The organism is Pectinatus frisingensis (genome assembly GCF_015732285.1).
GTDB classification, from domain to species: Bacteria; Bacillota; Negativicutes; order Selenomonadales; family Selenomonadaceae; genus Pectinatus; species Pectinatus frisingensis.
Genome location: NZ_WIQU01000032.1, coordinates 1 through 115,343, shown reverse-complemented (window position 1 = coordinate 115,343; position 115,343 = coordinate 1). Strand labels below are relative to the sequence as shown.

The window sequence follows — 115,343 nt, the reverse complement described above, 5'->3', positions numbered from 1 at the left end:
AGAAATCTCGAAGATATAAATGTCTGTGACCAAAAAGGTCTTGTTGAACAGTTTGATTCTACTATTGGAGCCGGTACTTTACTGATGCCTTACGGCGGCTATACACAACGTACTCCTTCCGAAGGTATGGCTGCAAAGCTGCCGGTAATCGGCGGTAAAACTGATACGGCAACGCTTATGGCTTTCGGTTTCGATCCTTACCTCATGGACTGGAGTCCCTATCATGGTGCTGTTTACTCAGTCATAGCTGCTTTAGCCAAAATCACCGCTATGGGTGGCGATTATACGCTTGCCAGATTGACGTTTCAGGAATATTTCGAAAGCTTGGGAAAAGATGCAGCAAAATGGGGTAAACCATTTGCCGCCTTGCTGGGAGCGCTGCGTGCCCAGCATGAATTTGGCACCGCCGCCATCGGTGGAAAAGATTCCATGTCCGGTACCTTTATGAATATGAATGTACCGCCGTCACTACTAACTTTTGCAGTTTGTCCTACACTGTCCAATAAAGTTGTTTCATCTGAATTTAAACTAGCCGGCAACCGTGTTTATGTATTACCTGCCTTACGCGACAAACACGACCTGCCAATATTTAATAAACTGAAGAAAAATTTTGCTGCGGTTAATAAATTGGCTGAAAACCACAAACTGTTTTCAGCAATGAGTGTAGGTAAGGGCGGTATCGCCGCTACTATAAGCAAAATGTGTCTTGGTGAAAACCTCGGTTTTAAATTTAATGAAAATATATCATATGATATTCCCAAAATGTTTGGCAGTTCTTATGGTACTTTAATAATCGAATTAGCCAATAATGCTGATCTGACCGAATTAGAAAGCACCGGTTTTTATTTGCTCGGCCAGATAATCAATACTCCCACCGTCATCTATGGCAATGTAACAATAAACATCAATGATATTGCTAAATCTTACGAAAAGCCATTAGAAAAAATTTTCCCCACTCAGATAAAAACGACTGTAAAACGCGATAATGATTTACCCGTACTTGACAATTCCATCGGTTTTGAAGCGGAAAAGCTTTTTACTGATACCAGCCTTAATATTTCACTGTCCGGCAGCCGACGTTACAATAAAGCTGTAAGTATGATATACAAGGCAAAAAAAATTATCAATCGATCTGTTTCTATTGCCAAACCGCAAGTATTTATACCCGTATTCCCCGGTACCAACTGCGAATACGATACTGAGGCTGCTTTCCTTAGAGCAGGAGCCAAAGTACAAACCCTGGTGGTAAAAAATCTGACACCGACAGCCGTTGAAGAATCTGTTCTGGCAATAGAAAAGGCTATCAATACAGCCCAAATAGTGATGCTGCCCGGAGGATTTTCCGGTGGAGATGAACCTGACGGCAGCGGTAAATTCATTGCCGCTACTTTCAGAAATCCCCGCATTGCCGATGCAATAAATAAACTGCTGTATCAGCGTGATGGTTTAATGCTCGGTATTTGCAATGGTTTTCAGGCACTGATAAAGCTGGGACTTTTACCATACGGTGAAATACGCGACTTGAATCTTGATTCACCAACTCTTACTTACAACCAGATTGGCCGTCATGTCTCCAGAATAGTACAAACAAAAGTTGTTTCTGATCTTTCTCCATGGCTCGCCAAAACATCATTGGATGATATTCATACCATGGCTGTTTCTCATGGCGAAGGCCGATTCTTTGCCACTCAGCAGGTAATCAGCGGTTTACGCAAAAAAGGTCAGATTGCAACTCAATATGTCGACCATGAAGGCAATGCTTCTATGGATATCAATTACAATCCTAATGGTTCTATCGATGCAATTGAAGGCATCACCAGCCCTGACGGACGCATTTTTGGTAAAATGGGCCACTCTGAACGTATAACTAACGATTTGGCAATAAATGTTCCCGGTGAAAAAAACCAATTATTATTTGAATCCGGTGTTGCTTACTACAGATAATGAAGTCTGTATTGCAAACTATTTCATAGCATAACTAAAATCCCCCCATCAGTACAGGATGGGGGGATTTCAGTTTTTCACAAAATTTTATTTTATGATTACGACAGGACATTTGGCATTTTCCACTACATATTGACTTACACTGCCTAGAAGAACACCCTTTACGACACCGAGGCCACGGCTGCCCATTACAATCATATTATTTTTATTTTCTTCAGCAAATTCCAGAATAGTTACTGAGGGAGAGCCTGTTTCTGAAAAAGCCTCTGCCGGAACATCATGTGGGACTTCTGCCAAAGCCTTATCCAAGATAGCATCTCCTGCTTTGGTGACAGCATCCAAAATAGCATCTGACAAGCATGCATTTATTGCCATCTGATTAATATTTGCAATATAAAGAAACTCTAATTTGGCTTTATATGCCTGCGCCAGGGTAATTGCAAAATCAACTGCCTTATTTGAACCCTCGGAACCATCCACCGGGACAAGAATTGTTTTTATGTCATCCATATGAATTCCTCCATTTTCTTCTTGTGCTTCTATAAATAATTATAATATAATTATTACGGATTGTCTATAATTGATCACGGGAGCCTGCCGCTGCAGGAAAATTTTATTACTGATATTTATTTGCCTGTCCAGCTGCGTTTGTTCACAAAAAACTGCTGAAGGATGCTGCGGCATTCATCTTCTCTCACACCTGCCCTTATCTCAATATCATGATTTAAAGCAGGATGTGTCAACAATGCAAATAATGAATCGACCGCCCCTAGCCGTGAATCGGCAGCCCCATAGACCAATCGCCCAATATTGCTCAGCAATATTGCACCAGCGCACATAGGACATGGTTCCAATGTAACATAGAGCGTCATATCATCGAGTCTGCGACGGCCCAGCACTTTACAAGCTTTTCTTATCACTAAAATTTCGGCATGCGCCGTGGCGTCCCGTGAATGTTCCTGCATATTGTAGCCTGTCGCAACCACATTCCCTTTTTTGTCCGCAATGACAGCACCTACCGGTACTTCATCCGCTGAAAAAGCCAAACGTGCACATTCCAATGCCCGCAGCATCATTTCCGCATCAGGTTTCCCTATCATTCAACTCCACCTTATATGGCATATCTTCTTGTTGGTTACTGGCGTCATGTAAAATTTTTTTGAAAGAGAGCGGCTTCTTTTTTTTATTTTTTCTCAAATCTCTATCATTTACAAATGATTTACCATTCCAATAATTCATTGTTATCTTACTGGTTCCAGTAATTTTTTCAATACGCGGTACCATAAAAAGCCCTCCTTTTTCCAATAAATCATGACGTTCAGTTTTTCCCACTGCTGACTAATGTCTAAGTGTCTATATCGCTCCTATATATTATATCGGCATTATATACGCACAACTAAAGTTCTCTGACGATTTAATAAAAAATTTTTATCCGTTGTTTTTTTTAATATCCATGAATAAAATACCACCGGTAATATTACCAGTGGTATTTTTCTCCGCGATTTATTTTAAATGCCCTGTATATTTGTTCAATCAGCAGCAGTTTCACCATCTGATGTGTAAAAGTCATCCTGGAAAAACTAATGCAAATGTCGGCCTTTCCCCGTAATTCATCAGATAAACCAAAAGCTCCGCCAATTACGAAAGCCAGATTGCTTTGTCCCTCAAGTGTCACAGTCCGTATCTTCTCTGCCAGCTCCTCAGACGAGAACTGTCTGCCATAAACATCAAGCACAAACAAAAAGTTATTTGCCGGAACTTGTTTCAATAATCTCTGCCCCTCAATGGTAAGAATCTTCTTCTTTTCGGCTAATGAAGGAGTCTCTGGCATTTTCTCTTCACTGATTTCCACTATATCCAACTGTGTAAACGGATGAAGACGTTTTGTAAACTCAGCAATCCCTGCGCGCAGATAACTTTCTTTTATCTTTCCCGCGCTAATTATCGTTATCTTCATTGATTATTTGCCGGCATTTCTTTCAGCTGTGCTGTTACTGTCATTTCACCGCCATTTCTCAATAATACAATTGAGACATTATCAGAGATTTTATGTGCTGCTATGGCATCGCGTAAATCACTGACTGTATTAATTGCCTTATTATCAATTTGTTCAATGATATCGCCACGCTGAATGCCTGCCGCAGCCGCCGGTCCATCTGCCGCCACTTGGGCTACATATACCCCTTTATCGATATTCAGCAAATAGCCATTCTTAGCTGCCGTTTCCTTATCAAAAACTCCTACACCAAGATAAGGACGAGATACATGCCCATTTGCTATTATTTGATCTACAATTGAGCTGACGGTATTTATAGGAATGGCAAACCCCATTCCTTCCACTCCATTAGCCGCAAGTTTAGCACTGTTTATCCCAATTACCAACCCGTCAGCATTTACCAGCGCACCACCTGAGTTGCCCGGATTAATGGCCGCATCAGTTTGTAGAAGCTTTACTCGTCCTTCACCAATATCCAATGTTCTATTCAAAGCACTTATCACACCAGCGGTAACACTGCCCTGAAATTCCAGCCCCATCGGATTCCCTATGGCAATAGCCGGTTCGCCTACCATTATATCGTCTGAATTACCAAATTTAGCTGTAGGCAGATCTTTGGCATCCACTTTTACCACAGCAATATCTGTTACAGGATCCGCTCCCACTAATTTTCCCGGCAAAGTGCGACCGTCAGAAAGTGATACGGTGATTTCCTTAGCTCCATCAATAACATGATTGTTGGTAACTATATATCCATCACTTTTAAAAATTACACCGGACCCAACGCCTTGGCTGACTTCTACCTGATTATTAAACCAATCACGTGCCACAGCCTTATTGGTTATACCTACTACCGCTGGTCCCACAGCCTTAGCGGCACGGACAATAGGTGTGTTTCTGGCATCAGAAACAGGTCCTGATGCTGTCTGAGCCATCTGTGAAGCTGTACCGGATGATGATGGACTGCCATTTTTTGCCGTTCCCAGTGAACAACCAGCCAATAAAACAATAGCAACAACCAGTATGCCTGCCAAAAAAGAAACCCCATGTGACAAATAAGATTTGTATTTCGGATTTTTTATCATATAACATCATCCTTTCATTACTGACCGTAAACAATATTTATTTTCAAACTCAAGATGATTTTTTGTCTGCTGACATCGTAACTATTTCGTCCTGCTTAGCCATTTTGATATCTATATCTTCTCCTAGCTTAATCCCCTGCTGCCACATGATATCAGTTATCGTTTTTTTAGCAATATCCGGCCGATTGTTTTCTTCGCTCATATGAGCCAAAAAAACATATGAATGCTGTTTTTTCATTCTTACCAAAGCCCACGCGGCATCACTATTAGAAAGATGCCCTTGTTTCCCCATTATGCGCCGCTTTAATGCCAGCGGATAATCACCGTTTTTCAGCATATCGATATCGTGGTTGGCTTCTAATACAAGTACATCCGAGTTGTCGATAGCTTCCTGAACATTACTAGTGACAAATCCCAAATCAGTTGCCACTGTGCATTTTTGCTGTCGCCCTTTTATACTGTAACCTACCGGATCTGCAGCATCATGCGAGATATTAAAAGCCTCCACAACAAGATTACCAATAGCAAATTTTTCCTTTATCGGATGCAGACATTCCAATGGTAGCTTATCAATACAATACATCGATTTAAAAGTAGCTAATCTGGAATAAACAGGCAAACCATACTTTTTACACAATGTCACCAACCCACTTACATGGTCACGATGTTCGTGAGTGACTACAATCCCCTCAATATCGCGGATATCTACGCCGATATCGCTAAGTGAATTGGTTATACGACGGGCACTGATTCCCGCATCCACCAATATAAGTGTATTATTTATTTCTACAAAAATTGAATTACCCTTACTGCCGCTGGCTAAAACAGAAACGTGCACAATTTAAGCCCCACATTCTTTATTATAATTGATTATATTTCAAAGAGATCAGCAAAGCTTAAAAGCAATTCCTGAACTCCAATGATTTTAATTATAACATTAAAAAAGCAGCCGCGGCAATTAAAGATGACAGGAATTCTTCTCCGATATATCAAGACATCTATCTTGATGCAACAAATCATATCAATAAATTATGACAAAAATATGACAATACACTATAAATTTGCACACGAAAATACCGCTTGACAAAATTGCCAAGCGGTATCGCTAAATTTGTATTCCTATATGATTAATTAGGCAACGCAAACATTAACAGCACGCATTTTGCTGCTGTCGCGGCTATCTGGTTCAGCATCGAAAGTTACTTTCTGGCCTTCTTCAAGGGTTTTGTAGCCATCAGCTTTGATAGCAGAGAAATGTACGAATAAATCGCCACTTCCATCATCATTAGTAATGAAACCATAGCCTTTACCAGCGTTAAACCATTTAACTGTTCCTGTCATTATATGAGTCCTCCTGAGAATAAAAATATTATATATTCAATAGAACCAAACAAAAAGCACATGCTCTTGTAAAACATCGAATTAACCAATCAATGACTTACAAGAGCATGTGAGTCCGTTGCCAATCTCTGAATACAGTCTTACTATATCATGCAGTAATCAAATTGTCAAATAAATATTTGCTTATTAATATGAGTTTTAATCAATATTTTACATAATTATTGAAATATATTGTATATTGTATTTTTTATTCTTATTAAATTCCATTGACTGCTGCACCTTAATTATGCAAACGTTCAATATTACAGTTATTACAAATCATCCTGTGTTGCCAAAAACCTTCCTATATGTTATCATCGAAATAAGAGCTGCAGCCGCAGCTCTTATTTTGTCTAAAGATTTACGGAGGTAATATGAAACAAACATATTCGTATCAGCAAAAGGCCCTGCAGTTTTTTGCTGTATTGCTGCCCATTTTTATAACACAGCTCTCCATAGTTTCTATCGGTTTTTTTGATACTATAATGTCCGGGCATGCAGGCGAACGTGAATTAGCCGGTGTAGCCATCGCCACTAATTTGTTCTTTCCTTTTTTCAACAGTAGTTTAGGAATTATTTCCGGCCTGACACCGACTATTGCTTACTTATACGGCGCAGGTCAGCATGAAAAAATACGTTTTGTTGTACAGCAGGGAATCTATTGGTCTTTCGGGTTAGCGATATTGTTCATTATCTTAGGTCTGTTGCTGGTAAAGCCACTTGCCCCGCTGCTTGGATTGGAACCGCGCGTCAACTATGTTTTTACTCATTTTTTAGCAATCATTGCCTTTGGTGTCTGTCCTATATTCATAGGCGCTGTACTGCGAAATTTTATAGACGCTCTGGGATTCACCAGATTAACCATGTGCATCACCATATGCACTGTCCCTATAAATATATTTCTCAATTATCTTTTCATTTTCGGTATCGGCGGTTTACCAGCGCTGGGCGGCATTGGTGCTGGTGTCGGCACTGCCATCACTTATTATTTAAATTTACTATTTAATATAATCGTAGTTACCTGTATATCTCCCTTTAAAGGTTATCACATATTTCGCAAGCTCCCCTATCCGTCATTGAAGGAGTGGCATCACCAATTATCAATCGGTATTCCTATCGGCAGCACTATTTTTTGTGAACAAAGTATCTTTGGTGCCGTCGGTCTTTTAATGACTACTTATGGCACCGTTGTTATCGCTGCCCATCAGTCGGCAATCAACTTCACTACGATGGTATATATGATACCTTTGAGTATCAGTATGGCTCTGACCATACTGGTTGGCTATGAATTAGGCGCAGGTCGTTTCCCTGACGCTAAAAGGTACAGCAGACTGGGACGAATACTTTCCTTGACTTTTGCCGCGGCTTTAGCTTCTGTCTTAGTGAACTTCCGCATGGAAATAGCTTCATTATACACCAATGATCCCGCTGTAAAGAGTCTATTGATATCTTTTCTCGTTTATGCCGTCTGTATGCAGCTTACCGATGGTATAAATGCCCCTTTGCAAGGGACTTTGCGGGGCTATAAGGATGTTAAAATCACATTTTATCTTGCTGTCCTTTCATATTGGCTGATTGGCCTGCCGTTCGGTTGGATACTGTCCACTTTCTTTAATATGGGACCTTATGGTTACTGGGTCGGACTCATTGCCGGTTTGCTCAGCGGAGCTATTTTGCTAATGCTTCGTCTAAGAATAGTAGAAAAAAACTTTCTGCAGAAAAATTTTGAATAACGAACTTCTAAAGAACTATTTATTCATTTTACCGGTTTTAATATACCATTTTTGTATAGCAGCATCAGATGATACAGATCATTTATTTGTTCTTGTATCTTTTCGCCCTCGTCAGTATCAGCGATTGTCGTTTGATAACTTTGCACTTCAATTGATTTGGAAACTGATTCAATATCTTCATTATCCATTATTGCCGCTTTTACATTAGTGAAGTTACGATGTTCTATCAGTCTTAGTCCACGTGAATTGGATACCAGTGTAAATCCCGCGATTCCTGTCTTCTTATGATAAGCCTGACAAAATCCCCCGTCGATTACTATGGCCTTGCCATTTGCCTTAATCGGGCTTTCACCGTCTTTCACCTTAATAGGTACATGTCCGTTTATTATATGTCCATGTTTCGCATCAAGACCAAATTCTTCTAATATCTGTCGACAGAACCATTCTTTGTCATAATAATAAAAATAGGCATTTGATTCTTCTTCCCAAAGCGCCTTATCCAAAGTAAATGTCCGTTCAAAGATCTTCATTCTTCGTCCTGATACAGGTGAATTTATACCACACCACAAATACCACATAAAGTCTGTTGCTGTCTGGTTTCTTTCCCCAAAGTACGCTTGACGTATTTTTTGGTCTACACAGTCAAGATATGCACGCCCACTGTAATTTTTTCCATCCAGGCGAATTGTTTTCAATCTGCCTTCCTTATCGACCGGAACGCAGCCGTGAAATAGTAAATTACCATTATAACATTTATAAAGACTCCCTTTTTGATAAAGGAATTGTATATGACGCCGTAACTGCGAACTTTCTATAAAAGATGAACGCAGATTTTTAATTATAGCGCATTCATCTTCAGTCAGGGCAAACGGGTCCTGCGGATCGATAGTCGGAAAATCTTTAATACTGAGTTCATACTTTTTGCCATTCAAAACAAAGTATTTATTCTTATAGTCTATTTTATCAAGTAATATTCTCGATTCCATACCAAACTCCGGATTACGTTTAATTAACCGGTATTCTTCCTTGAATAAAATAATGGCTATTGCCTTTTGCGCCGCATCATTAGGATTATCATCAGGATAAAGTCTTGCCGCGAATAGAAATAACGGTCGCACACTTATTGCATAACCTCTTTCTAAGACATCAACATTATTATATCTCAGGGTTATTCGCACAACTTCGGCTATGCAAGTCTCACTGCCGCATGCTGCTCCCATCCACAGCACATCATGATTGCCCCATTGGATGTCCACACTATAGTGTTTCATCAACATATCCAAAATGGCATCCGGGCGCTTACCACGATCAAAGAAATCTCCAACTATGTGAAGCCTGGCAACAGCTAGTCTTTTAATCAATACTGTAAACGCGAAAATAAAATCGTTGCCGCTGCCGATGCTTATAAGGGTATCAAGCATTTTCTGCCGATATACCCTCGGTACATAATCAGCATCAGGCCGGCCGCGCAGTAATTCATCAATTATGTATCCATAGCCTTGTGGGATGGCTGTATTAATTTCCCTTGGCTGGTATTTGTATGACATAAATTTGGCTAAATCGAGAAGATTCAAAATAGTCTTTTTATAGTATTTAGGAGAAAGATGTTTATTTTTTTTCATCGCTGCCAATTTTTCTTTAGGATAATAAATAAGTGTGCAAAAATCAGCCATTTCTTCCTCATTCATTTTTTCAGCGAACACTTTTTCAACTTTTTCCTTAATTACTCCTGAGCAATTATTAAGAATGTGAAAAAAAGATTCATATTCACCGTGCAAATCACTCATAAAATGTTCTGTAGGTTTTGGCAGGCTTAGTACCCCGTTTAAATGAATAAGTTCCGCATAGACCGATTGACGTGTAGGATATTTTTCTGCCAATAGTTTGAGATATTTGTACTTTTGATCTTGATCATTCATGCTTATTCTCCTATTCAGTTTTCTATTACAATAAAAGCAGTCTAAAGTCCTTCTTATTAAACATATCATTTTCCAGCACTGATGTAAATATCAAAGATATATATTGATATTATATATCATATTTTTTACAATATAATATGGTTTCATTTAAAATATAGCCAAGTTTATTTTTCTTATATAATAACTAAATCATTGCAAGATACAATCGTTTAAAGGTATTAGTAAATGAAATATATAATATTATTTTTTATCTGGCATATAAGTAACGATTAAAATAATACTATATTCATAACGCTTTCATTTATTTCTTTGTTATTGCCTTAAATTGCACAGTGTGTATGCTATAATGATAAATATAAAGTTTTAAAAGGATGGTATCAGATGCTCACACCACGATTAAAAGCTGTGGCCGATTTTGTCCCACTGAATGTTCGCCTTGCCGATATTGGTACTGATCATGCCAATCTGCCGATTTTTCTGATGAATTTACATAAGATCACTGCCGCTATTGCTGTCGACGTTCGTGAAGGTCCTTTTTCCACTGCCCAGTCAGCTGTAACACAGCACAATCTTACCCGGCAGATCGAAGTCCGACTTGGCAGCGGCTTATCTGTCATACATCCTAATGAAGTCGATATAGCAGTCTTTGCCGGCATGGGTGGCACACTTATCACCAATTTATTAAAAGCCTCTTCGGCAACGGTTGCTTCTCTTCACGGCCTTATTTTGCAGCCGCAGCTCGCTGCTGAAAAACTGCGGCGTTATATTTATGAAATTGGCTGGCATATAGAAGCTGAAACATTAGCAAAAGAACAGCACCATATCTATCAAATCATCTATGCCATACCCGGCAGGCGAGAAATGCCTGATAGCGTTTCTCTTGAAATAGGTCCGATGTTATTAAGGGAAAGACCACCTTTATTTTCCCTTCACCTTGATGTATTATTGCACCGCAATAAAAAAATAGCAGCTGAACTGGCAAATTCGCAGCTGCCAAAAAATAAACTTGCCCGCAGAAACTTATTAACCCTGATTAATGATTTGGAGTTGAATAAATATGATAAAATGCCAGGTTATAATGGATGCAATGGAAAAAATAGCTCCTCGCATATTAGCTGAAGAATGGGATAATCCCGGCTTGCTGCTCGGCAGCCCTTCCCAGACAGTAAATAAAATCATTATCTGCCTTGACGTCAATTCCCAGGTGGTAGAAAAAGCAATCACCGAAAAATGTGATTTAATAATATCCCATCACCCTTTTATCTTTCATGCCATCAAAAAAATACGGACTGATTTGCCTCAGGGACATTTAATACAAAAACTTCTGCAAAACAATATCGCCGTATTTGCAGCGCATACTAACCTTGATAGTGCACACGGTGGCATCAATGATTTATTATGTGAACTGTGGAACCTGCATGATGTTGCTCCACTTGACATAAGTTTTCAAGAGGAGCTTGTCAAATTAGTTGTATTCGTTCCGGAAGCCCATGCCGAAAAAGTTCGTCTTGCACTTGGCAAGGCTGGTGCCGGTTTCATTGGCAACTATTCCCATTGCAGTTTCGTGAGTGAAGGTACCGGACATTTTTTACCACTTGAAGGTACCCATCCGTTTATCGGTAAAATAGGTAAAATTGCTGCCGTAAAAGAAATAAAAGTAGAAACTATTTTACCATTAAAAATAAAAGACAGGGTAATTAAAGCCATGTTAAAAACACATCCTTACGAAGAACCAGCTTATGAAATATATCCCCTAAAAACAAACGGCGATATAACCGGACTAGGAAGAATCGGTGAATTACCCGAAGAAACATCTTTTGTCGATTTTGCCGCTGCCGTAAAGGCTAGTCTGCCGGCTAATAACATTCGTATCGTTAAAGTCAATGATAAAAAAATCAAAAAAGTCGCTTTATGCAGCGGTGCCGGTGCAGAGTTCATCGACAAAGCAAAAATGATGGGCGCTGATGTCTATATTACCGGTGACGTTAAATATCATGAAGCACAGCGGGCTCAAGATTTAGGCATTAATTTAATCGACGGTGGGCACTTTGGAACCGAATACCCAATAGTCAGCGCATTATCTGCCGAGCTTCAAACCCTTGCCCAGGAAAACGCCTGGCAAATAAAAATTATTTATGACCAAAATACCCGTGATCCGTTTGAAACTTTATAATAATTTATGCCACTGGACAATTTTTATGATATAGTATATTATGTTGTTTTGATCATGAAAGAACTTATAAAGGATGATTCGAATTATGCGTATACTGGCAAAAACTTATCAAGTGAGGAGTCTCAACTTTTTCTTATCTGCTTTAATTTTTTATATCTGCTTAATTGTATTTTATATAAATATTGGGGAAGATATGGCTCCAATTAATTATCTGGTATATTTTTTACCGACTATAGCAGCTTTATGTCTTATGCAGTACGCAACAGCTGCCAGCATGTTTTCTCTTGATTATCTGCCGCATCTTATCGTCGGACTGGCATGGTGCATTACCTTCCCGCTGCTGTATTCCTGGACATACCATACAGCATGGTATATTTCGGAAATCCGCATTGACTTTCTCTTTGGTACAGGATTATTCGTTTTGCTCACCACACTTCAGACACTATGCTATTTCCCCCGTCACTACCCCAGAGTCATAGCTGCTGTTTTTGCTATTTTAGATATTCTTTGTTTATTGATTCCTTTTTTAGAAATTTCATACTATTGTATTTATCAGCATTGCCTCTCACCTGCCTCTTTGATGGCATTATATTTAACCAATCCTCAAGAAGCGATTGATTTTCTGCAGTCAAACGTCACTGTTCCTGCTTTCATCGGGACTGTTGCCGGTGTCTGTTTTTTCTTTTATTTGGCTTATCGGGCAAACAGAGATTATTTAATAAAAGCTCAATCCGTCACATATAGTTTAAAAAAACGTATTATCTTGTCCGTCACGGCAATATTTATGTTTGGTTATTTATTTTTCTTTCTTTTTTCACAGACATCAATAATAACCAATTGGACAGAAGTATCTGATTATGTGCACCAAAATGAACGTTACAGTACTAATTATGTGGAACGATTTAACGATTTAAAGCTAAATAACAGTACTGCCACTTTAGCCCAAACCAATCCGGGTACGGTCATAATGGTCATTGGTGAATCTGCTTCCCGTAACTACATGAAAGCTTATACCCCTGATTTTCCTTATGATGACACCCCCTGGCTGCAGCAGCGTATGCAAGATCCCAATTTTGTCGTATTTCGCAATGTTTATTCGTCATGGGTTCAGACAGTACAAGTGCTGCAGCGTGCCTTAACAGAACAAAGCCAATATAATAATAAACAGTTCTTTAACTCAACTTCGGTAATAGACGTCGCTAAAAAGGCTGGTTATGATACTTATTGGTTCAGCAATCAGGGCCGTTACGGCCAATACGACAGTGCTATTACGTTGGTCGCCAAAACTGCCGATTATGCTAAATGGACTGATGATTCCTACGTGTTTACCGATAAGTTTGACGATTCCCTGCTTAATTTTTTACCAGAAGTTGACCCCAATAAAAATAACTTTGTTGTTTTACATCTTATGGGAAGCCATATTTATTATAACAATCGTTATCCGGCTGAATTTGAAAAATGGCAGGATGAAGAAGGTAATCCTAATCAAGCCTCTTATGCTAACAGCATACTCTATACCGACTATATCTTATCCCAAATCTATAACTATGCTAAAGAACATCTCCATCTACAAGCAATGATCTATTATTCCGATCACGGTGAAGATATCAATATCTCGCATAATCCTGATGTTTTTCGCTTTGATATGGTTCGGATTCCTATGTTTGTCTATCTGTCGAATGAATATCAAAAATCTTATCCGGTGCAGACTAAAGCACTTAAACACAATGAAAAACAATTTTTTACTAATGATATGGTCTATGATACTGTCTGCGGTATTTTGAATGCACCTTCCAATCGTTATGATGTCGGGCAGGATTTTTCCTCTCCACAATATCGTTTCAATCTGCAGAATCTGACTACTATGTTAGGTGAAAGGAAATTGACTGATGATCCGTATTTAAAATAAAGCTTTTTATATACAGCAAAACAAGACTGTTATACATAAACGACACTGAATTTATAAAAATGCCGTTTATATATGACAGTCTTTTTTATCATATAATATTTTCTTAATACAACGTTTGTCATATTATTATGACAAACGTTGTTCTTGTTGGCATAATAATCAGATTATATAATTAACTCAAGAAACAAAGAACATTATTCCTACAATATTTCTAAACATGCGACCTGATAATATGTAGATTTTATAAGGGAAGTGATTTATATCATCACGAATGAACGTCGTCAAAAATTACTCAAAATACTAAAAACCACTTTTGATGATGCCCCGATAACAATATTCAAGCTATCTACACTTCTTCAAGTCTCTGCCCGCACTATCCGCTACGATTTGAATTTTCTAAAGGATGATATAACTGCTGAAGGTTTTGTACTCCATAAAAAATCACGCAAGGGCATCTGGCTGGAGCAGCCACTTACAGCCATAAAAACCACAATCGCGTCCTCTAATAATGATGACTATATACTAAGTCATAAAGAGCGCTATGACATGATAATTGTAGCCTTATTGGACGAAACTAACGTTGCCATAGATGATTTAGCCAATCATATCAAGGTCAGCAGAAATACTCTGCTATCTGATCTAAAAAATGTACAACAAATTCTCATAAAACGAAACCTGCAATATAATTCTAAACGTGGTCTAGGTATTTGGGCACAAGGCAAAGAACAAGATATCAGGGATATGCTGATTCATATCTTTTCCAAATATTTATACGATTTTCGCAAATTCAATGCAAAAAAAGAATATTTTTGGGGGATACAAAAAGTTTTTTGTCAATATACCGCAAAACTCCCTGTACAAAAAACTGCCATACATTTTCTCAATATTATAAAAGAAAAAAACATTGTGGAAAACGATACTTCTACTAACCGCATGATTTGCGCTTTAATAGTACAAATCAAACGACTGCAGCAAAATTACCTGATCCCGAGGGGCAAGCCTATCGACTTTCTTTCAGATGAAGGTGAACAGTTAAAAGAACTATCCCGCACTATTGCCGATGAAATGAAAATTTATGATTCCCGTATAAATACTCCGACAGAAATTGAGTTCATTATGAAGGAACTCCTTCATAGTCGAATATACTTTCCCAACACATTGCCTAAACAAATTCTGCCGAACGACTCCAGCTTAAAAGCTATCAGTATGGCTAAAGATTTTATCAAATATGTGCAGGTATGGCTGGGTGATATCTATATGGATGATGATGAGCTCATTTATAATCTGGCAGTTCATTTGCAACCGGCTATCGAGCGGGCCCATTGTGGTATTGTCCTTACAAATCCCCTATTACTGCAGATCAGGACACAATACAGCGATCTTTTTATGATAGCGCGCAGGGCTGCCATGCAATTAGGGAAAAAAATGCACATCAAGCTTTCTGAAGACGAAATAGGATATCTGACCATTCATCTGGGAGCAGCAGTAGAACGGCACAAAATACGACGCACAAAAAAATTATCAGTTTTGTTGGTGTGCGGTAACGGTGTAGGTACGGCCAATCTTTTGTCAAATACTTTGAAAAGCCGTATTCCTTATATTTATATAAAAGAAATACTTTCGTTATACAAGCTGGATGAGCAAAACCTCTCTGACATCGATATCATTATTAGTACCGTGTCGCTGGACATCACCGGCAAAGCTGTTTTACGAGTATCACCGATTCTTACCGAAGCTGAAATAAGTGTCATTGAAGGACAGCTTAATTATTTTTACAACAAAAAAATTACACCAAAACCTGTAAATGCAATATCTTCACCTCAAAAAAATGGTTTGGCATCATTACTTACAAAAAACATGATAGCCCTCGATGTAGCCGTTCCAGATTGGCAGGCAGCAATTCGGGCGGCCGGTGCTCTGTTAGTAAGAGCCGATGCAGTTACTGAAGAATATGTAAACAAAATGGTTCAATGTATCAATGATATAGGCCCGTATATTATAGTATGCCCTGGTGTAGCTATGCCGCACGCCCGCTATGACGACGGTGCGAAAAAAGTCGCTGTAAGTTTTATAAGACTAAAAAAGGCCGTATATTTTGACGCAGATTGCCAAAAACCTGTAGATTTAATATTTGCCTTTTCAACAATAAATGAAAAAGATCACCTGCACCTGATTACGGATTTATGGAAAGTATTTACAAATAAAAAAATCCTGAAGCAGTTACGAATTGCCAATACTTATCTTGATATTCATCATTTTATTCAAAATTTTCTTAACTAAGGATGTGAAAACATTTGCTAAACGACTTAATCAATGAAAATACCGTAAGAACAAATGTTAATGCAAAAGACTGGGAAGATGCTATAAGAATAGGAGGAAATTTATTAAAAAAATCGGGTATCATAGGACAGGAATACATTGATGCAATGATTCAATCTGTTAAAGACATTGGTCCATATATAGTTTTAGCACCAGGAATAGCCATGCCTCATGCTAATCCCCGATTTGGGGTGAAAGGCCTCGGTATGAGCTTGATAACACTCAATACTCCGGTATACTTTGGCAATAAAGATAATGATCCCGTATCTATAGTCATATGTTTATCGGCAACTAAAAATAACGACCATCTAAAAGAGTTATCTGAATTAGTCAAAGTATTGGGAAATGATTCTAATGTACAGCAAATAAAAAGTGCAACCACCATCAAAGCTATATTAGACATTTTCTCTAATGTCAATTAAATAATTTTATGCAGGAGGTAATAATTATGCTAAAGGTTTTTACAGTGTGTCCTCAGGGACTCGGCAGCAGTATGATAGCCAAAATTCATGTAAGAGCAATATTAGACAAATTAGGTGTAGAAAACGAAGTAGAAACAGCCGGAATCGCCTCAATAGTTGGTGAAAATTTTGATTTAATAATCACCATTGAGGAACTAAAGGATTCCTTAAAACACATCGATCCACAGAAAATTATTTTTATCACTAATTTTTTTAAAAAAAGTGAAATTGAAAAAAAAGTCGTAGAAAAAGTTGAAGAATTGCGCCAAAGTGGGAGGGATATATGATGACACTTATCAACTTTATAGTTTTTCAGTTGCTTTCGCAACCCGCTATTTTACTTGGTATTGTTGCATTGATAGGTCTGTTACTGCAAAAAAGACCTATCAACCAAATTATAATGGGGACATTAAAAACAATAATCGGTGTTTTAATAATTGGCGGCGGTGCCGGAATAGTCGGTAATTCACTTGCCCCATTAGGCGATATTTTAAATGCCGGTTTAGGAATAAAAGGAATTATTCCCACTAATGAGGCTGTCTTACCATTTGCTATTGCACACTTTGGTTCAATGGGCGCTTTAATAATGGTAGGCGGGTTTATAACAAACATTATATTAGCTAAAATCACCAAATTTAAATTCATATATTTAACTGGTCACATCATGTTATATGTGTCTTTATTTGTTACTGCTATTTATATGTCATTGGCTCACTTAACCGGGATACCTCTTTTTATTGCAGGTTCTATAACAATGGGTATTTATTTTACCTTCATGCCCGCCTTGCTTAATCCATACACACAAAAAATAACTGGCGGTGAAGATTTCACAATCGGGCATACCGGTGATGTAGGCTACTGGTTTTCTGCCTGGTTAGGCAAATACATCGGCAACCCGGAACATAGCGCTGAAAAATTTAAATTACCCAAAAGCTTAGGATTTTTCAGGGATTCAACGGCGAGTATGGCTGTGACAATGGTCATCATATTCTTAGCCGCTGTCCTAATAACCGGTCCGCAATATGTCCAAGAACATATCAGCAAAGATTCTAATCCGTTTATATTTGCCTTTATGCAGGGCTTAACCTTTGCCGGCGGGGTAACAATCGTATTGGCCGGGGTACGTATGATGTTATCTGAAATTATACCTGCCTTTTCAGGTATTTCCGATAAATTCATTCCCGGTGCTATTCCCGCCATTGACTGCCCTGCCGTATTTCCCTACGCTCCTACGGCACTTATATTTGGTTTTGTGGCAATGTTCATTGGTATGATTATCGGTATGTTTATTCAATTTGGTACCGGTGCTGCCTACATTATTCTGCCAGGCATCGTTCCCGCATTTTTTGCCGGCGGTACTGCCGGAATATTTGGTAATAGTACCGGCGGTTGGAAGGGAGCCATCGTCGGTCCGTTTATAATTGGTGTAATACTAGCAATAGGAACAGGTTTACTAATACCAAGCACAGGTGCATTAGCCGACACAGGCAGTACATTTGGAGATCCATTCTATGCCACTGTTGGATTAATTTTTGCAAAAATAGTCGCTTTATTTAGTTAATAATGAAAAATTTACACGAAATATATTATTAACAGGAGACAAACATCATGGATATTACCGATTTAACAGAAGTGTCCAGGAGAATTCGTCTGGATACCATCAAAGCTATCTATCATGTAAAAACAGGTCATCCTGGTGGAGCTTTATCTATAGCCGATATCTTAGCTGTTCTTTATTTCAATGAACTCAATATTGACGTCCAAAATCCCGCATGGCCAGATCGTGATAGATTTATACTGTCCAAGGGACATGGATGCACTTCGTTGTATGCTGCATTGGCCGAAAAAGGTTTTTTCCAAAAAGAAAAATTATTGACTCTACGTCAATATGGATCTATATTGCAAGGACATCCTGACATGAAATCAACGCCTGGACTGGATATGTCATCCGGGTCTTTAGGTCAAGGCTTATCCATTGGAAATGGAATGGCATTGGCAGCAAAATTGCAGAATAAAAGTTATCGTGTCTATGTATTGTTAGGTGACGGTGAATTAGAAGAAGGGCAGATATGGGAAGCTGCGATGACAGCATCAAAATATCATCTGGACAATCTCATAGCAATAATTGATGCAAATGGTCTGCAAATCAACGGTCCTACTGATGAAGTGATGCAGGTGGAACCCATTGATAAAAAATTTTCTGCCTTCGGTTGGAATACCATAGTTATTGACGGCAACGCTATCCCACAAATATTAACCGCTCTGAAAAAAGTAAAAAGAGTAAAGAACAAACCCTCGGTCATCATTGCAAAGACAATAAAAGGGAAGGGGATCTCATACATGGAAAACAATATCAAATGGCATAGCGGTGTGCCTAACCCGCAGGAATATAAAACAGCCTTACAGGAACTTGAAGGTGAACTATAATGGGGATTGCTATGCGTGAAACATTTGGCCGTACACTGCAATTGATGAAAGATGATCCGCGGCTCGTCGTTTTGGACGCCGATCTTGGTTCTGCCACAAAATCATTAATGTTTAAAAGTGTCTGTCCACAGCGCTATATAGATGTCGGTATTGCCGAACAGGATATGGTCGGTACCGCTGCCGGCCTTTCTGTATGCGGAATGATTCCAATTGTCTCAACCTTCTCTGTATTTTTAGTTGGACGGGCACTGGACCAAATCCGCAATACAATTGCCTATCCAAACCTAAATGTGAAGTTAGCAGGCACTCATGCCGGTGTCAGTGTAGGCTATGATGGCGCTTCTCATGAGGCCGTGGCCGATTTGGCTATAATGAGAGCTCTTCCCAATATGACCGTATTATGTTCATCTGATGCACCTGAAACAGCCGCTATGCTAAAAACGGCTTATAATTATCAGGGACCAGTATATATGCGTATAAGCCGGATTGGTGTCAATGATTATCATGACGAAAATTATAAATTCAAAATTGGTCAAGGTGAAATAATATGTCCGGGAACTGATTGCAGTGTCATAGCTACTGGCATTATGGTACCAGAAGCTATAACGGCAGCAAAATTACTAAAAAAATCCAATATCAGTCTTTGTGTTATCAATATGCCCTCTATAAAGCCCATTGACCGTAACCTTATTATTCGTGCCGCAAAAGTTACCGGTGCTATCGTCACTGCAGAAGAACACAATATAATCGGCGGACTTGGTTCAGCCGTATCAGAAGTTCTAAGCACAACGGTTCCTGTACCTATGCAGTTTGTCGGTATCAAGGATTGTTATGGGACATCAGGCGATTACAATGTCTTATTGCAGGCTTATCATCTAAAAGCCACTGATATCGCAGCCGCTGTAAAAAAAGCTATTACAATGAAAAACAATATGTAACTTTCTCCAAGGAGTAAATACATTGATAAAAAAATCGACTTTACTTGTAATAAACGAACTCATGGAACGATATAGTGCTTTATTTATATGTAAAAAAGATATTACAAATGCGCTAACAGCAATTTGCAATACCTACCGCCACAACCACAAATTATTGATTTGCGGTAATGGTGGCAGCGCTGCTGATTCCGAGCATATTGTAGGCGAGTTAATGAAAGGATTTTTATTATCAAGGAAATTAAAACATTCATTATATCAAAAATTAAAAAATCTTTATCCTGAAAATGCTGCATATTTTTTTAACAATTTACAAGAAAGTCTTCCTGCCCTTTCTTTAGTAAATCAAGTTGCCCTAACTACTGCATTTTCTAATGATCAGTCAGCTGATTTAGTATTTGCCCAACAAGTATTAGGACTCGGCAATGAGGGTGATATACTATTAGGAATTAGTACTTCCGGTAACTCTGACAATATTATTTATGCTATGCAAATAGCTAAAGCAAAGCATATGATAACTATCGCTCTCACAGGTAAAACCGGCGGTAAATTACAAAATTTTTCTGATATTTGCATTAAAGTTCCTGAACTAAATACTTACAAAATTCAAGAATTACACCTGCCAATTTATCATGCACTATGTATAGCCATAGAAAATGAATTTTTTACCTAATTGTCATTTTCTTTCACATTTATCATTGGAGCTGTCACACGAATAATATCGACCTCATAAAGATGGGGCTGTCACATAAACAACATTGACCTTACAAAAATAGTTGCGTGCGACAGCCCCATATGCTCCAAAACAAACATGCCTATTTGTCTTTCATCATTCACCTTTTATAACGATCTTCAATCCCTGCATGCTTATATTCATTTCCATAGCATCGTTAATGTCCGCCAAATTATATTTATGTGTTAGTAATTCGGTAACCGGTAGTTTGCGTTCCTGTGCTTCTTTCAGAAAATCCATTGCCTGCAGCCAGTCTTTAGCCTGATAAGTCCATGATCCGGTGACTTTTATTTCTTTATTGCAGATATCAAAATGAGGATTGTAGGTGGTTTCACCGTTATTAACAAAAAATCCCAATTCGCACATTGATCCGCCACGTCTTACATAATGCCATATCGTCGACGCCGCTTTAGGTGAGCCTGTGCACTGAAATGCCATTTCCACTCCATACCCGTTTGCCAATTCCTTGACTTTGGCTAAGGCATCTTCTTTCATAAAGTTAATAGTAACTGCAGCTCCCAGTTTCTTGGCCATTGTCAAACGCTTTTCATCTCCATCGACGGCAATGATATTACGCACTCCCATAGTACGCACGGCAGTCAGCAAAAGCAGGCCAATCGGTCCGCAGCCCTGGACCAGAACATATGAACCATGTTTAAAATCAAATATTTCCTTTGCTTTTTCTATCGCATGAATAATAACGGCCGATGGTTCAATTAATGTTCTTAAATCAACGTCCATATCACTTACATTAAAAATAACACCTCCGGCATTTATCTTCATATATTCACCAAACCATCCGTTGAAATTTCTGTAAGCCGCCTCGCCCGGCAGCAATCCGAAAATTTCACCGTGATCACAAAGATGAATTATCTCAGGATGTTTAGTGCATGTTTCACAGACACCGCATGGTTTTAAGCCTGTAACGACCTTATCCCCGATTTTTAATGGTTTACCCGAATAATCCTTGGTGACATTCTTACCAATTTTTACAATTGTTCCTGTCCCTTCATGCCCCAGTTCCACAGGAATATAACCAAATGGATCTCCTTTGTATTCATGAACATCCGTACCGCAAATCCCTACTTGTTCAACTTTTACCAATACCTCATCATCATTAATAGAAGGTACTGGTAATTCCATGATATCGATTTTTTTAGTTCCCGTGAGAACGGCAATTCTTGCCTTTTCCGGAATTGTGCTCATTTCCAAAACTTCCCTTCATACATATGAGATTTTTTTCACTAACTCAATTATAGTATTATTAACTGAAAAGTTCAATATATTACAATTTTAAATTTATTTTTTTAATCTTAGCAGTAATGCCGCCAAAAAAGCTGTGAATATTATAATCGTTCCTACACTTATAGCATAATTGAAACCACTATACAATGCTTGAGTGTGCACTAATGCAGTATCTAACTGCTGAGAATTCATTAAATAAGAATTTTTACCTGCTGTCATAAGACCGACAAACAACGGCGTTCCCAATGCTGACCCTAATTGTACAAAGGTGTTGATAATTGCCACACCATGTGTCTGGCTGCGTGTTGACAATTGTTGCAGCGCAGTGGACTGAACCGGTGCCCATGCCAAAGCTATGCCAAAATATATAACTGCATCGAGCAAAGCAATTGTCAAAACCGAAGTAGTGACTTGCACCCTGGACAAAATAAATAAAAAAATCCCCATTAAAAATATTCCCAATGGAATTAATGTTTTTCCGCCAAGCCTGTCATACATTCTACCGGATACCGTTGTCATAACACTGCATACCAGCACCGCAGGAAATAAAATCAATGCTGCCTGAAGTGAAGATAGTCTCAACCCATCTTCAAATAGCATTGGTAAAATTATATTTATAGAAAATTGCACCATTTGAATTATAATAACCAATATAGCACATAAAGTAAAATATGGTTTTGCAAATACCCTGATATTAAGCATTGGTTCTTGTAGTGACAATTGTCTTTTAGCAAAAATTGCTAAGGATAAAACACCTACTATAAAGATCGACATTATCACAATCATATCGGCATTCGAGCCAATCACACTCATACCATAAACCAACGCTGCAAAACCAGTTGTCGAAAAAATAATTGATAACACATCAATACGCGGATGAGTAATTTTTATCACGCTTTTCAGACAAAACCAGCTGCCTAACATACATACTGCAATAATCGGCATTAATAATATAAATAATGCCCGCCATGGGAAAAATTGTAATACGATACCGGAAACAATTGGTCCGACTGATGGTCCGACCAAAATGATACATGTACAAATTCCCATAACATAACCGTATTTCTCACGCGGATAAATAGCCAGCGCTGTATCAATCATAATAGGTGCCAGTAACCCGGTTCCCGTGGCCTGCAACATTCTTGCCAACAACAATACTATGAATGCAGGAGCAAAAACAGCCAAAATCGTTCCCGCGAAAAAAAGCCCCATCGCTCCTAAGTATAGCTGTCTGGTCGTAAAAGTATGTATTAAAAAAGCTGAAATTGGAACCATCACTGCTACGGTCAGGACATATCCCGTTGAAAGCCACTGTACTATTGCGGCGGTAACATTCATTTCACGCATGATTGGCGTCAAAGCTACATTTAAAATTGTTTCATTAAAAAGTGATAAAAAACCACCAAGCAATAAAACCAGCATCATTGCTCGGACCGAATATTTGCTATGTTTATCTTGCATACTAATTGCTTCCTTTATATAGACTAGTTGTTATATATTATGCCAAAAAAGATATTATCTCTTTAACTATTTTTTTAATTATTTTTTTAATAAAATTTCAATTTGTTTTGCAGCCAACCCCAATGCGGTTGTATCGTGATGTGTAACAGAAAGTAAAATAGCTCCTTCCATAAGTGATTGGATTACTATACCCAATTGTTCTGCCCGCTCCTTTGGTACCCCACTATCCAATAATTTTTGGGCATAAATATTTTCCAAGGCAGAAAACGATTCACTACAAGCTGTCCGCAATGCTTCACTAGATAAATAGGTTTCCAATGCGACCAGACTCAGCGAAGTGTTTTTTAGTTTTCCATCTTGTTTCAATGCGGTTATCATATCTTTTATGACTGCATTAATTGCCAATATTGGATCGGTATATCGATCTAAACCATCCTTAATTTTTTGCTGGATGGATCTGCCGGCAAATTTAACAGCAGCTACACCAAGTTCTTCTTTTCCCTCGGGAAAGTAATAATATAATGATCCCTTAGGTGACCCGCTTTTTTTAATTATTTCATTCAGACCTGTTGCATAGAACCCCTGGGACTGAAACAAATCTGATGCCGTTCCCACAATCTTTTCACGAGAATTGTTTTTTGTATTCATATATATATTCTCCTTCTATAAAGTTAATTATATCAATTGGTCTATATATTATAAAACAATCTCATGCTTATGTAAACAGTTTTATAAAATTGCCTTCGATCAATAAACTGATTCACTTCATATTCAAATACCGATCACAGGTTTTTATGATAAAATATATTTATCGCCATTTATCGGCAAACATGTTTTATAGGAGTGAACTTTAATTGGAAAAAGAAAACATTACAAAAAAGCTGTATATATTTTTAGTTATTTTATTAGCTGCAGCAGCCGCCGTATCTGTGCAAAACGGCAGTCTGAAACGGGGACAACGAAGATTTAACTCATATATAAACGACATAGGCCGCAGTCCGGACAGTCCACCTTATCTAAGCCTGCATTATCGCATCCGCAAAGCCTACTTTGCTGTGGAACCGCATGAAAAAAATCCCATAGTATTTCTGGGAGACAGTATGACTGATGAAGGTGATTGGGCAAAACTGTTCCCCGACAAAAATGTAGTCAATCGCGGTATAGGTGGAGATACCACACTCGGTGTACTTAACCGTATTAATCAGATAATAGCGCTCAAACCGCCTAAAATATTTTTGATGATCGGCACCAATGATCTTTGTTACAACCGCTCCATATCCGACACCGTAAATAATTATGACAAAATCCTATTTTTATTACATAGAAATTTACCGGGAACAAAAGTATATGTGGAAAGTGTCCTTCCTTTTAATGATGACATTTTCCCATCAGTGTATTTGAGAACAAATGCCGATATAAAATTATTAAATACCTATATAAGAAAATTAGCTAATAAATATAATTATCCTTATCTTGATATAACAGCCCCATTTACAGGCAATGATGGTAAATTACCATCAGATGAGACCATCGACGGGCTTCATCTAAATAAAAAAGGTTATAATATATGGCGCGAACAAATACAAAACTATGTATATGAATAAAAAAATATACTATTCTATATAAAATGGATATTATTTAATTCAAACATAAAATATTTTTTATTAATTTTATTTTAAAGATTTTACAAGAACGCGCAAAATCTTTTTTTATTACAAATAATTGTATCAGATAAAGCGCTGTATATTTGACAATACATATATGCATATGCTAATATAACAATATTAATATAAATACTTTTAGGGAGATTAATCATGCTGCTACACCATGCACTGCTCGGTTTACTATCACGTAATTCTATGACCGGTTATCAAATAAAACAAAAATTTGCATCATCAATTGTTTTTTTCTGGGATGCACACATAAGCCAAATTTATCGTGAACTTTCCGGCATGAAGAAAAAAGGCTGGGTCAGTTGCAAAATACAACCCCAAAATGGAAAACCAGATAAAAAAATTTATTCTATCACAGATACCGGCAAAAAAGAATTTTTAAACTGGCTCAGGGATTGTTCAGTCCCATCGTCGGAAACAATAAAAAGTGAATTTTTGACAAAGATTTTTTTTGCCGATAATATGGATATCACTCAGCTGATATATCAATTAAAAAATTTTATAAATAAAAAACAGCACGAACTTGACACTTACAATGACATCAAAAAACATATCTCGGCAAATCTAAATGAGAAAATATGTTTTTTCGGCAACATGACACTTCAGCGTGGCATCAGCTGCTGTACCGCTGATATAAAATGGGCCCAGAAATGTCTTGATGATATTGATAAATACCTGAAAAAACAAGTCAACTTTTAATTACTGTTACCCATTGATTATTTTATAAGGGAGACTTTAAATATGAAAATAGCAGCCATAAATGGCAGCCCGCGAGGTAGAAACAGCAACACACACCAAATGGTAAAATCGTTTTTAGACGGTGCCCGGCAAGCCAATGCCCAAACCGTCAATATTTTTTTAGCAGAAAAACATATTGAACATTGCCGCGGCTGCTTTGCCTGTTGGTTAAAAACACCTGGAAAATGCATTATAAAAGATGACATGGAGGCATTAGTCCAGATATGTACTAATGCAGATATTTTACTTCTGGCTTCACCTCTTTATGTTGACAATATTACAGGACTGATGAAAGATTTTGTAGATCGGTTTATTGTCACTATCGATCCTCATTTCAATAAAGACACTAATGGTGAATGCCGCCACCCCAACAGATTAAATAAAAAATTTCCAAAGTTGATTTTTATGTCGAATTGTGGTTTTGCAGAACATTCTCATTTTCAAGTGGTTTCTCATTGGATCAAGCGAATGGCCTTAAATATGAATACAGAATTGTTATGTGAATTATATACGTCTCAAGGTAGTTTACTGCAAAATAACACACCATGCGTAAAATCAATAATGACTGAATACTTTGATTATATGTCCAAAGCCGGTAAAGAAATCGTAACTGATAAAAAAATTTCTACCGAAACACAACGGGCATTAAATAAAAAGTTTCTGCCGGATGATATTTTCATAAAATATCAAAATGATTTCTTTGATGCTGCTTTATCACGACTGCAGCAACAAAGCTGAATATTAATTTCTAATATTGAAGGTGCAATCTCATGTCTATTACGATTTACTATTTGTCGGCAACCGGTAATTCTCTGCATGCAGCCAAAAAATTAGCTGAAAAATTATCACTTTCCGAAACGAACGTATCACTGTATTCAATTCCTGACATTATAAAAGAAACCGCAATTACTCCTAAGGGCAGTATTGGTTTAGTTCTGCCGCTTCATTTTTTTGCCCTGCCGATATTAGTCGAAGAATTTTTATCCAAATTGGATTTATCACAAACCAGTTATGTTTTCGCAGTAATTACCTGCGGTTTTCATTATATAAGCAACGCATTTCATGAATTAAAACAAATCATTGAAAACAGGCATGGAAAATTACATGCCGCGTTCTATGTTGATATGGTTTCTATCTATTTACCACTTAACGATTTACCACCCAGATCTAAAATGTTGAAAAGATTATTATCTGCTGACGATAAATTAGATTCTATTGCTGAAAAAATATCATCACATCAAACAGTATCTGCCCATGAATATTTCAATCTCATTTCTAAAATTATTCACAGCAGATATAATAGTCATCCCGAAAAACTGGATGAACAATTCAGCCTGTCCGGCAATTGTTCCGATTGCGGTCTATGCGCAAAAATATGTCCACGGGCCAATATAATTATTGAGGCAGGTTCACCAAAGTGGCTGCATTCTTGTACACAATGCCTCGCCTGTCTGCATATATGTCCGGAAAAATCTATTGAACTTGGTATCCGTACCAAGGGTCGCAAACGCTACCATCATCCTGACATCGGATTAAAAGATTTATTCAGCAAAAGATTTGTTTAATATTAAAATTGAATATGCTATATTTCAATGGCATGATTTATAAATTGATTTTCGAGGTAAAGATATGATTGTTTCGCAAAGAAAATATGAGTTGACTGACTTTGAATGGCATAATATAGAATCATATTTACCAAAACAATTAAAAAAAGAGCTTGGGCATTCTCATCGACAACTGCGTAAATTAATAAATGCTATTGTCTGGGTCGCACGCAGCGGCTCTGGCTGGCAGGATTTGCCGATAAAATTTGGCGACTGGCGCACAGTATATATCAGATTTTTAAAATGGCAGGAAAAAGAATTATTGGCCGCTGCTTTTAAAGAGCTTGATGAGTCGATTGATTTGGAAAAGTTGCAATTGAATATACATTCCGGCAGTGAACTGCTCTGGTGCCACATTCCATTTTTTTAATACCATCTATACAAAGGAGTATTATAAAGATGTCCAAACTATCCGGTCTTAACGGTATAAGGGCTTGTGCCTGTCTTATGATTATCCTGCATCATCTTTCCCAGACATATAATACAGCTTTTACAAATCCCAACATTGAATTTATCCACCACACATGCCTGTCTTCCTTACAGTCATGTGTGACTATTTTTTTTGTGTTGAGCGGTGCACTATTATCACGAAGATTTTGGCTTCGATATCTTGACGATAAAGCAATGCCGAATCTTCATGTTTTTTTTATTCACCGAGCCGCGCGAATACTTCCGGCGTTTTACTCAGTCCTGGCTATTACATTTCTTTTAGAATTGTTTATCATTCCTGAACAACCAAATAGGTTTTTAAGATTTTTCAGTGCTTTTACCTTTTTATCCGGTTTCAACTACAAAACATTTTTCCCTACAATGCTGGATGGTCCATTATGGTCAATAAGCTTTGAAGTCATTACCTATATTTTGTTGCCTGTATTCATGTTTGGATTATTTTTCTCCCAAAAGCATTATAAGCATCACGCAGTATTTTACTGGCTACTGGCATTAATCATAGTATTGTTAATTAATCACGCCATTCAAATATACTGCCAACCAGATAATATAAATCGCGGCTGGCAGTATGGTATAGTAGGTGGTGCAAAATATTGGATGCCAAATTATAATCCTATAGGTTTTTTCGCTCAGTATATGCTGGGCATAGCGGCGGCAGGCATAACCATATGGTTTGAACGTACCCCAAAACTATATAATTATATGCAAAAACGTAATTTATTCGACATTTTATCTCTACTAGGTATATCTGCTTATATTATTATGTTATTTTTCTTTTCAACTATACCTGAATTTGCTATCAGTATACAAAACCAGCCTTATCATTATCCGCTCTTCTCCGGCTGTGCTGCTCTTATTATTGCAGTGATACCGCTTTCAAAACATATTGGTCATTTATTTGACAATCCATTTTTTTCTTATACAGCCAAAATTTCCTTTGGCCTTTATATCTGGCATTATATCTTTGTTGCCGCAATATTTTACTCTGGCACAACAAAAGGAACTGCCAGCATCACCGACTGGCTTATAGGAAGTTTAGCAGTTATAATAGCAGCTTATACCGTGGCCTCTTTATCGTGGTTTTTACTAGAAAAACCTATTTTAGACAGAGTAAAAAATTACTGTCACTGATTCCTCGCCTCGTTATATTGCTTTGAACCATCCGGCACCGGATACAGGAGTAATAAAAAATTATTCTCTAAGTCACATAAAAAACTTAGCTGCATCTATTTGCAGCCAAAATGGACTGTCGCACAAACGACACTAATTTCATAAAGATGCAGCCGTCACCGCTAAAGCGGTTCTCTGCCCCTCCAAGGGTAGACAAAGGAAAGGTGGTTAACATTTATGAAGAAACGTGTTTGAACTGCTACCCGTCAAGTGAACAATGAAATATATAAAATCATTTCTGTTGTCAGCGACCCTAATAAATGAGTTGCTGACATTTTTTTATGCGGCTAAATACATCTCATGTTTTTCACATGGAGTCAAGACACCAAGATTTCGTTGTACTCGTTTCGTGTTGTAATAATTTATATAACGTTTAATCATGTTAATTAAAGACTCTCTATCCATAAAACGTTTCATAATACCGTTCCCGCTTCAAAATCCCCCAAAAGCCTTCCATTGGGCCGTTATCAATGCATTTTCCTCCCGAGACATGCTCTGCGTCATCCCGGCTTTTACAAGCATCCCATGAAATGTTCGATTGGTATACGAAAATTCTCTGTCGCTGTGAAATAACGGGTAAACTGACGGATTGGCCGTTACGGCTGCATGAAAGGTATCGTATGCCAATTGGTTGTTGTTGTAATCACGTATGATGAAGGAAACGATCCGGCGGTCATAGAGATCTAGGATGGCGCTGAGATAAACCTTGTGTTTTTCAGGTCCTATATAATACTTGAATTCTGTCACGTCGGTCAGCCATTTTTCATTCGGCTTATCGGCATTAAAGTTACGGTTTAAAATATTTTCCGCTATATGCTGTGGCTTAGCAGCTTGCCGGGTACAACCATGATTGCTGTATTTAATCGTTGATTTTATAGCAAGTTGCCAACATATTCTCAACACGCGTTTGTCATTTATCTTTGTATTATAATCATGGGCTAAGTCATCCCGGATACGCCGGCAACCCTTATCCGGGGTTTCCCTATGTATCGTTTCAATGAACTGTGCGATACGTTTATTTTCCGTTTGATTTTGAGCCTTTCTTCTTCGGTTCGTGGTTCTTGTTGGCTTATACGTTTGCCTCGCCGGTCTTCCACACCAGATATCCCTAATTCAGCAAATTTATTTGTCCAGGCATAAACCTGCTGGTAGGTTACCTGGTATTTTTCCGCAATTTCGCCATAATCTCTGTCGGTTGCAAGGCACTCTTTAGCAATTATTACTCGCTCTTCCTGCGTGGTTTTGCGTGCTTTCGTCATGTTTCGATGTCCTCCTCGATGAGTAGACGAGTACATTCTTCATGACGATTATACATCTTAATCCAACGAAGGATTTGAGTCTTGGAACGAATTTTATATTTTTCACACAGCGTTAATAAACTCCCATTTCCAGAGAGATATTCTTTTACCACTTTCCCCTTAAGTTCAGGCGTATATTTCCGATTTTTACTCGTTGATAAGAAAACAACAGATCCTTCCGCTTTATATTTACATATCCAATCCTGAATCGATGCGACCATTAATCCAGTAATTCGACTGATCTCATGCTGGCTAATTTCTCCAGACATATATTGTTCCACCAGTTTAATCTTGTCTTCAGGAGTTGCTTTAGTTTTAACTGACATAGAAATCCCTCTATAGTTGACAATTTATTTTTTCATTGTCTCCTATAGGGGGAGCATATCAGTTTATGTGTAGCAGTCTCTTTATTTTGTCAAAAAATTTATTGATTCTTAAATTTTACCCATATATCCTCATGAAATGGAAATGTTCGTTCAAGGTTAATGGTTTTTATTATTGAAAGCTGGGGATCTGACGGATCCGAATATGAGTTTTCATCCCCTACAGGGGGTAATGGTTTTTATTAAGAATTGCAGGCACAAAATTAGAAATGAGTCAGATGTTTTCGTCCCCTACAGGGGTTAATGGTTTTTATTAAGAGCTAAAAGCTAACATCATCGAAATGTTAGCTAAGTTTTCGTCCCCTACAGGGGTTAATGGTTTTTATTGGCCGACGAATACCTCGGCGATGTTGAAGTTATCGACCTAGAAGTTTTCGTCCCCTACAGGGGTTAATGGTTTTTATTGACATAAATGCTAATTATAAGTATTTTTTGTTAAAAAGTTTTCGTCCCCTACAGGGGTTAATGGTTTTTATTAAAAAATAATATTGCCAGTGAAAATAATGACTTGTTTTCGTCCCCTACAGGGGTTAATGGTTTTTATTACGGAAATTGATGAAGAAGGATGTACAGAAAAAATTAGTTTTCGTCCCCTACAGAGGTTAATGGTTTTTATTAATCTGGTTGGCAAGCAGTAGGAGAAATACTGTCAGATAGTTTTCGTCCCCTACAGGGGTTAATGGTTTTTATTACAGCAGGATATATGGGAGCCGCAACAGCAGGAGATAGTTTTCGTCCCCTACAGGGGTTAATGGTTTTTATTTCGTGCCAATTTGCCGCAATTTCAAAAATATTTTTGTTTTCGTCCCCTACAGGGGTTAATGGTTTTTATTACGGCAACATTGTTTCTACCAACGCACTGTACGACGTTTTCGTCCCCTACAGGGGTTAATGGTTTTTATTTATACTGTATCTGCAATAATCGTTGATAAACAACTGAGTTTTCGTCCCCTACAGGGGTTAATGGTTTTTATTGTTAATAGGTGGAGCTGTATCCACTATTATAAAAGTTGTTTTCGTCCCCTACAGGGGTTAATGGTTTTTATTTAAAACAATTTAAAGGAGCGTTTTAAATGTTTAAAGTAGTTTTCGTCCCCTACAGGGGTTAATGGTTTTTATTAGAAAATGTAAATTTAAAAAGAGATGAATATTTTTAAGTTTTCGTCCCCTACAGGGGTTAATGGTTTTTATTGTGGAAAAACTGACGCTATACGTTGTGTCCTTGTTGTTTTCGTCCCCTACAGGGGTTAATGGTTTTTATTAAGAAATCCAAAAAAATGCAAGAAGGAGAGTAATAACGTTTTCGTCCCCTACAGGGGTTAATGGTTTTTATTTCTTCTGTTACGTTCCTTTCTTCCATTCGCAAGCGCATAGTTTTCGTCCCCTACAGGGGTTAATGGTTTTTATTGGATAACCGTGTTCAATAACACCTTTATATTTTTTAAGTTTTCGTCCCCTACAGGGGTTAATGGTTTTTATTATGATTTAGCAGGGTACATTAAGCATATTTGTCGATTGTTTTCGTCCCCTACAGGGGTTAATGGTTTTTATTGTTGTCAATAGCTTTACTTTTAATGATAACACGATTATAGTTTTCGTCCCCTACAGGGGTTAATGGTTTTTATTACTGTGCCCTGGGATGCCTGACAATACTGAATCAGTTTGTCTGTTTACGGCGCGGATCATTTTTTTTGCTTTCAATAAGCTTCTCTCCTAAAAAATCAACTTAAAAACATTGCTATCAGCAGTGCGGCGCGGATTAAAATATTATAACATCTTCAACATGATCATGCCCCTTGCCCCATGAGCGCACAGAAGTATGACTTGCAAGCAAATATACACGCAGCGAATCTTCTTTGATATCAATTATATGGCTTGCTGTATTCATTAATTTTTCATAGCTTTTTTTCGTCAAATAAGCTTCAAAAGCTGATTTTTGCACTCGGACTCCGAACCCCTCAAGACATTTGACCATTTTACTTCTGCGCTTATCGTTGACAATATCATAAATTGCCAGTATTATATAGCGTCTATCATCAATAGCAACAAATTCATTTTCATCTGCATTATTATCCATTTTATTTGCCTACCATAATTATTTATTATAGCATACTTTTATCGAATAAATATAGGTTTATAAATATTTACATTCTCATCCATTAATGCCTGTGAATAGGCCTGTACACTATAATTTAATGTATGCCGATAAGATTTTTTACTATCCTGATAGTTATTTATTGTACGCATTTTTCTCTCATAAGCTTTTAAAAATATATTTCTTCCTTCACGTGTTAAATAAATGCCATTATTATCATCACTAGGCGGCTGAAAATGATCCAGTGTTATTTCTTTATGCTTAATTAGATTTAATGCCAAAGAATCAACAATAACAGCCCGCCATTCTTCTAATAAATCAGAAGCAAGCGCCGGATGATGATTTTTAAGTGCATGTAGAAAACCAAAATAGGGATGAAGTCCCTGATTAACGATAGCTGTATATATTTCATACATTACAAGTGTATAGCCAAAGCTAATCATCGAATTAAAAGGATCAATCGGTGGTTGCTTACTTCTTTTTGTGAAAGCAAATTCTTCAGGAACAATTTCCCCCAGTGCTTCAAAATAAAGTCGGGCGATTATCCCTTCATAACCCATAAGTTGTTCTTTTGTTTTTGCTGAATTAATATTTTTTCTTGTCGCTAAAATATTTCTTATTATTCTACTAATATTTTCTAATTGCATTCGACGGTTATAGCGGCGCAGCACTATAATTTGATTATGGACCTTGGCAAATATAATTTTTTTACCTAATTCCAATGAAAATGGTAAATCTTGCAGCAACATTTGCTGTTTTTGTTTAAATACATTTACATGCTGAGTAGATTCTAATCTTCCAAAAAACTTGCCAATAGATGATATCCATGTGACAGGTATACCTCGTTTTAACAATTCGACTATTGCCTGTGAAGATACTTGTACATCTTCAATAAGTACTAATCCTTCCAGTATTTCTGCTGGTATTTCCATTATTGTTTCTAAATTTCTGCCAATGATAAATTTATTGCCCTTTTTCTGTATCCGAGCCCCATCTTCTGTAATATAGGCAAAGCTCATTATAACATCTCCTGATTTTACTTTTTATAATCTGAGATATTGCATTATTTTTTCATTCATGGCATCATAGCTATCCCAATCAACAGTTCCATGAAATATTATTTGATATAAAGATTTAAAATCCGTAATAATTTTTTCCCATGTTGTTTCCGCATCACGTTTAAAGGTTTCTTTTGAAATAGCACTTATTTCATGGGCAGCAATATTCCGTACACTTTCCTCAAATTTTCTGAGCCGGTTTATTTTTTCATAACCATCGAATTTTTTTTGCTGTACTGCTTCATATGCAATTATTGGTAAAAGATTTGCTGTATTAAGCGGTGTTTTATAATTTATTATATGAAATTCTTTTATCAATTCAGTTTTATATTTATCAGGCAATTTTACTTCATCATAATGTTTCACATGTTTTTTATCAATTCGTATATATTCATCTATGGGAACTTTCAATATTTTTTTCAAAAAAGAATAACTCAATCTGAATAGTAATGGTGAAAATCCCTGGGCAAATTCAAGTAAATATTCTCTTTCACCTAGTTTTTGTAAATGCAGTATGTACTCAAATATATCACGGCAATCGCTAGCCTGTACCGGATATACATCCTTATATTCCACATTTGTATTATTAAAACTTATCTGTGCTTTATTATGTTCTAAATGGAGACGGTAATCGGCTCCCTGCAGTATTGTTCCCAGCTGTCTACTGAAAAAGCCAGGTGCCTGCTGCAAAGCCATAAGTGCACCTTTGTAGTCATATACTTCTATATATTTTTCTATGATACTTTTGATTATTGCTTTTTTTATATTGTCGTGCTTAATCTCCTTACATCGGCAAACAACATCTGCATTATCTATTTCATTATCAAAATTATTTTCCCAGCTAAGCAGCTTATCATAATTATCATCTACAGGCTTACTATGATTAGATTTTTTTGCTGGAGTATCCACAGCTATAAGCTTTATCGGGAAATCTGCCTGTGCTGCAAAAATACGTATTGAAGTCATCATTTGGGCAGTTCCCGAGGTAACATTGACAATTATCTGGCAGTCAGGATTTTCTTTATATATTTTTTCTATGTCTTTTGGATAATATTTATCAAATTTATCCATAATTTGCGGATCAGTTATATCTTCATGATAAATTTTTCCTATCTGCATTGCCGGGTCAAGTTGCTGCAACGTCCATTCATATATGTTATCCTTGTAGTCACGTTTTGCCATTTCTGCAGTAAAAAACAAGTATACTTTCTTAGGCTTGTAATATCTTACTATATGCAGCATAGGTCCGTCAAAGTCATCTCTTATCGGATCAGTACTGCCAACCGGTGAAAAAAGCACACATTCTTTTATAATAATACAGCTCCTCTTCGTATATTATTTAATTTATCATTTCCACATACGCTATGTTATCAGCTTTATATACTTTTTTTTGCACTTTAACGGCACCCATTCCAAGGGCAGTCTTGATGCCTATACCACAAAACTGTCCATAAGCCATAAGCATATTTATCCAGCGTGCAGTCATATCCGGCCCTGTTAGCATGATTTCTATATTACCGCCAAAGCCAGTTATTTTTACTTTTTCCAAGGCAAATCTCATTGATGACAAATGATAGTTTTTTATAAAAGTACTACTGCATATATCAGTAAGTGCCTGTTCATCATCAAACACTACACTGTCAGATAAAGCATTCCATCTTTTGCAGATGCTTGACAATATAAGCCTGATGTCAGGAAATATCTGATACTTGCCATATACTTTAAAAGAAGTAGGTGTCGCAAATTGTACGTTAAGATTGCGGCTCGGTTCAGCCTCTGTAAAAAAGTACTTACTGAATTTCTGATAAGAATACTGCGATGATACATAAAAAAGCTGTAAATGATATTTTTTATCACGCTGCTTTAAATAAATATCCCGTCCGTCCCAATCTTTAATTAAGCCGTCAATATAACCTATAATGTCATCGCTTAAAGCATTTATCTGCCATATTCCTATATTGTTTTCCATTTGTATGTGCTGGCTGTATGGTCTGGCATCAGTGCTATGCAAATGTTGCACTGTTGTCGGTGGCAGTGATTCCATCAAAAATCCGTGCATTATTGAACCCATATTAAAATGTATCCGTTCATTATTATCCAGTGGTGTAATATAAAATGCATATTGCTTTATCATATAAATCTGCTTTCTAATTTATTATTATCTGTCCCAACCCCATATGATACATTTTATTCACATCACCAGCAACTTTCAGCGTACGCGGTGACAATTTTGTATCAAGTATTTTATGATTATGTGCCGGAACACGTCCATGTGCTTTTCTGTCATAGGTGGTAAAAGAACTATCAAGATAATTCTTTACGACATTAACTGCTTCTTGTCGTGGTAAAAGTGCATAGATAATTGTTTTTGTCAAAAATCCCGTTCCTCCGCCAATAATAATGTTGGCCATGTTTTCCTTGCCATTCCAATATTCACCATACTGATCAAATACACTTTTTTCCATGCTGATTATTTCAGCTGCATATGAGTTTGTTATCTTAAAAACATCTTCTATTGAATCAATTCCTGTACCTTGTAAAAATTGTTTCTCCAATGTAACAGCAAATTCAAAGCTGCTGCCGCTTGGTGCACATTCCCTATATAATGGCAATCTCCTTACTGATTCACCCTGTTTATTTTTATGCAGGCTTATATCATATTTCCTGTATATCTGTGTTTTGGTACCCTTATCACATAATTCAGCATCACCTATTCGCAGTCCACGCATAATATCAGCTCTGGCATCAGTCACCACACCCTTATTGTCAACAAATCCAGTATATTTATTAAAAACGGCTTTCTCTATTGTTTTCGCCAATTTCCCATATGTTTTTTTATCATGTGGATTTATATTTTTCAATTCACGCTGCCAAGAATTATATTGTGGTGCTTTTTTAATCATTTCATATAATAGTGCTGTACGGACAGCCCCTTTTATACTGCTGCCGGGAATATATATACTGCCATCGGCATGCCGCATGAAAGGCATCATGTCGCTCAGATCATTCTTTTCACTGTTTATATATGTTTTTGCGAGGGCACATTTTGCTGCAGCGGACATTTTTATATCATTATCTCTGCACCATTGATATAATGACTTGAGATTTTTACTGCCTGCATTATTTATAATGAATTTCTTATATTCCTGCAAAAAATCTTTTGTTTTGCGTCCCATAGCTTGTGCTAATGCCTCAAACCCTTTAACGCGTATCGCATTCATTTCCTGTTTTGGCTTTTCTGGTTCATAGTTGTATAAAAATTCCAGCCATTTATTTTGCTGCAATAAATAAACTACCCCATTATTTTTATCAAAAATATATTCATTTTTATTGAGTTTATTACCACTGCCTATATGTATCGGTGTCAGACAATCCAATCGCAGTCTTTTTGTTTCCAGAAAATTTTTCATAAATCTAACCTCACATATAATCCCTTACCATATCTATATACAGGATGACTGCCACCATTTCCGGCATCAATTATACTGCCTTTAAGCGGTTTTTTAAAACAGCTGCCATGCATAATAGCAAAGTAACGGTTACGTTTAAACGGTGTGGCTTTATACCCGCCATCTGTGACAAAACCGCTGCGCGGTACTAAACGATAAAAACTTTCAAGAAGTGCGGCAATTTCATCTTTATCAGGAATAAGATCGGATATGTTCATATATATGCTGCCCTTACCAGTTGTCAGCAATTGATACAAAGTGCTTGTATCTTCACCAACATCCTGGGCTGCTAAATCTATAACTTCATAAGTAAATTTGCCATAACCGCTGCTACGTTTGCCGCCGATTCCACTATATGACAACAATTTGACAAGTTCATTTATAACTTTACTCTGACTTTCATCATTATAGCCAATAATAAAATACAGTCCGCATTTTTCGGCAAATACCACCTGTTCTACAAAGTATGGCAAATTTTCTTCACCACGGCAATTTACCCGTTCTAATAATTGTTTTTCATATATATCATCTATACTTTCAATTTTGTTATTGTCAGTAATGTACGATTTGCCTTCTTTTATGCAGTCAATGTAATTTTCAAAGTCATATACTGGTATATACTGTAGTTTTTTTAGTTTTTTAGCTCCTGACATACGGCTTTTTATAGTGTTCAGGGACTCTTCTTCTTCTCTCTTGTGTTCTAAAGCCCATAATGGCTTCGGCAGGAACAGCGTATCATCTTTATATGGCAGCAAATCACTTACTAATAGTGCGCCTGTCTGCACCATATCTTTAAAAATTTGTAATTTATCTGTCCCATAAAATGCTGCACATTCATTGGCAAGTGCTGAAAACAGTGTATCTGCCTGACAGGCAATATCACTTTTGTTAAGCCCGGCTCCTGCTGCTGATGGGCCAAATCGGCAAGGTGCTGTAAAGGATAATTTATATATGCTATAGTTCATGTCATTTGCCACCTTTTAAAATACCTGCTATCTGCTCCTTATCAATATTTATATCATCTCTTTTTATCGGTACTGCAACATTTATGTTAATTAATTCCACTCGGCCATAGCCGCGCGAACCATGTCCACCAATATAATCGTCCTTAAGCAAAATAAATGCATTGTGTAATGCCAACATATCGTCTTGATATTCATCTATTCTTTCTAGATTATAAATAAGTTTAAAAGCAAACTCAGCTCCGGCTGGAACCCGTTCTATTTGGCGTGGATTAGCCTGCGATGTCGTACGGGTTATCGTATTTTCAAATTTAACCTCGGTAAGATACAGATCAGTATCAAGCTTTTCAATACTTTTTTTGCTTTTTTCCTGCAAAAAAATATCAAAAAACTGTAGTCGTGCTGGTTGTATCGGATCACTGGAACCAAATAAACGTTTTACTATATAATTATCATTATCAGGTTTACCAAGTACACCAGTATCTTTGTCATCATACAGTTTTGCCAGCAAGGTACGCATTTTACCTTTTAATGAACTGCCTGGAATAATCGGACATTTTGAAAGCGGGTCTCTTATAACTGGACTATCTACCGCGCCAATTGCCGAAGTGTTGCCACCACCGCCAATATGCAGTCCTGTCAATATCTTAAGACCACCAGTAATACTTATCTTAGCCTGTAACGTTCTTACATTATCTGCCATTAGTCTTTACCTCCATGATATTTATGCAATGCCACAACCGCTTCCATCAAATCAGCAAATTTTCTGTACTCTGCAATACCTTTTTTGGCCTGTGTGATTCTTGAAGCCATATCCCCTTTTTCATAAAATTTTCTCAGTGCACCTCTATCATTATTACGTCCCACCTGATACATAAGTTTTACATCAAGAAATTCTATGGAATTTTGCAGTTCCTGCGGCAATTCATTAGATTCGCCTTTTGTCTGTATACGTTTTGACCGCAAAATTTCTACACGGTTACTAATTTTCACAACATCGTTTAAAAATTTACGTAATTGTGATGTAGTTAAATCATCTCTGCCACCTTTTAAATCTATTGCTTCTGCATATAATTTTTTAGCTTCATCTAATATACTTTGTGCCATTTTATCCACCTCCATCATTTTTTATTATTCATCTATCATATCTTTTACATCATTTTTATCACGGATACCATATATCACCAGAAATATCGCTGTTAACAACTGTCTGCTGTCTTGTAAATCATCTTTTACCAACCAGTCATATAGTTTTCCTCTTACTTCCTGATAATCTGCATATGCTGATTCATTTTTTTTGTCAGGTTCCAGCCTTGCCAGCCAATAAATAAATCGTACTATATTCATACGTTTAGGCGTATTCTGATCTTGATCGCTGATATTAATTTTTCTGCGTATAAATTCTACCAGTCTGTAAAGCTGCCCTTTACCAATTGCTAAATGTCCTTTTCCTATAGGCGTTTCATCCGCATTCGTCTGTTCTGTATTAAATAAGAAATATTTAATTAAAAACTGTAATTTTTCACCGGCAACTTCATTTATAAATGTTTGCCATTCATAGCAATGAACTACCTGTTTATTTTTATTATCTTCCCCATTTGTTTGCATTTTTTCCTGCATGTCCAGCAATGCAATACGGTTACGGCCGCTATCTTTAGCTATGGATTCCATCTGGCCGGCAATGTTCGCCATCTGACTGATCGGATACTTGTGTTCAAGCATCGCCATCCCTGCTGATAATGTTATCTTTCCATTAGTAAAGCGCTGTAATGACTGGTATAAATCTACAGCAAATTCCAATACTTCATCCCATGCGCCAACTACAAAAACGTCATCTCCGCCTGAATAAACAATAACTAATTTTCTTGCCTGCTTTTTATTATTCCACAAAGAAAAAATTGGTTTTTCCTGTTCATTTTCACCCTCTATACGTCCGGCACATATAGAATTTATATACTTTTTAAAAAACATTGACATCTGCCTAGATAATGATGCCATACGCGATAGTGTCAAGTAATGCGCTCCATTTTCATCACTAAATGCTGTAGCAAACGTTTGTCCAAGTCTGTCTACATCAGCACGAAGTACACCCAGGCGTTTAATACCACGGCTTTGCCCTGCCAGGTATTCAAAATCGGCTGTTTTTTCGTCTTTGGAGTTTTCCTGCTGCAATATATGAGTAATATAATCTCCTACCCACAAATTGGTAGATAATAATTTACCTGTTTCAGCCGCATTTTTTGTATACAAACGCTTAATATTACTGCCATTGTAAAATTTCAGCAGACCGTCCTTATCCATCGATAATAAGCTGTACTCATGTCCATCCAATGAAGGCAGTGGCAGCCCCTCTGCACTTTCTATTACAGCAAAAATATTTTTATCAGATATAATTTTTTTGCCAAAATCATATAATTTATTACACAGATTACAGGCTTGCGTATTTCCATCATGTTTACCATGAAACTCATCTAATTTATCTACTGATGAAGTATGGCATACACCACATTCCCTGCTGCCGTCACGTGTTCTATTTATATTGCTTGCCGGATCAAACATTGCTGATAATTGTTCTTGATTATAGCGACACAATTTTTGCTGGCTGAGCTTATTGCTCAATATCCGGAATATCTCACCGATCTGTTCATAATCACCATCCGCATTTCTATTACTTTCTGGCACCATGAAATTTACCGCGCTGCATTCCTGATATCCCATTTCCAAATATAAAGACGTTCCTGTTTTTCGCAAAAACCACTCATTACATTTGTTTTTGAATTGTTTCAACTTGTCTTTCACGTTTTGTGTATTTGGTGCCAATAAATAAAAATGCCCACCACCAGTATAAATTAGATTACAACGGTTAAGTTCCAATGTTCCCAATACTTCATCGACAATATATTCAAGGATCATATCCAGATAAAACGAACGTCCCCGCAGTGATTTCAATGCACCAGCACTCGATATAGTATAGATAAAATCCTGTATCCCGGACATATCTCCAGATACCAGTAAAAACATATTTTTTTGCCGATATATCTTATTTTGTTTACTAAAACAAGCTTTTTTATAGTCAATTATATTATTATCGACAAAATAAAGATACATCGCATTAGCAATGGCTGCTGTTAACTTTACATGGTCATATAAAGATACATCACAGGCTTGTGAAACTTTTGTACTGGATGGCATGTAAGAACAAATATCTTCCATTATTTTAAGTAATTGTGCCGGTTCTACAGAAATAAATCCATCCTTACTATTTTCCTTAGCCAATTTTTTGAAGTTATTTTCCATATAAGAAAGTAACTTCTCATACTTATCCCTGGCAGCTTTTATATTTTGCTGCCATATCGGTATTCCATAATTAATTTTTTCAGTTTGATCTAAACCACGTAATCTATGGTAACATTTTTCACTATCGGAACATTTACCATTCAATTGATTAAAAATACTTTCCAATGGACTATATTTATCAAATCCATATTCACCGTCAGTTTCTTCCCGTCTATCCGCACCAGCAGCAATATTATCTGCCTCATATATTATATAAGCTATGTGATTCTCAGCTATACGTGCCTTAACTAATGTTTTTTCATGATGATAAGCGACTGCCTGTAAAATATCTTTATCTGTACAGTATTTTTCCAGCAAATTTTTACCTAACACAGAATGATTTATATGGGTATTGTCAGCCCTATAAACAATTTTACCAATATCATGAAGAAGTGCTGCTAGTGAAATTTTATTCACCATTTTCTCTTGCATTATCAATAATCTTCCCTCTCTCTCTTTTTCTATACCCCTTCTATAAAACCATTATACCTAAATATCCGAACTTGTACTGATTTATGAGAAAAGTTCAGCAATTAAAATAATTATATCACAATTTTATTTTAATTATTGTTTTTTTTTACGGGTTTGCCAGTAATTTCTACTAAATCCTAGTGGCAATCCCTGGATTACCGGTGCATACTTATTTTTACGTCTGCGTCTGTCACGCATTGATAAATAATTCATCTCCATTATAAATCTCCTTTATTTAAAATACCTTTAAATACTTTTAAATACCTTTAAATACTTTTAAATTATATCTAATTATAACAATATTTCCACTTTTGTCAAGAGCATAAAAAAACCAGGATTAGAATCTGCCTGGTTTTTATTTACGTTTTTCAAATGTAACCTTATGCTTTTTTAAATCAACACTTTTTGTCTGCCAGCCGGCGTGAAGCCATGCCCTTGCCTGAGAATGTGAATAATCATTTGCCCACCATGGCCGTAGCCGATATGCTGATTGCGGTAATTTATCCTCCACATAATCTTGTACTTCTGCAAAGCTCATATGTAGAATTATACCTTTATTACTTTTTAAAAAATTTTTGAGACCGTCATATTTACCCGTAGGTTTTCTGCCACGACGCCCCCGTGTAATTGCCCGCTCAAAATTCTCTTCATACTCTTCATAGGAAGAAGATTTTTCTGTCTGCTTGTCAAGTTTCTGTGTTAAGAAAGTTTGCAATCTTTCTTCTTCTATACGCCAAATATTGCCAATTCTGACACCTGGTATTTTTTTTTGTTTGAGCCACAACAATATCGTATTAGAATCTACCTGCAATAAATCAGCCACTTGCTCCGGTGTTAAAAATCTCATATTTATACCTCTATATATTTAAATACCTTAAAATATATAGTAATATGTATAATAAAATATGTCAATCAGAATAACGCCAAGTTAAAAACAGCAAATTTTACTATTATGCATATATCTTTATTATTTCCCAGTGTATAAATGAAATAGCTATGTACGTGAAAATAAAAATTCTTAGTATAACTAATGACTGCCAATTTTAAATGATAAGAAATCTTTCAAACACATTTTTTATAAATTCTTCAAAAATTACAAACTTGAAGTATAAAATACATCTGATATAATTATTTAAGACAGTTCCATAGCAATATTCCTATACGGCCAGGCAATTCATTATGATCAAAGCTATGGAAAATCTAACCACACAAAAGGTAATTTAAATATACAGGGAGGAAGTAAATGCACTTCGTGGCAGCAAAAGGCATACTATCTTCAAAAAACGGAATGAATTTGTATCGTGGTTGTTCCCACGGATGCATTTATTGTGATTCCAGGAGCAGGTGTTATCATATTGACCACGCTTTTGAAGATATTGAAGTCAAGGAAAATGCACTTGATCTGTTAAAGTATGCCCTTACACATAAACGAAAAAAATGTATGATAGGTACCGGTTCCATGACCGATCCCTATATCCCTTTAGAAATGGAACTAAAGAATGTTAGAAAGGCCTTGCATTTGATATATGAGCAGGGATTTGGATTCACAGTAATTACGAAATCAAACCGTATTTTACGGGACTTAGATCTTTTGCAGAAGATAAATAATAAAACAAAATGCGTTGTACAAATGACACTGACTACTTATGATGAAGATTTATGCAGAAAAATCGAACCTAATGTGTGTACAACAAGGGAACGTTTTGAGGTTTTGAAAAAATTATATGATATTGGAATACCCACCATTGTATGGTTATCTCCTATTTTACCTTTTATTAACGATACCAAAGACAATATTTTCGGTATCTTAGATATGTGTATTGAGGCCAAGGTTCGTGGCATTATCTGTTTCGGTATGGGATTGACACTCAGAGAAGGAAATAGGGAATATTTTTACCGTCAACTGGATTTGAATTTTCCTCGCATGAAAGAAAAATATATACGAATCTACGGAAACCAGTATGAAATAAACAGTCCTGACAATAGTATCTTAATGAAACTGTTTCATCAAAAATGCAAGCAACACGGTATACTACACGACAACAGGAAAATATTTGACTATTTGAATGCATTTGAAGAAAAACACTCTGCCAAACAGCTAAGCTTATTCGACTGAGACCATAACCCTTGACATAACGGCAAGCATTATCAAATTAATAATTTTCTTAGAAGAAGTTCCATATTATAAAAATGAAGTCCACAGGGTGTTACCCAGACGCACCCGTTTTTTAATGTGCTATGAGGTGAATATAGATGAAAGCATATCAGATAAAGATAGAGTTGGTTGATTCGAAACCGCTTATTTGGCGCAGGGTCATTATTCCGGCAGATATCACCTTTAAGCGGCTGCATGACACTATCCAGTTTGCTATGGATTGGTGGGACAGCCATTTATATGAGTTTGAATTTTCGCAGGAAAAGCTTCGCATCACAAATGATAAAGAAGCCTATGAAGCGTTTAAGTTCTACCAAAAAAAATTTAAGGGAAAGACACTGACCAAGCACAATGATCCACACGGGTTTATTGCCCGGACATTGGAGACAGTTATAAGGCAGCCACAGACCATTAAAATTGATCGATATCTGGAGGAATATAAAACACTTACTTATATTTACGATTTCGGCGATGACTGGCAACACCAAATAAAACTTGAAAAAATCATTGCTGAATATCAATTTGGCTATCCGACAATTCTAGAGGGTGAAGGTGCCTGTCCACCTGAGGACGTAGGCGGGATTCCTGGATATGAGAAATTTCTCCGTGTCTGGAACAATCCTAAGCATCCCGATCATGAAGAAATGCACCAATGGGGCGAAAGTCAACATTACCGGGATTTTGATATTGCTTTTGAAAATGACCTGCTTAAAACCTGCTTAAAAATTAAAACAATGAAATGAGGCAGGCGTAATCAGCCGACTTACATCTTATTCCCAAAATATCTCCGCTCTTAAAAGGACAAAAAATCGCGTAGCGATGGTGAACCGCATCCTTATAAGGTAATTTTATTTATGCGATAGTCCCATTTAAATATCTCTGTCTAAAATATAGATACACTTGACTTAAGTGAATCTATTTATTATGTTTTTCGAAATTTCATTCTAAATAGTACCAGTAATTAATTTTTATTTGCAGAACCCGATAGGCTAATGTAATTTCTTATAGTTATAATACTTTCCCTTTCAGTTTTCGTTATTAAATCGAAAAAGTTGATGGCAGGGTCTTTTTTTAAGGCTTTTTTAACAGCATCAGTATTTGCCGTCATAAAATCACCCCCTACATTAATTTTATTGATACCATATTTGACACATGTTAAAATATTTTTCTCTCCTGAACCAGAACCACCATGCAATACCAAAGGTATATTCACCAATGACTTTATTTTCTGCAAACGTTCAAAATCAAAATCAGGAATCATTCCATCCGGATATATGCCATGCGATGATCCAATGGATATTGCTAATGCGTTTATATCAGTGCTTTTTATAAACCTTTCAGCCTCGTCTGGGTCTGTATACATAGAATTGCTTGTATAATTTTCTCCAGCTACTGCACCAATACAGCCAATTTCTCCTTCAACACTTACTCCTCTTGAATGTGCATAGTTAACAATACCTTTGGTTATGGTTATATTCTCTTCTAATCCATAACGCGAAGCATCTACCATCACAGAAGAAAAACCATCATCAATTGCTTTTTTTATATCAATAACTTCTTGACCATGATCAAAATTTAAAGCCACATTTATTTTAGATCTATATGCAAGTGTTTTAACGATAGGTGTTATCAGTTCACTGTCACAATGTTGTAAAAGATGATCATTGTATATATCAATTATGATAGGAGCGTTTTCTTGTTCTGCGGCAGTTATTACACTCCGTACTGTTTCTAAATTAAAACAGTTAATTGCCATAACAGCATAATTTTCAGCATTTGCTTTTTCGAGCATATTTTTCATAGAAACGTACATTGTATTACTTCCCCCTCGAATTTCATTTGATTTGTATGTCACCTAAGTCGAGCTCTGCTTCTTCTTCCTCTATAGGTTCTTCTTCAACAGCATCCTTTTTTAATAAAGAAAGCAAAGCTGCCGTGATGACTGTTCCAATCCCAAGTGCTATAAGGAATCCTATTGGATTATTCATTGCAGGGACGATAAACATTCCCCCGGAGGGAACAGGTGATTGTACACCCAATAACATAATGATAGCTCCACCAACAGCTGCACCTGCCGAACAGGAAAATACAACACGTAAAGGATCTACTGCGGCTATTGGAATTACTCCTTCGGTAATCATACAGATCCCCAGGGGAAAAGCAATTTTGATGTTATCAGATTCACCTTTGCTATATCTTTTTTTGCGCATTAACCATGAAAGAGTTACACCAAATGGCGGTATCATGGATGCACATATTTTTATTGCTTCTGGTCCGCATACTCCCTGCAATAATAAACCATCAGCAAATAATGAAGCAACCTTATTAACCGGCCCGCCAAAATCAAATGCAGCCATCGCTCCCATTATTGCGCCAAATAATGCAGCTGAACCGCCTTGCATATTTTGCAGCATATCCGTAAGAGCAAAAGATGCTGCAGCCACAGGTCCACCAATTATGAAGAACATTATAAAACCAATAATAACTGATGCCAGCAGTGGTAGAATAAGCATTGGCATTAAGGCCTGAGCCCAATTGGGAACCTTGACAACTTTTTTGAGAAAGTTTACACACCAGCCAGCCAAATACCCTCCAAGCATCCCACCAAAAAAACCAGCACCGATAGCATTAGCAATCATACCCATTAAGAGTCCGGGAGCTATTCCGGGCCTGTCTGCAATAGAATACGCAATTGCAGCTGACATAATTGCCGGTATAAGCTGCATACCATAAACGCCGAGCGTGACCGCTGCCTGCCATATAGAATAAGAACCTTTATAATTTGAAATCAAAGACGGATTACCACCAAAAATATTTCCTATTGCAATTAGTAAACCTGAAGCTACAACAAGCGGCAGCATATAAGATACTCCTGTCATTGCATGACGTTTTAGTTCACTTAATCTAAGTTCATTTACCATTTATTTTGCCTCCTTTTACGTTAAGCCAAGTTCGACTTGAATTTTGTTAATAAGTCCTTTAGGAGATTTAATTACAACACTGGTTGGAACTTCAACAATTCTTTTGCCTGTGAAACGTTCTGTTCCATTGATTTTAATATCGGCAGCGATGATGACTACATCAGCAGCAGATATGTCATTGGCAGTTAATTTATTTTCTGTACCTATCGTACCCTGCGTTTCAATATGAATATTGTGTCCCAATGCTTTTCCGGCCTTCATTAATTTTTCTTTAGCAATATAAGTATGGGCGATACCAGAGGTACATGCAGCAACACCGACTATATTCATCACTATCTTCCCCTTTACTCAGTAAAAACACTTTACTTTATCACTGTCATTAAATAAAGCTATTTTTTCTTCAATGGTATTTCGACACATACGAATGCAAGATGGATAAATTACATTTGGTTCACGTTCAAATCCTTTTTCTTGCAAATATTTTTCTATTCCTTTCATAAAGCTGAATTTAATATCACTTGATATATTAATTTTGCAAATTCCTCTTTTTATGGATTCAGCGATTTCGCTGTCTGAATTACTCGAACCACCATGTAAAACCAAAGGTATATCAACAATGTTTTTGATTTCTGATAATAAGTCCAGTTTTAGTTTTGGTACAAAACCTTTCGGATAAATACCATGTGCCGTGCCGATAGCTACAGCTAAAGAATCAACTTCTGTTTTTTCCACAAAAATTTTTACATCAGTCGGTTTAGTATAAACTATCTGAGTAGTACCGCCTTCTATGGAGTCACCTGTTTGTCCTATAGTGCCCAATTCACCTTCAACTGAGACTCCAACAGAATGAGCTGCATCTGCAACTTTTTTAGTTAAAGCAATATTTTCTGTAAAAGGCAGCAGCGAACCATCAATCATCACCGAAGTGAATCCCAACTGGATAGCATGGATGCATTGTTCATAGGTTGCACCATGGTCGAGATGTATTACCACCGGTATTCTAGTATGGTTGGCTTCATAAATAACACTGCTTATAAAACTGTCTCTTAAAAATTTCAACTCATCAGGATGAATTGCCATGATAACCGGTGCTTGTTTTTCTTCAGCACTTTCCATCATAGCTGTAAGTAATTGCCCTGTTCCGGCATTAAAAGCAGGAACGGCAAACTTATTTTTTTGAGCTGTTTCAAGCATTTCTTTCATAGTAACTAACATAAATAAAAACCCCTTTTATATTTATATATTAAACAATTGTTTAATTAGCGCTGATTAAAATATCAATTCATTTCCTGTGACAACAATCTTATTATTTCTGTTTTGTCATTTGTTTTTAACAGCTTATCCAATGTAGCATCATCTGCCAGTGCCATTGCTACTTGGGATAATAGTTTTAAATGCACTGTGGTTTTATCTACATTACGTACGGCAAATAGAATTACTACATGTACTGGTTCGTCATCCGGACTTTCCCACGCCAGATCATTTTTAGTTCTTCCAAATGCTATAGATGTTATTTTTACAGCATCAGACTTACCATGTGGAATAGCAATATGATTTCCTATTCCTGTTTGTCCCTCATTTTCTCTAAGATAAACATCATCTACAAAAGCCTTACAGTCAATGATATGTCCTTCTTTGTAGAGACTGTCGGTTAATTCTTCTATTGCTTCTCTTTTATTAACTGATTTCATATCCAAATCAATAAGACGTTCATTAAAAATTTCTCTAACTCCGGCTATATCCATTAAAAGGCCCCCATATTACTTGTTTTCTAATATCCAATAATAAATTTTTTTTATAACGTCTTCAGATAACTCATTTTTATTAGGCAGATAGACATTTATATTTTTATCATAGCTGCCCTCGGAAATCACAGTATTATAAATCTCAACTCTCGTTTTTGCCATTAGACTATTTTCATAAACTGTTACATGAAGATATGGTGTTATAGTACACTGTGCTATGCACATATTATCTATACTTTTCTTTGTATGTACATTTTCATTTCGTTTATAAAAACAGCCTTTTGAAAAATCTTTTTTATCATTGTCAGGCATAGGAAACTGTTTCATAAAAGATTTTCGCAGATTTTGGGCATCAGTTTCATTAAACAACGCACTCACATACGCAATTGGAATATTTGTTTTTATATTTAATTTTACAGTGGCAATAATTAAATCAATCTGTTTATTTATAATAATATTGTCAATTTGCTTAGCCGAAATTACATCTACAATGTGCCATTCCGGAAAATACTTTGCAATGCGTTTTTTTAGGAGATGTGATGTCCCTATACCACTGGAGCAAACAATAACAACATTCCTTTTGTTTATGATTTCTTCTACAGCGTTTTGAAAATATACAGCTAGATAAGCTATTTCATCTTCACTCACCATTGGCAGCTCATATTTAATTTGTATTTTAAGCATAATGAGTTTTAGTAAAATCATAGCTTCGGGAAATTCAGACTTGACTTGATCCAAAATAGGATTTTTAATGTAAATTTTATAGTTTATACGATTCAGCATAGGTCTTAAATGTAATAATAGTGCTTTGTATAGGCTTTGACTGAAAGCAAATTTTAAAGGATATATTTTTAGGCTCATTTCGATAATATCGGCAGCGATCGTCTGGACATCATCATTAAGAGAATTATTTGAATCAGCCACGCTGCCTATTCCACCTGAAGATGTCAGATATTGATAAATGTAAAAAGTCTCAGCAGAATTCAAAGAAACTTTAAAATCGTTTTCTATATACTGCCGCATTGATTTTGCCGCTATATAAAATTTACTGTCATAATTAGGCGAATCTGAATTAAATTCAGAAAATACAGTTTTATTATGTTGTATTCGTCCTATTAGTATCAAAATATGGGTTACAAGATTTATATAATAAGGTTCAATAATTTTATAATCCAGAAAGCTTTCTATTTTTTCAATCATATTTTCTACTTTTTTTACATTATCCTGACCAAAATGCTGCTCAAGTTCTCGTAATGTGTCATAATCTATTCGTGAATAGTTGTTTAGCAGATTAGTTTCATTCGTTTTTACAAATTGATTAATCATATCCACCAATGCACGGCGTATATTCGTCTCGGAACCAGCTAAGGATGTTCCTTTAACATCTTTATGCAGGTTTAGATCATATGGAGCTATTTGTGTTTCAATCATTTGCAGGTCATTCACAATAGATGTTTTACTTACAAAATATTTATCAGACAAACCTTGAATAGATAAACGCATCTGTTTCCCTTCAAGCAGCTCAAATAATATTTTCATACGACGTTCCTTGGTAGATATACTGCTGCCTTGTTTTTGATTTAATATATCATTTACAAGGTATTTTTGCGTATCAGCTATTTTTATTCCTTTACCTGCTATTTTTTCTATTGTGATACCCCGGCTTTCCCAATAATTTAAATCATTACGAATGGTCTTATCAGAACATGATAAGTTTTTTGCGAAAACTTTAACGGGTGTAAAATCATCAGTCTCCAATAAGTATTTTATAAGTAATCTTTGTCTGTTATATAAGTCTTCCATCTGACCTCCCCCTGTTCTTTTTCTATTTTTATAATAACATTTTTTTAATATTGCAAAAATACCAAAATGTTTCTACAATATATTCCATAAATTAGTATACTATTTTTTCTATGAGTAATATGGAAACTTGTAATATACCTTGATTAATAAGTAAATAAACCTTGGCAGATATAAACGCCAAGGTTTTTACAACAATTTATAAATTTCATTTAGCCTGATATAAAAGTTCTATTTACGCCCTTTATCAAACATATTGTAAATATTAATTTTCAATATGTTTGTTTCGATAAATATTTTCCCTATATAGTTGAGTCTGGTATCATAAAAATCATGACTTTTAAAATGACAGCAAAAACGGCTTAATTGACTATTGACAACTAAGGCAACAAGTACCATTTCAGCATATATACACATGAAAATTATACAAAATGGCTTACACTCTCATATTTTCATCTTACTCAAATACCCTCCCACTGACCTTCACCAAATGCGTTACTATCCTCATCCCATTTCACTCTCCAGTCTTTACCATAATTTCTGTATGTATACTTTTCAACCTAATTTATAAATACGGCCCGAACCGCAATTTTCTTCTCTAATAAGCCTTGCTCCATAAAGTATTACACTACCATAATCATATTTTCACCTACTTTAATTTTATAATTTTAATGAACCGGTTCAATCGGCTGGTATATATCCAATTCACAATAATTATCTGCTGCTATATTGCTATCAATTAATTCAAATCTAAATGGAACCGAAAAACGATATCCTGAATTATAAATCCATTTATTATACATATGCACCAATAATCGTCCTATCTTTCGCCCATTAAGATCTTCCGGGCGAAAAAATCCGACAAAACGAAAAACAACATATTTACCTGCAGGGACTTCAATTCCAGACATTCCTTCAGGTATATATTGTAAATTTTCCACCTGTGTTGCAGGCATATAATAGATATAGCCATTTTTGCTATTGCTCCAGTCAGTATACCCATAATATATATTTTCATTTAAGACATTTTTTATTTTTTGCCGCTCACCATAAAAAAATTTCTTTCCAAGTTCGTTTGCTGCACGATCACCTGACTTATACATAATTTTAGTTTTCGGTCCTATCAAATATGTTTTTGATCTAAACACAAAAAAAGGTTTATAAATTGCTGAATTTTCTACTCCGTAAATATCATTTATGTTCATTTTTTCAATAATCCGCAATGACACCTTTCTGCGACGTGCCTGCTGAGGTGTACAATTGAAACTTTGCTTAAAAGCACGAATGTATGACTGCTCATATTCAAAACCATATTTTAATGCGATATCTAAAATACGCAAGTTACTGTACATTAAATCAGATATACTCTCTGACAACTTTCTTGCATGAACATAGTCCATTAATGTTTCTCCGGTAAGTGCTCTGAACATACGATGTAAATGATACTTCGATATTAAGCTATGCGTTGCTATTTTATCCAGATTAAGCTTTCCTGTAATATTTTTTTCTATAAATGAAAGGCAACGGTTAATTGTGCTTTTTGTATCAACCATAGCTACGACTCCTAACAGTTATTTTGACTTTTAAATCTTACGAAGTACCAATACAGCATTTTGCCCGCCAAATCCAAAAGAATTTGTTAATGCAGTAGAACATTTCTGATGTCGTCCATTATTGGGAACATAATCTAAATCACAATCCGGGTCTTTCGTTTTATAATTAATCGTCGGCGGCAAATACTGCTCTTGTATCGCTTTTGCCGTTAATATAGTTTCGATACCTCCTGCCGCTCCCAGTAAATGTCCTGTCATTGATTTTGTTGAGCTTATTGCTATTTTTCTTACATAGTCAGCAAAAACCATTTTTATTGCCGCAGATTCATTTTTGTCACCTAAAAGTGTCGATGTTGCATGTGCATTTATATAATCAACTTCATTCGGTACAATTTCTGCATCAGCCAGTGCACTTCTCATGCAGTCAGCTATTCCCTCTGGTTTATTAGCTGTAATATGAAAAGCATCGTTATTACAACCATATCCAATTATTTCTGCTATTATATTCGCTCCACGGCCACGGGCATGTTCCAATTCTTCTAAAACAATTATTGCCGCACCTTCACCTATAACAAATCCATCTCGCAAAAGATCAAACGGGCGACTTGCAAGTGATGCTTCTTCCACTTGTGACATAACTTTCATTGCCGTGAAACCTGCTATAGTCAACTCAGTGATTGGTGCTTCTGCTCCTCCAGCCAGCATAAAATCCATTTTATCATCACGAATCAATTGATATGCATCACCAATAGCGTTATTTGAGGACGCACACGCGGTAACAATACATTCGGAAAAACCTTCCAGACCATATTTTATCGCAATTTGTCCATTCGCCATATTAGGAAGCATCATTGGAATAAGAAAAGGACTGATTCTGTTGATACCTTTATTTTGTAAAATTGCATATTGCCTCTCAATCGTTCCTATGCCGCCAATACCAGTACCAATAATAGAACCTGCTCTTCTTCTGTCTATATCAGTCATATCAAAACTGCTATCATTCATGGCTAAATCAGCAGCAGCTAAAGCATATTGTATAAATAAATCCATATGATTCGCATTTTTTTTACTAATAAAATCCTGTGCATTGAACATCTTTATTTCCGCGGCATTTTTACATGGAAATTTTTCTATATCAATTTTTTCAATTCGGCTAATACCAGATATACCTTTTTTTATTTTTTCCCAGATTTCGGATACACCAACACCTTGTGAAGTAATTGCTCCCATGCCTGTAATAACAACTCTCCGCTTTATCATTCTTTAACCCCATTCATTACTAAATTTAATAAAAACCCTTATCGGCCTAAAGTAAATATATCATATAACTAAATTTAGAAATGAACATTCCTTGCTTTTATTTAAGAAAGGTCCTCTTTAGCAACTGAGTTATTATCAAAATACAGAAATATTTTAATAATAACGCTGCAAATCCTAATATGTCATCTATACATATAATAATGAAAAAGACATTGTCTTATCTGAAGGGATTGTATTATTTTTCTGCAAGAGTGTGACAGCTTTTTATAATGCATTAACCATGAAAGAGTTACACCAAATGGCGGTATCATAGATGCACAGATTTTTATTGCTTCTGATCCGCATACTCCTTGCAATAATAAACCATCAGCGAATAATGAAACGACCTCATTAACTGGCCCGCCAAAATCAAAGGCACCCATCGTTCTCATTATTGCACCAAACAATACAGCCGAAAGTGGTTTGACGGATAAATCCTAATCGGTAAGAACAGTACGGAATGCTTGCAGAGATGTTTATACATTTATCTTGACACTACCCACTATACTTTATAGTTACTAAATATCAAATAAGTGCGTACTTATATATCCTCATATATTGATATATAATTTATAATATAAAATTTATTATATTATGATGGAGGTTATTTTATGCATATACTGGCTATTAATGGCAGCCCCAGAAAAAATAACAACACTGCTATTCTACTAAAAAAAGTCCTTGAAGGGGCGGCCTCTAAGGGGGCTGCTACAACCATGGTAAATTTATATGATTTAAACTACAAGGGCTGTATAAGTTGCTTTGCCTGCAAATTAATCAATGGTAAAAGTTATGGCAAATGCGCACTAAAAGATGATTTGACTCCTATTATGGAAACAATTGCTAATGCTGACGCTATTGTGCTTGGATCACCTATATATCTACATTCTATTACCAGTTCCATGAAAGCATTTTTAGAAAGACTTATTTTTCAATATCTTGTTTATGATCAAAAGCACTCAACTCTTTTCCCTAAAAAAATACGCGTAGGCCTGATTTACACTATGAATGCAACGCATGAACAATTTGCAGCATCATACGAAAATGAACTAAAATCAATAACTCTTTATCTGACAAAAGTTTTTGGCTCATGTGAAAATTTGCTTTCAAATGATACCTATCAATTCAATGATTATTCCAAATATTTTGCTCCAATATTTGACGAAAGAAAAAAACACGCCGTAAGAACAAAACAATTTCCGCAAGATTGTAAAAATGCATTTAATATGGGGGTTCGTTTTACTACCTAAATAGCATTGTCTAGAAAACAACCTTTTGACATAGACTTGATAAAGTCCTTCTCTCACGCGCTTTGTCAGCCAGTCAATCACTAAAGCTACTAAAAAAAGTGATTACTCTCTTTACCTCGTCTAAAAACCATACGTGAAAATTTTCTGTGTTAAGCACTTTTCGTATCATAGCAGATGTTATATTTCGCATTGCTAGATTATTAACATAAAGAATAAACAACCATAAAGTTATTGATAAGTTCTCTGCTAATGTCACTGCAGCGCTTGTACAGTAATAAATTAGATAATACAAGCTTATAAGCTTGTATTATCTTACTCTTGTCCTGCATCTATTCTGTGGTGCAGGACTTTTTTATTTCTACGTAACTTTACTTTTAGTCGCGTCTTATTTTCACCTTTTAAAAACTTGCTAATAGTAAAATATTGGTATTTATTAATAAAAAAATAAAAGGCTCTGCAAAATTTGCAAAGCCTTGATTTCATTATGGCAGAGAGGGTGGGATTCGAACCCACGGTACCTTGCGGTACAATTGATTTCGAGTCAATCACCTTCGACCACTCGGACACCTCTCCATCGTCAAAAACAATCAAATTATATCATATATACATCCAAAATTCAACTTATAATCATCTTTGACCTTATCGTGGGGAAAATTTTAATTATCCATCTGTCCATCATCGCGGGGAAGTCTTACAATTGCCCTTACCATTTTTTCGAATTTGGGACGTGGCATCATGACAAAATGTCCACAGCCGCAACATTTTATGCCAAAGTCCATGCCTACCCGCAGTATTTCCCACTCGTCACTGCCGCAAGGATGCTTTTTTTTCATTTTTACTATGGTGCCTTTTTCATATTCAGCCTTATCCATTCCATATTCTCCTCACTTATTTAGTAAGCTTGACTTTACAAGTATTTTCCACTACCAGTTCCACCGGTTCAGGATGAATCACCACATCAACAGTCGGTCCCATACTTTTCTTTATTGCCAATTCAATTTTATCACAAACAGCATGAACATCGCCCAGTTTCATACTGCTGTCAAAATTCAAGTGAACATCAATCATTTTATAAGCTCCCGCTGAACGTGTCCGCAGATTATGATAACCAAGCACTTCTTTATAGTTCATAAATATAGCACAAATCTTTTTTTCATATTCTGCCGACAAACTGGCATCTGTCAGATCTCGGGCACTTTTCACGATCATTTTGTATCCGGCCCGGAATATTATTAAAGCCACTGCCACAGCTACAACAGGATCCAGCCAGTACCAGCCCAATATCTGCATGCCAAACAATCCGGTCAATACACCGACTGATGTCCATACATCCGACTGTAAATGCAGTCCGTCAGCTTCTAAGGCCTGAGAGTCAGCTTTCTTGGCAACATAAATAAGACGGCGGGAGACAAGTATATTTATGGCAATTGATATGCCCATTATGGTTATGCCATATTCCAGGTTTTGCATAGCAGCCGGTGAATGCAGCTTTGTAAAAGCCTCATAAATTATCATCAAGGCCGCCCCCACTATCAGCATTGCCTCTATTGCTGATGACAGATTTTCATACTTGCCATACCCATAATCATACTTTTGGTCAGGCGGTATCATAGCTTTACGCACCGCCCAAAAAGCTATCAAAGCCGCTATCAAATCCACTCCGGAATGCATTGCCTCAGATATGAGGCTCACTGCTCCCACGTAAATTCCAACAAACAATTTTAATACTACTAATACAGTATTCGATATTATTGATAAATACGCCGTACGACGTTTAAGTGCATCACTTTCTGCCAAATCCATAAAAAGACCTTCCCAAATTATGCTAAATACAAAAATTAATCTGCGGAGTAGTAAATCCGCAGATTAATCGACATTTCTTGTATCTTATCACGTAAACTTACAATTGTAAAGTTTTACTTATGGGACCCTCCCAATTCAGTAACATGGCTGACTGTGTAGCCGGCTTTTTCCAAATCTGCCTTTATTTCCTCTACATCGGAAAAAGAACCGCGTATTATAGCCTGAGAATCACCATTCGGTGTATTAAATGAAACAAAACTGTCAATGTTGAGATTATGTTTGGCAAACACATCTGAAATTTCTTTTGTTGCACCAATCTTATCTTTAAAATCAAGCGTAAACCGTGTCTTCCCGCTGGCCAGCCCCATTACCTTCACTAGTACCCTAAAAATATCGGTTTCTGTAATTATCCCCACCAGAACCCCAATACTGCTTACAACCGGCAGGCCGCCAATTTTATTATTGCACATGAGCAATGCTGCTTCTTCAACCGTAGCATCATCGCGGACCGAAACAATCGGTGTTGACATTATATCATTGACCGTCATTTGCGCCAACAGAGAGTTTATTTCATATTTAGCCAGAGTAGTAGCCGGTGACGGTGCAATACGGGAAATATCACGGTCACTTATAATACCGACCAAATTTCCATCTTTTAGCACCGGAAGCCGACGAAAATGATTCATTTTCATAAGACCTGCTGCCTCATCGACTGATGTAGCCGGAGAAACAGTAATCGGATTCTTAGTCATATAATTTCCTACAAACACATTATTACCCCCTTCGTTAATCACTGCCAGCTATCCACCAAGATATGCCTTACGTACTTCTTCGCTGGCTGCGAGTTCTTTTGCATCACCGCTTAATGTGATTTTCCCCGTTTCCAAAACATAAGCACGATTGGCAATTGACAATGCCATATTAGCATTTTGTTCTACAAGCAGTATCGTAGTTCCTGCTTCATTGATATCCTTTATTATAGCAAAAATTTCTTTTATTAAAAGTGGTGCCAGACCCATTGACGGTTCATCCAGCAACAGCAAGCGCGGACTGCTCATCAAGGCACGCCCCATCGCCAGCATCTGCTGCTCACCGCCGGAAAGAGTCCCGGCTTCTTGTTTTTTACGTTCTGCCAAACGCGGAAAATGTTTGAACACTCGTTTTAAATCATTTTGTATCGCATTTTTGTCTTTTCTGATATACGCGCCCAGTTCCAAATTTTCCATTACTGTCATATTAGCAAAAATTCGTCGTCCCTCTGGTACCTGTGATACGCCGCATTCAACGATTCTATGAGCCGGCATGCCGCTTATAATTTTATCTTCAAAAGAAATCTTACCGGTGCGCGGTTTTAACAACCCGGAAATAGTGCGCAATGTGGTTGATTTACCGGCACCATTAGCTCCGATAAGCGTTACTATTTCACCCTTGTCTACTTCAAGACTAATTCCTTTAATTGCATGAATTGCACCATAATAAACATTTATATTGTCAATTTTCAACATTATACCCATTATTAAGCCTCCCCACCAAGATAAGCACGGATGACTTCCGGATTTTTCTTTATTTCATCAGGAATACCCTGCGCTATAATCGAGCCGTACTCCAGCACATATATGCGTTCACATATCCCCATTACAAGACTCATATCATGTTCAATAAGAAGGATTGACAGTGCAAAATCTTTTCTTATCCATCTGATCATATCCATAAGTTCTTTAGTTTCCTGAGGGTTCATTCCTGCTGCCGGTTCATCAAGCAGCAACAATTGGGGTCGGGTTGCCAAAGCACGGGCTATTTCCAGACGGCGCTGCGCCCCGTAAGGCAGGTTTTTTGCAATTTCACCAGCCTTATCTTCCAGCTTGAATATTTTCAACAGCTCCCTGCCATTATCCTCAATTTCCCGTTCTTGTTTCATATATCTACCGACACGCAGTACAGCTTCAATTAAATTATAATTTAAATGTGTATGATAGGCAATTTTTACGTTATCTAATACTGTAAGTTCAGAAAACAACCGTATATTTTGAAAAGTACGGGCAATGCCGCGCTGTGTTATCTGGGACGGTTTCATACCGGCTAAACTCTGCCCGTCAAGTGAAATTATTCCTGTAGTCGGCTGATAAACCCCGGTAAACAAATTAAATGCCGTGGTTTTGCCCGCTCCATTCGGTCCTATCAACCCAACGAGCTCACCTTTGTCTATCGTCATATTGAAATTACTGACCGCTTTTAAACCGCCAAACATTTTTGACACATTCTTAGCTTCTAGCAATACACTCATTTTTGTTTACCTCCCTTAAAGCGCTTAAGAACAGGCAAACTGGTAATTTCAATATTACCAAACAACCCCTGTGGGCGATAAAACATAAGTGCAATCAAAATAAGTGCATAGATGCTCATTCTCAGTTCAGGCCAATTAGACAGCAGTGCTGAAACCGTAGTCAAAATAAACGCCCCTGCTATAGACCCCGTTATTGATCCCATACCGCCCATTACAACCATAATTAAATAGTTGAATGACGCCAGGAAAGTGAATGAAGACGGATGAATAATATAAAAGGTATGGGCAAAGAGACAGCCAGCCACTCCGGCAAATCCGGCTCCAATAGTAAATGCCAGTACTTTATATTTAGTTGTATTCACACCCATGGCTTCGGCAGCTATTTCATTTTCACGAATTGCCACACAAGCACGTCCATAAGATGAATTGACATAATTCTTTATAAAAAACAGTACAAACAACATTACAAAAAAGGCCCAAGCAAAATTAGTATGCCTTGGTATCCCCATAAAGCCAGCCGCACCACCGACGTAGTTGACGTTCATTATAACAATGCGGATTATTTCTCCCAGCCCCAATGTTGCTATTGCCAGATAATCTCCACTCAGCCGCATCGTTGGCAGACCAATCAGACCCCCAATAATTGCCGCTGTCACAAAAGAAGTAATTAAACTAACAATAAATGGCATATGAAAATTAACCGACAACACTGCACCAGTATATGCTCCTATAGCCATAAAACCCGCATGTCCCAAGGAAAATTGTCCGGTATAGCCATTTATTAAATTAAGGCTGACGGACAATATTATATTGATACAAATCAAAATTATATTGAGCTGCCAAAAAGCATCCAGAGAATTTGTTGACAGCAATGCCTGTAACACCACAAAAACAACTAGGCTGATAATTATTGCTTTTAAATCCGCTTTACGCAATGCATTCATTTATCACACCTACACTTTCTCGTTCGTATTCTTGCCAAGCAGTCCTGACGGTTTAAACAACAGTACCAATATTAAAATGGCAAATGCTGCGGCATCACGGAATGTAGACGAAATAAACCCGCTGACCAGTGCTTCTATTATTCCCAAAATGATTCCACCGGCGGCAGCTCCCGGTAAAATTCCTATTCCGCCTAATACAGCAGCAACAAACGCTTTTAAACCAGGCATTATACCCATCAGTGGATCTATAGAGTTATAATAGATACCGACTAAAACACCGGCAGCAGCCGCTAATGCTGATCCAATACCAAAAGTTACCGAAATTATTCTATTGGCATTTATCCCCATAAGCTGTGCAGTTTCAGTATCAAATGAAACTGCCCGCATAGCCTTGCCGACCTTAGTATACTGGACTATATAAGTCAATATAGCCATAAGAATTATCGTTATCGCAAAAATCATTATCTGTTGGTTGTTTACCACAAACGGGCCAAAATGATAAGCTGCATCTTCCAGCACGCTGGGAAATGTCCGCGGCTGTGGTGTAACAAAATACATCATCGTATATTCAAGAAAAAATGATACGCCGATTGCCGTTATCAGCACCGATATACGCGGTGCCGAGCGCAGTGGACGATAAGCAAATCTTTCCACAAGCATCCCCAAAATACCTGTCAATATCATCGATGCCACCAATGCCGGCAACACCGGCCAATGAAGTATAGTTATGCAAAAAAAGCCAATATACGCACCAACCATATAAATATCACCATGTGCAAAATTTATCAGCTTAATAATTCCGTATACCATGGTGTATCCTAATGCAATTAATGCATATATGCTGCCCAATGATATTCCGTTAATCAGCTGTTGCAGAAACTGATCCATGATACCCATAAAAAATCCTCCATTCAATATTTAGATTATCAAAATATTTGACTTTAATTAATTTTTACCGATAATTCGACAAACTGCCATCTTAATGTCATCGGCCTTACTTATAATAAATCCGGGCAAAAATAAAACCCTTAGCCGACCAGCTAAAGGTTTTATTCAACCCGTGCTTCACCTAAAAAGCTCACCGTTGAGCGCGCAACAAACATTGTCAATCATAAATATTATAGTTAATATTATATGTTAAATTTTGTATAATTGTCAACATATCTGACACGTATTCTTCTTGGTAAAATCAGATTTGCTGCTGTCAACGGATCCGATTTTTATGGGCTTAATTAATTTTCCGGAGCAATTTTTTCCTTCATAACTTTGTTGCCGTCTTTTAATTCTATTATTACTGCTGATTTTATTGGATTATGATCTTTATTCATACTGATGATCCCTGTACCGACTTGAACATCCTTCAAGTTTTCCAATGCATCACGTATTTTTTGCGGATCAGCACTCTTAGCCTGTTTAATAGCTTCAATAAGCATCTTACCGGCATCATAGCCCAGCGCTGCAAAAACGTTTGGATCCTTACCATCATTTTCTTGTTTAAATAGTTTTATAAAACCTTGTACATCCTTATCCTGGTCAGAATAATGAGTGCTGTAGAAAGTATTATTAAGAGCATCTTTTCCCGCTATATCAATTACTTTACTATCATCCCAGCCATCTGTTCCCAAAAGCGGAACAGTTATTCCCATTTCACGGGCCTGTTTAACAATTTTGCCAACTTCTTCATAATAAGCCGGGATAAATACAACATCAGGATTAGCTGCTTTTATTTTTGTAAGTGTTGTTTTAAAATCCTGATCTTTTTGCACAAAAGCTTCTTCGTCCAGAACCTGACCACCGTCTGCCTCAAACTTTTCTTTGAAAACCTTGCTTAAGCTCTTAGAATAGTCAGTACTGGAATCGGCATATATAACTGCTGTTTTGGCATGCAGTGTTTTAGAAGCGAATGTGGCCATTACTTCACCTTGCTGCGGATCAATAAAACAGCTGCGGAAAATAAACGGCTGTACTTTGCCATTGTCATCAACTGTGACTTTGGAACTGGTAGCAGCAGGTGCAATAAGCGGAATTTTGCTGTCGGTAACTATTGGTGAAGCCGCCAGAACATCTCCGGTAGTAGCCGGTCCAACAATGGCAACGACCTTATCAGTCACCAACTTAGTAGTTGCATTAGCCGCTTCCGAGGCTTCCGATTTACAATCGACTTCATCCAACTCAAGTTTTTTACCGTCAATACCGCCGGCATCATTAGCCTCTTTAACTGCCAAACGCAAGCCATCCAGCGCTGACGAACCATAATTAGCTGCATTCCCGGTAAGTTCAAAATTAGCACCGATTTTAATTGTATCACTATCCGCAGCACTCTTTTGATCACCACAACCGGCAAAGGCCGTTGCCATCACAGCAGCACCCAAAAGCACACCGGCAATCTTTAAGCGCTTCATTTTTAAATTCATAAAATATCCTCCTAAAAATATCCCTCTATTATTGCGATAAATACATTATAGTTTGCAAGTATACACTAGTCAAGAAAAAAGTTTAGGATTTTATCGATTACTATTAGAAAAAACGGATGTTTATTTTGTTTTTATAATAAAAAAATATGTTTTTTGTTATAAATTATTTAAAATATGGGAATAACTAATACTAAAATAAGAACTTTTTATTCATTAACTTATCACAATATAATTTATATCTAATTATTATAATATTTTTATTTGATAATGTATTTTAATTTTATTATTTTAGTTTACACCTGAAAGAATAGCTGCTCGTTTTTTATCTTTCTGTGTAATTATTATAGACCAAACCGATTATTCGTTGTATTATGTATATATAAATTATACGAGGTGAATGATCATGTTATATCCATTAAAATTGAAATCACCCCTAAAAGATTACCTATGGGGCGGTACGCGTCTGAAAACCGAGTACGGGAAAGAAACATCATTGCAAAAAGTTGCTGAAAGCTGGGAACTTTCCTGTCATAAGGCTGGTGCCAATACAATTGAAAACGGTTCTTTTGCTGGTAAAACATTGCCGGAATATCTTGAAGCATCCGGTAAGGAAGTCATCGGCAGCAAAGCTGCCTGTATTGATTATTTCCCATTGCTTATCAAGCTGATCGATGCCCATGATAATCTTTCCGTACAGGTCCATCCCGATGATGCTTATGCCCAGGCTGTAGAAGGTGAACCGGGTAAAACAGAAATGTGGTATATTGTTGATGCTGAACCTGATGCCAAACTAATATATGGGTTTAAAAACGAAATCACTCGTGACGAATTTGAGCGCCGCATCAATGACGACACTTTACTAGATGTATGCAATCAGGTTCCTGTCAAAAAAGGCGATGTATTTTTTATCAATTCAGGAACACTGCATGCTATCGGCAAAGGCATTTTAATTGCTGAAATACAGCAAAATTCCAATACCACTTATCGTGTTTATGACTATGGAAGAGTGGGAACCGATGGTAAACCGCGTGAACTGCATATTGCCAAGGCTTTGACGGTGACCAACCTTAAACCGCCAACACATAAGATCGGCGAAATAGGTACTGTTGATATTTTTTCGGATTATAAAATAGATTTATTGTCGCAATGCGCCTTATTTTCTGTTTATCATTTCGACTTATCCGGCAATTGCAGTCTATGTGCCGATAATACTTCATTTCATTCATTGATCATTCTCAATGGTGAGATATGTCTCGATTCTCCACATGAAAGTATGACATTAAAAAAAGGCGATAGTCTGTTTGTTCCCGCCGGTCTGGGTGACTATCGCATCAATGGCATGGGAGAATTTATTCTAACCACACTTTAAATATTTTATTATCACCAAATCAACGGGACTACTGCATGCGGTAGTCCCGTTGTCATATATTTTACTGTTTTGGCTGCAGCTGCCATGGCGGCTGCTCTGGTATGTAATAAATCAGTAACGCCCCTGCCAAAGGCATCAGCACCGTTATCAGCAATGCTGCCCTCAGTCCTATATATTCAGCGGCAATTGCCGTTAAAGCAGCGCCAATTCCTCCCAAACCGAAAGACAATCCCAACATTAGGCCCGATGCCAGATTAGGATTATCCGGCAAAAACTTTTGGCACCATATTACTGAGCAAGGATGTGCTGCTTGAATAAAGAAACCTGTCATTATAAGAGCAAAAATCGACACAGCATCAACAGTTTCTGCTGTAAAAAAATATATTGCCGGAAAAACAGCAATCAGCATTGATGGTCCAATGACTTTTTTCTGCCCGATATGATCATTTAAAATACCGCCGAACATACCGCCAACTGCCGCGCCTATAAGAAAAAGTGTCAGCAGCCATCCGGAAGTTGTCTTATCATATCCCTGTAAAATAAGCAGTGTCGGTAAAAACGTGGTCACGGCACTGTGCGCCCATGTTCTTATTGCCATGGCTGCATTTAATTTTATCAGTGGAATATTCTGCCATAATTTATGCCAGTTCAATTTATACCTTATATTCTCACTTTTATTTACCGTACTAACTTTATATAGCCTTGACTGATAATAAAATATACTCAGGATAAGTGTAGGAATAACTAACAGCGGCAGCATTTTCAGTGAATAATATTGTATAAAATAAACCAATAATATCGGTGCGAATGCAAATCCCAGATTACCGCCGCTGATAAAAAACGACAATGACAATCCCATTTTTTTCTTATTAGCTATTTTCCCCACTATCCCTGTAGCCATTGGATGAAAAACAGATGCAGCCAATCCGCTTGCAGCAACGCACAACAATAATGTATAAAAACTTGCCGTAAAACTGGTAAGACAAATGAAAGCAGCTCCAAACGGTAAAACGATCAGCAGCAACCGATTAAAATTGTATTTGTCCATATAATAACCAAATATTGGCTGCAAAACATTTGCCGTAATAGCCATAGCCATGACCAGAATACCGCTCAATGCCAAGGATAGTCCCATATTAACGATAAGAAGCGGTATCAATATCGGTAAAAAATTGCAATAAAAATCGCATAGTAAATGCCCAATAGACAAAAGTGTCACATCGTACCCACTATGCTTATTCACCGCTGAATAATTTCCTTGCGCAATCGACGTCACAGCCATAATATCCCACCTTATAATAATATGTATAAATATAAAAAAAGCCTTCTTCGATGGGAAGAAGGCCTTGTATGCAATGGTGGCTCACCCGAGATTCGAACTCGGGACACCCTGATTAAAAGTCAGGTGCTCTGCCAACTGAGCTAGTGAACCTTGTAGATGTACAGCTCATTGAGCCGACTATAACATTATACTAAGTATGATAATACTTGTCAATAGTTTTTTATTAATACTACTACAACAAAGATAAAAAAACACCGCTGTTGCGGTGTAAAATTCATCTGGCTGGGGTAGCTGGACTCGAACCAACGAATGCGGGATTCAGAATCCCGTGCCTTACCAACTTGGCGATACCCCAATACTTTTGCTGACTTAAATATTATATATACTTACAAGTACAATGTCAAGTAAAATATTACATATCAAACATTCATGACTAATTTTTTAAATAAGGCCTGTTTCATTTTTTGTCATGCCTATCCGCAAGTTCTTTATTTATCCGTTCAATATCAAAAATAGCCTTATTTAAGTGTCCTGCATGATGTGGCCCGGTTGATTTTCCTCGCATAAAATCGGGAAGTTCCGGAGTTTTTGTCTGAGCAGCCCTATCTGTATACGATTCCTTTTGATTTTTATCCATATCATCATCTGTAGTAAAGTCAGTGGCAATAACTGTGGCCCGTACTTTACCCTTTAATTGTGAATTTATCACCGTTCCCAATATTATATTCACTTCCGGACTGGTGTTATCATAGATAAATTTTGTTGCTTCATTTACTTCATACAGACTTAATGACTCATCTCCGCTTATATTTAAAATAATTCCTCTTGCCCCGCTGATCTGCCGTTCAATCAATGGACTTACAATAGCTGCCTGAACAGCTTTAACCGCTGTAGCACCTTCACCTATTCCCAATAAAGCATCAGCATTATTATTTTGCTGAAAAATCGATTTGACATCGGCGAAATCTACATTTATCACTCCTACTGTAAGAATCAGCTCAGAAATACAGCTGATGGCCTGCTTTAAAACACCATCAGCCAAATGAAAAGCATCAAGCAACGATATGCGTTTATCTTTAGCCTGAAATTCCATTAACTTATCATTTTGAATATCAATCAGCGCATCCAAAAACGGCCGCATCTGTTCAATGCTGGCCAATGCTGTTCTTTTTTTTCGTGAACCTTCAAAAGAAAACGGCATGGTAACAATACCAATTGTTAATATGCCCATAGAATGAGCCATCTCAGCAATTACTGGCATAGCACCTGTTCCCGTGCCGCCGCCAAGCCCTGCTGTTAGAAAAATCATATCGGCACCTGTAATGGCATTTTTTATCAATATCTCATCTTTTTGCGCTGCCTGCTGACCTAATACTACCTTCCCTCCACTGCCTAAACCTCTGGTCACGTTTTCACCAATGGGTAAAATCTTCATCTGCTGGTTATCAAGTGTATGCAACTGTTTTTTATCAGTATTTATGGCGATCAATTCCATCCCCAGACTGCCTTCACTGGCTATCCGCTGCAGAACGCTGTTTCCACCGCCGCCAATACCAACTACTTTTATATTTACATCTGCACCCTTTATAATTTTCTCTTGCAATGCGACCACCGCCCTTATAATAACATTTTCCAGCCGTATAATATGGTCTTTACCGTCTTATATATAAACGCAATAAAATTTAACAACAGCTAAATTCATACTATTTCTATTATGATAGATGCATTTATTTATCATTAATATTATTCGTTACATACCTCGGCAATCCTGCACTGTCAACTATTTTGTTTATTATATTATTTTATTTAATAAGTCAGCCAATTGCGTAACCCGATTACCCTTGAACCGTTGAAATGTTATTTGTTAATTTTAATATTATCATTCCCAATAATCCTGACAGGCATGATGCAATAATTATCCCTACCTTGGCCGCTGTGAGATATTCAATTGAACCGGAAAAAGCCAATGATGCAATAAATAAGGACATTGTAAAACCTATTCCTCCCAGACTTCCTGCCCCTAGAAAATGGATATAAGATGTTTTTTCCGGCATTTTTATCACTTTAAACTTAAACAATAATGCTGTTACCCCGAAAATCCCCAAAGGTTTGCCTACTGTCAATCCCAATATTATTCCTGCTGCAATTGGCAAAAATGAACCTTCCATATTGGCAAAGTTGCTCATATCCAATTTGACTCCGGCATTAACCAGCGCAAATATCGGCATTACCACCCACGTAGAAAAAGGTACCACTTTATATTCTAATTTGTGTAACAGCGATTTATCTGCATTCTGACTTTTATCAGCAGGAATCAATAGTCCCAGTATCACTCCGGCAATGGTCGGATGTACTCCCGCATTATAAAAGAAAAACCAGGCAATTACTCCCCAAAACAAATATATAAAAATATTTTTAACCGCCAATTTGTTTGCCGCAAGTGCCGCAGCCAAAGCCGCCAGTCCATATAGCAACACTGTTAATGAGACACTATTGCTGTAAAATAGTGCTATCACAATAATAGCTCCCAAATCATCAACTACTGCCAAAGTTGTCAAAAAGACCGCTATACTACGTGGTACATTCCCGGCAGCCATCGATAATACTCCTAATGAAAAAGCAATATCAGTGGACATTGGTATTCCCCAACCGGCCAATCCTCCGCTATCAATATTTACCGCCGAATATAATAGTGCCGGAACTATCATCCCCGCAATGGCTGCCACGATGGGTAAAATTGTTGCCGATATTGACTGCAATTCGCCAAAAAGAACTTCCCGTTTTATTTCCATTCCCACAGTAAAAAAGAATACTGCCATAAGACCATCGTTTACCCAATGCAGTATAGATAAATTAAATCCCATCAGCGAAAACTGCATATGCAGGATCTGTTCATATGTTTTATTTAATGCTGTATTGGCAATAATCATTGCTAATACAGCACAAAGTAATAAAACAAAACCACTTGCTGCCTCATTATTAAAAAAATGATTAAACGGACGCAACAGTTGTTCTGTCTTCTTTTTTATATCACCTATTGTCTTTTTCATCAAAAACTCCTCTCGCTCTTTATTATATACAAGAGAAATGACACATAGCAAGCCACAGATTTTTATTTTGTTTTTTTTACTGCTTTGTTGTACAATACTATAATATATGATTATAAATTTAGTTACGTATTGATTATCTGCCGCCATTTTCAAAATATTTGATCCGGAGCCAATTAGCTGCTAAAAGTTTATCGTAACAGGAGGGAGTTTTTTTGCCCAAATCATTATGCTTTTTTACTATGACTCTTTTTTTATGTATAATCTTATCCTTTGCCAATATAGCTTATGCCGGCAATTTTGCAGCTGAAAAATCTTCATTGGCCAAAATTACTGCTATCCGCATAAGCTCAAATAATGACAAAGTCCGTATTGTTGCCGATGCTAATAAAGAAGTCGACTATGAATCATTCGGTTTATCAGCACCTAACAGGATAGTTATCGATTTAAAGGGTGCATGGCTTGATCCTTCTATACAAAAAGAATATACCGTCGATAATAAAAACATCAATCGTATTCGTGTCGCTCAATTTGATCATGCTACAGTTCGAATCGTTGTTGACACCTCGCTCAAACGTGATGCATATGACGTATTTTCACTTGCGTCCGGTAATATCTCTTACCGTGTCATAATGGATTTTGGTAAATCTGCTGACCGCCCTGATAATTCTGCCGTTTTGCCTGTCAAGCCTGCGTCGCCAGTGCCGCCGGCCGTTCCGTCCGCAGTCAAACCCACAGTGCCATCACCGGCAAAAGTTTTTACTACTCCGGGAATAAAGGGTAAAAAAATTGCTATAGACCCCGGGCACGGTGGTAATGATTCCGGTGCCATCGGCTATACCGGACGAAAGGAAAAAGATGCTACTTTACAAATTGCCCTTAAACTTAAACGTCTTTTGGAAAATGCCGGTGCTACTGTTATAATGACCCGTACCACTGATACATCCGTTGCTTCCCCTACTGCCAGTGATGTAGATGAATTACAGGCTCGTTGCGATATAGCTAATAAGGCAAACGCTGATATTTTTATCAGTATTCATAATGATTCTTTTACCGACAGTGCCGCCAATGGAACTTCCACATATTATTACGGCAATGGCAGCAGCTACAGCAGCCAGCTGGCCAACGATCTGCGGCAGGGTATCATCGAAAAAGTTCATACACCTGATCGAGGTACTAAAAGCTGCAATTTTTATGTTGTAAAACATACTGATATGCCTGCTTCCCTAATAGAAGCAGCCTTTATTTCTAATCCTGCCGAAGAAAAACTCTTGACCTCTGATGACGGTTCTGAACAATTTGCCGAAGGCATTTACAACGGAATTAATAAATTTTTTGCAGCAATAGGATAAGTTCCCTTCTATTGATAAATTTATCAATATTTTTTATGAACGGATTTAGCTTATCTCTTGACGATACAGTTTTAATGTGTTATTATCAGCTTCATAGTTATTTTTTATCGTTTCATAGTGTTATTGTGTATAGTCTTTATAATAATTACTGGCTGATTAGAAAACTAAAGGTCAGAGGAATTAATTAACATTGTTAAATTAATTCCTCTGACCTTTTTTTATTTTATAACAGGAGGGCATTTCATGAACAAAAAGTTTATTCTATTTGCTATTTTTATTATTATTTCGTCAGTTTTAGCAGGATGTAAAAGCGATGAACAATCTGCCTCTTCCAATAATCAGCTCATAAATGTATCATATGATCCTACACGAGAACTATACGCTGCCTATAACGCAGCCTTTATCAAGCACTGGCAGGAAAAAACCGGCCAAGCTGTCACAATAACCCAATCGCATGGCGGTTCCGGGGCCCAGGCCCGCTCTGTTATTGAGGGTAATGATGCCGATGTGGTTACGCTGGCACTGGAGTACGATATAACAGCCATTGAAAAAACCGGTCTCATAAAAAAAGGCTGGCTCAGTTCCTTTCCACATGACAGTTCACCATATACATCAACCATTGTTTTTTTAGTACGTAAGGGCAACCCCAAAAATATAAAGGACTGGAATGATCTGATAAGACCTGATATCAGTATCATAACACCCAATCCTAAAACGTCCGGCGGAGCACGCTGGAATTATTTAGCCGCTTGGGCCTATGCCAACAATGCCTATCAGGGCAATGAAGAACAAATGAAAAAATACATGAAAAAACTCTTCAACAATGTTCTTGTCTTAGACTCCGGTGCGCGCGGTGCGACAACTACCTTCGTAGAGAACGGACAGGGCGATGTGCTGCTGGCTTGGGAAAATGAAGCATATCTGTCTTTAAAAGAACATCCTGATGAATTCCAAATAGTGTCTCCATCGATAAGCATCCTTGCCCAGCCTTCTGTCGCTGTTGTCGACAAAATTGCCGATGAACACGGAACCCGTGAATTGGCTGAGGAATATCTTAATTATCTTTACTCTCCGGAAGCGCAAAAAATTGCTGCCGATAATTTCTACAGACCGACCGATGAAAATATTTTAAAACAATATGCCGATACATTTGATTTAAATATCAAGTTGGCCACTATAAACGATCCACTATTCGGCGGCTGGGATAAAGTCCAGGAAACTCACTTTAAGGATGGCGGTATCTTTGATCAAATTTACCAAAAAAAATAACCACCGGGTATCAATTATCCCTGGTTTCAATCTGTCATTGGGTATAACTATTTTTTATATAAGTTTTATTATTCTGATACCGCTTATTTCTATTGCAGTTGTCACTAATGGTATAACATGGCAGAAATTTACATCTGTTATCCTCGACAGCCGTGTCATTGCCAGTTATCGGATAAGTTTTATCTGTGCATTGACCGCTGCAGCCGTCAATTGTTTCTTTGGGACTATACTGGCCTGGGTTCTTGTACGATATGAATTCCCCGGGAAAGACCTTATTGACGGACTCATTGAACTGCCCTTTGCCATTCCTACAGCAGTTGCCGGTATATCTTTAGCAGCACTATATTCTCCGACCGGTCTTATTGGTCAGTTTTTAGCACCAATAGGCATAAAGATTGCTTATTCGCCCATTGGCATCAGCATGGCTTTAATATTCGTCACCATTCCTTTTGTAGTCAGGACAGTTGAACCTGTTTTAAAAAATATCGATCCGGTCTTTGAAGAAGCTGCTTACACACTTGGTGCAGGCAAATTCACAATCTTTCGCCGCATAATTTTACCGGAACTTATACCTGCTTTATTACTTGGAGGAGGACTGGCCTTTGCCCGTGCAGTAGGAGAATACGGCAGTGTCATATTTATCGCCGGCAACATGCCGTTTAAAAGTGAAATTGTCCCACTTCTCATAATGATTAAACTACAGCAATTCAATTATACAGAAGCAACTTCCATCGCCATAGTGATGCTGCTGTTTTCATTCCTTATTATGTTTGCGATTAATTCATTGCAAATATATCAGCAGCGCCTTATCAGGGGAGGTCGATAATAAATTGTCAAAAATATTTTCTGTCAGATATCTGTTAATAGGCATTAGCATTATCTTTATATTCATTATGCTGATACTACCCTTGTACGTTATTATCAATGAGGCTTTCCATAATGGTTTTTCGCCATATTTTAACGTCATCAGCGATAAATTCACACTACATGCTTTAAGTTTGACTTTATTGGCTACCGGGACAGCAGTGCTCTGCAACACCATCTTCGGTCTGTTTGCTGCCTGGGCATTAACGCGATTTCAATACAGACACAGCAAACTTTTGACCACACTTATCGATATTCCCTTCACAATCTCTCCTGTTATTGCCGGGCTCATTTTCTCCTTGACTTTTGGCCGTATTGGCTGGACTCAGCCAATATTAAATTTTTTCCATATAAAAATTGTTTTCGCTGTGACTGGCATTATTTTGGTGACTATTTTCGTGACGCTGCCTTTTATCGCTCGCACAATAATGCCTGTTTTACATTCACGCGGTACGCAGGAAGAGGAAGCCGCCGCCCTGATGGGGGCCAGTGGTCTTACCATTTTTCGGCGGATAACATTCCCGCATATCAAATGGGCACTGCTTTACGGTATTATTTTATGCACCGCCCGTGCCATGGGAGAATTTGGTGCCGTATCAGTTATTTCAGGCCATCTGCGGGGGAAAACTGATACCCTTCCATTACTAATAGAAATTTTGTACAACGATTTCAAAATGACAGATGCCTTTGCTGTATCTACAATTCTTGTTGTTCTGGCAATAATTCTGCTGGTTTTGAAAAATATCGTTGAATATAAATGGCATCAGGTCAAGGAGTAACAATATGTATATTGAGTTTAGAAACGTAAATAAAAGTTTTGGTGCTTATAAAGCTTCAGATAATGTCAACTTTTCTTTATCCAAGGGTTCATTATCAGCTCTTTTAGGGCCGTCAGGCAGCGGAAAAACAACTATCCTGCGAATTCTGGCCGGCTTGGAAACGCCTGACAGCGGCGATGTTTTTATCGACGGCCAGCGCATTAATGATACTATTCCCGCCAAACGCGGTATTGGCTTCGTATTTCAAAATTATGCCTTGTTTAGATATATGACAGTGTTCGATAATATTGCCTTTGGCATGCAGATAAAAAAGTTTCCTCCTAAACAAATTAAGCAGCGTGTAAATGAATTACTTAAGTTAATCGGTCTCGACGGTTTAGGCGGACGATATCCTGTACAGTTATCCGGTGGACAAAAGCAACGCACAGCTTTTGCCCGTGCCATTGCTCCCGAACCAAAAGTGCTGCTGCTTGACGAACCATTTGCCGCCATCGATGCCAAGGTTCGTCACGATCTTCGCCAATGGCTTAAAAACACTATAAAAGAACTAAACATCACCAGCATCTTTGTTACTCATGACCAGGAAGAAGCCAATGAAGTAGCTGACGAAATTCTGATTATCAACAGGGGTAAAGTCGAACAGAGCGGCTCTCCCATTTCCGTTTATAAGAAACCAGCAACACCATTTGTTGCCCAATTCATAGGTGAAAATTCGCTCATTAACGACTATGGCAATTTTAAAGGTTTTCAATTCAACAAAAATTTCCCGGCGGCAATAATTCGTCCGGAATTTATCAGCCTGTTCAAACCACAGGAGCAGGTCAAAAACACCTATAGCGCTGAATCCGGTACCATAAAAGCGATAACTTTCCGTGGGGCTTATCTGGAAATAATCGTCACACTGAATAATATTGACTTAAAAACAATATGGCCGACTGGCAGAGAACTGCTGCGGCCGCAGGAAAAAGTTATCGTACTTATACGAAAAATGTATCTCATCAATGCCGACTCTGTATGCGAAATAGAAAATGCCGCTATCACTGCCGACAATTCAGTCATAATTTAAGAAGGTGCATCAATGGATAAGCTAATTTTGCAATATCTTCATACCGATGTTTTAATTGCCGGCGGCGGCACAGCCGGCTGCTATGCCGCCTTAAATCTTGCCAGAAACACTAAACTGCATATATTGATAGCCGAAAAAGCCCACATAAAACGCAGCGGTTGTCTGGCTGCCGGTGTGAATGCCCTCAATGCTTATATAACCAAAAACCATACCGTTGATTCCTATGTCGATTATGCCGAGCACGATGCCGCCGGTATTGCCCGCGGTGATCTGCTATTCACCATGTCACAGCGTCTCAACGATTGTGCTGCCGATTTGGAACGATTAGGCTTGGTTATTTTAAAAAATCCTGATGGCAGTTACGTTGAACGTGGCCCGCGCAATATAAAGATCAACGGTGAAAACATAAAACCAATTTTAGCGGCAGCCGTTTCCAAATTACCGTCGGTCGAAGTTTATAACCATACCAGCATTATTGATTTTATTGTCAAAAATAATACTATTTATGGAGCTGTTGCTGTCAATGTCTTAAAACCAATACTCTATATCATAAAGGCAAAAACGGTGCTTTGCTGCACTGGCGGTGCCTCCGGTATCTATCGCTCCAACAATCCCGGTTTTTCCCGGCATAAAATGTGGTATTGCCCATTTAATACTGGTGCCGGTATGGCTGCCGGTATGCGCAGTGGTGCTGAAATGACTACATTAGAAATGCGTTTTATTGCCTTACGCTGCAAAGATACAATTGCCCCTACCGGTACCATTGCCCAAGGCGTCGGTGCCAGGCAGATAAATTCCCGCGGTGAAATATACGAAAAAAAGTATGGTATGGAAACATCAAACCGATTATATGGCACAGTAGAAGAGATCATTGCCGGCAATGGGCCTTGTTACCTGCAAACGAAAGGAATATCTCCGGAACAAGTATTAGATTTAAAAAAAGCTTATTTGAATATGGCTCCCGCACAGACTCTCAGATGGCTCGAACAGGGTACTCCTGATCATAATAACGTGGAAATTGAAGGAACTGAACCGTATATAGTAGGTGGTCATGCGGCCGCCGGTTTTTGGATATCTACTAAGCGGCAGACAACAATAAAAGGATTATTTGCTGCCGGGGATACAGCCGGCGGCTGTCCGCAAAAATATGTCACCGGTACGATGGCGGAAGCTGCCATTGCTGCTGAAAATATCATTAAATATCATCAAAGCTCTGCTGTTTCTGATGATAATATCATTAATTTCACCCAAATAGCCCAGTATTATCAGCAAAAGGAAGAAAAATACCTGACTGCGGCACCAGGTATTTTTACGATACAGGATATTGAAGATGCCATGCAAAAAAATATGGACAATTATGCCGGCGGAATAAAAACCAATTATAAATATAACAGTGCCGGTCTTACTATTGCCTGTAAAGCAATAGTAAAACTGTATGAAACAGCTCAGAGTCTCTCCGCTGGCAACATGCGGGAACTAACTCTCATTCATGAACTGCTTGATCGTCTTACAATATGCCGTTTTCTTATCAAACACTTGGAAGCCCGCCAAGAAACCCGCTGGCACAGCTTTGCTGAAAACAGCGATTATCCCACTATTGACAATTCTTTTTATAAATATGTCAACTCACGTCTGGAAAACGGAACAGTAAAAATCATCTACCGGCCAATAATAAAGCGAGGAGAATATTATGAGCATACTAATTGACCGGCAGCAATGTGTCGGCTGCGGTAAATGCAGTGATATCTGCCCCGGTTCATTAATCAAAACTGCTCCCGATAAAAAAGCTGTTATCGTCTATCCACGCGATTGCTGGGGCTGCACCGCCTGTTTGAAAGAATGTCCCACCGGTGCTATCAGTTTTTACCTTGGCGCCGATATTGGCGGGCAAGGCAGCTGCATGAATATAGAAAAAAATGGCTATATCACCAAATGGATAATCCGGCAGCCAGATAAAGAACCGATAACTATCGAAACTGACAGCCGCACAGCTAATAAATACTGATAATATTACTAAAAGGAGAATTATTATGCTCTCTCATTTAGATAAGCTCGAAGCAGAATCTATTTACATAATACGAGAAGTCGCCGCCGTCTGCGAAAAACCGGTGATGCTTTATTCTATCGGTAAAGACAGCTCGGTAATGCTGCATTTGGCATTAAAAGCCTTCTATCCCGAACAACCGCCTTTTCCTTTTTTACACATTGACACAACCTGGAAATTTCATGATATGATCGCCTTCCGTGACAGGATTGCCAAGAAGCATCATCTGACTATGCTCACATACACTAATCAGGACGGTATAAAACGCGGCATCAATCCATTTGATCACGGAGCTGCTTATACCGATATTATGAAAACACAAGCATTAAAGCAGGCTCTGAAAAAATACCAGTTTACCGCTGCATTTGGCGGTGGACGACGTGACGAGGAAAAATCCCGTGCTAAGGAAAGAATCTTTTCTTTTCGTAACGAAGCACAGATCTGGGATCCCAAAAACCAAAGACCGGAAATGTGGAAGCTCTATAATCCGCGCATAAAAAAAGGAGAAAGTATGCGCATTTTTCCCATATCAAACTGGACCGAAAAAGACATATGGCAATATATAAAACGGGAAAACATTGAGATTGTTCCGCTGTATTTTGCCAAAGTCCGTCCCATTATACGACGCGACGGCATGATTATAATGGTTGATGACGATCGCCTGAAACTTCGTCCTGGTGAAAAAATAACTCAGGAAAAAGTACGATTTCGCACCTTGGGGTGTTATCCATTGACCGGCGGATTCGTTTCCGAAGCCGATACACTTGACAAAATAATCACTGAAACATTGCAGGCTGTCACTTCAGAACGTGCCAGCCGCGCTATTGATAAAGATTCCATTGGTAGTATGGAACGGCGTAAGAGAGAAGGATATTTCTAATGAGCGGATTATTAAAATTTATAACATGCGGCAGTGTTGACGATGGAAAATCAACCTTAATAGGCCATATTTTATACGATGCAAAACTATTATATGCCGACCAGGAAAAAACTCTCGAACTCGAAAGCCAAGCCGGCAGCCGCGGCGGCAAACTTGATTATGCATTATTACTTGATGGTCTTCTGGCAGAACACGAGCAAGGCATCACTATTGATGTTGCTTATCGTTATTTTACCACAAATCACCGCAGTTTCATCGTCGCCGACACTCCAGGACACGAGGAATATACCCGTAATATGGCAGTTGGCGCATCTTTTGCCGAGCTTGCAGTCATACTTGTAGATGCCGCAAAAGGAGTGTTGGTTCAAACTCGTCGCCATGCCCGCATCTGCCATCTCATGGGAATAAAATACTTTATCTTTGCCGTAAACAAAATGGACATCATTGATTATGATGAAACCAAATTTAAAAAAATACTTCAACAAATAAATGAACTTGTTACTCAAATAGGTTTAAATAACGTCACTATTATTCCATTATCAGCAACTGAAGGTGACAACGTAACGACAAAATCAACCAATATGCCATGGTATAACGGACAGCCGCTGTTAGGCAAATTAGAAAATATAAAAATTAATGAAACTGTATCTGCTGATTTTTATATGCCAGTGCAGAGAGTATGCCGCCCAGATCAAACTTTTCGCGGATTTCAAGGACAATGTGAAAGCGGTGAACTTCATGATGGCGATCAGGTGACTATTATGCCCAGCGGTGAAACGGCCACTGTCCGCGCTATCTACAACGCCGGCACTCTAACTGATCATACTGTTGCCGGCCAGGCTGTCACCATAGCGCTTTCCCGTGAAGTAGATATATCCCGCGGCTGCATAATCAGCAAAAATTTATCAGCATCGCCCACTAAATTGCTGACTGCCGACATTTTATGGATGGATGATGAACCATTGCAGCTCAACCATGAGTATGTTTTTCAACTTGGCACCAGCACTACAATTGCTGTAATCAAGCAAATAAATTATCAAACAGATGTAAACGACGGTTCCCAGCAATCAGTTTCTTTGCTTAATAAGAACGAATTAGCCAGCTGTGACATCCTTTTGTCAAATAAAACTGTTGCCGCTTTATTTACTGTTTATCCTGCCTTGGGCAGTTTTATTCTTGTCGATCGCCTCAGCAATATGACCGCCGCCTGCGGTATCATCAAAAATTTGCAGACTGCAGATTCGGTAAATTATAATTTTATTTATAATGACATCAAGATATCCGCCGACTTATTTGATGAATATTATTATAATATGCGTGATATGAAAATTGCCCGGACCACAAAAGAACGCGCTGTATTCACTCTTGATGACGAACTGCCGCTGAGGGGAAAGACTTATAATTATCCATCCGCTGTCGATATCATTGCTCTTCCCGAAAGAGCTGCTATACAAGTCCGCCACAACAAAATCAAAACCATCCTGCCTATTGATCGTTACAGCTATGATGAACTATATAATGTACCACTTCTGGACAGCCGCGGTTTTGCCATCAATGTGCACAGCCAGTATGATTTCAACCGCTTTTATAGTGAATATCAGATTAATAAAAAAAGTGCTGATTTCTGGAACAAATGGATAGACTGCACAAAATGGCGCCATATACTTTTTAACGACAATTACTGGATAATATAAATAAGACCGAAAAAATACAGCATAAATGGACAGCGTATCCATTTGACGCGCTATCTATTTATGCTGTACTATTTTATATTCATTTTTTTAATATATTTTTATTGACATGGAGTTAACTCCAAGTGATAGAATTAATTTGTAGTGGATCTATTGACATTTTATTTCAGAAGCTGCCAAAAACAGACCCGCCCCTCCGGCAGCTTGCAAACGTTGAAACACGGCAGGTCAATACAAATTGGAGGAAATAAACATGACTACAAAAAAACTTGGTTTCGGCTTTATGCGTCTGCCGCTGAAGAACCAAAACGACCCGACAAGCTTCGATATGAGTCAGATTGAAAAAATGGTCGATTTATTTTTGAAGAAGGGCTTTACCTACTTCGATACAGCCTGGATGTATCATGCCTTTCAAAGTGAAACAGCCGTGCGTGAAGCGCTTGTAAAACGCCACAGCCGCAACAGCTTCACGTTAGCGACAAAGCTACCGACGATGATGCTCAAGACCCCTGATGATCAGGAGCGCATTTTCAATGATCAATTAAATAAATGCGGAGTTGAGTATTTTGATTATTACCTTTTGCACAACCTGGGAATTGAAAATTACAAAATAGCTCAGAAATTTGACAGCTTCAAATTTATTACCGAAAAGAAAAAGGCCGGCAAGGTTAAAAATATCGGCTTTTCCTTCCACGACAGAGCGGTTTTGCTAGATGAGATATTAACAGCACACCCGGAAATGGATTTTGTTCAACTGCAGATAAATTATCTGGATTGGGAAAATGAAAGCATTCAGTCACGAAAATGCTATGAAACGGCCAGAAAACACAACAAACCGATTGTCGTCATGGAACCCGTGAAGGGTGGCATGCTGGCAAATATACCGGAAAAAGCGGCAGAGCTGTTCCGGCGGCACCGGCCGGAACTGTCGGCGTCTTCCTGGGCAATCCGCTATGCAGCAAGCCTACAAGGTGTCATGATGGTGCTTTCCGGCATGTCAAGTCTGGAACAGCTGAAAGACAATGTTGGTTATATGCAGGACTTTCAACCAATGTCAGCTGAAGAATATCAGGTAATAAACAAAGCTGTCAATATCATCAACGAATCCATTACCATTCCCTGCACAGCCTGCCAATATTGTGTGAAGGGCTGCCCGAAAAATATAGCCATCCCCAATTATTTTGCACTGTACAACACCAAGAAACAGCATTCCATGATGCCAAACAAGCCTGCACTCAGCATCGAATCTGTATATTACAATAATTATGCCAAAACCTTCGGCAAGGCCTCCGACTGCATTGACTGCCGGCAATGCGAAAAAATGTGCCCGCAGCATATCGAAATTACCGGCTGGCTCAAAGAAGTGGCCGCTGTTTTCGAATCGGCAGACCCGGCCTGACGTTTTACCGACTCCGGCAAAACACCGCTATCCACCATTCCAATCTGAAATAAGATTCTCAATAAAAAAACTTCACGGTATGCCGTGAAGTTTTTTATATGCGGCGGTTCTGTCACGTAATATCTTCGGTAAATCCACCATGGTGCTCGAGTATCATATGCGCCGTTTCTTCAATAGCACGATTGGAAACATTTATTACCTTGCATTGCAACTGATGCATGATGGTCTTTGAATATTCTATTTCTTCAGAAATGCAGTCCAGTTTGGCATAGCTGGCATCCGGCATCAAGCCAATCGCCTTGAGCCTTTCCGTGCGGATCTCATTGAGTTTTGCCGGATCGACAATAAGTCCTACTATTTTCTCCGCTGGTATATGAAACAACTCTTCCGGCGGAGCAATGCCCGGTACAAGCGGCACGTTGGCCACCTTAAGGCCTTTATGCGCCAAATACATACTTAAAGGTGTTTTCGAAGTACGCGACACTCCTATAAGTACTAAATCTGCTTTTAACAAACCAAAGGCACTTTTGCCATCATCATATTTCACAGCAAATTCAATAGCTTCAATACGCCGATAATAATCCCGATTTAATAAATGTGTCAATCCTGGTTTATTTTTCGGCTGCATTCCGGAAAGCTTTTGTACTGCCTGGAGCATCGGTCCTAAAATGTCTACTGTAATTACATTATACTGCTCAGCTAATTTACTGATTGTCTGCCTTAATTCCGGAGAGATAAGAGTGTGGCAGATAAACGCGCAGCGTTTTGCCGCTTCTTTAAGTGTATTATCAATCTGCTCCGGTGAATCGACATAGGGCACGCGAACAACTTCAAAATTTCCCGAGTCGAACTGACTGGCAGCAGCCCTGACAACAGCTTCCGCCGTTTCTCCCAAGGACTCGGCAACAATATAAATAACCGGTAATCCCGCTATGATGAGTACCCCCTTTTACCTTCAGACAAATCTACTATCAAACGTGCTAAATTTGTTTTTGTAAGACGACCGACTATTTCATAGGAACGTTCAATGCCGGCCGAAACTTTTACAACCGGCAAGGCATCAATTTCATTATCAATAATTTTGCGGGCAGCCATCACAACTGACTCACCCGGTTCAGTGACAATCAGCTTGGTTAACGGCGTCATAACCATCTGAACCGGTATTTTAGCCAAATCATCTCCTGGTCCCAGGGAAGCCTTCAATAAATCTTTTCGCGATACCACACCAATGAGCCTGCCTTGTCCTTCGACAATAAAAACGCTGCCGACATCTTCCACAAACATCGTTACCACCGCATCATATGCCATAGCGTTTTTTGTCAATACGACCGGTACAGACTGTATGTCACGCACAAGCATAGAATTTAACTCTTCCGTAAAAAGTGATAGCAAATTTTTGCCGGTATAAAAATATCCCACTTTAGAGCGTGAATCGAGTAATCCGCTCATGACCAAAACAGCCAAATCGGCTCTTAGTGCAGCTCGCGTAACATGCAGGTGTTCTGCCAGTTGTTCCCCTGTAATCGGGCCTTCTTCCTTAGCTATATCAACAATTGCCTTTTGCCTTTCTGTCAGTGAAATATCTATTCCCCCCCAAAGTCATTTATTATATTATAAACTTTATATCATCATATTTCATTTTATTTAATAAAATTCATTAAAATATTCAAAACTGTTTTATAATAATCATTCATTACCATATATAATTTTCTTTTTCCACTCGCTTTTTCCCCAGAGCTGCATCCAGCATGATGCGCTGCTCAATCTGCGCTGCATTCTTTTTAGTGACTTTTAGCATATCAGGATTTACTGAAATGGAATCTATACCACTTTGAATTAAAAATTCCGTAAAATCAAGATAAACACTCGGTGCCTGTCCACATATCGAAACTGTTTTACCATCTTTATGTGCCGTTTCAATTAAATGCCGGACGGCACGCTTAACCGCCAGATTTCTTTCATCAAATATATGGGAAATAGCATCATTATCGCGGTCACACCCCAATATGAGCATAGTTAAGTCGTTAGAGCCGATGGAATAACCATCAACAAATTGATTAAACTGATCTGCAAGAATAATATTAGCCGGAATCTCTGCCATCAGCCACACCTTAAAATCTGCCTGCCGCTGCAAACCCTCTGCCGCCATAATTTCCGTTACTTTACGAATCTCATCAATTGAGCGACAAAATGGAATCATTACATTTAAATTATTCAGCCGATATTCTTCACGTACTTTCTTTACAGCTTTTATCTCTAATTTAAAGGCTTCCGTATACTTAATATCATAATAGCGTGACGCACCGCGCCATCCCAGCAGTGCGCTCGGTTCACTGGGTTCATATTTGTCACCGCCCTTTAAATTCCTATATTCACTTGATTTAAAGTCACTAAAGCGCAGTGTTACAGGTCTTGGAAACATTGCCCGACAAACTTCACCTATTCCCGCAGCCAGTTTATCAACAGCCTCCTGCGCTCTATTATCACCCAGCATATACAACGGATGTTCATGAATATATGTCGTCCAGATAAACTCTTCCCGCATCAAACCGACCCCATCGCAAGACAACCGACTATATTTTTCTGCCAAATCAGGATCACCTAAATTAATGTATATTTTTGTACCGGTAACAGGTATTATTTCCTGTGGCAGCTGAACTTGTTTTCCTTCAGTATCAGACGATTTATCTTTAACTTCAGCGGGCGTGCCGGCATAAACGACTCCGTGCACAGCATCCACCGTCAGCATCATACCATTTTCCACAGTTGTTGTCCCTGCATCACCACAGCTTTTCGTACCAACTATACACGGTATCCCCAATTCCCTGCTGACTATTGAAGCATGGCAGGTCATTCCGCCCGCATCTGTTACTATTCCCTTTGCTTTTTTCATTACCGGTACCCAATCGGGTGCTGTCATTTCAGTTACCAATATTTCGCCCGGTTTAAAAAGATTTATTTCATTTGGATGATTTATAACTCTTGCCCGCCCTGAAACAATCCCGGGGCTTGCCGGCATTCCTTTCACCAAAATCTTACATTCATCGGTTAAATGACTGACATCAATTACCTTCTTTCCTTTTTTCCGCGACCAGACCGTTTCCGGACGGGCCTGTAATATCCATATTTTATCTGTTTGTTCATCAATTGCCCATTCAATGTCCATATAACAACCATAATGTTTTTCGATTGCCATGGCATAACCAGCTAATTTTTGTATCTGTTCTTCTGTCAAAACAGACTTTTTCACCAATTCTTCGGGAACTTTTCTTTCCTCACAGCCGCCTGCCAATAAACGGACATATTTTACCTTTTTTTCATTGATAATTCTACGATCAACATGTCCTGTTTCTTTATTTATCAAATAACTATCCGGCGTGACCACTCCTTGAACAACATATTCTCCCAATCCCCATGATCCCTCAATCATCATATGCGTATCATCACCGTTAGTAACATCAATAGTAAACATCACACCGGCCGCCTTAGAAAAAACCATTAGTTGTACAACAGCACTTAATGCCACATCCATATGGTTAAATCCCTGTTTATTACGATAATAAATAGCTCTATCAGTATATGTAGAGGCATAGCATTCCTTGACTTTAGCAATTACGTCTTCCACACCGGTAACATTCAAATAAGTATCTTGCTGTCCGGCAAAACTGGCATCCGGTAAATCTTCTGCCGTAGCACTGGAACGTATAGCCACAAAAGGAGCCGTCTGTCCAATTTTTTTTGCCAGTATTTGATATGACTGTTTAATAGCCTGTATTAAATCGTCCGGCATAGTGGCATTCATGATCTCATGACGAATTATCGCACCGATTTTTTGCAGCTGCAGATTATCATCGATATCTGTAATTCGGGCTAATAACGCAGTTATTTTTTCTGCCGTACCGCTTTCCTTCATAAAATATCTATAAGCATATGCTGTAACTGCAAAACCATAAGGGACAGGCACTGACGTCTTTCCTGTCAATTCTCCCAGAGAAGCTGTTTTCCCTCCGACAATTTCTACATCCTGCCTGCCAATCGTTTCAAACCAGAGTACCAACTGTTTTTCCTTATTCATACTAGCCCTCCATTTAGTGTATGCTGATATTTGAAAATTTATTTATAGTATATACTAATATTGGCATTAAGGAAACATTTTTTTTTATAATTAATCATTTATCGCAATCATTACCACTGTTATTTGCCGTCAAACCATACGTTATATAACTATTTATAAGAATTTATTATAAAATAGCATTATAGTATAAAATAGCAATACTTATAATGCTAATGAATTTCATCAATAATTTTAAAATAAATCTAAAAAAATAAAACTGATATGTACATATTAAAATAAAATAATTCTAAAACTAATTGGATTGCTTCATCCTCTGACAGGAATAAATATCTTCAATAGAACAACTTAACAACTTTGATAGAGCAAATATCTTTTCCACGCGCGGTATTGATATACCTAATTCCCATTTACCAACAGTTGTTCTATCAACACCGATCATTTCCGCTATCTGTTTTTGTGTTAAACCAAGTTTCAATCGTTTTTCTTCAATGATATTCATGTTCCCGCTCCTTCGTTATATAGATAATATGTTCCCACAGGTATAATTATATGAGAATATGTTCTCTTTGTCAATATTGTCAGAGAATTTGTTCTCATATACACGTGAAAATATGTCTCTTATAATTAATCTAGAGGTGAATCACATGCTAGGAAGCAGATTAAAAGAACTCCGCATAAAACAAAGAATCAGCCAGCAAAAACTTGCTGATTTGATTGGTGTCAACAGAACTACCATAGGGAAATATGAACTAAAAAATGTGCGTCCTTCTTACGAAGTGTTGGAAAGAATCTGTCGTATTCTCAATACCACCCCTGAATATCTGAGTGGATCTGCCAGCAGTTATCCCTTGCATAAGGAAAATCCCCCAGAACTTATTAATTTTATCCGAGAAGCCGATTATACTTTGTATGGTTCCCCAATTTCACAAAAAGACAAACGTCACCTGTCAAAAATTATTGAAATTTTGTATTATGACAACGATAATAGAGAAAAAGGAGAGTAAGCAAACAAAATACTGACAATAACACCGGAGCGTTCTATCACTTGCACCTTACTTCGTCATGTTCTATAATTTATCTGGTAACATATGGCAGCAGTCCTCCACTCCGGAACGAATCACTTTTAGAGTACTATATAATTACTGAATTTTATAAATCTACATGTACTATAATCAGTACTAAACTATTATGAGGAAACATCCAGCCAATGATAAAAAAAATGAAAAACGGTTATACTACAGGCTCATGTGCCGCTGCAGGAACCAAGGCCGTGCTTTTCTATCTATTAAACAAGTCAATTGTTTCAGAAGTTGAAATTGATGCACTAAGTGGTGAAAAACTGCATATACCAATAAAGCAGATATATATTTTACCGGAAAAAGTAACTGCTGAGGTAATAAAAGATGCCGGTGATGATCCGGATATAACACATGGTATCTCCATTTTCACCCAGGTAGCTATCAATAAAAATGGCACTATAAACTTTTTTGCAGGAAAAGGCATAGGCAAAGTCACAAAAGAGGGAATGTCTGTTCCTGTTGGTCAGCCTTCTATAAACCCGGGGCCACGAAAAATGATGACAAATGTCGCCCGGCAATTATTATCCCCCGGGCAAGGCTGCGATATTACGATATCTGCACCAGCCGGTGAAAAATTGGCACAGCGCACACTAAATCCAATTCTGGGCATTGAGGGAGGTATATCAATAATTGGCACCAGTGGCATAGTTCGTCCCATGTCTGAGGAAGCTTTTAAAAATTCACTTACTCCGCAAATCGATGTGGCTTTTGCTGCCGGTCATTCCAGTCAGATCTTCGTTCCTGGAAAAATAGGTGAAAATATCGCCGTTACTTTAGGATTACCTCAACAAGCCATCGTTCAAACCAGTAATTTTATCGGATATATGTTGGAATATGCTGCTGAAAAAAAACTAGAAAACGTTTTATTGCTTGGTCATCTTGGTAAACTGGTTAAAGTGGCAGCAGGTAATTTCCATACCCATAGTAAAGTCTCTGATGCCCGCCTGGAGACCCTTGCCGCTTATTCCGCTTTATTGGGTATGGAGCAGTCTGGAATAAAAAGGATTTTCGCCTGTGCAACCACAGAGGCAGCTATGAGTGTCATTAATGATTACAAATTAGGTGAAGAACTTTACCCTTTATTGTGTCAGCGGGCCAGTGAGCGTTCCATGCGGCATGTATACAACGACTTAACCGTAGGTACTATCATGGCTACACTAAAAGGAACTATTTTAGGAATGGACGAAAATGCAAAAAGAATAGGCAGGAAATTACATTGGAACATAAAATAATTATCGTTGGTATAGGACCTGGTTCAAAAGAGTACATTCTACCGATTGCCTTAAAAAAAATAAGCACCGCAAAAATACTCGTCGGAGGTAAAAGGGCTCTGTCCGATTATGCGGCTCCGAATCAATTGACAGCCCCCATAACAGCCGACATTCAGGCTGCCATTACCTTTATTCGTGAAAAATCGGCAACAGAAGAAGTTGTTGTAATGGTATCTGGTGATCCCGGTTACTACTCATTACTACCTGCCCTGCGTGCTGAATTTCCGGCAGAAAAACTCGAAGTCATCCCAGGCATCAGTTCAATGCAGCTGGCTTTTTCTCGTATTGCCCGTCCATGGCAGGATGCTGACCTAATGAGCCTGCATGGCCGACTGCCGGACTACGCTTCATTATCATATGAAGCCGGACGAACTATCGGTATGCTGACTGATGATGAACATAATTCACAGCGTATCGCAATGCTGCTGCTTGATGCCGGATGGCCGCAAAACACTCCAGTGTATATAGGTGACCGTCTTTCATATCCCGATGAAAAAATTGTCAAAACGACGCTCATTATTGCCACTGCAGCACCGGCTGTAAATAATTGTATAATGGTGGTGTTAGGATGACACATACCCCCGGTATAAACGATAATTTATTCATCCGCAGTAATGTTCCTATGACCAAAGAAGAAGTCCGTATAATTTCTTTATGCAAAGCCCAGATAACTCCGGAATGCATCGTACTTGATGTAGGCGCCGGTACCGGTTCATTTTCCATTGAAGCGGCATTGATGGCCAATAAGGGACATGTATACGCTGTAGAAAAAAATCCTGCCGCATTGGACCTAATAAAACAAAACACAGCAAAGTTCAATGTAAGTGATCGCGTATCAGTAATTTCCGGAACTGCACCAGATGCACTAAACAATATTGACAGTTATGATGTTGTCTTCATCGGTGGCAGCGGCGGCAATCTCATCGAAATTCTTGATGTAATCAGTGCCCATATTAATCCTGGCGGCAGAATAATTGCCAATGCCATAACTTTACAAAATGCCGGCACTGTCATAGAATACATGAAACAAAATGATATGTATGATTATGAAGCCGTTCTTATCCAAGCCAGCCGTCTAAAACAGACCGGCAACTATGACATGATGCTTGGACTCAATCCTGTCTATATCATAACTTGCAAAGTAAAATAAAAAATGAGGTTATCGCATAAACAGCATCAACCTCATAAAGATGCAACTCACCACCCTCTTCTAAGGGCAATCAAAAAAGTGGCATATTGCGTATTTATGAATGAAAATGATTACGTGCGGCAACCTCTTAACTATTACTATCAAATTTTATATTTATATTGGCTTTTAACGTTTATACAAAACTTAAAAAACTCTCCATTTTTTATTACAGTCGGGCAATTTATACTTCAAACAAGCATTAAAAATGATTTTATATCATCTTTTTTCTGATGCATTGCTTTTTTTTAATAAAAACATTTCTTTATTAAAATCATTATATTTATCCATCGATAATAACACCACATTTTTACCATTGGCACGCTGTACTACAAAAATTTCATCATTATCAACTGCCCTTTCAGCAAAAAGTGTAAACTCCCGTAATAAGTCTGATGATGCTATAACTTCCATAAAATTCTCCTGTTCAACAAGAACTGTCACCCAAGCGCGGATGTACAACCGGTTTAAGACTCAGTTTGCGTACAATATCCAAAGCTTTACCTACACTCACATCTAAGCGCTCACCATTTTTCTCAAAGATACACAGGGGCGTTTCCATACCTATTTCAGATGCCGGTATATAAATATATTCCGCATTGATATTATCCCCATAAATAGTACCATTATATAGTGCTGCTTCCGTCATTGTCAGCATAAATTATTCCTTTCAAAACATATGCCGTCGCCATAAAAATACCACGCAGCAACCGGTCATAAAAATAGCAATTAACGATATATAAATAACACCAAACGGATCATCACTAAACGGCAGCGCAACATTCATTCCAAAAAAGCTGGATATAACTGTCGGTATTGCCAGAATAATTGTCATAGCCGCTAAAAATTTCATTACCAGGTTAAGATTATTTGACATTATTGAAGAAAAGGTATCAGCCATGCGCGATAAAATGGTACTATACATATCACCCATTTCCCTTGCCTGTTTATTTTCAATAATTACATCTTCCAGTAAATCTTCATCTTCCTCATAAACTTTTATTATCTCCTGAAAACTATGATTAAGCCTCACCCGCATCAGTTTATCCAGTACTGCAGCATTTGACCTCAGCGATGCATTAAAGTATGTAAGGCCCTTTTGCAATTCCAACAGTCGTAATATTTCACGATTTCGCAATGAATCACGTAATTTCAATTCAATCTCATCAGATAATTTATCGATTTGCCTAAGGTACCGCAAATAATATGTAGCCGATTTATATAAAATCTGTAGTAAAAACCGTGTCTTCTTAAAAGTCCGAAAAGTACTGCTCTTTTGCTGACTAAACTCAGAGATGACCGGCGTTTCTTCCAAGCAGACAGTTATAATATATTCAGATGTTATAACAATGGCCAGTGGCAGTGTATCATACATTTCCGGACCGCGCATAACAGGCAGATTAGTAAGAACCATGACAGAATTATCCTCTATGTCAATATGAGAACGTTCTTCATCATCAAGTGCCGACCGGAGAAAATCCGGTTCTACTGCCGTTAAATTACTTACTACCTTTAACTCATACGGCGTAGGGTCAACAATATTGATCCATGCGCCCTTTTCCAAAGTTTTTAAACTCAGTTCTCTTAATGGTCCTGAATCCAGGGATTTATATATTTTTAACATAACTTATGGCGAATTCTCCCTTCCAACAGAAGCTATATCCGCCATAATCTATCAAAATCAGCAGAAAAATATCGTGCAGACTTCCGTCGTTTTATATTTTATTGTACAAAACCGTTGTCGCGGATGGTCTGCATCCATGTTCCCGCCTCTTTCTTCTCTAGAAAATTAATATCCATAATACCTGCTTGTCAATCAGGCAGCGTATTACAGATATAAACAAATACTGAATATTAATAAACAATCCATTAAAATATTACTCCATGACAGACCATAAGTCAATAATTTAATATTTAATATTCCATAATATTTGACAATAATCCTATTACTTGATATAATATTTAGCGTCACGTTGGAGAGGTGTCCGAGTGGTTTAAGGAGCTGGTCTTGAAAACCAGTGATACGGCAACGTACCGTGGGTTCGAATCCCACCCTCTCCGCCATATAAGTAAAAGAGCCTTAGCTTATCGAAAGATAGGCTATTTTTGTTGTCCAGTGATTTTTGACATTATTTATAAAGCAGGCTTGAATATTTCATTTTAATAATACATAAAAATCAGACAATGGTTTATAGAATATGATTTTATACTGATTGTAAATATAAATTTTACTTAAAGCGGTAGATATTATGTTTAAAAAAACTATTATTATTTTAAGCTGTTTATTATTATTATCAGATGTAATTTGTTTTGCAAAAGGAAGCCAAACAAAATATTTTGCAGAAAAAACATCACAAATAATTTATATTTTTACAACACCCAGAAATTATAATACTGAAAGAGAATTATTAAACGAATACCATTTGTCTTATGGTTCAAAAGGTAAAAATCATAATGATTCCTGGAATATATCTTATGATAGTGATGACAAATATTTTTATTATTCCCTGGAATTACTAAATGATTATAATAATCTTTCCTTCACTCAAAGCATTAACTATACAGGGACTCATTCATATGGATTCACTTTCGGTATTGCTTACAACTTCTAAAAAACTCAACCGCGCCTGATTATATGTACATATAACAGCTTTGCTATTCCTCCAGAATTAATATCAGAACAACCATTAATTCTGGAGGATTTATTATATCCGGATATATTATTCGACTGACTTTTATAAACTGTATCAATATTAACATTACACTAATATTTACGTAATATTCTATATTATAATTAACAATAATACCATATCGGCCATCCTCCCAATTATGTCAAGATAAGAATATAATTTATGCACAAATATATTGATTACGGGGGGAAAAGTGTGAAAAAATCAGAAATCATTTTTTCTGTTTTGACAGCAATAACAATTATGAATGGTACCGTATCAGCTAATGCATCTGGTGATGCCAATAATGAAATCAATACAGATATGCAATTCGGCGGTAAAACTGAAATTGTTACAGAGCAACAAAAAAGCAAAGGCACTAAGGATAATTTTTACAAGCTAAATGAAAAAATTTATTTTTCACAGAATTATGACTCTAATTCACAAATTTATTTTATGCTGCAAATGACGAAACAACTGGATAATACGCAAAACACGACTAAAGAAACATTTGTTTCGCATGATGCCTGGCTTAGAGAAAACCTTGGCAATGGTTTTTCTGTGAGAGCAGGTTCACTTATGTATAAAATGGGTGAAGAATTATGGATGGACAGCGATGATATGACAGCAGCTGATATTGAATACAATAAAAATAATACACATGCGAATATCATTATCGGTAAAAGTGATCCTTCTACATCAAATTCGCTTACTGGTATCAATCAAACATATCCCATAAGCGGTGGCAAGGTAAAAATTAAGGCCGGCAGCATAGGTACAGATCCTGAACCAATAAGGATATATCATTTTGAAAAAATTTTTGGTTACGATAAATTGGGGCTTTATGCCGGACGACAGGGGAAAAATGATTATTATGGTACTTATGGGACATATTACTTTACACCAAAGATCAGCCTTGATTCAGAGATATCTAAAAATACAACAGCAGATGCTTGGGCAGAAAAGATAGGACTTCGTTTTGGCAGACCGGCCAAGACCGAACGCCCTGGTGATATGGTTTATGAATTAAATTACTTACGCATGGATGGTGGTGTATACCCAGATAACAACTATACTTATTATGATAAATTATATACCACTGATAGCACTGGTAATTATGACGGATTTGCTGGACTGGATTGCAAAATATCTTATATGCTGGGTGACCGTACTAAACTTGAATTGGAATATGGCAAAGGTCATCCTACCATAGGATCGGTTAAACATGAAACTATTGGTGAAACAATATTGAAACTGTCTACAAGCTTTTGAGCAAATAATACAAAATAGTGAGGAGTGTATTTATGAAAAGAATCACATTTTTTTTTATGTTGAGTGCTTTTTTAGTTATAATGCAGGGAACTGTCCTTGCCGGTAGTTACAAAAATGATCCAGCTGGTTTCAGGGATATGAGATGGGGTCAGGATTTTTCTACGGTAGCAGATCAAATGAAATCGTTGGCGGTAAAAGACTCTGATACCAGTGACATAGAAAAATTTACAAAAAATCAAGATAATTTGACAATTGATGATGCCGGACTAAAAAAAATAGTTTATTGTTTTTGGCAGGGAAAATTCATTGGTGTAAGACTGGAAACAGATAACTACCATGACTATTTAGCATTAAGAGCGGCGGTCAATGATAAATTTGGGCTTGGTTATCAGCAGGCTCCGTTTATAGAACATTATACATGGGAAGGAACAAACTCTAACCTAATGTTGGAATGGACTAATAAGGGGCAAGGTGTATTTGCTATGGAATCCGTTGAACTTAATAAGCAATACAAACAATCACGCAAAACAAATTATGCAAAAACAAAAACTACTGCAGCCACAGGAGCAAGAGGAAGTTTTTAATCAATATTTTGTAAAATAAATAATATGGTGACAAAAGATTGCGCAAAATCATATATGCTGTAATAAGTATTTTTATTATAATGTTATTTTTAGCGGGCAAAAATATTTGGACCGAAAATTTAATTATCAGACTGGATGCCGACAACGGCAAGCAGGAAATGCCAAAAAATTTCCGAAAATTTTCTGATTTAAAAATGTCAGGAAGTGCACAATTCTCTCGTAATGAGCTGCAATTATTGAGCACAGAATTGGCAACAAATAAAAATATAACAATTATAGATTTACGGCAAGAATCACACGGATTTATTGATGGAGAAGCAGTAAGCTGGTATGGAAAGCGGAATTGGGCCAATTCCGATAAAAACCTGCCGGCTGTTTTAGCAGATGAAAAAAAACGATTAGATGATTTACAGAAAAAAGGCAAAGTTTCTATTGCCAAGACCATTATAAAGGGTCCAGACGGAGAAATATGCGAGAGTAATTTAGCGGCATATCCTGTTAAACAAAGCGAAACAGAGGAGCAAATATCCAATAAAATGGGCTTTGCCTATATCAGAATACCAGTTACTGACCATTGTGCTCCAAACGACGAAACCGTGGATAAATTTATTAATTTTGTTCATGATTTACAAGCTGATCAATGGCTGCATTTCCATTGTGAAGCTGGTAAAGGCAGGACAACTACTTTTATGGCTATGTACGATATAATGAAAAACGCTAAAATCGATTCACTTTCTGCAATTCTAAAAAGGCAGGCAGATGCCGGTGGTGAAGATTTAAATGCAACAAAACATGGCTGGCAAAGTATATATTTAAATGAACGTAAAAATTTTATAAAAAATTTTTATGAATATTGCAGAATAAATAACGACAATTATGCAACAACATGGAGCACATGGCATAATTCAAAAATGTAATAATAATTTAATATAATATTTACCTAAAAAAGTGGATATAATTATAGAGTTGTGCAAAAATATTGTATAAACCATCCATATGACAGGAGAGGTAAAGTTGAATGTATTATTGGCAGAAGATGATTTGCGATTAGGTGAAATGCTGAAAAATCTATTGAGCCAAGATTGTACTAATGTTGACTGGGTGACCGATGGCACCTCTGTTTATAAGCAGACGGCCAAGACAAACTATGACGTTTTGATATTGGATTGGATCATGCCAGGAGAAAATGGACTGGATATTTGCCGTAATCTTAGAAAAAGAGGCCATCGGTTAGGAATATTAATTTTAACGGCTAAGGACAGCATAGATGATCGTCTGTCTGGTTTTGATGCAGGAACAGATGATTATTTGATTAAACCATTTCAATATCGAGAGTTATGGGCCAGAGTACGCGCTGTTTACCGCCGCAGCATGGAAGAACTGCCTACTAATGATGAAACTACTATACATGTGGCTGATTTATCACTTAACCTTTCAACCCGCAGTATATATTATGACGACAAAGAGATATATTTAACTAAACGTGAGTTTCAGATAGTTCATATATTAGCATTAAATTACGGCAAGATATTATCACGAGGAGAAATAATAGATGCTGTATGGGGAAAAGACAGCGAGATTGCTCCTGTCAATTTGGATGTTATAATAGGTCATCTGCGCAAAAAAATAAAACTAAAAACGCCATTGATTTTTAATATACGAGGATTCGGATATAAAATGGGGCAGATAAATGTTTAAACGGACACGTCTGCGATTGGCAGTATATTATACGGCAATTTTTACAATGTTTTTAGTTTTGTTTATTATGATTTTTGCCAGTTGTATGGGATATTTGACCTATTGGGACCGGAAATCAGAAATTAAACTTTTAGCAAAAGAGATCGCAAGTGAACAGTATCAACCATTACTACAATATTATCAATATGGTAAAGGACAGGAAAAGAATCCACATATTGAAGAAAACAGAGATATAAGCGGACTAGTTTTTTACACAGTGGTTGACCATGCAGGAAACATTATAAAATCAGATAATCCAATTCCAGTTTTACAAGAAATTTTTCGTAATGAAATAACAGACTGGGTGCATCATCAGAAAAATAATTATCGGCTTAAATTTTTCAATTTATCTAACGGGAAAAAAGCCGTACTGATGTTTACATCAAAAGCCATAATGGCCGGAAATGGTGAATTGCTGGGCAGAGTCTACATAGCACGGGATATAACAGCTGATTATAGCGTTCTGTTAAACGCAATCAAAATTTTAAGCATAACGGCAATCATATTTATAACTATTTCGGCAGGAATATCTTATTGGCTGGCTGGATCAGTAATGCAACCGGTATTTAAAGCTTTTGAACGGGAGAAAAAATTTTTGGCCGATGTTTCTCATGAATTAAGAACCCCACTCAGCATATTACTTACATCACTTGATATGCTGGAAGCTGACAAAAAAAACAGACTTACAGCATACGGTTTGCAAATTATTCGGGATATGCAGGATGAAATTAAAAAATTAACGCGCATAATCAGTGATTTGCTGATGCTGGCACGTACTGACTGCGGTGAAATAAGACTGACTTTTGAGGAATTTTCAATACAAAATGTCGCAGAACAGGTCATAAGAGCTTTGCAAATGACAGCAGACAGAAAAAATGTTCAATTGACATTGAATACAGAAAAAATAGAAGGGATTTGCGGTGATAGAGAAAAAATTAGGCAATTATTATTCATTTTAATTGATAATGCTATAAAATATAATAAAAATAAAGGTACGGTCAATGTAGATATCACCACTTTTAACGATTCGGTACAAAAAATGAAAATTATTGTGGCAGATACAGGTATTGGCATCAGCCAAAATGATCAGGAACAAATATTCAAACGTTTTTTCAGGTCATCCGATAGTAAAATGCAGGCAGCAGGTAATGGGCTGGGACTTGCTATTGCCAAATGGATTACAGATGTCCATGAGGGCGTTATAAAGGTGCATAGCGAACTTGGTAAAGGCAGTAACTTCCAAGTTACTATCCCCTGCAATCTACCAAACAAAACTTATTTTTTACAGCCAAATAAATTAGACTAATTTAATCATGCTGAGAGAAATAATTCAACCAACGTGAAAAGTTGTCTATGATGACTTACTTCCCCCCCTTCTTAATGTGGATGTAAGAAGCAGTATATTGCATATTTATGAATCAAAATACACACAGCAATCTATTGAATTTTACATTGGTTCTTAACATTTACACAAAACCTGAAGAACTTTCTCATATGTATTTTTTATATAATATGCGTACTGAATTCAAAACGCAAAGCATTGCCACGCCAGTATCGGCAAATACGGCACTCCACAAAGAAGCATATCCCAAAATACCACAAAGCATTACTAACAGTTTAATTCCTAGTGCAAATATCACATTCTGAACTGCAATATTGCGCACTGATCTGGCTAAAATTATTGATTGGGGAATTGCTGTTACTTTTGCAGTCATAAACACTATATCAGCAGCTTCTATTGCCGCATCCGCCCCTGATCCCATAGCAGCTCCCACATCTGCATTGGCCAAGACCGGTGCGTCATTAATACCATCGCCAACAAATAATACTTTCCCATTTTCATAACGTATTTTTTGTAAAGCTGCTAGCTTATCTTCTGGTAAAAGCTTGCTGTATATCTTTTTTATTCCAACTTTTGCGGCAACAGATAATGCACCTTCCTCAGCATCACCTGTAAGCATAACCGCAGTTACTGATAACTGCTGCAGTTTTTTTAGTGCCGTCCCTGCATCATCCTTCAACTTATCTCCCATAATAATACAGCCGGCATATACACCTGATACTGCCAAATAAACTATTGTTTCTTCCACTGCATTTTCAACATCAATTCCTTTTTCCCTCATCAACGCCAGATTACCGGCAACTATTTCTTCCTTTTCTACCTCAGCCACAACTCCTTTTCCTGCTATTTCCCGCACTGTAGAAGCTCGCTTTTCTGCTAAATGAAGCTGTTGTGCCGCTTTCACAATACAACCTGCAAGCGGATGCACCGATGCATATTCTGCCGCTGCAGCCAGTCGCAGTACCTCATCTGATGAAAATCCATTATATGTTTGTATCTGCTGCACAGCAAACACACCTTGCGTAATTGTTCCTGTTTTATCCAGTGCCGCTGTTTTTACTTGCGATAAAGCCTCTATTGCTGCCCCGTCTTTAAATAGAATACCTTGCCGTGACGCCGCCCCTATACCAGAAAAAAATGCAAGCGGAACACTCAGTACCAACGCACATGGACAGCTTATTACTAAAAACGTCAAGGCAATATATACATATGTATGCCATTGTCCGGTTATCAAAGAAGGAATTACTGCCAGCATGACAGCCGCTCCCACGACAAACGGTGTATATATCTGGGCAAAACGTGATATAAAACGCTGAATTCGCGGTTTATTAGCGGATGCGCTCTGCACTGATTCCAGTATTCTCGAAACCATTGAGTCCTCAAGTATCTTCTCAACCCGTATCTTTATTACTCCCGATTTATTTATACAGCCTGACAAAACATCCTTGCCGCTATAAACATCCCATGGTTTTATTTCACCGGTCAACGGTGAAGTATCGATCTGGCTGCTGCCTTCGACAATGCGTCCGTCAAGTGGTATTCGATCACCGGGTCTCACCAATATAATATCTCCAAGTTTAACCTGCTCAGCCGGCACTGATCTTGCAGTGTCATTTTCATCCAGCAGCAGAACTGTTTCGGGACGCATATCAACAGCTGCTATTATCTGTTTGCGACTGTTGCTGGCCGCTTTTTCTTCAAAAAATTCCCCAATCCGAAAAAATAACATCACACCGACAGCTTCAGGATATTCACCAATGGCAAAAGCTCCAAGTGTAGCAATACTCATTAAAAAATTTTCATCAAAAATGTGTCCCTTTAAAATATTTGTTACAGCAGCTAACAATATTTCCCGCCCCAGTATAAGGTATGCCATAATTAATAAAATCAATTGATATAATGAGCTATACGAAACCATCCACTGCGCTGTAACAAATACTATCGTCCCCAGCATAATTTCATAAAAATCACGATTTTTATACCATTTCTTTTCATATACGAACCTACTGTCATGATGACAGCATGAACATCCTGCCGCTCCGTTTTCAGAATATATGAAGCAGTTTTTTTTCACTTTTTTCTCTGCTGACATATTGATCGCCCCGTTATATATTATTATATGAATACTTGTTCATATGAAATATTATAGCATCCATTTTGTTAGTCTACAACTAAATATTATATAAATTTGCAAAAAACAGCAATATACGGAATTATACCAGCTGTTGTCATACGCACATGTATCAATTCCTATATTGCTGTTTCAAATTTTAAAACGCATTTAACTATTTATCAGCATCAGTCACCGCTTTTACGTCAGCAGTTTCCTTAAAAGACAGTAATCCGTTTTGATAATCAGTTATATCTTGCTTACTCATTTCCCCTGACTGGAAAAACACAATAACATAATTTGTTTTTTTGCCTGGAATGTATGTTTCTATACGCTGACTGGTTTGCTGTTTTATATCAGTCTTATCGTTTTTATTAGAGTCCACATATACATCTGGTGCTCCCACAGCATACAATACTTTATGTCCATGCAATGAAATAAATTCGACTATCTGATAGCCTCTATTTTCCTTCAACCTATCTTTATATTTTTGCGAATCCTCAGCTGTCATTTTATCAAAATCAGGAACTTGATTGGTATCAAAAGCATTTGTGGCAATTATCCATCCCTTTAAAATATTATAACCCTCATTTTTAAATACTAGCACTTCGCCTTTTTGTTCAGGATCTACCAAAGGAATAACACCCAATGGTTTTTCAGGACATTCTATGCTATAGCCATATTCCTTACTTACGTAGGTATAAGCCAGTGCCTGTGCAGGTAAAGCCATTCCCGAAACTATTGAAACAAGGAAAATACCGGCAACTATTTTCATCATATTTATTATCTTCATTATTGTTCCCTCCTATCACATTTCTTTATTATAGCTTATTTACGCGAAAAAATATAGGGACGCCACAGCATCCCTATATTTTTGTATTACGGCTTACATGTATTCATCCGGATTTTTCTTTTTATGACTTTCATGTTTTTTCGTAAAGAAGGCAGCTACCTTCTCAACTACTACAAACATTACCGGTATGAGAAATATACCAAAGGTCGTGGCAATAAACATCCCACCGACAACAGCAATCCCCATGTTATTACGGGCAGCTGCCCCGGCACCGCTTGCCACTGCCAGTGGCAGACAACCGATGATGAACGCCAATGATGTCATCAATATTGGCCGCAGTCGAAGCTGCGCGGCCTCCATGGCTGCCTTTATCACCGGCATGCCTCTGTCAACCCTGACTTTGGCAAATTCAATAATCAATATTGCATTTTTTGCTGACAGTCCAATCAGCATTATAATGCCTATCTGCATGTAGATACTATTTTGCTGATTCAACAGCATCCCTGACAGCAATGCCCCGAATATTCCTGACGGAACAGACAAAAGCACCGCATATGGAACGCTCCAGCTTTCATATAAAGCTGCCAAGCACAAAAATACAAATACAAGTGCCAGTATCATGACCTGAACCGTACTGCTGCCTGCTTTTTGTTCTTCACGGCTTTGCCCGGACCATTCTGTTTCAAATCCAGACGGAGCGATTTGTTTCGTTACTTCTTGAATAGCTGTCATTGCCTGTCCTGAACTGTAGCCAGGTTTTGAATTTCCTTGTATGGTTATACTCTTAGCCGCATTGAAACGTGTTACTGTAGTAGGTGCTGATTCCAATTTGGGTTTAAGCAGTGTATTAAGCGGAATAAGCTGTCCTGAGGAACTTTTTACGAAAATAAACCGTGTTGAATCCACTTCACCACGAAAACTCGTATCAGCCTGGAGCATAACTTTATAGGTCTTGCCAAATTTATTAAAGTCATTGACCGGATACCCACCAAAGTTAATTTGCAATGCATTAAACACATCATCAAGACTTACTCCTAATTTTTTAACTTTTTCACGGTCAATATCAAATTGATAATTTGGCGTATTTATCTGGAAAGTCGTATAAACACTCTGCAGTTCAGGCCGCTGATTAGCTGCCGCTGTTATTTTCTGGGCAATTTCATTCAATTCTTCATCAGTATGCCCGCTCATATCTTCCAGCTGCATATTAAACCCGCCGAATGCGCCCAGACCAGGCAAGGCCGGTGGATTCAACGCAATAATAGAGGCCTGCGGAAATCCCATTCCCAGTTTAAAAGCATTCCCTATTTCTGCATTAATCTGCGTCTGAGGTGTTTTTCTTTCATCCCAAGGTTTAAGTCCGACAAATACAACGCCACCGCTCGATTTTGTTGAACTTGTCAATATATCAAACCCGGTTACATCCATTACGTCTGCCACTCCAGGAATTTTTTGCAACTGATCCGCATAATCATCAACCGTTTTCTGTGTCTGATTAAGCGATGTACCTTCCGGTAAATTTATCGAGGCTATAAAGAACCCCTGATCTTCATCAGGTACAAAGGTTGATGGCAGCGTCTTGAACAGCCAGCCCATAAGCCCAATAATAATAACTAAAAATATCAGACAAAATTTGGCCTTACCAATAAACAACCCAACCTTTTTCACGTAGCCACGGGTAACTTTTTCAAACCAATTATTGAATGCATTGAAAAACCTTGTCAGTCTGCTTGGTTTAGCATTATCATCATGTGGTTTTAAAAGCATGCCGCATAAAGCCGGTGTCAGGGAAAGTGCTATGAAAGCCGACAAGCCCATCGAAAATGCTATAGTCAATGCAAACTGGCGATATAATATCCCCGTCATCCCACTTAAAAAAGCTACCGGGACAAATACCGATGCCAGTGTAAATGCTATTGCTACTACCGGGCCGGATACTTCATCCATTGCCCGCTGGGTTGCCTCTTTTGCTCCCAGTTTATCTTCACTGATATGCCGCTCGACGTTTTCTATAACGACTATAGCATCATCGACAACCAGACCAATGGCCAGCACCATAGCAAACAATGTCAGCGTATTTATCGAAAAATCCATCACAACAAATGTGGCAAATGTACCAATCAGCGATACCGGAACGGCCAGCATTGGAATCAATGTTGCCCGCCAGCTCTGCAGAAATAAATACATAATTGCCATAACTAAAATCAATGCTTCCGCAAACGTTTTTGCCACTTCAACGATTGACTCATGAATGTAATTAGTATTGTCGACTACTGTTTTATATTCCATGCCCGGTGGAAAATCAATTGCCGATTCCGCCAAAATTTTCTTTACTTCAGCGACTGTCGTCATTGCATTAGCATCGTTGGTAAGCTGAACAGCCATACCGACACCATTGGTCCCATCAAATTTACTGGTAACACTATTATCCTTCGGCCCTGTTTCTATACGAGCCACGTCACTTAGTTTTACCAATGAACCATCTTTATTGGTCCGTATTATCACATTTTTAAAGTCATTGACATCACTAAGCCGACCTTTGACCTTACCGGTGTATTGAGTTTCCTGATTCTGCGGTGACGGTGCACCACCGATATTACCTGCCGGAGCCTGTTGATTTTGTTCTTTAATAGCCGTTACGACATCAGATACTGTCATGCCCAGTTCAGCTAATTTTGCCGGATTTACCCAAACCCGCATTGAGTAGTCAGGACCCCATACAGTTAAATCCCCAACGCCATGCACACGTTTGATTTTATCTATTAAATAAGCATCAGCATATGTTTTCAAAAAAGTCCTGTCATATTTTCCATCCGGTGAGTACAATGCAAATATCATTGCCATATCGGTAGACGCTTTTGTCGTCGTGACACCGTTTGTCTGCACATCACTTGGTAAGCTGGCATTGGCTGCGGCAACCTTATTTTGCACTTTTACTGAATCTATATCGCCATCAGTGCCTAATTTAAAAATTACCTGCAGGCTATATGCACCAGTGTCGCTTGACGTCGATGACATATAGTCCATGCCATCAACACCATTGACCTGTTCTTCAATTATCTGGGCCACCGTTTCATTAATGATACTGGCACTCGCCCCATTATACGTAGCACTGACACGTATCGTCGGTGGTGATATCTGCGGATACTGCGCCACCGGCAGACTAAACATCGAAATAAGGCCCACCAGCACTATTATAAGCGATACAACGATGGCAAAAATCGGCCTGTTAATAAAGAATCTTGCCAAATTACATCACTCCTCACTGATTCTGTCCGGAACCGGAAGAATCGCTGTCTGCATTGTTGTCTGTTCCGGCATCAGCACTGGTATTATCACCTGATGTCAAGGACAGTCCTAATTGATCAGCAGTCACCGTGGTGACATTAAGCGGCACGCCTTCACGCAATTTCGTAAGACCTTCAACGACAACATTATCCCCTGGGTTTATACCATCCTGAATAATATAATAACTACCTACCTTAGGTCCCAATGTAACTACTCTTGACACAGACTTACCGTCGTCCCCGACAATCATTACAAACGATTTATTCAAAAGCTGCTGTACTGCACGCTGCGGAACAAGTATAGCATCTTTTACTGTTTCACCGGTCAATTTCACCCGGGCAAACATCCCTGGCATTAACAATGTATCTGGATTATTGAATAAAGCTTTAACAGTTAACGTACCTGTTGAGGTTCCAGTGCCCATTGAACGGTCTATCTGAGCAATCTTGCCGGTAATAGGATAATCGCTGCCATCACTCAAAGTGAGGCTCACTTCTTTACCGATAAAATTACCATTGAAAATTTTGTTAAACTTCAAATATTCATTTTCACTTATGCTAAACTGCACATAAACGGGATTTACCGTTCCTAAAGTAACCAGAGTAGTATTTCCTGCTGTTGCATATACTCCGGTCGCCACGTCATTAACATCGAGACGTCCATCAATCGGTGCTCGCACTATGGTGTCATCATAGTCTTTTTGTGCTTTATTAACCTGCGCCATATTGGCTTCAACCACTGCCTGATATGCAGCTACTGTCTGCTGCTGATTGGTATATGTCTGGTCTGAAATAGCATCACTGTTTATCAGCTGTGTATACCTCGATAAATCCTGCTGAGCATTACTTAGCTGTGCCTGTGACTGTGCCAGCGTGGCTTTTGCCTGATTCAAGGCACTTATATAATTTCCCCCATCGATGCGATATAATGCCTGCCCGGCAGAAACTTGTTCACCGCCGTGGATATATTTGTCCACAACCGAACCGGAAACACGTGATTGAACTGCTACTTCATTAGTTCCCTTCACCTCACCAGCATATTCAAAAATCAATGGCGTATCCTGTTGGATGGCAGCCATCGCCTTCACCTGTGCGCCTGCAGCTGGTTTTTGTTGTTTAGCGCCACAACCAAAAAATATTAAAGTAGTCGTTGATACAAGTGTAAAAATGCAAATGATTTTAAACCAGCCTTTTGATAACAATTTCTTTACCTCCACATATGGCAGCTTTACTCACCATATTAAAATTTTGAACAAAACCGTTGCTGTATCAACAACGGCTTATTCCTCCGTTTAGCCAAGCCATCTGAAAAACTATGATTCATATTTATAATCTCTTCTATAATATCTGCATAATATTTCCATAAGGCACAGCTATCTATAGTAAATAAATATTTACTATCAATGAACATTATAGTATAGTATATTTATTGAAAAGTCAAGAATTTATCAATAAAATGAAAGGATATCATAATGACTAACAAGCAGAAAATTTCCAATGATTTTCTTGAAGTACTTTTTTTGATGCGTCACCGTGTCTTTCGCCGTCTTGCCACTCCGCTGCCTATTAATCAATTCGCTATTCTGGCAATTCTAGCTGATGAAAAAAGCATGACTTTTTCCGAAATAGTGCATAAACTATCAATAATAAAACAACAATTATCCCCTTTATTAGATTGCTTGGAAAAAGACGGTTTTGTCAAGAGATTTCTTGACACCAAAGACCACCGTCGTATAAGGATCAAAATAACCATAAAAGGACGTCGTTTCATAACAGCCCACCAAAATGAAATAAAATCCCACTTAGAAGCAACATTATCGACTCTAAGCGATGAAGAAATTAAAGAATTTGACAATTCATTGCAGACATTAATACGTTTATTTGGTAAAATATCAATATTACATTAATTTACTTTTTTATTACATTTAGAGGAGATAATCATATTGCGAAAGCACAAATTAGTAATTATTGGTATGGGTAATGTAGGATCAGCCGTACTCGCACAGGCTGTGGCACAAGAATTAGCTGCAGAAATAGTCTGTATTGACATCAATAAGAAAAAAGCACATGGAGAAGCATTAGATATGACTCATGCAACACCTGCAGCCTGCAGTCCCAATATTACCATACGCTCGGGTGGATTCGAAGAATGTAAGAATGCCGATGTTATAATCTGCACCGGTGGACCAAGTATCATGCCCGATGAAAAATTAGACAGGCTGATACTGGCCGAACGCAATATAAAAGTTATTGGTGAAATCATGCAGGAAGTCACCACTTACACCCGTGACGCTATTTTTATCATGATAACAAATCCATTAGACATCACTACCTATCTTGCTGCCACCCGTTTTGACTACACTCCGGGAAAACTCGTGGGCACAGGTACTACACTGGAAACATTACGTCTCAAACGTATTATTGCCAATAATTACAATATCAATGCCAAAGATGTACAAGGTTTTATGCTTGGTGAACACGGCAACACAGCTTTTCCTGCCTGGAGCACCGTCAGCATTGGCGGTATACGTCTGCCTGATCTAGATAAATATTATCATCACCAGATGCCTTTCAATAAAGCCAAAACAGCTGACCTAGTTGTACAAACAGCCTATGATGTACTCAAGTCAAAAGGCTGGACAAACACCGGTATAGCAATGGGTGCCTGTTATCTAGCCAAGTCCGTATTTTTCAATGCCCGCTGTATAACCCCTGTATCCGCCCCCTTGAACGGTGAATACGGCCTGTCAGATGTTGCTTTAAGTCTGCCCAGTATCATTGGTGAAAACGGTGTGGAACAACGCCTTGCCATCCAAATGCCTGAAGAAGAAATTGAGGCCTTATATAAAAGCTCCAACAGTATAAAAGAAGTCCTAAAAGCTAACAATCTGATTTAAGTTTTTATTATATCCAATCAGATAGGTTACAAAGTCATTATCATTACTATAATATAATAGTATAATAACACATAGCAATATGTAAAATAAAATATTACTTTCCAACATATTATATACACAAATATTTTACTTGCAATTAATCACATAATGTTTTATAATATTTTTCAGTGTCAAGAGGTTTTCGACAAATGTGGGGATGTAGCTCAGCTGGGAGAGCGTACGGTTCGCATCCGTGAGGTCGAGAGTTCAATCCTCTTCATCTCCACCAAAGTTTTGGGGACGTAGCTCAGTTGGGAGAGTGCTTGAATGGCATTCAAGAGGTCGAGGGTTCGATTCCCTTCGTCTCCACCATTACGAATAAAGAATTTATGATACTTGGTAACAATTTGTTCAAAAGGTAACTGGGAGCAATTTGGGAGCAAACTTCATACATTAAAAATAGCCGGTAGGGTTTTCCTACCGGTTTTTTGTTGTAAGTAAATATTTATATTTTAATTCAAAAATCATTCCACTTTTTCGATAAAAAAATATTCAATGTAAATTATTCCACTAAAGATATGTTAATGAATAATAATTATTCAGTTTACATTTTATCCATAAAGGTGCAATATTCTGCTCCCCTTATCCACCCGCGTAGCGGTAGTATGTCACATTCCTATGAGGTCAACGCTGTTAATGCGACGGTCCTTATTAATTATTAAGATATGGATCTTCTGTCAATTTTTTCTGTCCAAGCATAGTAGTCAAATTTTGCAGATTGAAACGATACTGCGGTGAAGAAAAATCCTGTCCGGCATCATAATGATTGGATGCAGCATTTAAAATACCACATATTGTATCATAAAGCATGTCATTAGTAAAAAATTGGTTTTCATTATTTCGTAATATATTTGTTTGTATAGGAAAATTTTTCTGATATTCCGGCGATAGATAGACAAACATAGGAATACGTGCCATATCGAATTTGAAATTATCCGGATTATGAGTAATCTTCATATCTTCACCATGATCAGAGCAATACATCATGGCTTGCAAATGCATATTATTACTTGCATAGTCAAATATTTGCGACAAAATATAATCTGTATAAAGAATACTATTAGCATATGAATCATCAGCTGATATTTTCCCCTTACCTTTCCATTTTTCAAACTCTGCCGGATACCTGTTTGCATAAGTAAAATGACTTCCTATTAAATGGATAATTATAAAATTATTCTTATTTGGATCAACCTTGGGAAGAGCTTGTAGCAAAGATCCATCATATTTTTCCGTAAATACGTACGAATCATCCATCCATTCGGAATGGTCAGCTGTTTTTGCTATAAGTGTTATCGCTCCATCGTACTCATCGTATTTACCTTGATTACTGAACCAGTATGTTTTATACCCGGCTTTTTTAGCAACATCAAGCACAGATGAGGATTCAAAAAATTTCTTTTTATTATACTGACTAGCTTCAGTCAATGCACGTTCTATTACTGGTACGGTCTGTACCCAGCAGGAATATACATTACGAAATACTATAAAATTATCATCATTCATGCATTGTTGCAGCCATGGAGTGTCATCAAAGGGAAAATCAGGCGTATAAGCTTTCATGTAGTTGCGTGATGCCGATTCACCTACTACTAAAATAACTGTGCCCGGTACCGTTTGTGCTAAAGTTTCCTTTTTATCAAGAATAAGATCATCATATCTCTTACTATATTCTGTAGTATATCGCTGAGTTTGGTTCATATAGTTCGATATATCCAACCAATTTAACATAATAGAATTATGCGGGAATACACTATAAAGATATACTATCATAAGAACAAGTAAAAAAATTGATGCCGTTTTTTGTTTTTTAGAAAAATAACTAAATTGTGTTTTAGCAATTATTACTCTGTTGCATTTATATGCAGCATAAATAAATATAATGAGCATGCCCATAAATATGACAATATTCAATTTAAGATTGACCTGCACGAAATCAATACTTTCATTTATATTTGTCAAATAAACCGCCATCAAACTAGCCGGTGTCAGACAATGCCAAAATATTAAATAATATGCCCACTCTAAAAATGGAATTACTAGACATACAAAATTTATAACAGTAAAAATTATAGCTGTAACTTTAGCCTGTTTTAAAGGTAATATGGTTTCAACTAACGTTAAAAAAACGAACAATCCTACCCCCAAAAGCAAATCCATACATGCCGGAACAACCGGGGCATATTGTCCATATGAAAAAAAATACAATAAGGGAAATGTAACTATCCACATCATTGCTATAAAAATATTGGGGAAATAAATACGAGAAAAGAGCTTATCACCTATTGTCAGCTGGAAAAAATGCAATATAAGTACTACAGGCAAGAAGCATAGTACAGGAACAATCAGATTTTTAATACTTATGTAGAAGCAAATTGTCATGAAATAAAAAACTAAAAATGGAATTATAAATTTATCATCTATAATACGTGTTTTCAATAATATATCTCTACTTTCTATTCTGATAATTAATATAATTAAACAGAAAAGATATAATACCTCTATTAAGCATGCTATGTCTTTTTATATATAATAAATAAAGCTGTCCTATATAAGCCGTTAAATAATTTGAATCGAATAAACGCCTCCATCAGCATGTTCTCAAAATCTCTATTTTAGAGAACCACAATAAAATCTGAATTGACTACATATCCTTATGATGGGGTATTTATTTAAGATTATCGCATTTCTTTCGTATTTGCGGTAGAATAGAAATAAAATATATGGATACAGCAGATGGGAGAGTTATATGCATGGGATTGAGTTCAAATGTAAATGAAAAAGCATCTTTAATATGGGCCATCGCTGATAAACTGACAGGGGTATATAAACCGCATGAATATGGGCTGGTTATTTTACCGCTGACGGTTATACGACGGTTTGATTGTATTCTTACTGATACAAAAGATGCGGTGGTAGCAGAATATGGAAAAGTGCAAAAATTGCCGATGCGCAATGTACTGCTGCAAAGTGCAGCTAAACATGATTTTTATAATACAAGCAAATATACGTTTGAACGATTGGCAGCAGATCCAGATAATATAGAAACAAACTTTCGTGCGTATCTGAATGGATTCTCGGACAATGTACAGGATATAATTGCTAAATTTAATTTTGATATGCAAATCACACGAATGGCAGAAAAAGGCATTTTATACATAGTACTCAAAGAATTTACTACCCCTAAGGCAAATCTGCATCCGAACCTCATTTCCAATCTTGAGATGGGATACATATTCGAAGAAATCATCCGCCGTTTTTCTGAAGCTCATAACGAAGATGCCGGACAGCATTATACGCCCCGTGAAGTTATTCAGCTTATGGTAAACATCCTCTTTAATGATGATAACGATGTATTATCCGGTAACGGTACAGCAAAAACTATATACGACCCGGCCTGCGGTACAGGCGGGATGTTGTCTGTAGCCGAATCCTATCTCCACAAACTTAATGCATCTACAAAGCTGCTTGCGTTCGGACAGGAATTTAACGATGAAACATTTGCCATCTGCAAAGCAGATATGCTGATAAAGGGGAATGATGCCAGCTTTATAAAGGATGGCAATACACTGACAGGCGATCAGTTTAAAGGACAGCATTTTGATTATATTATTTCCAATCCCCCATTCGGACGGGAATGGAAGAATGAAAAAGCGGCAATAGAAGAGGAAGCCAAGAAGGGATTTGCCGGTCGTTTTGGCCCCGGGCTGCCGGCGGTGGGTGACGGACAGATGCTATTTCTCCTTACTGCCATAGCCAAGATGAAAGATACAAATGAAGGCGGCAGCCGTATTGCCATTATTCAAAATGGTTCCCCACTTTTTACTGGTGATGCCGGCAGCGGTCCTTCGGAAATTCGTAAATATATTTTGGAAAATGATTTACTCGAAGCGATCATAGCACTTCCTAACGATATTTTTTACAACACAGGTATTGCTACCTATATCTGGGTACTATCGAATAGAAAACAAGGAACTAAACGGGAAGGCAAGGTACAGTTGATAAATGCTAACCAGTGTTATGAAAAGCGTCGCAAATCACTGGGAAATAAGCGCAATGATATCTCACAAAAGGCAATCGATGCTATCACAAAGCTGTATGGAGAATTCAGTGAAACAGAAATCAGCAAGATTTTTGACACAAAAGATTTTGGCTATACAAAAATAACTGTGGAACGTCCTCTGCGTGATGAACATGATGAACTCTTATTGAAAAACGGCAAGAAACAGCCGGATAAAAATCTGCGTGATACAGAAAACGTCCCACTGAAAGAAAATATAGAAGAATATTTCAAACAGGAAGTGCTTCCTTTCGCACCTGATGCATGGATAGATAAAAAGAAATCCAAAGTCGGTTATGATATACCATTTACCCGCTATTTCTACAAATATAAAGCTCCGCGTCCGACGGAAGAAATCCAGGTCGAAATCTTGGATATCGAAACGGAACTGCAAGGCAGTTTAGAGGAGATATTTGACATATGAGAGCTATGAAGGACAGTGGAGTGGAATGGATTGGGGAAATACCGGCGAATTGGGGTATTAGAAAGGCAAAATATGTTTTTCAAAATGGTAACAATGGATTAAAAATAGGGCCATTTGGTAGTGCATTACGTGGCAAAACATTAGGAGAAGGGCCTTATGTCATATATAATCAAGCCAATTTAATCAAAGATGATTTTTCAATTAGACGTCACTATATTTCGGACAATACATATTGCCAGTTATCACATTACGCTATTTCTGCTGGAGACATTTTGTTTTCTATGATGGGAACTATTGGCAAATGTAAAATTATGCCAGATGGTGAAATGCCTGGTATCATGGATTCTCATTTGTTAAAGACTAAATTAAACAGTCAAATACTTCCTCATTATTTTGAATATGTCTATGATAAGGATAATAGTAACATAGTCTTCGAGCAGTTAGTTTATAATTCGAACGGAACAATTATGACCGGGCTGAATTCAACTATTATTAAAAATGTATTCATTCCATTGCCATCAATTTCTGAACAGCAACATATTACAGATTACCTTGATGACCGTTGCGCTAAAATCGACACGCTGATATCCCAAGAGCAGACAGTTATCAAGAAACTACAGGAATATAAGCAATCAATGATTACGCAAGTCGTTACTAAAGGATTGGACCCAGATGTACCGATGAAGGGCAGCGGCGTGGGATGGATCGGTGATATCCCGGCGGATTGGCAGATAATAAAGTTAAAGTATACATCTTATATAAGAGCAAGATTAGGATGGCGTGGTTTAAAGGCTGATGAATATGTTGATATGGGATATATTTTTTTGTCAGCGTTTAATGTTGCTAATAATCGATTGGATTTTTCTGACGTTAATTATATTGATCAATTTCGATATGATGAATCTCCAGAAATTAAACTTGCGATTGGTGATGTGCTTTTAGTAAAAGATGGAGCCGGTATTGGTAAAGTTGCATATGTTAAAGAAATGCCACAAGAATCTACTGTTAATGGTTCTATTGCCCTTATAACTGCGATAGATGGTCTCAATGGTAAGTTTTTATACTATTATTTTTTATCCAGCATGTTTAAGGCTTATATTAATTTGTTAAAAGATGGTATGGGGGTTCCTCATTTGTTTCAACATGATTTAAAAGAAATACAAATACCATTCCCAAAACGTAAGACTCAAAAACAAATTATATCTTTTCTTGATTTCCGCTGTTCTACTATAGATGCCACAATATCCAAAAAACAAACGTTAATAGATAAGCTTACAGAATATAAAAAGTCCCTGATTTACGAAGTTGTTACCGGCAAGAAAGAGGTGTAATAATGGCAGAGCTTAATGTAACAGAACAACAGTTTGAAGAAGATATCCAGCATTCATTATGTACGCATGGTGGATACTGCGTTGGTGATCCTCATTCATTTGATCGCAAACTGGCGCTGGATACTGCTGCTTTTCTTTCCTTTATACAGACATCGCAGCCGAATACATGGAAAAAGTATGTTTCTATCTATGGACAAGATAGCGAAAAACAACTTATCCATAGATTTTGCGATACGGTAAAGAAAGAAGGCCTGCTGCATATTCTCAGGCAGGGATTCAAAGACCGCGGCCTTATGTTTCGTGTTGTATTCTGGAAACCGGAAACTACTATGAATGAAATGGCGCATAAGCAGTATGAACAAAATATCCTGCATTGCACGCGGCAGTTACATTATTCTCTGAAAAACGAAAATAGTATCGACATCGTTCTATTCCTGAACGGTATTCCTGTCGTATCCCTGGAGCTCAAAAATCAGTTTACAGGACAAGATACGACCAATGCCATTAACCAATATAGATTTGACCGAGCCGGAAACGATGCTGCTTTTGCGTTCAAGAACAGAATACTCGTTCATTTTGCAGTCGACCTTTCCAATGTATATATGACAACACGGCTGCAGGGACCGGATACATATTTCCTTCCATTTAATCAAGGCAGCAACGGAGCGGGAAATGTCGGCGGCAAGGGCAATCCCATCAATCCCGACGGTTATGACACGGCATATTTATGGGAACAGGTACTTTGTAAAGACCGATTGTTAGAAATTTTTCATAAATACATGAACTTGGAAATAAAAAAGGACTCAAAAACAGGGAATATACTATCTGAACGTATTATTTTCCCCCGCTATCATCAATTGGACGTTGTCACCAAACTGCTATATCATGTGAAAGCAAATGGAGCAGGCCATAATTATCTGGTTGAACATAGTGCCGGTTCCGGTAAATCCAATTCTATAGCATGGCTGGCATATCGTTTATCCGGCCTTCACAATAACCGGGACGAAAAAATATTCCAATCAGTAATAATCGTAACGGATCGTCGTGTACTAGATCAACAGCTGCAGGATACAGTCTATCAGTTTGACCATGTATCTGGTGTGGTACAGAAAATTGACCAAAATTCGCAGCAATTAAAAGCAGCAATTGAAAACGGTACTGCTATTATCATTACTACCCTGCAAAAATTCCCGGTTATATATAAAGAAGTGGATGCCGGGCAGCATAACTTTGCTATTATTGTTGATGAAGCCCACTCCTCCCAAACAGGACAGGCAGCGCAAAAATTGAAACGTGCCCTGGCCGATACTGACGCTGTACTGGAAGAATATGCCAAACTGGAAAATGAAGAAGAAGCAAAGCAAAAAGATGACGAAGATAAATTATTGGAGCAATTGGCAGCTCACGGCAATCATCATAACCTTTCCTTCTTTGCATTTACAGCTACCCCAAAGAATAAAACGCTGCAGATGTTTGGTACGAAGTATAAAGACAAAACCTATCATCCGTTCCATATCTATTCCATGCGACAGGCGATAGAAGAACATTTTATTCTTGATGTACTGCAAAACTATATGACATATAAACTGTATTATAAAATCATCAAAAATATCCCGGATGATCCGCAGCTTGATACAACGACTGGTCTGAAAGCAATCCGTAACTTTGCCTCACTCCATCCGCATAATATTGCGCAGAAAACAACGATCATGCTGGAACACTTTCGCAGCGTCACCAAACATCGTATCGGCAGCAGGGCAAAAGCAATGGTGGTTACCCCGTCCCGGTTGCACGCTGTTCGGTATTTGCTGGAATTCAAGCGACAGATCAAGGAAAAAGGATATACAGATCTTGACGTACTCGTTGCATTTTCCGGTGAAGTCCATGACCGTGGGGAATCTTATACGGAAGAAAAAATGAATTGTACAAAGTCAGGAGAAACAATCAAAGAAAATGCGCTTCCGGCAGCATTCCATACAGATGAATATGATATGCTGATCGTTGCGGAAAAATATCAGACCGGATTTGACGAACCACTGCTGCATACGATGTTTGTCGATAAGAAGCTGTCAGGTATCAAGGCAGTACAGACACTTTCCCGGCTGAACCGTATCATGCGCGATAAAGAGGACACATTTATCTTGGATTTCGTAAATACGGCAGAAGAAATCAAGGAAGCATTCAAGCCATATTATGAAGAAACTGTATTGGATGAAGCAACTGATCCCAATGTTATCTATGATATCAAAAACACCTTGGATGGATTTAAAGTATATCAGCAAATAGAGATAGATACCTGCGCCCGAATCTTCTTTTATTCCGCCATACAAAAAGAAGGCGATCTGGGTAAACTAAAAGCAGCAATTACCCCGGCGGTAGATCGATATAATACATTAACCCAGGAACAAAAAGATACATTCAAGACCACACTTTCCCGCTTTAACCGTATTTATGCATTTATTACACAAGTGTGCCGGATGTTTGATAAGGACATTCATATATTCAGCGTATATGCGAAATTTTTGTATACCCAGCTTCCGAAGGAAGGTTCTGAAAAAATCAATATTGATGATAAAGTGCTGTTGGAATATTATAAATTGGAAAAAGGATTTCAAGGTACGATTCAATTGGAACCTTCTGAACAGGGATTCCATTCTATTACGGGGAATACCGGTCATAAAGAACGCAAAAAAGACCCACTGACAGAACTTATCCAGCAGATCAATACTAAATATGGTACAGATTTTACACAAATGGATAAAGTACTACTGCAAATAGAAAGCGATTACGCAGCTAAAGAAGAATGGCAGGGATATGCACAGCATAACGATTTCAAAACATTTATGCTCCTGTTTAATAAAGAATTCCCCAATTTAGCAGTAGAACGATATAAGCAGAATGATGAATTCTTCGTGAAAATGTTCTCTGAACCGGACATGATGAAACAAGTGGCTGGCACAATTGGAGGTATACTCTATGATCGACTGCGAATGTCATATGAATATCCATTGCCTGATAACGTTCATCAGTATGTTGCTGAGCATAGCGATAGTGAAAAAGACGACATATACTAATTAAGTAAGTTGAATATAATAATTTTCGTATGTAATTTTAAATTATTATATTAGATAATGTAAAATGGAGGATATAAGAATATCATGGCTATTACAAAATATGAGTCTTATTATAATAAGATTCGCGAACAGTTAGAAATTATAAAAAACAAAAATGAATATAATAATAATTCCATAGCATTTGCTCATTGGTATTTGCAAAGATATTATAAATTGAATGAGCAACAAATTGCGGAAGACATAATTGATGGTGACGGAGATCTTGGAATTGATGCGGTTATTTTAAATGAAGAGGATAATGCACTTGCAGTATTGCAATTTAAATTTCCATCAAAAAAGGAAAATAATAACAATGAAATATCACAGGGAGATATATTAAAAACATGGAATGGATTTACGACATTAATTGATAATGAAATGACATACAGTGGGAGTAATTTAAAATTTCGTGATTTTAAAGAGCAATTAAAAAATGCAGAAATCACCAATTTTAAAATATATTTTGTAAGCTACAATAAGGGTATTGTTGCTAATAAAGATGTTATTGAAACATTGGCAGAAAAATTTCGTAACAATACTGGAAGTACTCTTGACATCGTATATCATGACAGAGATATGATTTCTAATATATATGAAAAGTTAAATCGAAAAAATAATATAAAAATCACACTCACTTATAAACAAATGTCATCGGCATATAATATAGACAAACGTGCAATTGGTTCTTACGTAGGATTTGTGAATGGGGTGGACCTTGTTAAGGCTATTTCAAATAACATGGCAACGATTTTTGATGAAAATATTCGATTGTTTGAGTATGGATCTAATATAAATGTTGGAATTTCAAGAACTGCTACTTCAACGGATCAAGCAAATATGTTCTATTTTTATAATAATGGCATTGTTTTTATATGCGATAAAGCTAGTAATAGCCCTGCTGCCAATAAAATTATTTTAGAGGGTGCTTCTGTAGTTAATGGATGTCAAACACTTAATGTTTTATACAATGCCAAACAAAAAGGAAATTTAAATCAGGCAGTTTATGTGTTAGTACGTATTATAGAAATATCTAGTTATAATGAAAGAATGAAAATAACAGAGTATTTAAACTCACAAACACATATCAAAGACAGTTATTTTATTGCAAATCATTCAATTGTTCGTGATTTACAGAAAGAGTTATTAAAAAAAGGATATTTTCTCGAACGACAAGTTAATGAATATGAATATATGCACGATCACGGCAAACCAATCGGAGCGGAGAAAGTTATTCAATTAGAAACGGCAATCCAATATTATGTAGGTTATTGGGTTAACAAATATGCTAATGTTGCAAAACGTGGAAAGGGTGCTTTATTTGATAAAAATAAAATAGAAGATTTACTTTGTGATATTTCTGCCGATAAAGTTATTGAAGCAATAACTACATATAATGAAATTTCAGAAGTATTGACAATGTATAGGAAAACCCGTAGAAATTCTAACAAGCAAGAATTTGCAATGTATATTGGAGTTAGTCAGGAATGTTTACTGCAAAATATAGAAGAATTCCTTTATATGAACACTGGCGATATTATATTATTAAATACTGTTGCAAATTTAAAGCGTAAATATGCACTATTAAAATTAGAAAATTTAACAACAAAAGATTTGATAATTGATGCCATTTTTATAAATCGTGAAATTATTTCTGCTGAAAAGGATACAAATACATCTGCTTTGACAAAAAGCACAGCTATTTTTACTAAAATGCAAGAAAAGGTATCCAGTTTAACCGAAAGATATAATTCAACTGGTGCTAGTATATAAATAGAGCAAAATAAAATGAGAATTTTCCTAAAAAATATTAAAATAAAATTACAGTATAGGAGNTTACAGTATAGGAGGAACTCATCATGTCAGAAAGCGGAAAGCAGCATAATAAAGAGTTTAAAATAAATGCCGTCAAATACGTCATAGAACATCCTGAATTAACACAAAGACAATGCTGTAAAAATTTAGGCATTGGCCTCAGTACTTTAGGTTCTTGGCGCCATGAATATAAACAAAACCATGGAGATGTCCCTGTCAGAGGCTCTGGCAATTATTCTTCTGATGAACAAAAGGAAATTGCTCATCTCAAACGCCAATTACGCGATGCAACTGACGCGCCTGATGTCCTAAAAAAAGCTATCAGCATTCTGGGCAAAAATTAACGGCCTCTATTTATATAGAAATTTCCGCGAAGATAGAAACATCAAAAGTTACAGGACACCGTGTTTGTATCTCCGGAATGCTGCATTTTCTGAGTGTGTCCCGCTCTGGCTACCGTTGCTTTGTAAATCACAAAGTCTCTGCAAATGAACAGCGCCGCAACCGTATAGAAAAAGAAATTACCACAATTTATAGCCAATCAAAGCAAATTTACGGTGCCCCTAAAATCACTGAGAAATTGCGCCAAAACGGTGAAATTATTGCAAGCCGTACAGTTGGAAAATATATGAAATCATTAGGTCT

At 37.5% G+C, this 115,343-nt stretch carries 107 protein-coding genes, 6 tRNA genes and 1 CRISPR repeat array (1 of these 114 running past the window's edge); of the genes, 53 read left to right on the top strand and 60 right to left on the bottom strand.

Features of this window, described 5'->3' with window-relative positions; translation table 11 throughout:
- Nucleotides 1-1,944, top strand: the 3' portion of a protein-coding gene (locus I6751_RS06090; RefSeq protein ID WP_196592210.1) for a phosphoribosylformylglycinamidine synthase. 1,938 nt of this gene lie to the left of the window's left edge; the window shows 1,944 of its 3,882 coding nt (coding positions 1,939-3,882); its start codon lies off the left edge, out of view; its stop codon occupies nt 1,942-1,944.
- 87 nt (nt 1,945-2,031) lie between these two features.
- Here the strand turns inward: I6751_RS06090 and I6751_RS06085 are convergent, their stop codons facing one another.
- The 7 genes from I6751_RS06085 to I6751_RS06055 all read right to left on the bottom strand — a co-directional run bounded on the left by I6751_RS06085 (nt 2,032) and on the right by I6751_RS06055 (nt 6,366).
- A complete protein-coding gene (locus I6751_RS06085) occupies nt 2,032-2,454 on the bottom strand; it encodes a universal stress protein (protein WP_182186883.1) in 423 nt (140 codons plus the stop codon).
- Between the two features lie 116 nt (nt 2,455-2,570).
- Nucleotides 2,571-3,044: a tRNA adenosine(34) deaminase TadA gene (gene tadA / locus I6751_RS06080; RefSeq protein ID WP_330998210.1), complete on the bottom strand. Its 474-nt coding sequence runs from the start codon at nt 3,042-3,044 to the stop codon at nt 2,571-2,573.
- Nucleotides 3,028-3,228 (bottom strand): hypothetical protein, encoded by a 201-nt coding sequence (locus I6751_RS06075; protein WP_182186884.1) that lies wholly within the window; start codon nt 3,226-3,228, stop codon nt 3,028-3,030. Before I6751_RS06075 ends, tadA begins: the two co-directional genes overlap by 17 nt.
- 193 nt (nt 3,229-3,421) lie before the next feature.
- Nucleotides 3,422-3,901: a 23S rRNA (pseudouridine(1915)-N(3))-methyltransferase RlmH gene (rlmH, locus tag I6751_RS06070; protein ID WP_182186886.1), complete on the bottom strand. Its 480-nt coding sequence runs from the start codon at nt 3,899-3,901 to the stop codon at nt 3,422-3,424.
- Nucleotides 3,898-5,025, bottom strand: a complete 1,128-nt coding sequence (locus tag I6751_RS06065; protein ID WP_182186888.1) for a S1C family serine protease — start codon at nt 5,023-5,025, stop codon at nt 3,898-3,900. The genes rlmH and I6751_RS06065 overlap by 4 nt, the downstream gene beginning before the upstream one ends.
- 49 nt (nt 5,026-5,074) lie before the next feature.
- Nucleotides 5,075-5,863 (bottom strand): MBL fold metallo-hydrolase, encoded by a 789-nt coding sequence (locus I6751_RS06060; RefSeq protein WP_182186890.1) that lies wholly within the window; start codon nt 5,861-5,863, stop codon nt 5,075-5,077.
- A 293-nt stretch (nt 5,864-6,156) separates the two neighbouring features.
- A complete protein-coding gene (locus tag I6751_RS06055; RefSeq protein ID WP_182186892.1) occupies nt 6,157-6,366 on the bottom strand; it encodes a cold-shock protein in 210 nt (69 codons plus the stop codon).
- Between the two features lie 413 nt (nt 6,367-6,779).
- Between I6751_RS06055 and I6751_RS06050 the strand changes: the two genes are divergently transcribed.
- Complete coding sequence (locus tag I6751_RS06050) at nt 6,780-8,138, top strand: MATE family efflux transporter (RefSeq protein ID WP_196592209.1); 1,359 nt, start codon at nt 6,780-6,782, stop codon at nt 8,136-8,138.
- Between the two features lie 23 nt (nt 8,139-8,161).
- Here I6751_RS06050 and I6751_RS06045 read toward each other — a convergent pair whose 3' ends face one another.
- A complete protein-coding gene (locus I6751_RS06045; RefSeq protein WP_196592208.1) occupies nt 8,162-10,057 on the bottom strand; it encodes a fructose-1,6-bisphosphatase in 1,896 nt (631 codons plus the stop codon).
- A gap of 381 nt (nt 10,058-10,438) precedes the next feature.
- On the opposite strand from I6751_RS06045, the gene I6751_RS06040 reads away from it, so the two are divergent.
- From I6751_RS06040 to I6751_RS05995, 10 genes are all read left to right on the top strand, one after another.
- Nucleotides 10,439-11,176: a tRNA (adenine(22)-N(1))-methyltransferase gene (locus I6751_RS06040; protein ID WP_196592207.1), complete on the top strand. Its 738-nt coding sequence runs from the start codon at nt 10,439-10,441 to the stop codon at nt 11,174-11,176.
- Nucleotides 11,115-12,230 (top strand): Nif3-like dinuclear metal center hexameric protein, encoded by a 1,116-nt coding sequence (locus I6751_RS06035; protein ID WP_196592206.1) that lies wholly within the window; start codon nt 11,115-11,117, stop codon nt 12,228-12,230. Before I6751_RS06040 ends, I6751_RS06035 begins: the two co-directional genes overlap by 62 nt.
- Nucleotides 12,231-12,423: 193 nt before the next feature.
- Entirely contained in the window at nt 12,424-14,139 is a 1,716-nt protein-coding gene (locus tag I6751_RS06030) for a phosphoethanolamine transferase (protein ID WP_182186908.1), read from the top strand.
- Between the two features lie 252 nt (nt 14,140-14,391).
- Nucleotides 14,392-16,419, top strand: a complete 2,028-nt coding sequence (locus I6751_RS06025) for a BglG family transcription antiterminator (RefSeq protein ID WP_196592205.1) — start codon at nt 14,392-14,394, stop codon at nt 16,417-16,419.
- Between the two features lie 14 nt (nt 16,420-16,433).
- Nucleotides 16,434-16,880 (top strand): PTS sugar transporter subunit IIA, encoded by a 447-nt coding sequence (locus I6751_RS06020; protein ID WP_182186912.1) that lies wholly within the window; start codon nt 16,434-16,436, stop codon nt 16,878-16,880.
- A 26-nt stretch (nt 16,881-16,906) separates the two neighbouring features.
- Nucleotides 16,907-17,206, top strand: a complete 300-nt coding sequence (locus tag I6751_RS06015) for a PTS sugar transporter subunit IIB (protein WP_182186914.1) — start codon at nt 16,907-16,909, stop codon at nt 17,204-17,206.
- Nucleotides 17,203-18,480 carry a PTS ascorbate transporter subunit IIC gene (locus I6751_RS06010; protein ID WP_196592204.1) on the top strand — a complete coding sequence of 426 codons (1,278 nt, stop codon included), beginning with the start codon at nt 17,203-17,205 and terminating at the stop codon, nt 18,478-18,480. The genes I6751_RS06015 and I6751_RS06010 overlap by 4 nt, the downstream gene beginning before the upstream one ends.
- Before the next feature lie 47 nt (nt 18,481-18,527).
- Nucleotides 18,528-19,346, top strand: a complete 819-nt coding sequence (locus tag I6751_RS06005; protein ID WP_196592203.1) for a transketolase — start codon at nt 18,528-18,530, stop codon at nt 19,344-19,346.
- Complete coding sequence (locus tag I6751_RS06000; protein ID WP_196592202.1) at nt 19,346-20,284, top strand: transketolase family protein; 939 nt, start codon at nt 19,346-19,348, stop codon at nt 20,282-20,284. The genes I6751_RS06005 and I6751_RS06000 overlap by 1 nt, the downstream gene beginning before the upstream one ends.
- A gap of 22 nt (nt 20,285-20,306) precedes the next feature.
- Nucleotides 20,307-20,954 carry a D-sedoheptulose-7-phosphate isomerase gene (locus I6751_RS05995; protein WP_196592201.1) on the top strand — a complete coding sequence of 216 codons (648 nt, stop codon included), beginning with the start codon at nt 20,307-20,309 and terminating at the stop codon, nt 20,952-20,954.
- A 156-nt stretch (nt 20,955-21,110) separates the two neighbouring features.
- Here the strand turns inward: I6751_RS05995 and I6751_RS05990 are convergent, their stop codons facing one another.
- The 3 genes from I6751_RS05990 to I6751_RS05980 form a co-directional block, all read right to left on the bottom strand.
- Complete coding sequence (locus I6751_RS05990) at nt 21,111-22,220, bottom strand: zinc-dependent alcohol dehydrogenase (protein WP_196592199.1); 1,110 nt, start codon at nt 22,218-22,220, stop codon at nt 21,111-21,113.
- A 93-nt stretch (nt 22,221-22,313) separates the two neighbouring features.
- Nucleotides 22,314-23,720 (bottom strand): MFS transporter, encoded by a 1,407-nt coding sequence (locus tag I6751_RS05985; protein WP_196592197.1) that lies wholly within the window; start codon nt 23,718-23,720, stop codon nt 22,314-22,316.
- A gap of 78 nt (nt 23,721-23,798) precedes the next feature.
- Nucleotides 23,799-24,368, bottom strand: coding sequence for a TetR/AcrR family transcriptional regulator (locus I6751_RS05980; RefSeq protein ID WP_196592195.1), 570 nt, complete (start codon nt 24,366-24,368; stop codon nt 23,799-23,801).
- Nucleotides 24,369-24,574: 206 nt separating this feature from the next.
- On the opposite strand from I6751_RS05980, the gene I6751_RS05975 reads away from it, so the two are divergent.
- The 6 genes from I6751_RS05975 to I6751_RS05950 all read left to right on the top strand — a co-directional run bounded on the left by I6751_RS05975 (nt 24,575) and on the right by I6751_RS05950 (nt 29,316).
- The gene (locus I6751_RS05975) at nt 24,575-25,324 is read left to right on the top strand and encodes a GDSL-type esterase/lipase family protein (protein ID WP_196592194.1); all 750 of its coding nucleotides are present in this window, start codon (nt 24,575-24,577) and stop codon (nt 25,322-25,324) included.
- A 210-nt stretch (nt 25,325-25,534) separates the two neighbouring features.
- Complete coding sequence (locus tag I6751_RS05970; protein WP_182186930.1) at nt 25,535-26,092, top strand: PadR family transcriptional regulator; 558 nt, start codon at nt 25,535-25,537, stop codon at nt 26,090-26,092.
- 42 nt (nt 26,093-26,134) lie between these two features.
- On the top strand, nt 26,135-26,869 hold the full coding sequence (locus tag I6751_RS05965; RefSeq protein WP_196592192.1) for a flavodoxin family protein: 735 nt from the start codon (nt 26,135-26,137) through the stop codon (nt 26,867-26,869).
- Between the two features lie 32 nt (nt 26,870-26,901).
- Nucleotides 26,902-27,696, top strand: a complete 795-nt coding sequence (locus I6751_RS05960) for an EFR1 family ferrodoxin (RefSeq protein ID WP_196592191.1) — start codon at nt 26,902-26,904, stop codon at nt 27,694-27,696.
- A gap of 64 nt (nt 27,697-27,760) precedes the next feature.
- Nucleotides 27,761-28,105, top strand: coding sequence for a transposase (locus tag I6751_RS05955; RefSeq protein WP_196592189.1), 345 nt, complete (start codon nt 27,761-27,763; stop codon nt 28,103-28,105).
- Between the two features lie 29 nt (nt 28,106-28,134).
- The gene (locus I6751_RS05950) at nt 28,135-29,316 is read left to right on the top strand and encodes an acyltransferase family protein (protein ID WP_196592188.1); all 1,182 of its coding nucleotides are present in this window, start codon (nt 28,135-28,137) and stop codon (nt 29,314-29,316) included.
- 318 nt (nt 29,317-29,634) lie between these two features.
- Here I6751_RS05950 and I6751_RS14090 read toward each other — a convergent pair whose 3' ends face one another.
- The 15 genes from I6751_RS14090 to I6751_RS05880 all read right to left on the bottom strand — a co-directional run bounded on the left by I6751_RS14090 (nt 29,635) and on the right by I6751_RS05880 (nt 43,254).
- The gene (locus tag I6751_RS14090) at nt 29,635-29,760 is read right to left on the bottom strand and encodes an IS3 family transposase (protein ID WP_414153191.1); all 126 of its coding nucleotides are present in this window, start codon (nt 29,758-29,760) and stop codon (nt 29,635-29,637) included.
- A gap of 27 nt (nt 29,761-29,787) precedes the next feature.
- The gene (locus I6751_RS05940) at nt 29,788-30,345 is read right to left on the bottom strand and encodes a transposase (RefSeq protein WP_414153190.1); all 558 of its coding nucleotides are present in this window, start codon (nt 30,343-30,345) and stop codon (nt 29,788-29,790) included.
- Entirely contained in the window at nt 30,294-30,614 is a 321-nt protein-coding gene (locus tag I6751_RS05935; protein WP_196592182.1) for a helix-turn-helix domain-containing protein, read from the bottom strand. The genes I6751_RS05940 and I6751_RS05935 overlap by 52 nt, the downstream gene beginning before the upstream one ends.
- Entirely contained in the window at nt 30,611-30,979 is a 369-nt protein-coding gene (locus I6751_RS05930) for a transposase (protein WP_196592181.1), read from the bottom strand. The genes I6751_RS05935 and I6751_RS05930 overlap by 4 nt, the downstream gene beginning before the upstream one ends.
- 206 nt (nt 30,980-31,185) lie before the next feature.
- Nucleotides 31,186-32,662: a CRISPR direct-repeat array (repeat unit 35 nt; unit sequence GTTTTCGTCCCCTACAGGGGTTAATGGTTTTTATT).
- A gap of 133 nt (nt 32,663-32,795) precedes the next feature.
- Complete coding sequence (cas2, locus tag I6751_RS05925; RefSeq protein ID WP_196592179.1) at nt 32,796-33,113, bottom strand: CRISPR-associated endonuclease Cas2; 318 nt, start codon at nt 33,111-33,113, stop codon at nt 32,796-32,798.
- 38 nt (nt 33,114-33,151) lie between these two features.
- Nucleotides 33,152-34,150 carry a CRISPR-associated endonuclease Cas1 gene (gene cas1, locus I6751_RS05920; RefSeq protein WP_196592177.1) on the bottom strand — a complete coding sequence of 333 codons (999 nt, stop codon included), beginning with the start codon at nt 34,148-34,150 and terminating at the stop codon, nt 33,152-33,154.
- A gap of 24 nt (nt 34,151-34,174) precedes the next feature.
- A complete protein-coding gene (csm6, locus tag I6751_RS05915) occupies nt 34,175-35,488 on the bottom strand; it encodes a type III-A CRISPR-associated CARF protein Csm6 (RefSeq protein ID WP_196592176.1) in 1,314 nt (437 codons plus the stop codon).
- 40 nt (nt 35,489-35,528) lie between these two features.
- Nucleotides 35,529-36,323, bottom strand: a complete 795-nt coding sequence (gene cas6, locus I6751_RS05910) for a CRISPR system precrRNA processing endoribonuclease RAMP protein Cas6 (RefSeq protein ID WP_196592175.1) — start codon at nt 36,321-36,323, stop codon at nt 35,529-35,531.
- Nucleotides 36,324-36,336: 13 nt separating this feature from the next.
- Complete coding sequence (gene csm5 / locus I6751_RS05905; RefSeq protein WP_196592174.1) at nt 36,337-37,599, bottom strand: type III-A CRISPR-associated RAMP protein Csm5; 1,263 nt, start codon at nt 37,597-37,599, stop codon at nt 36,337-36,339.
- Nucleotides 37,596-38,603: a type III-A CRISPR-associated RAMP protein Csm4 gene (csm4, locus tag I6751_RS05900; protein WP_196592173.1), complete on the bottom strand. Its 1,008-nt coding sequence runs from the start codon at nt 38,601-38,603 to the stop codon at nt 37,596-37,598. Before csm4 ends, csm5 begins: the two co-directional genes overlap by 4 nt.
- A gap of 1 nt (nt 38,604) precedes the next feature.
- Nucleotides 38,605-39,303: a type III-A CRISPR-associated RAMP protein Csm3 gene (gene csm3, locus I6751_RS05895; protein ID WP_196592172.1), complete on the bottom strand. Its 699-nt coding sequence runs from the start codon at nt 39,301-39,303 to the stop codon at nt 38,605-38,607.
- Entirely contained in the window at nt 39,303-39,707 is a 405-nt protein-coding gene (gene csm2, locus I6751_RS05890) for a type III-A CRISPR-associated protein Csm2 (protein WP_196592171.1), read from the bottom strand. The genes csm3 and csm2 overlap by 1 nt, the downstream gene beginning before the upstream one ends.
- A 24-nt stretch (nt 39,708-39,731) precedes the next feature.
- Nucleotides 39,732-42,368: a type III-A CRISPR-associated protein Cas10/Csm1 gene (cas10, locus tag I6751_RS05885; RefSeq protein ID WP_196599019.1), complete on the bottom strand. Its 2,637-nt coding sequence runs from the start codon at nt 42,366-42,368 to the stop codon at nt 39,732-39,734.
- A gap of 132 nt (nt 42,369-42,500) precedes the next feature.
- Nucleotides 42,501-42,626, bottom strand: a complete 126-nt coding sequence (locus tag I6751_RS14000) for a hypothetical protein (protein WP_269140839.1) — start codon at nt 42,624-42,626, stop codon at nt 42,501-42,503.
- A gap of 136 nt (nt 42,627-42,762) precedes the next feature.
- Entirely contained in the window at nt 42,763-43,254 is a 492-nt protein-coding gene (locus I6751_RS05880; protein WP_196592169.1) for a helix-turn-helix domain-containing protein, read from the bottom strand.
- 396 nt (nt 43,255-43,650) lie between these two features.
- On the opposite strand from I6751_RS05880, the gene I6751_RS05875 reads away from it, so the two are divergent.
- Together I6751_RS05875 and I6751_RS05870 are read left to right on the top strand one after the other, a co-directional pair.
- A complete protein-coding gene (locus I6751_RS05875) occupies nt 43,651-44,523 on the top strand; it encodes an SPL family radical SAM protein (RefSeq protein ID WP_196592168.1) in 873 nt (290 codons plus the stop codon).
- 137 nt (nt 44,524-44,660) lie between these two features.
- On the top strand, nt 44,661-45,305 hold the full coding sequence (locus tag I6751_RS05870; RefSeq protein ID WP_196592167.1) for a plasmid pRiA4b ORF-3 family protein: 645 nt from the start codon (nt 44,661-44,663) through the stop codon (nt 45,303-45,305).
- 218 nt (nt 45,306-45,523) lie between these two features.
- Here the strand turns inward: I6751_RS05870 and I6751_RS05865 are convergent, their stop codons facing one another.
- The 8 genes from I6751_RS05865 to fabF form a co-directional block, all read right to left on the bottom strand.
- Nucleotides 45,524-46,375: a class II fructose-bisphosphate aldolase gene (locus tag I6751_RS05865; RefSeq protein ID WP_196592166.1), complete on the bottom strand. Its 852-nt coding sequence runs from the start codon at nt 46,373-46,375 to the stop codon at nt 45,524-45,526.
- A 22-nt stretch (nt 46,376-46,397) separates the two neighbouring features.
- Nucleotides 46,398-47,483: a PTS fructose transporter subunit IIC gene (locus I6751_RS05860; protein ID WP_196592165.1), complete on the bottom strand. Its 1,086-nt coding sequence runs from the start codon at nt 47,481-47,483 to the stop codon at nt 46,398-46,400.
- A 15-nt stretch (nt 47,484-47,498) separates the two neighbouring features.
- The gene (locus tag I6751_RS05855) at nt 47,499-47,813 is read right to left on the bottom strand and encodes a PTS fructose transporter subunit IIB (RefSeq protein WP_196592164.1); all 315 of its coding nucleotides are present in this window, start codon (nt 47,811-47,813) and stop codon (nt 47,499-47,501) included.
- A gap of 18 nt (nt 47,814-47,831) precedes the next feature.
- Nucleotides 47,832-48,698, bottom strand: a complete 867-nt coding sequence (locus I6751_RS05850; RefSeq protein WP_196592163.1) for a ketose-bisphosphate aldolase — start codon at nt 48,696-48,698, stop codon at nt 47,832-47,834.
- Nucleotides 48,699-48,760: 62 nt separating this feature from the next.
- A complete protein-coding gene (locus I6751_RS05845; RefSeq protein ID WP_196592161.1) occupies nt 48,761-49,228 on the bottom strand; it encodes a PTS sugar transporter subunit IIA in 468 nt (155 codons plus the stop codon).
- A 15-nt stretch (nt 49,229-49,243) separates the two neighbouring features.
- Entirely contained in the window at nt 49,244-51,031 is a 1,788-nt protein-coding gene (locus tag I6751_RS05840; protein WP_196592160.1) for a BglG family transcription antiterminator, read from the bottom strand.
- Between the two features lie 665 nt (nt 51,032-51,696).
- Complete coding sequence (locus I6751_RS05835) at nt 51,697-52,581, bottom strand: AraC family transcriptional regulator (protein ID WP_196592159.1); 885 nt, start codon at nt 52,579-52,581, stop codon at nt 51,697-51,699.
- 30 nt (nt 52,582-52,611) lie between these two features.
- Entirely contained in the window at nt 52,612-53,838 is a 1,227-nt protein-coding gene (fabF, locus tag I6751_RS05830) for a beta-ketoacyl-ACP synthase II (RefSeq protein WP_196592226.1), read from the bottom strand.
- Between the two features lie 653 nt (nt 53,839-54,491).
- On the opposite strand from fabF, the gene I6751_RS05825 reads away from it, so the two are divergent.
- Nucleotides 54,492-55,130, top strand: a complete 639-nt coding sequence (locus I6751_RS05825) for a flavodoxin family protein (RefSeq protein WP_196592158.1) — start codon at nt 54,492-54,494, stop codon at nt 55,128-55,130.
- A gap of 485 nt (nt 55,131-55,615) precedes the next feature.
- On the opposite strand, the gene I6751_RS05820 is transcribed toward I6751_RS05825, so the two are convergent.
- The 9 genes from I6751_RS05820 to I6751_RS05780 form a co-directional block, all read right to left on the bottom strand.
- Nucleotides 55,616-55,703: transfer RNA gene (locus I6751_RS05820), tRNA-Ser, on the bottom strand.
- An 83-nt stretch (nt 55,704-55,786) separates the two neighbouring features.
- Nucleotides 55,787-56,002 carry a DUF951 domain-containing protein gene (locus tag I6751_RS05815; protein WP_196592386.1) on the bottom strand — a complete coding sequence of 72 codons (216 nt, stop codon included), beginning with the start codon at nt 56,000-56,002 and terminating at the stop codon, nt 55,787-55,789.
- Between the two features lie 16 nt (nt 56,003-56,018).
- On the bottom strand, nt 56,019-56,927 hold the full coding sequence (locus tag I6751_RS05810; RefSeq protein WP_414153201.1) for a cation diffusion facilitator family transporter: 909 nt from the start codon (nt 56,925-56,927) through the stop codon (nt 56,019-56,021).
- 119 nt (nt 56,928-57,046) lie between these two features.
- Nucleotides 57,047-57,703 carry a CBS and ACT domain-containing protein gene (locus tag I6751_RS05805; protein ID WP_196592387.1) on the bottom strand — a complete coding sequence of 219 codons (657 nt, stop codon included), beginning with the start codon at nt 57,701-57,703 and terminating at the stop codon, nt 57,047-57,049.
- A 30-nt stretch (nt 57,704-57,733) separates the two neighbouring features.
- Nucleotides 57,734-58,438: an ABC transporter ATP-binding protein gene (locus tag I6751_RS05800; RefSeq protein ID WP_182188748.1), complete on the bottom strand. Its 705-nt coding sequence runs from the start codon at nt 58,436-58,438 to the stop codon at nt 57,734-57,736.
- Between the two features lie 11 nt (nt 58,439-58,449).
- Nucleotides 58,450-59,217 (bottom strand): ABC transporter ATP-binding protein, encoded by a 768-nt coding sequence (locus I6751_RS05795; protein WP_196592388.1) that lies wholly within the window; start codon nt 59,215-59,217, stop codon nt 58,450-58,452.
- Entirely contained in the window at nt 59,214-60,161 is a 948-nt protein-coding gene (locus I6751_RS05790) for a branched-chain amino acid ABC transporter permease (protein WP_196592389.1), read from the bottom strand. Before I6751_RS05790 ends, I6751_RS05795 begins: the two co-directional genes overlap by 4 nt.
- A 9-nt stretch (nt 60,162-60,170) precedes the next feature.
- The gene (locus tag I6751_RS05785; RefSeq protein WP_182186968.1) at nt 60,171-61,058 is read right to left on the bottom strand and encodes a branched-chain amino acid ABC transporter permease; all 888 of its coding nucleotides are present in this window, start codon (nt 61,056-61,058) and stop codon (nt 60,171-60,173) included.
- Between the two features lie 335 nt (nt 61,059-61,393).
- Nucleotides 61,394-62,575 carry an ABC transporter substrate-binding protein gene (locus I6751_RS05780; protein ID WP_182186970.1) on the bottom strand — a complete coding sequence of 394 codons (1,182 nt, stop codon included), beginning with the start codon at nt 62,573-62,575 and terminating at the stop codon, nt 61,394-61,396.
- Between the two features lie 403 nt (nt 62,576-62,978).
- Between I6751_RS05780 and I6751_RS05775 the strand changes: the two genes are divergently transcribed.
- Nucleotides 62,979-63,944: a type I phosphomannose isomerase catalytic subunit gene (locus I6751_RS05775; RefSeq protein ID WP_196592390.1), complete on the top strand. Its 966-nt coding sequence runs from the start codon at nt 62,979-62,981 to the stop codon at nt 63,942-63,944.
- A 61-nt stretch (nt 63,945-64,005) separates the two neighbouring features.
- Here the strand turns inward: I6751_RS05775 and I6751_RS05770 are convergent, their stop codons facing one another.
- From I6751_RS05770 to nhaA, 5 genes are all read right to left on the bottom strand, one after another.
- Nucleotides 64,006-65,226 carry an MFS transporter gene (locus tag I6751_RS05770; protein WP_196592391.1) on the bottom strand — a complete coding sequence of 407 codons (1,221 nt, stop codon included), beginning with the start codon at nt 65,224-65,226 and terminating at the stop codon, nt 64,006-64,008.
- Between the two features lie 74 nt (nt 65,227-65,300).
- A tRNA-Lys gene (locus I6751_RS05765) sits at nt 65,301-65,376 on the bottom strand.
- Nucleotides 65,377-65,505: 129 nt separating this feature from the next.
- Nucleotides 65,506-65,581 (bottom strand) — tRNA-Gln (locus tag I6751_RS05760).
- 102 nt (nt 65,582-65,683) lie between these two features.
- Nucleotides 65,684-66,829 (bottom strand): cell division protein FtsZ, encoded by a 1,146-nt coding sequence (gene ftsZ / locus I6751_RS05755; protein ID WP_196592392.1) that lies wholly within the window; start codon nt 66,827-66,829, stop codon nt 65,684-65,686.
- Between the two features lie 232 nt (nt 66,830-67,061).
- Nucleotides 67,062-68,276: a Na+/H+ antiporter NhaA gene (gene nhaA, locus I6751_RS05750; protein ID WP_196592393.1), complete on the bottom strand. Its 1,215-nt coding sequence runs from the start codon at nt 68,274-68,276 to the stop codon at nt 67,062-67,064.
- A gap of 212 nt (nt 68,277-68,488) precedes the next feature.
- Between nhaA and I6751_RS05745 the strand changes: the two genes are divergently transcribed.
- From I6751_RS05745 to I6751_RS05700, 10 genes are all read left to right on the top strand, one after another.
- On the top strand, nt 68,489-69,625 hold the full coding sequence (locus I6751_RS05745) for an N-acetylmuramoyl-L-alanine amidase (RefSeq protein ID WP_231037580.1): 1,137 nt from the start codon (nt 68,489-68,491) through the stop codon (nt 69,623-69,625).
- Nucleotides 69,626-69,868: 243 nt separating this feature from the next.
- Entirely contained in the window at nt 69,869-70,894 is a 1,026-nt protein-coding gene (locus I6751_RS05740; protein WP_196592394.1) for a sulfate ABC transporter substrate-binding protein, read from the top strand.
- A complete protein-coding gene (gene cysT, locus I6751_RS05735; RefSeq protein ID WP_231038008.1) occupies nt 70,869-71,720 on the top strand; it encodes a sulfate ABC transporter permease subunit CysT in 852 nt (283 codons plus the stop codon). Before I6751_RS05740 ends, cysT begins: the two co-directional genes overlap by 26 nt.
- 4 nt (nt 71,721-71,724) lie before the next feature.
- Entirely contained in the window at nt 71,725-72,537 is an 813-nt protein-coding gene (gene cysW, locus I6751_RS05730) for a sulfate ABC transporter permease subunit CysW (protein WP_196592396.1), read from the top strand.
- Between the two features lie 4 nt (nt 72,538-72,541).
- Nucleotides 72,542-73,603: a sulfate/molybdate ABC transporter ATP-binding protein gene (locus I6751_RS05725; RefSeq protein WP_196592397.1), complete on the top strand. Its 1,062-nt coding sequence runs from the start codon at nt 72,542-72,544 to the stop codon at nt 73,601-73,603.
- A 12-nt stretch (nt 73,604-73,615) separates the two neighbouring features.
- The gene (locus I6751_RS05720) at nt 73,616-75,310 is read left to right on the top strand and encodes an adenylyl-sulfate reductase subunit alpha (RefSeq protein WP_196592398.1); all 1,695 of its coding nucleotides are present in this window, start codon (nt 73,616-73,618) and stop codon (nt 75,308-75,310) included.
- A complete protein-coding gene (locus I6751_RS05715) occupies nt 75,294-75,608 on the top strand; it encodes a 4Fe-4S dicluster domain-containing protein (RefSeq protein ID WP_196592399.1) in 315 nt (104 codons plus the stop codon). The genes I6751_RS05720 and I6751_RS05715 overlap by 17 nt, the downstream gene beginning before the upstream one ends.
- 25 nt (nt 75,609-75,633) lie before the next feature.
- A complete protein-coding gene (cysD, locus tag I6751_RS05710) occupies nt 75,634-76,527 on the top strand; it encodes a sulfate adenylyltransferase subunit CysD (RefSeq protein WP_231038009.1) in 894 nt (297 codons plus the stop codon).
- Complete coding sequence (locus I6751_RS05705) at nt 76,527-78,221, top strand: sulfate adenylyltransferase subunit 1 (RefSeq protein WP_196592400.1); 1,695 nt, start codon at nt 76,527-76,529, stop codon at nt 78,219-78,221. The genes cysD and I6751_RS05705 overlap by 1 nt, the downstream gene beginning before the upstream one ends.
- 250 nt (nt 78,222-78,471) lie before the next feature.
- Nucleotides 78,472-79,617 (top strand): aldo/keto reductase, encoded by a 1,146-nt coding sequence (locus tag I6751_RS05700; RefSeq protein ID WP_196592401.1) that lies wholly within the window; start codon nt 78,472-78,474, stop codon nt 79,615-79,617.
- A 112-nt stretch (nt 79,618-79,729) separates the two neighbouring features.
- Here the strand turns inward: I6751_RS05700 and I6751_RS05695 are convergent, their stop codons facing one another.
- The 4 genes from I6751_RS05695 to I6751_RS05680 form a co-directional block, all read right to left on the bottom strand.
- Nucleotides 79,730-80,551 carry a pyruvate, water dikinase regulatory protein gene (locus I6751_RS05695; RefSeq protein ID WP_196592476.1) on the bottom strand — a complete coding sequence of 274 codons (822 nt, stop codon included), beginning with the start codon at nt 80,549-80,551 and terminating at the stop codon, nt 79,730-79,732.
- Nucleotides 80,548-81,171 (bottom strand): helix-turn-helix transcriptional regulator, encoded by a 624-nt coding sequence (locus I6751_RS05690; protein WP_330998717.1) that lies wholly within the window; start codon nt 81,169-81,171, stop codon nt 80,548-80,550. The genes I6751_RS05695 and I6751_RS05690 overlap by 4 nt, the downstream gene beginning before the upstream one ends.
- Before the next feature lie 139 nt (nt 81,172-81,310).
- Complete coding sequence (ppsA, locus tag I6751_RS05685) at nt 81,311-83,692, bottom strand: phosphoenolpyruvate synthase (protein ID WP_196592402.1); 2,382 nt, start codon at nt 83,690-83,692, stop codon at nt 81,311-81,313.
- A gap of 292 nt (nt 83,693-83,984) precedes the next feature.
- A complete protein-coding gene (locus I6751_RS05680) occupies nt 83,985-84,191 on the bottom strand; it encodes a helix-turn-helix transcriptional regulator (RefSeq protein WP_196592403.1) in 207 nt (68 codons plus the stop codon).
- Between the two features lie 145 nt (nt 84,192-84,336).
- On the opposite strand from I6751_RS05680, the gene I6751_RS05675 reads away from it, so the two are divergent.
- From I6751_RS05675 to cbiT, 4 genes are all read left to right on the top strand, one after another.
- Nucleotides 84,337-84,696, top strand: a complete 360-nt coding sequence (locus I6751_RS05675) for a helix-turn-helix domain-containing protein (RefSeq protein WP_196592404.1) — start codon at nt 84,337-84,339, stop codon at nt 84,694-84,696.
- A gap of 203 nt (nt 84,697-84,899) precedes the next feature.
- Entirely contained in the window at nt 84,900-86,003 is a 1,104-nt protein-coding gene (cbiD, locus tag I6751_RS05670) for a cobalt-precorrin-5B (C(1))-methyltransferase CbiD (RefSeq protein ID WP_196592405.1), read from the top strand.
- Nucleotides 85,988-86,614: a precorrin-6y C5,15-methyltransferase (decarboxylating) subunit CbiE gene (gene cbiE / locus I6751_RS05665; RefSeq protein ID WP_182187006.1), complete on the top strand. Its 627-nt coding sequence runs from the start codon at nt 85,988-85,990 to the stop codon at nt 86,612-86,614. The genes cbiD and cbiE overlap by 16 nt, the downstream gene beginning before the upstream one ends.
- The gene (gene cbiT, locus I6751_RS05660) at nt 86,611-87,192 is read left to right on the top strand and encodes a precorrin-6Y C5,15-methyltransferase (decarboxylating) subunit CbiT (protein ID WP_196592406.1); all 582 of its coding nucleotides are present in this window, start codon (nt 86,611-86,613) and stop codon (nt 87,190-87,192) included. The genes cbiE and cbiT overlap by 4 nt, the downstream gene beginning before the upstream one ends.
- Nucleotides 87,193-87,447: 255 nt before the next feature.
- Here cbiT and I6751_RS05655 read toward each other — a convergent pair whose 3' ends face one another.
- The 3 genes from I6751_RS05655 to I6751_RS05645 are packed head-to-tail and all read right to left on the bottom strand — an operon-like array spanning nt 87,448 to nt 88,852.
- Nucleotides 87,448-87,642: a type II toxin-antitoxin system Phd/YefM family antitoxin gene (locus I6751_RS05655; protein WP_182187010.1), complete on the bottom strand. Its 195-nt coding sequence runs from the start codon at nt 87,640-87,642 to the stop codon at nt 87,448-87,450.
- A gap of 13 nt (nt 87,643-87,655) precedes the next feature.
- Nucleotides 87,656-87,886, bottom strand: a complete 231-nt coding sequence (locus tag I6751_RS05650; protein ID WP_196592407.1) for a hypothetical protein — start codon at nt 87,884-87,886, stop codon at nt 87,656-87,658.
- A gap of 12 nt (nt 87,887-87,898) precedes the next feature.
- Complete coding sequence (locus tag I6751_RS05645; protein WP_182187014.1) at nt 87,899-88,852, bottom strand: magnesium transporter CorA family protein; 954 nt, start codon at nt 88,850-88,852, stop codon at nt 87,899-87,901.
- A 351-nt stretch (nt 88,853-89,203) separates the two neighbouring features.
- On the opposite strand from I6751_RS05645, the gene I6751_RS05640 reads away from it, so the two are divergent.
- The 7 genes from I6751_RS05640 (at nt 89,204) to I6751_RS05610 (ending at nt 94,796) form a co-directional block, all read left to right on the top strand.
- Nucleotides 89,204-89,292: transfer RNA gene (locus I6751_RS05640), tRNA-Ser, on the top strand.
- Between the two features lie 185 nt (nt 89,293-89,477).
- Nucleotides 89,478-89,840, top strand: a complete 363-nt coding sequence (locus tag I6751_RS05635; protein WP_196592459.1) for a hypothetical protein — start codon at nt 89,478-89,480, stop codon at nt 89,838-89,840.
- 273 nt (nt 89,841-90,113) lie between these two features.
- Nucleotides 90,114-91,169 carry a hypothetical protein gene (locus tag I6751_RS05630; protein WP_196592460.1) on the top strand — a complete coding sequence of 352 codons (1,056 nt, stop codon included), beginning with the start codon at nt 90,114-90,116 and terminating at the stop codon, nt 91,167-91,169.
- 32 nt (nt 91,170-91,201) lie between these two features.
- Nucleotides 91,202-91,753 carry a hypothetical protein gene (locus I6751_RS05625; protein WP_196592461.1) on the top strand — a complete coding sequence of 184 codons (552 nt, stop codon included), beginning with the start codon at nt 91,202-91,204 and terminating at the stop codon, nt 91,751-91,753.
- 38 nt (nt 91,754-91,791) lie between these two features.
- Entirely contained in the window at nt 91,792-92,670 is an 879-nt protein-coding gene (locus I6751_RS05620) for a phosphatase domain-containing putative toxin (protein ID WP_196599017.1), read from the top strand.
- 97 nt (nt 92,671-92,767) lie between these two features.
- Complete coding sequence (locus tag I6751_RS05615) at nt 92,768-93,451, top strand: response regulator transcription factor (protein ID WP_196592463.1); 684 nt, start codon at nt 92,768-92,770, stop codon at nt 93,449-93,451.
- A complete protein-coding gene (locus I6751_RS05610; protein ID WP_196592464.1) occupies nt 93,444-94,796 on the top strand; it encodes a sensor histidine kinase in 1,353 nt (450 codons plus the stop codon). Before I6751_RS05615 ends, I6751_RS05610 begins: the two co-directional genes overlap by 8 nt.
- A 184-nt stretch (nt 94,797-94,980) precedes the next feature.
- On the opposite strand, the gene I6751_RS05605 is transcribed toward I6751_RS05610, so the two are convergent.
- The 4 genes from I6751_RS05605 to I6751_RS05590 form a co-directional block, all read right to left on the bottom strand.
- A complete protein-coding gene (locus tag I6751_RS05605; RefSeq protein ID WP_196592465.1) occupies nt 94,981-96,924 on the bottom strand; it encodes a heavy metal translocating P-type ATPase in 1,944 nt (647 codons plus the stop codon).
- 193 nt (nt 96,925-97,117) lie between these two features.
- Nucleotides 97,118-97,735 (bottom strand): hypothetical protein, encoded by a 618-nt coding sequence (locus I6751_RS05600; protein WP_196592466.1) that lies wholly within the window; start codon nt 97,733-97,735, stop codon nt 97,118-97,120.
- 93 nt (nt 97,736-97,828) lie between these two features.
- Nucleotides 97,829-100,984, bottom strand: a complete 3,156-nt coding sequence (locus tag I6751_RS05595; RefSeq protein WP_196599016.1) for an efflux RND transporter permease subunit — start codon at nt 100,982-100,984, stop codon at nt 97,829-97,831.
- Nucleotides 100,985-100,997: 13 nt separating this feature from the next.
- Nucleotides 100,998-102,224: an efflux RND transporter periplasmic adaptor subunit gene (locus I6751_RS05590; protein ID WP_231038011.1), complete on the bottom strand. Its 1,227-nt coding sequence runs from the start codon at nt 102,222-102,224 to the stop codon at nt 100,998-101,000.
- Nucleotides 102,225-102,494: 270 nt separating this feature from the next.
- Here I6751_RS05590 and I6751_RS05585 point away from each other — a divergent pair, with 270 nt between their 5' ends.
- From I6751_RS05585 to I6751_RS05570, 4 genes are all read left to right on the top strand, one after another.
- Entirely contained in the window at nt 102,495-102,929 is a 435-nt protein-coding gene (locus I6751_RS05585) for a MarR family winged helix-turn-helix transcriptional regulator (protein ID WP_196592468.1), read from the top strand.
- A 30-nt stretch (nt 102,930-102,959) separates the two neighbouring features.
- Nucleotides 102,960-103,919 carry an L-lactate dehydrogenase gene (locus I6751_RS05580; RefSeq protein ID WP_462139396.1) on the top strand — a complete coding sequence of 320 codons (960 nt, stop codon included), beginning with the start codon at nt 102,960-102,962 and terminating at the stop codon, nt 103,917-103,919.
- Between the two features lie 192 nt (nt 103,920-104,111).
- A tRNA-Ala gene (locus tag I6751_RS05575) sits at nt 104,112-104,187 on the top strand.
- 7 nt (nt 104,188-104,194) lie between these two features.
- Nucleotides 104,195-104,270: transfer RNA gene (locus tag I6751_RS05570), tRNA-Ala, on the top strand.
- A 339-nt stretch (nt 104,271-104,609) separates the two neighbouring features.
- Here I6751_RS05570 and I6751_RS05565 read toward each other — a convergent pair.
- Nucleotides 104,610-106,397, bottom strand: a complete 1,788-nt coding sequence (locus I6751_RS05565) for a phosphoethanolamine transferase (protein WP_231038012.1) — start codon at nt 106,395-106,397, stop codon at nt 104,610-104,612.
- Between the two features lie 314 nt (nt 106,398-106,711).
- On the opposite strand from I6751_RS05565, the gene I6751_RS05560 reads away from it, so the two are divergent.
- The 6 genes from I6751_RS05560 to I6751_RS05535 form a co-directional block, all read left to right on the top strand.
- Nucleotides 106,712-108,442 carry a type I restriction-modification system subunit M gene (locus I6751_RS05560; RefSeq protein ID WP_196592470.1) on the top strand — a complete coding sequence of 577 codons (1,731 nt, stop codon included), beginning with the start codon at nt 106,712-106,714 and terminating at the stop codon, nt 108,440-108,442.
- Nucleotides 108,439-109,773 carry a restriction endonuclease subunit S gene (locus I6751_RS05555; protein WP_196599014.1) on the top strand — a complete coding sequence of 445 codons (1,335 nt, stop codon included), beginning with the start codon at nt 108,439-108,441 and terminating at the stop codon, nt 109,771-109,773. Before I6751_RS05560 ends, I6751_RS05555 begins: the two co-directional genes overlap by 4 nt.
- 2 nt (nt 109,774-109,775) lie before the next feature.
- Nucleotides 109,776-112,847 carry a type I restriction endonuclease subunit R gene (locus I6751_RS05550; protein WP_196592472.1) on the top strand — a complete coding sequence of 1,024 codons (3,072 nt, stop codon included), beginning with the start codon at nt 109,776-109,778 and terminating at the stop codon, nt 112,845-112,847.
- 84 nt (nt 112,848-112,931) lie between these two features.
- Nucleotides 112,932-114,656, top strand: a complete 1,725-nt coding sequence (locus tag I6751_RS05545; RefSeq protein WP_196592473.1) for an AIPR family protein — start codon at nt 112,932-112,934, stop codon at nt 114,654-114,656.
- A gap of 86 nt (nt 114,657-114,742) precedes the next feature.
- The gene (locus I6751_RS05540) at nt 114,743-115,042 is read left to right on the top strand and encodes a transposase (protein ID WP_196599013.1); all 300 of its coding nucleotides are present in this window, start codon (nt 114,743-114,745) and stop codon (nt 115,040-115,042) included.
- 77 nt (nt 115,043-115,119) lie between these two features.
- Nucleotides 115,120-115,343: IS3 family transposase (locus I6751_RS05535; protein ID WP_196599012.1), on the top strand; the 224-nt coding region annotated here is incomplete at its 3' end.

Excerpts from the sequence above, each read along its gene's own strand:
- I6751_RS05840 (WP_196592160.1), bottom strand. The coding sequence starts at position 51,031 with ATGGAAGACTTATATAACAGACAAAGATTACTTATAAAATACTTATTG.
- I6751_RS05955 (WP_196592189.1), top strand. The coding sequence starts at position 27,761 with ATGATTGTTTCGCAAAGAAAATATGAGTTGACTGACTTTGAATGGCAT.
- I6751_RS05725 (WP_196592397.1), top strand. The coding sequence starts at position 72,542 with ATGTATATTGAGTTTAGAAACGTAAATAAAAGTTTTGGTGCTTATAAA.
- csm4 (WP_196592173.1), bottom strand. The coding sequence starts at position 38,603 with ATGAACTATAGCATATATAAATTATCCTTTACAGCACCTTGCCGATTT.
- I6751_RS06050 (WP_196592209.1), top strand. The coding sequence starts at position 6,780 with ATGAAACAAACATATTCGTATCAGCAAAAGGCCCTGCAGTTTTTTGCT.
- I6751_RS05550 (WP_196592472.1), top strand. The coding sequence starts at position 109,776 with ATGGCAGAGCTTAATGTAACAGAACAACAGTTTGAAGAAGATATCCAG.
- I6751_RS05560 (WP_196592470.1), top strand. The coding sequence starts at position 106,712 with ATGGGATTGAGTTCAAATGTAAATGAAAAAGCATCTTTAATATGGGCC.
- I6751_RS05585 (WP_196592468.1), top strand. The coding sequence starts at position 102,495 with ATGACTAACAAGCAGAAAATTTCCAATGATTTTCTTGAAGTACTTTTT.
- rlmH (WP_182186886.1), bottom strand. The coding sequence starts at position 3,901 with ATGAAGATAACGATAATTAGCGCGGGAAAGATAAAAGAAAGTTATCTG.
- I6751_RS05935 (WP_196592182.1), bottom strand. The coding sequence starts at position 30,614 with ATGACGAAAGCACGCAAAACCACGCAGGAAGAGCGAGTAATAATTGCT.
- I6751_RS05875 (WP_196592168.1), top strand. The coding sequence starts at position 43,651 with ATGCACTTCGTGGCAGCAAAAGGCATACTATCTTCAAAAAACGGAATG.
- I6751_RS05675 (WP_196592404.1), top strand. The coding sequence starts at position 84,337 with ATGCTAGGAAGCAGATTAAAAGAACTCCGCATAAAACAAAGAATCAGC.
- I6751_RS05980 (WP_196592195.1), bottom strand. The coding sequence starts at position 24,368 with ATGAATACAAAAAACAATTCTCGTGAAAAGATTGTGGGAACGGCATCA.
- I6751_RS05645 (WP_182187014.1), bottom strand. The coding sequence starts at position 88,852 with ATGTTAAAAATATATAAATCCCTGGATTCAGGACCATTAAGAGAACTG.
- I6751_RS05880 (WP_196592169.1), bottom strand. The coding sequence starts at position 43,254 with ATGAGATTTTTAACACCGGAGCAAGTGGCTGATTTATTGCAGGTAGAT.
- I6751_RS05655 (WP_182187010.1), bottom strand. The coding sequence starts at position 87,642 with ATGGAAGTTATAGCATCATCAGACTTATTACGGGAGTTTACACTTTTT.
- I6751_RS05990 (WP_196592199.1), bottom strand. The coding sequence starts at position 22,220 with ATGAGCACAATTCCGGAAAAGGCAAGAATTGCCGTTCTCACGGGAACT.
- I6751_RS06005 (WP_196592203.1), top strand. The coding sequence starts at position 18,528 with ATGGATATTACCGATTTAACAGAAGTGTCCAGGAGAATTCGTCTGGAT.
- I6751_RS05870 (WP_196592167.1), top strand. The coding sequence starts at position 44,661 with ATGAAAGCATATCAGATAAAGATAGAGTTGGTTGATTCGAAACCGCTT.
- I6751_RS05950 (WP_196592188.1), top strand. The coding sequence starts at position 28,135 with ATGTCCAAACTATCCGGTCTTAACGGTATAAGGGCTTGTGCCTGTCTT.
- ppsA (WP_196592402.1), bottom strand. The coding sequence starts at position 83,692 with ATGAATAAGGAAAAACAGTTGGTACTCTGGTTTGAAACGATTGGCAGG.
- csm2 (WP_196592171.1), bottom strand. The coding sequence starts at position 39,707 with ATGGCACAAAGTATATTAGATGAAGCTAAAAAATTATATGCAGAAGCA.
- I6751_RS05930 (WP_196592181.1), bottom strand. The coding sequence starts at position 30,979 with ATGTCAGTTAAAACTAAAGCAACTCCTGAAGACAAGATTAAACTGGTG.
- I6751_RS05740 (WP_196592394.1), top strand. The coding sequence starts at position 69,869 with ATGAACAAAAAGTTTATTCTATTTGCTATTTTTATTATTATTTCGTCA.
- I6751_RS05720 (WP_196592398.1), top strand. The coding sequence starts at position 73,616 with ATGGATAAGCTAATTTTGCAATATCTTCATACCGATGTTTTAATTGCC.
- cas2 (WP_196592179.1), bottom strand. The coding sequence starts at position 33,113 with ATGGATAATAATGCAGATGAAAATGAATTTGTTGCTATTGATGATAGA.
- I6751_RS05785 (WP_182186968.1), bottom strand. The coding sequence starts at position 61,058 with ATGGGTATCATGGATCAGTTTCTGCAACAGCTGATTAACGGAATATCA.
- cysD (WP_231038009.1), top strand. The coding sequence starts at position 75,634 with ATGCTCTCTCATTTAGATAAGCTCGAAGCAGAATCTATTTACATAATA.
- I6751_RS05775 (WP_196592390.1), top strand. The coding sequence starts at position 62,979 with ATGTTATATCCATTAAAATTGAAATCACCCCTAAAAGATTACCTATGG.
- I6751_RS05850 (WP_196592163.1), bottom strand. The coding sequence starts at position 48,698 with ATGTTAGTTACTATGAAAGAAATGCTTGAAACAGCTCAAAAAAATAAG.
- I6751_RS05845 (WP_196592161.1), bottom strand. The coding sequence starts at position 49,228 with ATGGATATAGCCGGAGTTAGAGAAATTTTTAATGAACGTCTTATTGAT.
- I6751_RS05965 (WP_196592192.1), top strand. The coding sequence starts at position 26,135 with ATGAAAATAGCAGCCATAAATGGCAGCCCGCGAGGTAGAAACAGCAAC.
- I6751_RS06075 (WP_182186884.1), bottom strand. The coding sequence starts at position 3,228 with ATGGTACCGCGTATTGAAAAAATTACTGGAACCAGTAAGATAACAATG.
- I6751_RS14000 (WP_269140839.1), bottom strand. The coding sequence starts at position 42,626 with ATGGAGATGAATTATTTATCAATGCGTGACAGACGCAGACGTAAAAAT.
- I6751_RS05605 (WP_196592465.1), bottom strand. The coding sequence starts at position 96,924 with ATGTCAGCAGAGAAAAAAGTGAAAAAAAACTGCTTCATATATTCTGAA.
- I6751_RS06000 (WP_196592202.1), top strand. The coding sequence starts at position 19,346 with ATGGGGATTGCTATGCGTGAAACATTTGGCCGTACACTGCAATTGATG.
- I6751_RS05815 (WP_196592386.1), bottom strand. The coding sequence starts at position 56,002 with ATGGATAAGGCTGAATATGAAAAAGGCACCATAGTAAAAATGAAAAAA.
- I6751_RS14090 (WP_414153191.1), bottom strand. The coding sequence starts at position 29,760 with ATGGATAGAGAGTCTTTAATTAACATGATTAAACGTTATATAAATTAT.
- I6751_RS06035 (WP_196592206.1), top strand. The coding sequence starts at position 11,115 with ATGATAAAATGCCAGGTTATAATGGATGCAATGGAAAAAATAGCTCCT.
- cas1 (WP_196592177.1), bottom strand. The coding sequence starts at position 34,150 with ATGAGCTTTGCCTATATTACAGAAGATGGGGCTCGGATACAGAAAAAG.
- I6751_RS05545 (WP_196592473.1), top strand. The coding sequence starts at position 112,932 with ATGGCTATTACAAAATATGAGTCTTATTATAATAAGATTCGCGAACAG.
- I6751_RS06040 (WP_196592207.1), top strand. The coding sequence starts at position 10,439 with ATGCTCACACCACGATTAAAAGCTGTGGCCGATTTTGTCCCACTGAAT.
- I6751_RS05795 (WP_196592388.1), bottom strand. The coding sequence starts at position 59,217 with ATGAGTGTATTGCTAGAAGCTAAGAATGTGTCAAAAATGTTTGGCGGT.
- I6751_RS06030 (WP_182186908.1), top strand. The coding sequence starts at position 12,424 with ATGGCTCCAATTAATTATCTGGTATATTTTTTACCGACTATAGCAGCT.
- I6751_RS05825 (WP_196592158.1), top strand. The coding sequence starts at position 54,492 with ATGCATATACTGGCTATTAATGGCAGCCCCAGAAAAAATAACAACACT.
- csm3 (WP_196592172.1), bottom strand. The coding sequence starts at position 39,303 with ATGGCAGATAATGTAAGAACGTTACAGGCTAAGATAAGTATTACTGGT.
- csm5 (WP_196592174.1), bottom strand. The coding sequence starts at position 37,599 with ATGAAAAATTTTCTGGAAACAAAAAGACTGCGATTGGATTGTCTGACA.
- I6751_RS05555 (WP_196599014.1), top strand. The coding sequence starts at position 108,439 with ATGAGAGCTATGAAGGACAGTGGAGTGGAATGGATTGGGGAAATACCG.
- I6751_RS05800 (WP_182188748.1), bottom strand. The coding sequence starts at position 58,438 with ATGTTGAAAATTGACAATATAAATGTTTATTATGGTGCAATTCATGCA.
- I6751_RS06065 (WP_182186888.1), bottom strand. The coding sequence starts at position 5,025 with ATGATAAAAAATCCGAAATACAAATCTTATTTGTCACATGGGGTTTCT.
- I6751_RS06085 (WP_182186883.1), bottom strand. The coding sequence starts at position 2,454 with ATGGATGACATAAAAACAATTCTTGTCCCGGTGGATGGTTCCGAGGGT.
- cbiT (WP_196592406.1), top strand. The coding sequence starts at position 86,611 with ATGACACATACCCCCGGTATAAACGATAATTTATTCATCCGCAGTAAT.
- I6751_RS05770 (WP_196592391.1), bottom strand. The coding sequence starts at position 65,226 with ATGGCTGTGACGTCGATTGCGCAAGGAAATTATTCAGCGGTGAATAAG.
- I6751_RS05855 (WP_196592164.1), bottom strand. The coding sequence starts at position 47,813 with ATGAATATAGTCGGTGTTGCTGCATGTACCTCTGGTATCGCCCATACT.
- I6751_RS06015 (WP_182186914.1), top strand. The coding sequence starts at position 16,907 with ATGCTAAAGGTTTTTACAGTGTGTCCTCAGGGACTCGGCAGCAGTATG.
- I6751_RS05780 (WP_182186970.1), bottom strand. The coding sequence starts at position 62,575 with ATGAATTTAAAAATGAAGCGCTTAAAGATTGCCGGTGTGCTTTTGGGT.
- I6751_RS05860 (WP_196592165.1), bottom strand. The coding sequence starts at position 47,483 with ATGGTAAATGAACTTAGATTAAGTGAACTAAAACGTCATGCAATGACA.
- I6751_RS06045 (WP_196592208.1), bottom strand. The coding sequence starts at position 10,057 with ATGAATGATCAAGATCAAAAGTACAAATATCTCAAACTATTGGCAGAA.
- I6751_RS05715 (WP_196592399.1), top strand. The coding sequence starts at position 75,294 with ATGAGCATACTAATTGACCGGCAGCAATGTGTCGGCTGCGGTAAATGC.
- I6751_RS05970 (WP_182186930.1), top strand. The coding sequence starts at position 25,535 with ATGCTGCTACACCATGCACTGCTCGGTTTACTATCACGTAATTCTATG.
- cbiD (WP_196592405.1), top strand. The coding sequence starts at position 84,900 with ATGATAAAAAAAATGAAAAACGGTTATACTACAGGCTCATGTGCCGCT.
- I6751_RS05650 (WP_196592407.1), bottom strand. The coding sequence starts at position 87,886 with ATGCTGACAATGACGGAAGCAGCACTATATAATGGTACTATTTATGGG.
- I6751_RS05600 (WP_196592466.1), bottom strand. The coding sequence starts at position 97,735 with ATGAAGATAATAAATATGATGAAAATAGTTGCCGGTATTTTCCTTGTT.
- I6751_RS05705 (WP_196592400.1), top strand. The coding sequence starts at position 76,527 with ATGAGCGGATTATTAAAATTTATAACATGCGGCAGTGTTGACGATGGA.
- I6751_RS05985 (WP_196592197.1), bottom strand. The coding sequence starts at position 23,720 with ATGCAAGATAAACATAGCAAATATTCGGTCCGAGCAATGATGCTGGTT.
- I6751_RS05960 (WP_196592191.1), top strand. The coding sequence starts at position 26,902 with ATGTCTATTACGATTTACTATTTGTCGGCAACCGGTAATTCTCTGCAT.
- I6751_RS05865 (WP_196592166.1), bottom strand. The coding sequence starts at position 46,375 with ATGTACGTTTCTATGAAAAATATGCTCGAAAAAGCAAATGCTGAAAAT.
- nhaA (WP_196592393.1), bottom strand. The coding sequence starts at position 68,276 with ATGAAAAAGACAATAGGTGATATAAAAAAGAAGACAGAACAACTGTTG.
- I6751_RS05700 (WP_196592401.1), top strand. The coding sequence starts at position 78,472 with ATGACTACAAAAAAACTTGGTTTCGGCTTTATGCGTCTGCCGCTGAAG.
- I6751_RS06010 (WP_196592204.1), top strand. The coding sequence starts at position 17,203 with ATGATGACACTTATCAACTTTATAGTTTTTCAGTTGCTTTCGCAACCC.
- I6751_RS05680 (WP_196592403.1), bottom strand. The coding sequence starts at position 84,191 with ATGAATATCATTGAAGAAAAACGATTGAAACTTGGTTTAACACAAAAA.
- I6751_RS05610 (WP_196592464.1), top strand. The coding sequence starts at position 93,444 with ATGTTTAAACGGACACGTCTGCGATTGGCAGTATATTATACGGCAATT.
- I6751_RS05635 (WP_196592459.1), top strand. The coding sequence starts at position 89,478 with ATGTTTAAAAAAACTATTATTATTTTAAGCTGTTTATTATTATTATCA.
- I6751_RS05540 (WP_196599013.1), top strand. The coding sequence starts at position 114,743 with ATGTCAGAAAGCGGAAAGCAGCATAATAAAGAGTTTAAAATAAATGCC.
- tadA (WP_330998210.1), bottom strand. The coding sequence starts at position 3,044 with ATGATAGGGAAACCTGATGCGGAAATGATGCTGCGGGCATTGGAATGT.
- I6751_RS05790 (WP_196592389.1), bottom strand. The coding sequence starts at position 60,161 with ATGAATGCATTGCGTAAAGCGGATTTAAAAGCAATAATTATCAGCCTA.
- I6751_RS06055 (WP_182186892.1), bottom strand. The coding sequence starts at position 6,366 with ATGACAGGAACAGTTAAATGGTTTAACGCTGGTAAAGGCTATGGTTTC.
- I6751_RS05835 (WP_196592159.1), bottom strand. The coding sequence starts at position 52,581 with ATGGTTGATACAAAAAGCACAATTAACCGTTGCCTTTCATTTATAGAA.
- I6751_RS05625 (WP_196592461.1), top strand. The coding sequence starts at position 91,202 with ATGAAAAGAATCACATTTTTTTTTATGTTGAGTGCTTTTTTAGTTATA.
- cas6 (WP_196592175.1), bottom strand. The coding sequence starts at position 36,323 with ATGATAAAGCAATATGCATTTTATATTACACCACTGGATAATAATGAA.
- cas10 (WP_196599019.1), bottom strand. The coding sequence starts at position 42,368 with ATGCAAGAGAAAATGGTGAATAAAATTTCACTAGCAGCACTTCTTCAT.